Source organism: Halopseudomonas oceani (assembly GCF_963677335.1).
Taxonomy (GTDB): Bacteria; Pseudomonadota; Gammaproteobacteria; order Pseudomonadales; family Pseudomonadaceae; genus Halopseudomonas; species Halopseudomonas oceani.
This window is the reverse complement of sequence record NZ_OY781932.1, coordinates 567,084-680,710: the sequence shown is the minus strand read 5'-3', so window position 1 is coordinate 680,710 and position 113,627 is coordinate 567,084. Positions and strand designations below refer to the sequence as shown.

107 protein-coding genes (2 of these 107 cut by a window edge) are annotated in these 113,627 nt (G+C 61.4%); 47 read left to right on the top strand and 60 right to left on the bottom strand.

The features are described from left to right. A protein-coding gene (locus tag ACKPCU_RS03080; protein ID WP_407651847.1) for a c-type cytochrome crosses the window boundary here: on the top strand, positions 1-265 show its 3' portion. The gene continues 35 nt to the left of window position 1, outside the view; only the last 265 of its 300 coding nucleotides appear in the window; its start codon lies beyond the left edge, outside the window; the stop codon is at positions 263-265. A gap of 61 nt (positions 266-326) precedes the next feature. Here the strand turns inward: ACKPCU_RS03080 and phoU are convergent, their stop codons facing one another. The 5 genes from phoU to ACKPCU_RS03055 all read right to left on the bottom strand — a co-directional run bounded on the left by phoU (position 327) and on the right by ACKPCU_RS03055 (position 6,991). After that, positions 327-1,061, bottom strand: coding sequence for a phosphate signaling complex protein PhoU (gene phoU, locus ACKPCU_RS03075; protein ID WP_104736621.1), 735 nt, complete (start codon positions 1,059-1,061; stop codon positions 327-329). A gap of 18 nt (positions 1,062-1,079) precedes the next feature. Continuing rightward, positions 1,080-1,913, bottom strand: a complete 834-nt coding sequence (gene pstB, locus ACKPCU_RS03070) for a phosphate ABC transporter ATP-binding protein PstB (protein ID WP_104736622.1) — start codon at positions 1,911-1,913, stop codon at positions 1,080-1,082. Positions 1,914-1,940: 27 nt separating this feature from the next. Continuing rightward, positions 1,941-3,557: a phosphate ABC transporter permease PstA gene (gene pstA, locus ACKPCU_RS03065; RefSeq protein WP_104736829.1), complete on the bottom strand. Its 1,617-nt coding sequence runs from the start codon at positions 3,555-3,557 to the stop codon at positions 1,941-1,943. A 71-nt stretch (positions 3,558-3,628) separates the two neighbouring features. Then, positions 3,629-5,905, bottom strand: coding sequence for an ABC transporter permease subunit (locus tag ACKPCU_RS03060; protein ID WP_321349814.1), 2,277 nt, complete (start codon positions 5,903-5,905; stop codon positions 3,629-3,631). A gap of 117 nt (positions 5,906-6,022) precedes the next feature. Beyond that, positions 6,023-6,991, bottom strand: a complete 969-nt coding sequence (locus tag ACKPCU_RS03055; protein ID WP_104736624.1) for a PstS family phosphate ABC transporter substrate-binding protein — start codon at positions 6,989-6,991, stop codon at positions 6,023-6,025. Between the two features lie 247 nt (positions 6,992-7,238). Between ACKPCU_RS03055 and ACKPCU_RS03050 the strand changes: the two genes are divergently transcribed. The 3 genes from ACKPCU_RS03050 to ACKPCU_RS03040 are packed head-to-tail and all read left to right on the top strand — an operon-like array spanning position 7,239 to position 9,608. After that, positions 7,239-7,631: an acyl-CoA thioesterase gene (locus tag ACKPCU_RS03050; protein ID WP_088275800.1), complete on the top strand. Its 393-nt coding sequence runs from the start codon at positions 7,239-7,241 to the stop codon at positions 7,629-7,631. A 40-nt stretch (positions 7,632-7,671) separates the two neighbouring features. Then, positions 7,672-8,232, top strand: coding sequence for a TRAP transporter small permease subunit (locus ACKPCU_RS03045; protein WP_104736625.1), 561 nt, complete (start codon positions 7,672-7,674; stop codon positions 8,230-8,232). Further along, entirely contained in the window at positions 8,232-9,608 is a 1,377-nt protein-coding gene (locus tag ACKPCU_RS03040; RefSeq protein ID WP_321349808.1) for a TRAP transporter large permease, read from the top strand. The genes ACKPCU_RS03045 and ACKPCU_RS03040 overlap by 1 nt, the downstream gene beginning before the upstream one ends. A 45-nt stretch (positions 9,609-9,653) precedes the next feature. On the opposite strand, the gene ACKPCU_RS03035 is transcribed toward ACKPCU_RS03040, so the two are convergent. The 6 genes from ACKPCU_RS03035 to ACKPCU_RS03010 all read right to left on the bottom strand — a co-directional run bounded on the left by ACKPCU_RS03035 (position 9,654) and on the right by ACKPCU_RS03010 (position 15,613). Next, the gene (locus ACKPCU_RS03035) at positions 9,654-11,717 is read right to left on the bottom strand and encodes an LTA synthase family protein (protein ID WP_321349806.1); all 2,064 of its coding nucleotides are present in this window, start codon (positions 11,715-11,717) and stop codon (positions 9,654-9,656) included. 26 nt (positions 11,718-11,743) lie between these two features. Beyond that, positions 11,744-12,148 (bottom strand): diacylglycerol kinase, encoded by a 405-nt coding sequence (locus ACKPCU_RS03030; RefSeq protein ID WP_104736628.1) that lies wholly within the window; start codon positions 12,146-12,148, stop codon positions 11,744-11,746. Then, entirely contained in the window at positions 12,138-12,848 is a 711-nt protein-coding gene (locus ACKPCU_RS03025) for a lipopolysaccharide kinase InaA family protein (RefSeq protein WP_321349803.1), read from the bottom strand. Before ACKPCU_RS03025 ends, ACKPCU_RS03030 begins: the two co-directional genes overlap by 11 nt. After that, positions 12,845-13,537 carry a class I SAM-dependent methyltransferase gene (locus ACKPCU_RS03020; protein ID WP_104736630.1) on the bottom strand — a complete coding sequence of 231 codons (693 nt, stop codon included), beginning with the start codon at positions 13,535-13,537 and terminating at the stop codon, positions 12,845-12,847. Before ACKPCU_RS03020 ends, ACKPCU_RS03025 begins: the two co-directional genes overlap by 4 nt. A 139-nt stretch (positions 13,538-13,676) precedes the next feature. Then, complete coding sequence (locus ACKPCU_RS03015; protein WP_321349800.1) at positions 13,677-14,939, bottom strand: sensor histidine kinase; 1,263 nt, start codon at positions 14,937-14,939, stop codon at positions 13,677-13,679. Then, positions 14,936-15,613: a response regulator transcription factor gene (locus tag ACKPCU_RS03010; RefSeq protein WP_104736632.1), complete on the bottom strand. Its 678-nt coding sequence runs from the start codon at positions 15,611-15,613 to the stop codon at positions 14,936-14,938. The genes ACKPCU_RS03015 and ACKPCU_RS03010 overlap by 4 nt, the downstream gene beginning before the upstream one ends. 114 nt (positions 15,614-15,727) lie before the next feature. Between ACKPCU_RS03010 and ACKPCU_RS03005 the strand changes: the two genes are divergently transcribed. The 3 genes from ACKPCU_RS03005 to ACKPCU_RS02995 are packed head-to-tail and all read left to right on the top strand — an operon-like array spanning position 15,728 to position 19,129. Next, positions 15,728-17,689, top strand: coding sequence for an LTA synthase family protein (locus ACKPCU_RS03005; protein ID WP_321349798.1), 1,962 nt, complete (start codon positions 15,728-15,730; stop codon positions 17,687-17,689). Further along, positions 17,686-18,429 carry a phosphatase PAP2 family protein gene (locus ACKPCU_RS03000; protein ID WP_321349796.1) on the top strand — a complete coding sequence of 248 codons (744 nt, stop codon included), beginning with the start codon at positions 17,686-17,688 and terminating at the stop codon, positions 18,427-18,429. The genes ACKPCU_RS03005 and ACKPCU_RS03000 overlap by 4 nt, the downstream gene beginning before the upstream one ends. After that, entirely contained in the window at positions 18,416-19,129 is a 714-nt protein-coding gene (locus tag ACKPCU_RS02995) for a dual specificity protein phosphatase family protein (RefSeq protein ID WP_321349795.1), read from the top strand. The genes ACKPCU_RS03000 and ACKPCU_RS02995 overlap by 14 nt, the downstream gene beginning before the upstream one ends. Before the next feature lie 4 nt (positions 19,130-19,133). Here ACKPCU_RS02995 and lepB read toward each other — a convergent pair whose 3' ends face one another. Then, positions 19,134-19,994 carry a signal peptidase I gene (gene lepB, locus ACKPCU_RS02990; protein ID WP_321349793.1) on the bottom strand — a complete coding sequence of 287 codons (861 nt, stop codon included), beginning with the start codon at positions 19,992-19,994 and terminating at the stop codon, positions 19,134-19,136. Here lepB and ACKPCU_RS02985 point away from each other — a divergent pair. Next, a complete protein-coding gene (locus ACKPCU_RS02985; protein ID WP_407651794.1) occupies positions 19,988-20,197 on the top strand; it encodes an SDR family oxidoreductase in 210 nt (69 codons plus the stop codon). The two genes, lepB and ACKPCU_RS02985, sit on opposite strands and share 7 nt — an antisense overlap. Positions 20,198-20,200: 3 nt before the next feature. Here the strand turns inward: ACKPCU_RS02985 and ACKPCU_RS02980 are convergent, their stop codons facing one another. The 4 genes from ACKPCU_RS02980 to ACKPCU_RS02965 form a co-directional block, all read right to left on the bottom strand. Beyond that, positions 20,201-20,545: a DoxX-like family protein gene (locus ACKPCU_RS02980; protein ID WP_321349790.1), complete on the bottom strand. Its 345-nt coding sequence runs from the start codon at positions 20,543-20,545 to the stop codon at positions 20,201-20,203. 37 nt (positions 20,546-20,582) lie between these two features. Continuing rightward, positions 20,583-20,990 (bottom strand): thiol-disulfide oxidoreductase DCC family protein, encoded by a 408-nt coding sequence (locus tag ACKPCU_RS02975; RefSeq protein WP_321349788.1) that lies wholly within the window; start codon positions 20,988-20,990, stop codon positions 20,583-20,585. Positions 20,991-21,003: 13 nt separating this feature from the next. Then, positions 21,004-21,456 carry an RDD family protein gene (locus ACKPCU_RS02970; RefSeq protein ID WP_104736638.1) on the bottom strand — a complete coding sequence of 151 codons (453 nt, stop codon included), beginning with the start codon at positions 21,454-21,456 and terminating at the stop codon, positions 21,004-21,006. Positions 21,457-21,551: 95 nt separating this feature from the next. Further along, positions 21,552-22,358: an AraC family transcriptional regulator gene (locus ACKPCU_RS02965; protein WP_321349784.1), complete on the bottom strand. Its 807-nt coding sequence runs from the start codon at positions 22,356-22,358 to the stop codon at positions 21,552-21,554. A 260-nt stretch (positions 22,359-22,618) separates the two neighbouring features. Between ACKPCU_RS02965 and ACKPCU_RS02960 the strand changes: the two genes are divergently transcribed. Continuing rightward, entirely contained in the window at positions 22,619-24,292 is a 1,674-nt protein-coding gene (locus ACKPCU_RS02960) for a 2-isopropylmalate synthase (RefSeq protein WP_321349782.1), read from the top strand. 15 nt (positions 24,293-24,307) lie between these two features. Here the strand turns inward: ACKPCU_RS02960 and ACKPCU_RS02955 are convergent, their stop codons facing one another. From ACKPCU_RS02955 to uvrD, 5 genes are all read right to left on the bottom strand, one after another. Continuing rightward, positions 24,308-24,790: a GNAT family N-acetyltransferase gene (locus tag ACKPCU_RS02955; protein WP_321349780.1), complete on the bottom strand. Its 483-nt coding sequence runs from the start codon at positions 24,788-24,790 to the stop codon at positions 24,308-24,310. A 36-nt stretch (positions 24,791-24,826) separates the two neighbouring features. After that, complete coding sequence (locus ACKPCU_RS02950; RefSeq protein WP_104736642.1) at positions 24,827-25,228, bottom strand: MAPEG family protein; 402 nt, start codon at positions 25,226-25,228, stop codon at positions 24,827-24,829. A gap of 26 nt (positions 25,229-25,254) precedes the next feature. Further along, positions 25,255-25,932, bottom strand: a complete 678-nt coding sequence (locus ACKPCU_RS02945) for a lipopolysaccharide kinase InaA family protein (RefSeq protein ID WP_104736831.1) — start codon at positions 25,930-25,932, stop codon at positions 25,255-25,257. Positions 25,933-26,177: 245 nt separating this feature from the next. Next, positions 26,178-27,278 carry a TRAP transporter substrate-binding protein gene (locus tag ACKPCU_RS02940; RefSeq protein WP_104736643.1) on the bottom strand — a complete coding sequence of 367 codons (1,101 nt, stop codon included), beginning with the start codon at positions 27,276-27,278 and terminating at the stop codon, positions 26,178-26,180. Positions 27,279-27,443: 165 nt separating this feature from the next. After that, the gene (gene uvrD / locus ACKPCU_RS02935; protein WP_321349775.1) at positions 27,444-29,618 is read right to left on the bottom strand and encodes a DNA helicase II; all 2,175 of its coding nucleotides are present in this window, start codon (positions 29,616-29,618) and stop codon (positions 27,444-27,446) included. A 207-nt stretch (positions 29,619-29,825) separates the two neighbouring features. Here uvrD and ACKPCU_RS02930 point away from each other — a divergent pair, with 207 nt between their 5' ends. Next, positions 29,826-32,693 (top strand): putative bifunctional diguanylate cyclase/phosphodiesterase, encoded by a 2,868-nt coding sequence (locus ACKPCU_RS02930; RefSeq protein ID WP_321349773.1) that lies wholly within the window; start codon positions 29,826-29,828, stop codon positions 32,691-32,693. Between the two features lie 6 nt (positions 32,694-32,699). Here ACKPCU_RS02930 and zwf read toward each other — a convergent pair whose 3' ends face one another. After that, the gene (gene zwf / locus ACKPCU_RS02925; RefSeq protein WP_321351721.1) at positions 32,700-34,139 is read right to left on the bottom strand and encodes a glucose-6-phosphate dehydrogenase; all 1,440 of its coding nucleotides are present in this window, start codon (positions 34,137-34,139) and stop codon (positions 32,700-32,702) included. A 162-nt stretch (positions 34,140-34,301) separates the two neighbouring features. On the opposite strand from zwf, the gene hexR reads away from it, so the two are divergent. Further along, the gene (gene hexR, locus ACKPCU_RS02920) at positions 34,302-35,171 is read left to right on the top strand and encodes a transcriptional regulator HexR (RefSeq protein ID WP_104736647.1); all 870 of its coding nucleotides are present in this window, start codon (positions 34,302-34,304) and stop codon (positions 35,169-35,171) included. On the opposite strand, the gene arsJ is transcribed toward hexR, so the two are convergent. From arsJ to ACKPCU_RS02905, 3 genes are all read right to left on the bottom strand, one after another. After that, complete coding sequence (gene arsJ / locus ACKPCU_RS02915) at positions 35,146-36,378, bottom strand: organoarsenical effux MFS transporter ArsJ (RefSeq protein ID WP_407651846.1); 1,233 nt, start codon at positions 36,376-36,378, stop codon at positions 35,146-35,148. The genes hexR and arsJ overlap by 26 nt on opposite strands. Then, the gene (locus ACKPCU_RS02910) at positions 36,378-37,385 is read right to left on the bottom strand and encodes an ArsJ-associated glyceraldehyde-3-phosphate dehydrogenase (protein ID WP_321349770.1); all 1,008 of its coding nucleotides are present in this window, start codon (positions 37,383-37,385) and stop codon (positions 36,378-36,380) included. The genes arsJ and ACKPCU_RS02910 overlap by 1 nt, the downstream gene beginning before the upstream one ends. 70 nt (positions 37,386-37,455) lie before the next feature. Beyond that, the gene (locus ACKPCU_RS02905) at positions 37,456-37,812 is read right to left on the bottom strand and encodes a metalloregulator ArsR/SmtB family transcription factor (protein WP_321351719.1); all 357 of its coding nucleotides are present in this window, start codon (positions 37,810-37,812) and stop codon (positions 37,456-37,458) included. A gap of 98 nt (positions 37,813-37,910) precedes the next feature. On the opposite strand from ACKPCU_RS02905, the gene arsB reads away from it, so the two are divergent. After that, positions 37,911-38,969, top strand: coding sequence for an ACR3 family arsenite efflux transporter (arsB, locus tag ACKPCU_RS02900; protein WP_321349767.1), 1,059 nt, complete (start codon positions 37,911-37,913; stop codon positions 38,967-38,969). Between the two features lie 18 nt (positions 38,970-38,987). Beyond that, the gene (locus ACKPCU_RS02895; protein ID WP_104736651.1) at positions 38,988-39,266 is read left to right on the top strand and encodes a peptidylprolyl isomerase; all 279 of its coding nucleotides are present in this window, start codon (positions 38,988-38,990) and stop codon (positions 39,264-39,266) included. On the opposite strand, the gene ACKPCU_RS02890 is transcribed toward ACKPCU_RS02895, so the two are convergent. Beyond that, positions 39,254-39,835 (bottom strand): helix-turn-helix domain-containing protein, encoded by a 582-nt coding sequence (locus ACKPCU_RS02890; RefSeq protein ID WP_321349764.1) that lies wholly within the window; start codon positions 39,833-39,835, stop codon positions 39,254-39,256. The genes ACKPCU_RS02895 and ACKPCU_RS02890 overlap by 13 nt on opposite strands. Before the next feature lie 123 nt (positions 39,836-39,958). On the opposite strand from ACKPCU_RS02890, the gene ACKPCU_RS02885 reads away from it, so the two are divergent. Next, a complete protein-coding gene (locus ACKPCU_RS02885) occupies positions 39,959-41,119 on the top strand; it encodes a benzoate/H(+) symporter BenE family transporter (RefSeq protein ID WP_321349762.1) in 1,161 nt (386 codons plus the stop codon). A 9-nt stretch (positions 41,120-41,128) separates the two neighbouring features. On the opposite strand, the gene ACKPCU_RS02880 is transcribed toward ACKPCU_RS02885, so the two are convergent. Both ACKPCU_RS02880 and ACKPCU_RS02875 read right to left on the bottom strand, forming a co-directional pair. Then, positions 41,129-41,674: a DUF1003 domain-containing protein gene (locus ACKPCU_RS02880; RefSeq protein WP_104736653.1), complete on the bottom strand. Its 546-nt coding sequence runs from the start codon at positions 41,672-41,674 to the stop codon at positions 41,129-41,131. Positions 41,675-41,706: 32 nt separating this feature from the next. After that, the gene (locus ACKPCU_RS02875) at positions 41,707-42,468 is read right to left on the bottom strand and encodes a TOBE domain-containing protein (protein WP_321349760.1); all 762 of its coding nucleotides are present in this window, start codon (positions 42,466-42,468) and stop codon (positions 41,707-41,709) included. A 71-nt stretch (positions 42,469-42,539) separates the two neighbouring features. Here ACKPCU_RS02875 and modA point away from each other — a divergent pair, with 71 nt between their 5' ends. Genes modA through modC form a run of 3 tightly spaced genes read left to right on the top strand, consistent with a single transcriptional unit; the run spans position 42,540 to position 45,060 of the window. Continuing rightward, entirely contained in the window at positions 42,540-43,289 is a 750-nt protein-coding gene (modA, locus tag ACKPCU_RS02870; RefSeq protein ID WP_321349758.1) for a molybdate ABC transporter substrate-binding protein, read from the top strand. Positions 43,290-43,291: 2 nt separating this feature from the next. Continuing rightward, entirely contained in the window at positions 43,292-43,987 is a 696-nt protein-coding gene (modB, locus tag ACKPCU_RS02865) for a molybdate ABC transporter permease subunit (RefSeq protein ID WP_321349756.1), read from the top strand. Continuing rightward, entirely contained in the window at positions 43,984-45,060 is a 1,077-nt protein-coding gene (gene modC / locus ACKPCU_RS02860) for a molybdenum ABC transporter ATP-binding protein (RefSeq protein ID WP_321349754.1), read from the top strand. Before modB ends, modC begins: the two co-directional genes overlap by 4 nt. Here modC and ACKPCU_RS02855 read toward each other — a convergent pair. Both ACKPCU_RS02855 and ACKPCU_RS02850 read right to left on the bottom strand, forming a co-directional pair. After that, the gene (locus ACKPCU_RS02855) at positions 45,053-45,718 is read right to left on the bottom strand and encodes a restriction endonuclease (RefSeq protein ID WP_321349752.1); all 666 of its coding nucleotides are present in this window, start codon (positions 45,716-45,718) and stop codon (positions 45,053-45,055) included. The two genes, modC and ACKPCU_RS02855, sit on opposite strands and share 8 nt — an antisense overlap. A gap of 73 nt (positions 45,719-45,791) precedes the next feature. Further along, on the bottom strand, positions 45,792-46,103 hold the full coding sequence (locus tag ACKPCU_RS02850; RefSeq protein ID WP_104736659.1) for an ArsR/SmtB family transcription factor: 312 nt from the start codon (positions 46,101-46,103) through the stop codon (positions 45,792-45,794). Between the two features lie 98 nt (positions 46,104-46,201). On the opposite strand from ACKPCU_RS02850, the gene ACKPCU_RS02845 reads away from it, so the two are divergent. The 4 genes from ACKPCU_RS02845 (at position 46,202) to ACKPCU_RS02830 (ending at position 52,217) form a co-directional block, all read left to right on the top strand. Then, positions 46,202-47,290, top strand: coding sequence for an NADH:flavin oxidoreductase/NADH oxidase (locus ACKPCU_RS02845; RefSeq protein WP_321349749.1), 1,089 nt, complete (start codon positions 46,202-46,204; stop codon positions 47,288-47,290). A gap of 135 nt (positions 47,291-47,425) precedes the next feature. Further along, the gene (locus ACKPCU_RS02840) at positions 47,426-48,046 is read left to right on the top strand and encodes a flavin reductase family protein (protein ID WP_321349747.1); all 621 of its coding nucleotides are present in this window, start codon (positions 47,426-47,428) and stop codon (positions 48,044-48,046) included. 122 nt (positions 48,047-48,168) lie between these two features. Continuing rightward, a complete protein-coding gene (locus ACKPCU_RS02835; RefSeq protein ID WP_321349745.1) occupies positions 48,169-49,758 on the top strand; it encodes an ABC-F family ATPase in 1,590 nt (529 codons plus the stop codon). Between the two features lie 248 nt (positions 49,759-50,006). Then, entirely contained in the window at positions 50,007-52,217 is a 2,211-nt protein-coding gene (locus ACKPCU_RS02830; RefSeq protein WP_321349743.1) for a TonB-dependent receptor domain-containing protein, read from the top strand. A 27-nt stretch (positions 52,218-52,244) separates the two neighbouring features. Here ACKPCU_RS02830 and ACKPCU_RS02825 read toward each other — a convergent pair whose 3' ends face one another. Beyond that, positions 52,245-52,943, bottom strand: a complete 699-nt coding sequence (locus ACKPCU_RS02825) for a DUF1294 domain-containing protein (protein ID WP_321349740.1) — start codon at positions 52,941-52,943, stop codon at positions 52,245-52,247. Positions 52,944-53,155: 212 nt separating this feature from the next. Here ACKPCU_RS02825 and ACKPCU_RS02820 point away from each other — a divergent pair, with 212 nt between their 5' ends. From ACKPCU_RS02820 to ACKPCU_RS02805, 4 genes are read left to right on the top strand one after another with little or no spacing between them, the layout of a single operon-like run. Further along, complete coding sequence (locus ACKPCU_RS02820) at positions 53,156-55,108, top strand: TonB-dependent receptor domain-containing protein (RefSeq protein ID WP_321349738.1); 1,953 nt, start codon at positions 53,156-53,158, stop codon at positions 55,106-55,108. Next, positions 55,108-59,001, top strand: a complete 3,894-nt coding sequence (cobN, locus tag ACKPCU_RS02815) for a cobaltochelatase subunit CobN (protein ID WP_321349736.1) — start codon at positions 55,108-55,110, stop codon at positions 58,999-59,001. The genes ACKPCU_RS02820 and cobN overlap by 1 nt, the downstream gene beginning before the upstream one ends. A gap of 14 nt (positions 59,002-59,015) precedes the next feature. After that, positions 59,016-59,519: a MotA/TolQ/ExbB proton channel family protein gene (locus tag ACKPCU_RS02810; protein ID WP_321349735.1), complete on the top strand. Its 504-nt coding sequence runs from the start codon at positions 59,016-59,018 to the stop codon at positions 59,517-59,519. Continuing rightward, on the top strand, positions 59,519-59,824 hold the full coding sequence (locus ACKPCU_RS02805) for a DUF2149 domain-containing protein (protein ID WP_104736667.1): 306 nt from the start codon (positions 59,519-59,521) through the stop codon (positions 59,822-59,824). The genes ACKPCU_RS02810 and ACKPCU_RS02805 overlap by 1 nt, the downstream gene beginning before the upstream one ends. Before the next feature lie 3 nt (positions 59,825-59,827). On the opposite strand, the gene ACKPCU_RS02800 is transcribed toward ACKPCU_RS02805, so the two are convergent. From ACKPCU_RS02800 to ACKPCU_RS02790, 3 genes are all read right to left on the bottom strand, one after another. Beyond that, positions 59,828-60,973: a glycerate kinase gene (locus ACKPCU_RS02800; RefSeq protein ID WP_321349732.1), complete on the bottom strand. Its 1,146-nt coding sequence runs from the start codon at positions 60,971-60,973 to the stop codon at positions 59,828-59,830. After that, entirely contained in the window at positions 60,973-62,331 is a 1,359-nt protein-coding gene (locus ACKPCU_RS02795) for a GntP family permease (RefSeq protein ID WP_321349730.1), read from the bottom strand. Before ACKPCU_RS02795 ends, ACKPCU_RS02800 begins: the two co-directional genes overlap by 1 nt. Positions 62,332-62,951: 620 nt before the next feature. Then, positions 62,952-64,058 (bottom strand): sugar diacid recognition domain-containing protein, encoded by a 1,107-nt coding sequence (locus ACKPCU_RS02790; RefSeq protein ID WP_321349728.1) that lies wholly within the window; start codon positions 64,056-64,058, stop codon positions 62,952-62,954. 95 nt (positions 64,059-64,153) lie between these two features. On the opposite strand from ACKPCU_RS02790, the gene ACKPCU_RS02785 reads away from it, so the two are divergent. Next, positions 64,154-64,360 (top strand): PA3496 family putative envelope integrity protein, encoded by a 207-nt coding sequence (locus tag ACKPCU_RS02785; protein WP_321349726.1) that lies wholly within the window; start codon positions 64,154-64,156, stop codon positions 64,358-64,360. On the opposite strand, the gene ACKPCU_RS02780 is transcribed toward ACKPCU_RS02785, so the two are convergent. Next, a complete protein-coding gene (locus ACKPCU_RS02780; protein ID WP_321349724.1) occupies positions 64,354-65,304 on the bottom strand; it encodes a LysR family transcriptional regulator in 951 nt (316 codons plus the stop codon). The genes ACKPCU_RS02785 and ACKPCU_RS02780 overlap by 7 nt on opposite strands. Positions 65,305-65,521: 217 nt before the next feature. Here ACKPCU_RS02780 and ACKPCU_RS02775 point away from each other — a divergent pair, with 217 nt between their 5' ends. The 5 genes from ACKPCU_RS02775 to ACKPCU_RS02755 all read left to right on the top strand — a co-directional run bounded on the left by ACKPCU_RS02775 (position 65,522) and on the right by ACKPCU_RS02755 (position 71,380). Continuing rightward, positions 65,522-66,937 (top strand): acetyl-CoA carboxylase biotin carboxylase subunit, encoded by a 1,416-nt coding sequence (locus ACKPCU_RS02775; RefSeq protein WP_104736672.1) that lies wholly within the window; start codon positions 65,522-65,524, stop codon positions 66,935-66,937. 44 nt (positions 66,938-66,981) lie between these two features. After that, on the top strand, positions 66,982-68,793 hold the full coding sequence (gene oadA / locus ACKPCU_RS02770; RefSeq protein WP_321349721.1) for a sodium-extruding oxaloacetate decarboxylase subunit alpha: 1,812 nt from the start codon (positions 66,982-66,984) through the stop codon (positions 68,791-68,793). Between the two features lie 128 nt (positions 68,794-68,921). Continuing rightward, positions 68,922-69,629 carry a carbonic anhydrase gene (locus tag ACKPCU_RS02765; protein ID WP_104736674.1) on the top strand — a complete coding sequence of 236 codons (708 nt, stop codon included), beginning with the start codon at positions 68,922-68,924 and terminating at the stop codon, positions 69,627-69,629. A 166-nt stretch (positions 69,630-69,795) separates the two neighbouring features. Then, positions 69,796-70,287, top strand: a complete 492-nt coding sequence (purE, locus tag ACKPCU_RS02760) for a 5-(carboxyamino)imidazole ribonucleotide mutase (RefSeq protein ID WP_096005017.1) — start codon at positions 69,796-69,798, stop codon at positions 70,285-70,287. A gap of 10 nt (positions 70,288-70,297) precedes the next feature. Next, positions 70,298-71,380, top strand: coding sequence for a 5-(carboxyamino)imidazole ribonucleotide synthase (locus ACKPCU_RS02755; RefSeq protein WP_321349717.1), 1,083 nt, complete (start codon positions 70,298-70,300; stop codon positions 71,378-71,380). 76 nt (positions 71,381-71,456) lie between these two features. Here ACKPCU_RS02755 and ACKPCU_RS02750 read toward each other — a convergent pair whose 3' ends face one another. The 3 genes from ACKPCU_RS02750 to ACKPCU_RS02740 all read right to left on the bottom strand — a co-directional run bounded on the left by ACKPCU_RS02750 (position 71,457) and on the right by ACKPCU_RS02740 (position 74,236). After that, a complete protein-coding gene (locus ACKPCU_RS02750) occupies positions 71,457-71,858 on the bottom strand; it encodes a hypothetical protein (protein WP_321349714.1) in 402 nt (133 codons plus the stop codon). A gap of 88 nt (positions 71,859-71,946) precedes the next feature. Beyond that, positions 71,947-72,915 carry an alpha/beta hydrolase gene (locus tag ACKPCU_RS02745; RefSeq protein ID WP_321349713.1) on the bottom strand — a complete coding sequence of 323 codons (969 nt, stop codon included), beginning with the start codon at positions 72,913-72,915 and terminating at the stop codon, positions 71,947-71,949. Positions 72,916-73,015: 100 nt separating this feature from the next. Further along, positions 73,016-74,236, bottom strand: a complete 1,221-nt coding sequence (locus ACKPCU_RS02740; RefSeq protein WP_104736678.1) for an acyl-CoA dehydrogenase family protein — start codon at positions 74,234-74,236, stop codon at positions 73,016-73,018. 160 nt (positions 74,237-74,396) lie between these two features. On the opposite strand from ACKPCU_RS02740, the gene ACKPCU_RS02735 reads away from it, so the two are divergent. The 10 genes from ACKPCU_RS02735 (at position 74,397) to ACKPCU_RS02690 (ending at position 85,355) form a co-directional block, all read left to right on the top strand. Beyond that, positions 74,397-75,050, top strand: a complete 654-nt coding sequence (locus ACKPCU_RS02735; RefSeq protein WP_321349709.1) for a TetR/AcrR family transcriptional regulator — start codon at positions 74,397-74,399, stop codon at positions 75,048-75,050. A 125-nt stretch (positions 75,051-75,175) separates the two neighbouring features. Beyond that, positions 75,176-78,832: a PAS domain S-box protein gene (locus ACKPCU_RS02730; protein ID WP_321349707.1), complete on the top strand. Its 3,657-nt coding sequence runs from the start codon at positions 75,176-75,178 to the stop codon at positions 78,830-78,832. 4 nt (positions 78,833-78,836) lie between these two features. Beyond that, complete coding sequence (locus ACKPCU_RS02725) at positions 78,837-79,826, top strand: HD domain-containing phosphohydrolase (RefSeq protein WP_321349705.1); 990 nt, start codon at positions 78,837-78,839, stop codon at positions 79,824-79,826. Between the two features lie 78 nt (positions 79,827-79,904). Then, positions 79,905-80,435: a DUF3299 domain-containing protein gene (locus tag ACKPCU_RS02720; RefSeq protein WP_321349703.1), complete on the top strand. Its 531-nt coding sequence runs from the start codon at positions 79,905-79,907 to the stop codon at positions 80,433-80,435. A gap of 91 nt (positions 80,436-80,526) precedes the next feature. Beyond that, positions 80,527-81,465, top strand: a complete 939-nt coding sequence (locus tag ACKPCU_RS02715) for an alpha/beta hydrolase (protein ID WP_104736683.1) — start codon at positions 80,527-80,529, stop codon at positions 81,463-81,465. Next, positions 81,462-82,163 carry a tRNA (N6-threonylcarbamoyladenosine(37)-N6)-methyltransferase TrmO gene (gene tsaA / locus ACKPCU_RS02710; protein WP_321349700.1) on the top strand — a complete coding sequence of 234 codons (702 nt, stop codon included), beginning with the start codon at positions 81,462-81,464 and terminating at the stop codon, positions 82,161-82,163. Before ACKPCU_RS02715 ends, tsaA begins: the two co-directional genes overlap by 4 nt. Positions 82,164-82,323: 160 nt before the next feature. Continuing rightward, positions 82,324-83,529 carry a GGDEF domain-containing protein gene (locus ACKPCU_RS02705; RefSeq protein WP_104736685.1) on the top strand — a complete coding sequence of 402 codons (1,206 nt, stop codon included), beginning with the start codon at positions 82,324-82,326 and terminating at the stop codon, positions 83,527-83,529. A gap of 31 nt (positions 83,530-83,560) precedes the next feature. Continuing rightward, positions 83,561-83,944: a DUF3301 domain-containing protein gene (locus tag ACKPCU_RS02700; protein ID WP_321349698.1), complete on the top strand. Its 384-nt coding sequence runs from the start codon at positions 83,561-83,563 to the stop codon at positions 83,942-83,944. Between the two features lie 57 nt (positions 83,945-84,001). Then, a complete protein-coding gene (locus ACKPCU_RS02695) occupies positions 84,002-84,973 on the top strand; it encodes a CobW family GTP-binding protein (RefSeq protein WP_321349697.1) in 972 nt (323 codons plus the stop codon). Between the two features lie 25 nt (positions 84,974-84,998). Next, positions 84,999-85,355: an NADH:ubiquinone oxidoreductase gene (locus ACKPCU_RS02690; protein ID WP_321349696.1), complete on the top strand. Its 357-nt coding sequence runs from the start codon at positions 84,999-85,001 to the stop codon at positions 85,353-85,355. Position 85,356: 1 nt separating this feature from the next. Here the strand turns inward: ACKPCU_RS02690 and ACKPCU_RS02685 are convergent, their stop codons facing one another. From ACKPCU_RS02685 to mnmG, 17 genes are all read right to left on the bottom strand, one after another. Then, positions 85,357-85,812, bottom strand: a complete 456-nt coding sequence (locus ACKPCU_RS02685; protein WP_321349695.1) for a DUF192 domain-containing protein — start codon at positions 85,810-85,812, stop codon at positions 85,357-85,359. Then, positions 85,809-86,666, bottom strand: coding sequence for a flagellar brake protein (locus ACKPCU_RS02680; protein ID WP_321349694.1), 858 nt, complete (start codon positions 86,664-86,666; stop codon positions 85,809-85,811). The genes ACKPCU_RS02685 and ACKPCU_RS02680 overlap by 4 nt, the downstream gene beginning before the upstream one ends. 93 nt (positions 86,667-86,759) lie before the next feature. Then, on the bottom strand, positions 86,760-87,944 hold the full coding sequence (gene cfaB, locus ACKPCU_RS02675; protein WP_321349692.1) for a C17 cyclopropane fatty acid synthase CfaB: 1,185 nt from the start codon (positions 87,942-87,944) through the stop codon (positions 86,760-86,762). A gap of 110 nt (positions 87,945-88,054) precedes the next feature. Then, positions 88,055-89,416, bottom strand: coding sequence for a bifunctional UDP-N-acetylglucosamine diphosphorylase/glucosamine-1-phosphate N-acetyltransferase GlmU (glmU, locus tag ACKPCU_RS02670; protein ID WP_321349690.1), 1,362 nt, complete (start codon positions 89,414-89,416; stop codon positions 88,055-88,057). Between the two features lie 208 nt (positions 89,417-89,624). Beyond that, the gene (locus tag ACKPCU_RS02665) at positions 89,625-90,068 is read right to left on the bottom strand and encodes a F0F1 ATP synthase subunit epsilon (protein WP_104736693.1); all 444 of its coding nucleotides are present in this window, start codon (positions 90,066-90,068) and stop codon (positions 89,625-89,627) included. Between the two features lie 42 nt (positions 90,069-90,110). Continuing rightward, entirely contained in the window at positions 90,111-91,487 is a 1,377-nt protein-coding gene (atpD, locus tag ACKPCU_RS02660; protein ID WP_104736694.1) for a F0F1 ATP synthase subunit beta, read from the bottom strand. A gap of 35 nt (positions 91,488-91,522) precedes the next feature. Next, complete coding sequence (gene atpG / locus ACKPCU_RS02655; RefSeq protein WP_321349687.1) at positions 91,523-92,386, bottom strand: F0F1 ATP synthase subunit gamma; 864 nt, start codon at positions 92,384-92,386, stop codon at positions 91,523-91,525. A 76-nt stretch (positions 92,387-92,462) separates the two neighbouring features. After that, a complete protein-coding gene (gene atpA, locus ACKPCU_RS02650; protein ID WP_104736696.1) occupies positions 92,463-94,007 on the bottom strand; it encodes a F0F1 ATP synthase subunit alpha in 1,545 nt (514 codons plus the stop codon). A gap of 29 nt (positions 94,008-94,036) precedes the next feature. After that, positions 94,037-94,573 carry a F0F1 ATP synthase subunit delta gene (locus ACKPCU_RS02645; protein WP_104736697.1) on the bottom strand — a complete coding sequence of 179 codons (537 nt, stop codon included), beginning with the start codon at positions 94,571-94,573 and terminating at the stop codon, positions 94,037-94,039. An 11-nt stretch (positions 94,574-94,584) separates the two neighbouring features. After that, a complete protein-coding gene (locus ACKPCU_RS02640; RefSeq protein WP_088275883.1) occupies positions 94,585-95,055 on the bottom strand; it encodes a F0F1 ATP synthase subunit B in 471 nt (156 codons plus the stop codon). Between the two features lie 65 nt (positions 95,056-95,120). Further along, complete coding sequence (gene atpE / locus ACKPCU_RS02635; RefSeq protein ID WP_088275884.1) at positions 95,121-95,375, bottom strand: F0F1 ATP synthase subunit C; 255 nt, start codon at positions 95,373-95,375, stop codon at positions 95,121-95,123. A gap of 71 nt (positions 95,376-95,446) precedes the next feature. Then, complete coding sequence (gene atpB, locus ACKPCU_RS02630) at positions 95,447-96,322, bottom strand: F0F1 ATP synthase subunit A (protein WP_104736698.1); 876 nt, start codon at positions 96,320-96,322, stop codon at positions 95,447-95,449. Between the two features lie 18 nt (positions 96,323-96,340). Continuing rightward, on the bottom strand, positions 96,341-96,739 hold the full coding sequence (locus tag ACKPCU_RS02625) for a F0F1 ATP synthase subunit I (RefSeq protein WP_104736699.1): 399 nt from the start codon (positions 96,737-96,739) through the stop codon (positions 96,341-96,343). A gap of 302 nt (positions 96,740-97,041) precedes the next feature. Beyond that, a complete protein-coding gene (locus tag ACKPCU_RS02620) occupies positions 97,042-97,902 on the bottom strand; it encodes a ParB/RepB/Spo0J family partition protein (RefSeq protein ID WP_321349678.1) in 861 nt (286 codons plus the stop codon). A 17-nt stretch (positions 97,903-97,919) separates the two neighbouring features. Further along, positions 97,920-98,723, bottom strand: coding sequence for a ParA family protein (locus ACKPCU_RS02615; RefSeq protein WP_104736701.1), 804 nt, complete (start codon positions 98,721-98,723; stop codon positions 97,920-97,922). Positions 98,724-98,740: 17 nt separating this feature from the next. After that, positions 98,741-99,376, bottom strand: coding sequence for a 16S rRNA (guanine(527)-N(7))-methyltransferase RsmG (gene rsmG / locus ACKPCU_RS02610; protein WP_321349675.1), 636 nt, complete (start codon positions 99,374-99,376; stop codon positions 98,741-98,743). 5 nt (positions 99,377-99,381) lie between these two features. Beyond that, complete coding sequence (mnmG, locus tag ACKPCU_RS02605; protein WP_321349673.1) at positions 99,382-101,280, bottom strand: tRNA uridine-5-carboxymethylaminomethyl(34) synthesis enzyme MnmG; 1,899 nt, start codon at positions 101,278-101,280, stop codon at positions 99,382-99,384. 591 nt (positions 101,281-101,871) lie between these two features. On the opposite strand from mnmG, the gene codB reads away from it, so the two are divergent. The 4 genes from codB to ACKPCU_RS02585 all read left to right on the top strand — a co-directional run bounded on the left by codB (position 101,872) and on the right by ACKPCU_RS02585 (position 106,584). Beyond that, positions 101,872-103,155 carry a cytosine permease gene (gene codB, locus ACKPCU_RS02600; RefSeq protein WP_104736704.1) on the top strand — a complete coding sequence of 428 codons (1,284 nt, stop codon included), beginning with the start codon at positions 101,872-101,874 and terminating at the stop codon, positions 103,153-103,155. Continuing rightward, positions 103,152-103,907 carry a PucR family transcriptional regulator gene (locus ACKPCU_RS02595; RefSeq protein ID WP_321349671.1) on the top strand — a complete coding sequence of 252 codons (756 nt, stop codon included), beginning with the start codon at positions 103,152-103,154 and terminating at the stop codon, positions 103,905-103,907. The genes codB and ACKPCU_RS02595 overlap by 4 nt, the downstream gene beginning before the upstream one ends. Continuing rightward, positions 103,904-105,160 carry a cytosine deaminase gene (gene codA, locus ACKPCU_RS02590; protein WP_321349669.1) on the top strand — a complete coding sequence of 419 codons (1,257 nt, stop codon included), beginning with the start codon at positions 103,904-103,906 and terminating at the stop codon, positions 105,158-105,160. Before ACKPCU_RS02595 ends, codA begins: the two co-directional genes overlap by 4 nt. An 86-nt stretch (positions 105,161-105,246) precedes the next feature. Then, on the top strand, positions 105,247-106,584 hold the full coding sequence (locus ACKPCU_RS02585) for an MFS transporter (RefSeq protein ID WP_321349667.1): 1,338 nt from the start codon (positions 105,247-105,249) through the stop codon (positions 106,582-106,584). Positions 106,585-106,587: 3 nt separating this feature from the next. Here ACKPCU_RS02585 and mnmE read toward each other — a convergent pair whose 3' ends face one another. The 5 genes from mnmE to rpmH form a co-directional block, all read right to left on the bottom strand. Then, complete coding sequence (gene mnmE / locus ACKPCU_RS02580) at positions 106,588-107,958, bottom strand: tRNA uridine-5-carboxymethylaminomethyl(34) synthesis GTPase MnmE (RefSeq protein ID WP_321349665.1); 1,371 nt, start codon at positions 107,956-107,958, stop codon at positions 106,588-106,590. A gap of 73 nt (positions 107,959-108,031) precedes the next feature. Continuing rightward, positions 108,032-109,744 (bottom strand): membrane protein insertase YidC, encoded by a 1,713-nt coding sequence (gene yidC, locus ACKPCU_RS02575; RefSeq protein ID WP_104736708.1) that lies wholly within the window; start codon positions 109,742-109,744, stop codon positions 108,032-108,034. Further along, positions 109,741-109,992: a membrane protein insertion efficiency factor YidD gene (yidD, locus tag ACKPCU_RS02570; RefSeq protein ID WP_104736709.1), complete on the bottom strand. Its 252-nt coding sequence runs from the start codon at positions 109,990-109,992 to the stop codon at positions 109,741-109,743. Before yidD ends, yidC begins: the two co-directional genes overlap by 4 nt. Beyond that, a complete protein-coding gene (gene rnpA, locus ACKPCU_RS02565; RefSeq protein ID WP_321349662.1) occupies positions 109,985-110,380 on the bottom strand; it encodes a ribonuclease P protein component in 396 nt (131 codons plus the stop codon). The genes yidD and rnpA overlap by 8 nt, the downstream gene beginning before the upstream one ends. Before the next feature lie 14 nt (positions 110,381-110,394). Further along, the gene (gene rpmH, locus ACKPCU_RS02560; protein WP_074496262.1) at positions 110,395-110,529 is read right to left on the bottom strand and encodes a 50S ribosomal protein L34; all 135 of its coding nucleotides are present in this window, start codon (positions 110,527-110,529) and stop codon (positions 110,395-110,397) included. A 598-nt stretch (positions 110,530-111,127) separates the two neighbouring features. Here rpmH and dnaA point away from each other — a divergent pair. Both dnaA and dnaN read left to right on the top strand, forming a co-directional pair. Then, entirely contained in the window at positions 111,128-112,615 is a 1,488-nt protein-coding gene (gene dnaA / locus ACKPCU_RS02555; protein WP_104736711.1) for a chromosomal replication initiator protein DnaA, read from the top strand. A gap of 49 nt (positions 112,616-112,664) precedes the next feature. Continuing rightward, positions 112,665-113,627, top strand: the 5' portion of a protein-coding gene (dnaN, locus tag ACKPCU_RS02550) for a DNA polymerase III subunit beta (RefSeq protein WP_104736712.1). 141 nt of this gene lie beyond the right edge of the window; 963 of the gene's 1,104 nt are visible here — the first part of the coding sequence; it begins with the start codon at positions 112,665-112,667; its stop codon lies off the right edge, out of view.

Sequence of the window (113,627 nt, the reverse complement as noted above, 5' to 3'; positions counted from 1 at the left end):
CTCCGGCTCCCTGTTCGCCACCGATGGCGAAACCTTGTACAAGACCAAGGCCTGCGTCGCCTGCCACCAGATCGATACCAAGGTGGTCGGACCTGCCTACAAGGATGTCGCCGCCAAGTATGCCGGGCAGGAGGGCGCAGTGGAAACTGTCGCCGGCCATATCAAGAACGGTATCTCTGGCCTCTGGGGGCCGATTCCGATGCCTGCCAACCAGGTGACCGACGAGGAAGCCCGTATTCTGGCCGAATGGGTGCTCAGCCAGTAATAACAAAATTCCAACAAAAAACCCGCCATCAGGCGGGTTTTTTGTTGCCTCAGGCGCCAGCTCACTCGTCAGCCACGTCCTTTTTCACCTCGGCTTCCATCCGCTTCAGGCCGATATGACGGACATCGGTGCCCTTGACCAGATAGATGACGTGCTCGGCGATGTTGCGCGCGTGGTCGCCGACCCGCTCCAGCGAGCGCAGGACCCAGAGGATGTTCAGGACCCGGCCGATGGAACGCGGATCTTCCATCATAAAGGTCACCATCTCACGCATCGCGGTCTTGTATTCCTGGTCAACCGCCTTGTCCTCGCGGGCAACGGCAAACGCCTGCTCGGTGTCCATTCGGGCAAAGGCATCCAGCGACTCCTGCACCATGCGACGTACGTGGTGGCCGATATGGCGACACTCAACATAGCCACGCGGTGCCTGGCCTTCATCCACCAGATCCAGCGCACGACGGGCAATCTTCGACGATTCGTCACCGATGCGCTCAAGATCGACGATGATTTTGCTGATGCTGACCACCAGGCGCAGGTCGCTGGCTGCCGGCTGGCGCCGGGCCAGAATGCGCAGGCAGTCCTGGTCGATATCCAGCTCCATCTGGTTGATGGTGTCGTCCTTCTCGCGGACCTGCTGGGCCAGCTTGGCATCACCCTCTACCAGCGCAACGATGGCGTCGTTGATCTGTTTCTCGACCAGGCCACCCATTTCCAGCAAATGGGTACGGATCTCCTCGAGTTCATCGTTGAACTGCTGGGAAATATGCTGATTAAACGCTTCTTTATCTGACGGCATGGTGCATGTCTCCCTGGGTTAGCCGTACCGACCGGTAATGTAGTCTTCCGTCTGTTTCTTCGACGGATTGGTGAACAGCGTGTTGGTGTCACCGAACTCGATCAATTCGCCCATGTACATGAAGGCAGTGTAGTCAGAAACCCGCGCTGCCTGCTGCATGTTGTGGGTAACGATAACGATGGTGAACTTGGACTTCAGCTCGTTGATCAGCTCTTCGATCTTCAGGGTGGAGATCGGGTCGAGTGCCGAAGCCGGCTCGTCGAGCAGCAGCACTTCAGGCTCGACGGCGATCGTGCGGGCAATGCACAAGCGCTGCTGCTGACCACCGGACATGCCCAGAGCCGACTCGTTCAGACGGTCCTTGACCTCATCCCACAGGGCCGCCCCCTTGAGTGCCCACTCAACCACTTCGTCCAACGTGCGCTTGTTGTTTACACCCTGAATGCGCAGGCCGTAGGCGACGTTTTCGTAGATCGATTTGGGGAACGGGTTCGGCTTCTGGAACACCATGCCAACGCGACGACGCAGCTCGGTCACGTTGACGTCCTTGCCGTAGATATCCTTGCCATCAAGCAGGATCTCACCGTCAACCCGGCAGCTGTCGACCAGATCATTCATCCGGTTGAAGCAACGCAGCAGAGTCGACTTGCCGCAGCCGCTCGGACCAATGAACGCGGTTACCCGGTTACGCGGAATCCGCATGCTGACGTTATGCAGGGCCTGCTTGGTGTCATAGAACAGGGAGAGGCCCGGCACTTCCAGGGCAATGGACTCATTGTCCATGTTCAGCTCCTGCTGAGAGCGGCCCAGCGCGCTCATATCCATAGCATGGGTCTTGGTAGTGTTAGACATAATCTTGCGTCCGCCTAGAAAGAGTGATCAGTTTTCCAGCGCCTTGTACTTTTCGCGCAGGTGGTTGCGAATGGATACCGCAGCAAAGTTGAGCGCGGCAATGACGCCCACCAGCAACAGCGCAGTGGCATATACCAGCGGTCGCGCTGCTTCGACGTTGGGGCTCTGGAAGCCGACGTCATAGATATGGAAGCCCAAGTGCATGAACTTCTGGTCCAGGTGCAGATACGGGTAGTTGGCATTCAGCGGCAAGGTCGGTGCCAGCTTGACCACACCCACCAGCATCAGCGGTGCGACCTCACCCGCGGCGCGGGCCACGGCGAGAATCAGACCGGTCATCATGGCCGGGCTGGACATCGGCAGAATCACCTTCCACAGGGTTTCCGACTTGGTCGCACCCAGCGCCAGCGAGCCTTCACGCAGCGAACGCGGAATGCGGGTCAGACCTTCCTCGGTGGCAACGATCACCACCGGCACGGTCAGCAGCGCCAGGGTCAACGAGGCCCACAACAGACCGCCGGTACCCAGAGTTGGCGCCGGCAGCGCTTCGGGGAAGAACAGCTGGTCGATATTGCCGCCGAGCAGATAGATGAAGAAACCGAGGCCGAACACACCATAAACGATGGACGGGACACCGGCGAGGTTGTTCACCGCGATGCGGATAATCCGGGTCACCGCGCCCTGCTTGGCGTATTCGCGCAGATAGACCGCAGCCAGCACGCCAAACGGAGTGACGATGATCGACATCAGCAGCACCATCATCACGGTACCGAAGATCGCCGGGAACACACCACCCTCGGTGTTGGCCTCACGGGGCTCGTCGCTGACAAACTCCCACAGCTTGCTGAAGTAGTGACCCACCTTCTGCATCGGGCCCATGGCATTGGGCTGGAACACGCGCACAACCTTGCCGAGGCTGATATCGAGCTCACGACCGTCCATCGCCTTGACGTGAATGCTGTCGCGGTTGAATTCCTTGTAGAGCCCGACCAGCTGCCCCTCCAGCTCGGCGTACAGGTCATGCTGCACCTTGCGCTCGGCTTCCAGCTCGGCCTTGCGCTGTTCGGTCAACGCGTTGTCGAGTTCGAAGCCACGCTCGCGCAGACGAATGCGCTCCAACTCGTTGTTGATCTTGCCGATGGCACCGGTTTCCAGTGCGTGGATTTCATCGTAGATCCCCAGTGCGCGGTCTACCGCCTGCTGCAGCGCGGTCCAGGCCTGGTCGCCTTCGGCGATCACCTTACCGTCCTGCTTGACCTGTTGCAGATAGCCGTAGAAGTTGCCCCATTCGCGGCGCTCGATAACGACGATATCCTCAGGATGGCGTTCGTTTTCCAGCCAATCGGCGACAATCCAGCGGAAGTCCGCACCATACAGATCACGGTTACCCACTTTAAGCAGTTCGCGATCCATAAACTCGGTTTTTTCCGGATCCACCGGCAGGCCTGCACCGTGCAAACGCTCGGTCGGCACCTGCTCGCGGGTAGTGACTTCGCCGATCAGGGTAATGGTCGGCTGGCCCGGAATGGTGTACTCCGCCTCGATGACATCAGCCGGCCAGAAGTGGCTCAGGCCGCGCACCGCGATCAGCATCAGCAGACCCAGGGTCATGATCACCGCGATGGCGACCGCGCCTGCATTCATCCAGACCCAGGGGCTGCCCGATTTGAACCAGGTTGTGAAGTTGCCTTGTTTCACTGTCTAGAGTCCTGTGGTCAGAGAGAGGCGTATTTCTTGCGCAGGCGCTGACGAATCAGCTCCGCCGCCGTGTTCATCAGGAAGGTAAAGCTGAGCAGCACCAGCGCGGCCAGGAACAGCACCCGATAGTGCGTACTGCCCACTTCCGATTCGGGCATCTCGACCGCAATGTTGGCCGACAGCGTGCGCATGCCTTCGAAGATGTTCCAGTCCATGATCGGTGTGTTGCCGGTTGCCATCAGCACGATCATGGTTTCGCCAACAGCGCGACCCAGACCGATCATCACCGCCGAGAAGATGCCCGGACTGGCGGTCAGAATGACCACCCGGCTCAAGGTCTGCCAGGGTGTGGCGCCAAGCGCCAGCGAACCCTGGGTCAGGTGACGCGGCACGCTGAACACGGCGTCCTCGGCAATCGAGAAGATGGTCGGTATCACCGCAAAGCCCATGGCCAACCCAACCACCAGCGAGTTGCGCTGGTCGAAGTTGATGCCCATGTCGCGGGTCAGGAACACGCGCATGTCACCACCGAAGAACCAGGCCTCGACATACACGCTCATGGCGAAGCAGACCCAGCCCAGCAAAATAATGACCGGGATCAGCAGCACCGCTTCCCAGCCCTCGGGCACCAGCAGACGGATGCGCGCCGGCAGGCGGCTCCAGCCATAGGCGAAGGCGATAAATACAATCGGCGTCAGAATCAGCAGCGAGACGATACCCGGAAGATTGTCTTCCAGCATCGGCGCCAGCCAGAGACCGGCGAGAAAACCGAGAATAACGGTCGGCAGTGCCTCCATCAGTTCGATGATCGGCTTAACCTTGCGGCGCAACGCCGGCGCCATGAAGTAGGCGGTGTAGACCGCAGCGGCAATCGCCAGCGGAGTGGCCAGCAGCATCGCGTAGAAGGCCGCCTTCAAGGTACCAAAGGTCAACGGCGCAAGGCTCAGCTTGGGTTCGAACTCGGAAGTCGCCGAGGTCGACTGCCAGACATAGTCCGGTTCCGGGTAGCTTTCGTACCAGACCTTGCCCCACAGCGAACTCCAGGAAATCTCCGGATGTTCGTTGTGCACGTCCCAGAAGCTCATTTCGCCACTGTCATGTTCAACCAGCAGGTGGTCGGCGCGCGGGCCAATGGCGAAGGCCTGCACCTTGTCGTCGCCAAGCGGTTCGATCAGCAGATTGTTGTGTGCCGTTGAGTTATAGACACCCAGCTGGCCGGCAGCATCAATAGTAAGAAAGACCTTGCGGCGCTCTTCAGGCTGGATCAGCGCAATGGCTTCGCCCTGCTGCTGATCAAAGTCACGGATCTCGGTCAGCTGAGGATTGCCATTGCCGCGGACCATGAACCACTGCTTCAGATCACCGCTGCTGTCACCGACGATCAACGAGATGCCACCGAGCATCAGGTTAACCGAGGTGACCGACTTGCCAGTACCTTCGACCACCTTGTAGCGGCCGTTCAGCTCACCCTTGTGACGCAGCGCCAGGACATCAATGTGTTGCTCGCCATTAACCACGTACATCCACTGGCGCAGCGGATCAATCAGCAACTGCTTGACCACGCCTTCGGCCGGATTCAACGCCAGCCGCGCTTCGCTACGGGTCTCTTCGCCGGTGATCATGTTGCGTTTGACGCTAACGCTGATCGCCGTCAACTCACGGCCGATGCTGCCAGCCAGCGTCAGGCCATTGCTGTCGGCACTCATGGCCACCTGATCCAGGGCGCGCCCCTGCGGATCCAGGGTGATCGGCTCCTGACCGTAGGGGAACATCAGGCTCGGCGTGATCAGGCGCACATCGTTCGGGTAAGTCACCTTGTAGTTGTGCTGGGCAATCAGCACCTGGCCATTGCTCAGGCCCACGACAAAACGACGGGAATTGGGGGTTTCGACGCTGAAGCTGGTGATCTTCGCATCGACCGGAATCGGTAGCTGCTGCTCCAGTACCGGCTTGCCGTCATGGGTGTTGAAGAAGCTCACCTGACCGCTCCGGGCCACGCGAATCGCCACTTCGCCCTGTTCTTCCATCGCCAGCATCAGCGGCGGATCATCGGGCTGCACCCAGCTTGCGCTGTAACGCTCGCGCTCCTCGATCTCGGCACCGCCAAACAGCGGCAATACCTCGAACAGCAGATAGAGGAAAATCAGCAGGACAGCGACAATGACGCCAAGTCCACCGACCGCAACGTACCAGCGGGTAAAGTGGTCCTTGAAGTGACGCATGGCTCGGTGGCGCTGCATCGCTGGGGTATCAAAATCGACGCGGGACGTCTTGGATGGGGATTGCGTAGTCATGGCGCACACCCTACAGGGTCAATATGACGAATTCATTACAGCCTGGTGACGGCAAAAAGGGGCGTGTCATCGACACACCCCTCCAAGCTCAGGCATCCGTGCCCGACAGCTGCGAACTTAGAAGCCCAGTTCCTGATGGACGTTGTCCACTGCACGCTTGGGCAGCGGCACATAACCGTCTTTGAAGACCACTTCCTGACCCTGCTTGGACAGCATCATCTTGACGAACTCACGCTCCAGCGGAGCCAGCTCGCCATTCGGCGCCTTGTTCACGTAAACGTAGAGGAAACGCGACAGCGGGTAAGTACCGGCGATGGCGTTTTCTTCGTTAGCTTCGATGAACGGCTGGCCTTCTTCTGCTGCCAGCGGGATAGCGCGAACGCTGGAAGTCTTGTAGCCCAGACCGGAGTAACCAACCGCATTCAGCGACTGACTGACCGACTGAACAACGGAAGCAGAGCCCGGCTGTTCGTTAACGCCGCTGCGGAAGTCGCCTTTGCACAGCGCGTGCTCTTTGAAGTAACCGTAGGTACCGGATACCGAGTTACGGCCGTACAGCTGAATGTCGCGATCAGCCCAGGCGCCAGTCAGACCCAGCTTGCCCCAGGTGTCCAGATCCTCACCACCACACAGACGGGTAGCAGAGAAAATACCGTCAACCTGAGCCATGGTCAGGCCTTCGATCGGGTTGTCCTTGTGCGCGAAGACAGCCAGGGCGTCGATAGCAACCGGCACAGCGGTCGGCTTGTAGCCATAGCGCTCTTCGAATGCCTGGATTTCACTGTCTTTCATCATGCGGCTCATCGGAGCCAGGTTGGAGGTACCCTCGGTCAGAGCCGGCGGCGCAGTGGAAGAACCTGCAGCCTGGATCTGGATGTTGACGTTGGGGTACATGCGCTTAAACTCTTCAGCCCACAGCGTCATCATGTTGGCCAGAGTGTCGGAGCCGACGCTGGACAGGTTGCCGGATACACCGCCAACACGCTGGTAGTCTTCCAGAGTCTGGTCAACGGCGGCAAAGCTGGAGCTGGCGGCGACGCCGGCGGCAGCGAAGGTCACAGCAGCGAACAAGCGCTTGAGTTTCATGTCATTCTCCTGTTGAGGTAGTGTTTGCAACACGCGACTCAGTATCAGAGCGGCTTGTGACAACTCTATTCACGAATTATGACAATTGCGTGAACCCCCACAGAACGAACGAGACCGGCGGCGCAAAGCCGTCATACAAAGATTGAGAGGCTGCCGCCAATCCCTTAACATAGGCGGCTTTCCGCTAGGTCCGCGTTCGGCCACGGCCCGGCACAACAAATACAATAGACCACTACCGAGTCTACCAATGCACGAATTAGATACCGATCCCGTGCCACAGGGCGAGCTTGCGCTCAAGATCACCGCCCTGCCGCGAGACTGCAACAGCTTTGGCGACATCTACGGTGGCTGGCTGGTTGCCCAGATGGACACCGCCGGCACCAGCATCGCCGCCCGCATCGCCCGCGGTCGTGTTGCCACTGTCGCCATCGACCGCATGGGCTTCATGGTCCCGGTGCCAGTTGGCGCCCAGCTGGCGTTTCACGGCGAAGTACTGGACATCGGCCGCAGCTCGATCAAGATTCTGGTCGAGGTCTGGAGCGAAGACCTGGCCCATGACGAGAGCCGCAAGGTGACCGAAGCCACCTTCGTCTTTGTCGCGATCGACGACCGCGGCCGTACCCGGGTAATCCCGTCCTGATCAAGGCGGTCACCCGGCGGCCCTGACGGACTGCTGCCACATGTTCCAACGCCTTACCTCCGCGGGCCTGACGCTGGCCTGCGCCATCGACCGTGCAACCAGCCTGCTCGGCCGCGCCGTTTCCTGGCTGACGTTACTAATGGTGCTGCTGACCTGCGCCGTGGTGCTGCTGCGCTACGGTTTCAACATTGGCGCAACGGCAACCCAGGAAGTCGTCCTCTACGCCCACTCGCTGGTGTTTCTCGGCGCTGCAGCCTGGGCATTGCAGCGGGATGCCCATGTTCGCGTCGACATTTTCTTCCGCCGACTGCAAAACCGTGGCAAAGCGTTGGTTGACCTGACCGGCAGCCTGCTGTTTCTGCTGCCAATGTGCCTGTTTCTGGCGTGGAACTGCTGGGACTATGTAAGCATGTCGTGGCAGCGGCAGGAGCGCTCCGCCGATGCCGGCGGGTTGCCGTGGGTCTATCTGCACAAGAGTTTTATCCTGCTACTGGTCGTCAGCCTGCTGCTGCAGGCCGTGGCGCAGCTCCTCAAGACCCTGGCGGTCCTGAGCGGTGTACAGCCCGGGCATCTGCCGGCCAGCCATGAGGAGCACCTGTAATGGGCGGAGAATTCATGGCGATTGCGCTGTTCGTCTGCCTCTGCCTGGCACTGATGGCCGGCTACCCGGTGGCCTTCACCCTGGGCGGCATCTCGCTGCTGTTCGCCGGTATCGGCATCGTCTTTGACCTGTTTGAGCCGAGCTTCCTGGGCGCCTTGCCGAGCCGCCTGTACGGCACCATGACCAATCAGACACTGATGGCGGTGCCGCTGTTTGTATGTATGGGCGTCATGCTGGAAAAATCCCGCATCGCCGAGGATCTGCTCGACGCCATGGCCCGACTGTTCGGCGGGCTGCGCGGCGGCCTGGCCTTCTCGGTCTGCATCGTCGGCGCGCTGCTCGCAGCCAGCACCGGCATTGTTGGCGCCACCGTCGTCACCCTCGGCCTGCTGGCGCTGCCGACCATGCTGCGGCGCGGCTATGACCCGGCACTGGCCACCGGCACGTTGGCGGCGACCGGCACCCTGGGGCAGATCATTCCGCCGTCGATCATTCTGGTGCTGTTGGGCGACGTATTGTCCAATGCCTATCAACAGGCGCAGCAAAAGCTTGGCATCTTTTCGCCGAAGACCGTGACCGTCAGCGACCTGTTCGTCGGCGCACTGCTGCCGGGGCTCCTGCTGGTGCTGCTGTATCTGCTGTATCTGGCGTTTGTCGCCTGGCGCCAGCCAGAAAAACTGCCGGCACCGACGCCGGAGGAGCGTAGCTCCGTATCGATCGCCCAACTGCTGCGCAGCTTGCTGCCACCGTTGCTGCTGATCATGGCCGTGCTGGGGTCGATTCTGGGTGGCGTTGCCACGCCGACCGAGGCCGCCGCCGTCGGGGCGCTGGGTGCCGGCCTGCTGGCTCTGTTCAAGCGCCAGTTGAACATTGGCAAGCTGCGCGAGGTGGCTCAGGCTACCGCCGAGATCAGCGCCATGGTGTTCATGATCCTGCTTGGCGCATCAATCTTTTCGTTGGTATTTCGCGGGTTCGGCGGTGACGAGCTGATCCACGAGCTGTTCCACTCGCTGCCGGGCGGAGCCTTCACCGCCACGCTGGTGGTAATGCTGGTGATCTTCCTGCTCGGCTTTATCCTCGACTTTATCGAGATTACCTTCGTGGTCGTACCGATTGTTGGCCCGGTGCTGCTGAGCATGGGTATCGACCCGGTCTGGCTCGGGGTGATGATCGCGCTGAACCTGCAGACCTCATTCCTCACCCCACCCTTCGGCCTGTCGCTATTCTATCTGCGCGGGGTTACCCCGCCCAGCGTGCCGACCTCGGCCATCTACCGAGGCGTGCTGCCGTTTATCGTCATTCAGTTGCTGATGCTGGCAATTGCGGCCTGCTGGCCCGGTCTGGTGACCTGGCTGCCCACACTGCTTGCGCGCTAACACCGGCACAACCGGGCAGCCGCCCGGTTGGTTGCCTGCCCTCTCTCAATCGCCCTTGCCGGTGGCAACCTCGACCCCGACCCGGTTCTCCAGCAGCGCCGTAGTCGCGGTCTGCACATAGGCCTTGAGCTGCTCATCCAGCTCCGTCGGCACCTGCGGCAACGGCGTCACAGCGGCCTCCGGGCCGAGCTGATAGCGATAGGCACGGGGCTGCTCGCCGCGCGGCTGGAGCACCAGTTGGTCACCCTGCAGCAAACCCACCGTCTGCCCGCCGCCCGAGGGCTTGATCACACCAAACCCCTTGTCCTCCGTCGGCAACGCGAGCAGATCGCGGCCCCAGCACTGCTGCTGCACCTCGCCGCCGAGGCGCCCCATGATGGTCGGCACGACATCCACCTGAGTGCCGACAATGTCATTGCGCTGGCCAAAGCGCTCAGTGATACCGGGCGCGATCAGCAGCATGGGCACGTTAAACCGCAGCAGATCGAGATCGGTCAGCTGGCGCGGCGTACCAAAGCCATGGTCGCCAATCACCACGAACAGAGTGTCCTTGTACCAGGGCTCGTTGCGTACCTGATCGAAGAACCGGCCCAGCGCCCAGTCGGAATAGCGCATGGCGGTCAGGTGCTCGTCGTTAACACCCTGCCCGCTCACGGCATCCACCGGCAGCGGGTCTGGCAGCGCGTAAGGCGTGTGATTGGACAGGGTCTGCAGCAGTGCGTAGAACGGGCGCGTATGATCCAGCGCATTCAGTTCAGTGACAGCTCGGTCAAACATGTCCTGATCGGACACGCCCCAGGTCGGATCGGAAAAGACCGGATTGACGTACTCGTTACGACCAATGAAATGGCGCATGCCCTGCTTGCCGAAAAAGCCCTTCTGGTTGTCCCAGGCAAAATCGCCGTTATAGACATACAGGTCGTCGAAACCGCGCTTGCTCAGCAACTGCGGCAGACCTGAAAACGCATGACCACCCTCCGGCTCCTGCATCAGGTATTCAAAACCGGGCAGATTGGGGAAACAGGCCATGGTGGCGAACATGCCCTGATGAGTGTGAGTGCCGTTGGAGAAGTAACGGGTAAACAGCAGACCCTCTTTACTCAGCCGGTCGAACTCCGGGGTAATCCCCAGCGGCGAACCCAGCGCACCGGTGTAGTAGCCGGCAAAACTCTCCATCAGCACCACCACCACATTGCGCACCGGCAGCACGGTCTCAGCCGGGGACTCGGACTTCCGGCGGACCGGCGCCTGCTCGGCATCGATCAGCTGATCGTTCGCGGTCAGCAGCAGATGACGGGTTACTTCGGTTGCCTTGCTGTCATCCATCAAACCAAGCCAGGCATTGTTGCGGTGATCGGAAAACTGCGCCTTGGCCGCTGAATACAACGTCAGCGCCGGGGTCAGGCCAAGCTGATTGGTAAATGTCGATTCGGTGGTGAAAGCATCGCCCCAGCGCAGCGGTGGCCCCTGCCGCAAAGTGCCGCGCGCCAGCACGGTCGAACTGAGTAGCAACAGCAACAGCACCGAAACCCGCGCCGTCAGCGCCCCCAGCTGACTATGCTGCCGATTGGCGGCACTGTCCGGCAGGCGGGTGTGACGATCCAGCCAGCGGTAGCTGCGGTACATCAGCCAGCTGACCAGAGCCATGCCAAGCAGCAGTCGTACCACCGGGAAGCCATACCAGAGCATGCTCAGTACGGTCGCCGGATCTTCCTGCAGATACTGAAATACCAGTGTGTTCAAACGCTGGTGAAACTCCCGGTAGAAACTCAGCTCGATGGTGCCGAGCAGACACAACAGCAGGGTCGCCAGCGTCAGCCACAAACACTGCAACGTGCGCATGGCCATCAGCCGCGCGCTGAGAACGGTGAGCATCAACGGCGCGCCGACGATGACGACGACCCGCAGGTCAAAGCGCAGGCCGTTGAAAAAGGCCTCCAACAGGTCGCCACGGGTTACTTCCGCAGCCAGCTCCCAGTTCCATACCAGCAAGGCGCCACGCAACAGGGTCAACATCAGAGTCAGCGCTGCCAGCGCACCGACGATGAACAACAGCTGGCCGCGCAGGCCAACCACCGGCCGGCTGGCCGAGGCAGTAGACAGGGTCATCAAACAGTTTCCACAGGCAAGCCCGCTCAGGCGGGCGAGAAAAGAATCAGGCTCCAGACGCTGGTGATCAGCAACAGCGCGAGCATCTGCGCCGCACTGCCCAGATCCTTGGCGCGCTTGGATAGCGGGTGCAGCTCCAGCGAAATACGATCCACCACGGCCTCGATGGCCGAATTGATCAGCTCAACGATCAGCGCCAGCAGCACCACCCCGACCATCAGGGCACGCTCCACACCACTGACCGGCAGCCAGAACGCCAGCGGAATCAACACCACCGCCAGAAACAGCAACTGACGGAACGCGGCCTCAAAGGTAAAGGCCGCACGCAGACCGGCGAGCGAGTATCCCGTCGCCTTGAACACCCGGATGAACCCGCCGCGACTCTTCAGCTTCAACGCATCCGCTGCTTCGGATATCGACTCAGGCTGCATGGCGGCTGTCTCCAGTGCGCCCTTGCAGGCTGTGATAGCAGCCCAGGAAATATTGCCAGTCACTCTCCGGCATGCCCTCACGACGGCGGCGCAACTGGTCGAGATCATGCCGCACCGCACGACTGCGCAGCAGGCGACGACGGCTCTTCTCCAGGTCCAGCAAGGCGACCTCGGCATGGTCGCCGTTTACCCGAACATAGATGTGCTTGGCGTACAGGCAGCCGTGCTGGCGTCGGCCGCCATGCAAGCGCCGCAGTACCACAGCCAGCTGCTGCAACACCGCGCGCCGCTGGGTTGCTGTCGCCGTGCCGGCGTACCACTGCCCCAGACTGACATAACCGCTCAGTTCCTCGGTTACCAGCAGCCCCTGCCAACGCCCCTGTTCACGCCTGGCGGCACAGAACACCAGTTTGGGCACGGGTACCAGGAGCTGCTCGCAGGCGCGCAAGGCCTCCTCTTCCCGCAGCACGGTCGGCCGGCCAAACGGATGCAGCCAGCTACGGTAAATATGACCCGCCTGACGTTTGCTGTAGAGCCTCGGCTGGCCGCGGCCCTGAGCGGGGAGCAGTTTCACGCCACTCTGACCTCCGCGCCGCTGATTGGGCTCCTCTACCCACTCGCCGTCCATATCCCACCAGCGCTCAAAACGCGCCTGAATAAACGACGGTAGACGGCCCTGGGCCGAGATGACCGCGCTCATGCGTCCACCTTGCGCAGGACATAGACCCGCCACATGGCGTAACCCGGCAGAAAATCGTGATGGCTAAGCTCATTGAATCCCGCCTCACGGAATTCGGCTTCGATCACGTCACGCGCGACCACAAAGCGGTTCTGATTCTGACCTGCCCGCCCCTGGCTGGCGCGACGCGCCTCCAGACGGCTGCGTTTCCACGATTTGTAGTTGCCGTCGACCCACAACGAGATGATCAGGGTGTCGCGGGTCACCCGGGCACATTCGCGCAGCAAGGCAAGGCGGTGCTCATGATCGGCCACATGGTGAATCAGCCGCATACAGAAGATGCTGTCGACCGCGTTATCGCCCAGATCGATGTCAAAGGCAGAGGTCTGGAACGCCTTGACCCGTCCCACCACGTCCGCTGGCTGGCCAGCCAGCGCGGTCTGGATCATGTCCGCCGAGTTATCGGCAGCGAGAATCACCCGATTCGGCGCCTCGGCCAGCAGCGGCCAGAAACGGCCGGCGCCACAGGGCAGATCCAGCACCAGGTTGGGCTCACCGGCGTCTTTCAGGGCACGGCGGGCCAGCTGCATGTCACGCCAGTTGGACAGACGGCGCGACAGGCCGCTCTGATGCTTACTGAAATACTGCTGGGAGTGATCCCGGTCGTACTTGTCGGAGAACGCGAGTTCAATTGGCTTGGCTTCAGACATGACGGTGATCCTGATGAGGAAGTTGCCGCCAGACTAGGCGCCAAGGCATCAAGGTCGCGTCAAAGCAATGTCAAAATTTCGTGAAAGAGCCGGACAACAGGACGTCAGCCGGCGTTTGCCGACCGAGCGCAGCCGGGACTCACCCCAGCCGCACCTCAAAACAGCTGCCCCCCGCTGCCGGAGAGTACATGGTTACCGACCAGCCCTGATGGGCACAGATCCGCTTGACCAGCGACAAACCCAGCCCCAGCCCTTCACCTCGGGCCTGGCTACCACGAACAAAGGGTTCGAAAATGTCGCTCTGCTGGTCCGTCGGCACCCCGGGCCCGGTGTCCTCCACCCGGAAGCAGCCGGCACCCAGCAGCAACCGGACCTGCCCCTGCTCGGTGTAGTGCAGCGCATTGCGCAACAGATTCGACATCACCGTCCCCAGCAGCCCCGGATGATACTGGCCAGCGTCCTCTGCCTCGACGATCAGCTCAAAGCTCAGACCCTTTTCAGCGAAAGCGCTATGCCAGCGCTCGGTCTGTTCCTGTGCAACCGACAGCAGGGAGGCATTGCCGGTCATCTTCACCGGCTGGCCCTTGGCCCGCGCCAACAGCAGGAAGGTGCCGACCAGCTCGCGCATTTCCTCCGCTGCACGGGCGATGCGGTCAACCTGCCGCTGCTCACGCTCACCCAGCTGCGCTGCCTCCAGCAGTTCCGTGGAGGTAGCAATAATCATCAACGGCGTACGCAGCTCATGGCTCACGTCTCCGGTAAACAGCCGTTCACGCTCCAGCGAGCGGCGCAGCTGACTGAGGGTCGAATCGAAAGCCTCGGCCAAATGCCCCACCTCATCATCCGGGTAGTCCGGTGCCAACGGCGGCGCCAGCAGCAGCAATTGATCCCGATGGCGCACCTGGCCCGCCAGCCGGATGATCGGGGCGAGAATCTTTTGTGCCATTAGCCAGCCCAGCAGGCAACCGAGCAGGACACTGAGCATGAAGCCGGCAAACACCACCGCGAACAGTACCTTCTCGCGCGCCTCAAACTCGGCCTGTTCTTGCACTAGCACAAACCGCTGAGTACCAATCTGGCGAATGTAGACGTAGGCAGCAAATTCGTCGTCCACCAGCTCGCTGAAGCCCTCATCGAGGTCACGCAGCGGCTGCGGTATTTCGTAGCCAGGCATGTGCGAGGCATACAGCCGGGTCTTGGCATCAAGGCGGGGCGGCAGGCCTTGCGCCAGATCCTGCTCCAGCACGCTGTCCAGCTCTTCGCTCATCTCTTGTGACACCAGGTGCTCTTCAACGAAATGTACAATGGCGACGATCCCCAGCGAAAACACGCCGCTGACTGCCAACGTCATCAAGGTGAAGGCAATTACGATCCGCCGCCGCAGCGGCTGCTTACGGATCATTGCGCTGGCTCCGCCAGGCTGTAGCCAACCCCGTGCACGGTGTGAATCAGCGGCGTTTCAAAGGGTTTGTCGACGATCTGACGCAACTGGTGGATATGGCTGCGCAGGCTGTCGCTGTCGGGCAGCTCGTCACCCCAGAGCGCCTCTTCCAGCACGTTGCGGCGAATCACCGCCGGGCTTTTGCGCATCAGCACTTCCAGTAGCTTGAGCCCAACCGGGTTGAGTTTGAGCGCCTTGCCGGCACGGTTGACCTGCAGGGTATCGAGGTCATAGCTCAAATCACCCACCTGCAGGCGGTGACGGCCACCGCCGCTGCTGCGGCGCAGAATGGCTTCGATGCGCGCCACCAGTTCGGACAGTGCAAAGGGTTTGAGCAGATAATCATCAGCGCCGACTTTCAACCCCTTGAGCCGGTCGTCCAGCGCGTCGCGCGCGGTCAGCATGATAATCGGCGTGTCGCGACCGGCGTCATCACGCAGCCGCTGACAGAGCTGATAGCCGTCCATGCCGGGCAACATGATATCCAGCACGATCAGGTCATAGTGATCACTGACCGCCAGATGCAGACCGGATACACCGTCCTGCGCACAATCCACCGTGTAGCCCTTGAGCTGCAGGTAGTCCATCACGTTGGCGAGGATATCGCGGTTATCCTCAATGACCAGAATACGCATGCAGGCGCTCTCCAAAAAACCACACGGCTTGACGAAATTTTCACAGCGCGTTGACGCAGCGCCGACAGCAAGATCACCACACTGCGACGGTCGATTTCAACCATGGACCGTCACATGCCCCTGCTCAAATCCGCCCAGGCCCGTTTCCTAGGCTTGCTCGCCACCCTCTGGCTCGGTGTTTTCGTTGTCACCCGTTCGATCCTGCTGCTGACCCACCTGGGCGAAGCGCAACTCAGCGCCGGCGGTGTGCTGCGCCTGTACGGCGAAGGAATGATCTACGACCTGACCTTCCTGCTCTACGCCCTCGCGCCACTGGCACTGTACCTGCTGCTGTGTCCGGCCTGGCTCTGGCGCAAGCGCTGGCACCTGCGCCTGCTGCAGGTAGCCATGACCTTCGGCGTTTTCCTGATGCTGTTCACCGCGGTCGCCGAATGGCTGTTCTGGGACGAGTTCGGGGTGCGCTTCAACTTCATCGCGGTCGACTATCTGGTCTACTCCGACGAGGTGATCAACAACATCCTCGAGTCCTACCCGGTCTATCCGCTGCTGGCAGCGCTGACAGTCATCGCCGTGATCACCACCGCGCTGCTGCAACCACGGGTTCGCCGCATCGCTGCAGCGCCCTTGCTGAGCTGGCCGGAACGCGGCATCAGCCTGGCAGGCGCAGTTACGGCCGTCGCCCTGAGCATTCTGGTGGTCGGTCAGGACTTCCCGCGCAGCAGCGGCGGCAACGCCTATCAGCACGAACTGGCCAGCAACGGCCCGTACCAGTTCTTCGCCGCCTTCCGTAACAACGAACTGGACTACACCCAGTTCTACCCGCAACTGCCCGAAACGACCGCCGCCACCACCCTGCGTGATGAGGTCAGTGAAGCCAATGCCCGCTTTGTCGACACCGACCCGATGGGCGTTCGCCGGCAGATCGACAACCCCGGCCAGCCGCGCAAGCTGAACCTGATTTTGGTCACCGTCGAGAGCCTCAGCGCCAAGTACATGGGCAGCGAAGGCGATGCGCGCAATCTGACCCCTAACCTCGACGCCCTGCGCCAGCAGAGCCTCTACTTCAACCAGTTCTACGCCACCGGCACCCGCACCACCCGCGGCCTGGAAGCCATCACCCTGTCGATCCCGCCGACCCCCGGACGCTCGATCGTCAAGCGCATCGGCCGCGAAACCGGGTTTGCCAGTCTTGGCCAGCAACTCGGCGCGCAGGGCTACGACAGCGTGTTTGTCTACGGTGGCCGCGGCTACTTCGACAACATGAACGCCTTCTTCGCCGGCAACGGCTACCGGGTAGTCGATCAGGCCAGCGTGCCTGACGAGGAAGTCACCTTCACCAACGCCTGGGGTATGAGCGACGAAGACCTCTACAACCAGACCCTGAAGCTGGCCGACGCCGATGCCGCCGCGGGCAAGCCGTTCCTGCTGCAGCTGATGACCACCTCCAACCACCGCCCCTACAGCTATCCGGAAGGCCGCATCGACATCCCGTCCGGCACCGGCCGCGAAGGCGCGGTGAAATACACCGACTACGCCATCGGCCAGTTCCTCGCGCAGGCGCGTGAGAAACCCTGGTTCAAGGACACCGTCTTCGTGTTCGTTGCCGACCACACCGCCGGCAGCGCCGGCAAGGAAGACCTGCCGGTGCACAACTACCACATCCCACTGTTCGTCTACGCCCCAGGCCTGATCGACGCCCGCGAGGACAGCCGCGTGGCCAGCCAGATCGATCTGGCACCGACGCTGATGGGCCTGCTGAACATGGATTACACCTCGACTTTCTTCGGCCATAACCTGCTGCGCCCGGATACCGGCCCGGGACGGGCGCTGATCGGTAACTACCAGCATCTGGGTCTGTTTGACGGTCAGGATCTGGCGATCCTCAGCCCGCGCGGCCTGATCCGCCGGCACGACGACGCCATGGGACTGAGCGTGGAAAAGGCGGCGCAGGCAACTGATCCGCTGGTCCGCCGCGCCATTGCCTACTACGAAGGCGCCAGTTACGACTACGGCCACCGACTGCTGGCCTGGCAGCCCTCCAGCAGCCACCCGGTCCGTCAGGTCAGCCAGCGATGAGCAGCCCTGCGCGGGTGTCGCGCCCCTTTCCTGTTGGTCGCTGGCTGCTGATTCCGGCTGCAGTCATGGCGCTGATGCTGATGTTTGACACCAGCGCGCTGGATTTCTGGTTCTCCGACCTGTTCTACGTACCGGGCGACGGCTTCGTCGGTCGCCACAGCTTCTTCCTCGAAGACATCCTGCACGACCGGGTCAAGCAGGCGGTGATTGTCATCGGCGTACTGGCGATCATCGGGTTTGTGCTCAGCCTGCTGCCGACCCGGCTGAGGCGCTGGCGGCCGGAACTGGGCTATCTGGTGCTGTCGCTGGCCCTGGCTACCAGCCTGGTCACCCCGCTCAAGCAGCTGACCAACGTGCCCTGCCCCTGGAGTCTGGTGCAATACGGCGGCACGGAGATTCACACGCCGCTGCTATCAGTCCGCCCCGACAGCAACAAACCCGGACGCTGCTGGCCCGGCGGTCATGCCTCTTCCGGCTTCTCGCTGCTGGCCTTGTTCTTTGCCCTGCGTGACCGCTTTCCGCGGGCCGCCCGCGGCGCCCTGATCGGCGCACTGGCGCTCGGCACCGTGCTGTCACTCGGGCGCACCATGCAGGGCGCACATTTCCTCTCGCACAACGTCTGGACCCTGTTGTTCGACTGGTGCATCTGCCTGCTCTGTTACCGGCTACTGCTGTATCGGCCAGCCGTCGCAGCGCGTAACGTCAGCCAGGCTGGGGAGTTCCGTCATGAAGCCGCGTAATCTGTTGCTCGTGACCGGCCTGCCGCTGGCACTGCTGGGTGTCATCGCGCTGGCCCGACCCGACGTCCTGCGCAGCGACCACGTCGACATGCCGGCACCCACCCTCAGCGCCGGACAGGCGCGTCCGGCCAACTGGGCTGCCCCGATTGATCCGCAGCTGCGTCTGTATCGCATGGCACCCAACCTGTATCGCAGCGCCCTGCCGGACAGCGGGAACCTGTCGACGCTGCAGGCGCAAGGTATCCATACCGTGATCAATTTCTACCAGCGCAACGACGACTGGCTCGACGGCAGCGAGCTGACCGCCATCCACGAACCACTGCACGCCGACCGGGTAACCGACACCGACGTGATCCGCGTGCTGCGCGCGATCCGCGCCGGCCAGCAACAGGGTGGTGTGCTGATCCACTGCAAGCACGGCCAGAACCGCACCGGGCTGATGGCCGCCATGTACCGCATGGTGTTCGACGGCTGGAGCCGCGAACAGGCGCTGGCCGAGATGCTCGAAGGCGGCTTCGGCGACGGAGAGCTGATGACCGATGCGGTCGGCTACCTGAATCGGGTCGACGTGGAGGCCGTGCGCACGGCGATGGATGAGGGCCGCTGCAGCACCCAGGCGCTGGCACTGTGTCAGGTCAGCGACTGGTGGCGCCGCCAGACAGGTGAGATTGACCAGCGGGTAGCGCAACTGGAAGACTGAGCCGTCAGGGCGTGGATGCTGCCGGGTCTGTCTTGTTCACCAGCCAGACCATCTCGCCCACCACCCGCTCGGCCAACACCGATCCCCAGTAACGGCTATCGTTGGAATTGTCGCGATTGTCACCCAGAAAGAAGTAGTGCCCTTGCGGCACCTTGAATGTCTGGATCGGCTGCGGCGCAGCGGCGTCCAGTTGCTGAATCCGGTAGGACTGGCCGCCATTTCGCTCACGGTAAATCCGTATCCCCTCGCTGTCCGACAGCAGCTCCCGGGGCAGACGCTCGCCGTTGATGACGACGCCGTCCGGGGTCAGCGCGATCACATCACCGGGCAGTGCCATCAACCGCTTCACATACAGCACATCGTGTCCGGGAGGATAGAACACGTAAATCTGACCGCGCTGCAGGCGCGCCGTATCAAGCTGATCGCTACCGGGCAAGGTGAAACCGAACAGGCTGCGATGGGCAAAGCCCCGCTTCTGCGCAACAAACAGATTCCCCTCCATCAGCGTCGGGCGCATCGAGGCAGACGGCACCTGATAGGGCTCATAGAGGAAGGTCCGCGCACCCAAAATACTCACCATCACCGCGAGATAGAGGCCAACCGCCACACTGGCATGATTGAACCAGCGGCGCGGCGTCTGCGGGTCGTAACGCCTCGCAATCATCAGCGCGTGCAGCGGGCAGATCAGGCTGAACAGCAAGGTCAACGCCAGCTCGTAATACCAGTCGATTCCCGCGGTCACCAGCGAGACCAGCAGGTAACCCCAGAACAGGCGGGGCCGGTTGACATAGAGAAACACAAACGGCTGCAGCACGATGCCAAGCAGCACCGTCAGCCAGAGACGGGGTTTCCACGGTGATGACACAACCTCTCCTTGCGCTAGAGACCCGAGCAGGCCATGCCTTGATTGACCATCGCTTTGTTTCAAGGTTGCAGCCGGCGGCGATAAGCCCACTGGAACGTTTGGGTGAATCGGCCGATATCGCTGGCACCGTCGCATTCCTGTGCAGCAAGGACGGTGGCTGGGTCAACGGTCAGGAGCTACGCGCCAACGGCGGTTTTACCTGAACGTCAGCTGTCTGCAGTGCGCTCCAGATGGCATATCAGCAGGCAAAGCAGCAAGACCGGCAGATTGGTCGACACCGGATTGAACGCCTCGATCAACAGCATCGGGGCGAACAAGGCAACGTAGCCAAGCAAGCCGACCAGCCCGAACCCGGCGGCGACTACCGGCCAGCGGCCGAACCAGCCAGACAGAATAAGCAAACCGAGCAACACCTCAGCCGCTCCGGCCAGCGGCGAAATCACCTGTGCGTTCAGGCCCAGACCTGCCGCCTCGACCATCTGCACTTCGACCGGGCTGAGAAACAGCAGCTTGGGCACCAGGCCGTGGTAGATGAAAACAAACGCCAGCATCCAGCGACACCAGCGTGCCACCCTCAACGAGTCCTGCCTACTCATCGACAAAGCGCCCTGCGTGGTCGGCCGCCGGCAAGCGACACAGTTCATAACGACCAAACAGCCGGTAACGATTCAGCGCAATACGGTCATAGAGCCAATCGCGCAGCGGGCGCGGGATCAGCCGAAACAGGCACAGTCCGCGCCACGGCCAGCCGAGCCGAGCCATGACAACAAAGAACGCCGCACTTTTTCCGAAGCAGCGTTCGCCATCAACCACCAGCATGGTTTCAAAGGTATCGGTGGGATAGCCGTGTCGTGCCAACAGTCGCTGTCCGGCCGGTGACTGCACGCTGCAGAGCCGAAACCGGTGATCAATATCGTGCTCGATAATGAAGTTGGCCCAAGCGCTGCACAGTTTGCACACACCGTCGAACAGGATCACGGGTGTTGGCTCGTCCATCTGTGCGCCTGCCCTATTCCCGGCCTGCGAAGCGCACTGGCTCACGAGGCTCGACAATCACCACGCTGCCGGCAATCTTGTCGTGCCAGCCCTGCTTGCGAGCATCGAAGGCCACCCAGAGAAAACCCAGGCAGAGCGGCAGCGCCGACACAAAGTAACCGACATAGCGCAGGATACATTGGCCCAGCGGCAACGGCTCACCGGTACGCGCATCGACCACCCGCAAACGCAGCAGCATCTTGCCCGGTGTACCGAGAAAGCGGCGCCAGAACCAGAGGGTGGCGATAAAGGGCACAACGTAGCTGAGCAACACATCCCAAAAGCCGTGCACCAGGGTTTCATCGACCCAGTAGCTTTCACCGTAGATCAGCGCCAGCGGCACCATCAGCACCACGCCGAAAACCACAGAATCAATCAGGGTAGCGCCGAAACGCAGCCAGAAACCGGCGTATTGGGGTTCACTCATGGTCAGTCCTTTGGGCAAATGAAAATTCCCGAAAGCATATCAGGCCCGACTCGCAAAATGTGCGCTGCGCTGGCGGGACTGAACACGCCGTTGGGTTACAACACCGATCTGCTCGCGGTAAATGCCGAGGGTGGCTGCCCGAACTGCTTGCGAAACGCCGTAGTGTAAGCACTATGGCTATCGTAGCCGCTGGCAAGTGCAACTTGGGTGATTGGCACGCCCTGCAGCAACGGCGTCAGCGACGACATCAGACGCAACTGCTGACGCCACCTGCCAAAGGTCATGCCGGTAGACTGCTGGAAGCGCCGGTGGAATGTCTTGATGCCGACTGCCAGTCTGTCGGCCCACACGGCAGCAGTGCCGGTATCGCCCGGATTGTCCACTAGCGCCTGACACACCTGCTGAATCGGGTTGGCGGCTCCGCCCGTCGGCCACGGCAGGTGCAGCGGCAGAACGGGCTGCGCATGCAACTCCTCAACCAGCAGCTCACCCAGCAGCGCCATCCGCCTGTCGCCGACAGCCGCGTTATCGGCTCGGGTCAGCGCCATGATCAGCTCACGCAGCAAACCCGAGACATGCACCACGCAGTCGGCCGCTGGCAAACGCGCGCACACATCCTCCCGCACGAACAACCCGTGAGCCTGCAACGCGACCGGAACCACCAGCCGGTGCTGCACACCCGCCCGCAACCAGACCGCCGCCGTGGGCGGCACCAGCCACTGCCCGCTTTCGGCTTCCACCCGCAGCAGTCCGCGGTCGGCATAGATCAGGTGCCCCTGCGGGTGCTGGTGTGCAGGTACGACATGGCCCGCAGGGTAGCGAACAGCCACGCCAGATACCGGCCAGGTATCGGCACTCGGATCAAGTGCATGACCACCGTATTCAGGAGAGTGAAAGCCCATGCCCAGCCGATATGTCCATATGGATAAAAAATCTGTCTATTTTTATGTAGATAGACAAATGCCGCAAGCCTAGCATCAGTGACACATCCATTGGGGCTATTCACCCGGTTAGTGCGCGCGTTTGCCCAACGGCAGCTACCGCTGATGGTCGCATGATCGTGCGTGTCGTGACCCGCCCTCAATTCACCTGACCCGGCCATTATCTGCGTGAGCCAGACAACGGGAATCAGGCAGATAACAATTTCGCTGGAGTGCTGTTCATGTTGACCGACCCTTCCCGGAAATACCACGCGGCCTCTCAGGTCGATCTCAGCGACCGCCAATGGCCGTCACGGACCATGACGCAAGCGCCGATCTGGCTGTCCACCGACTTGCGCGACGGCAACCAGGCGCTGTTTGAACCGATGAACCGTGAACGCAAGTTACGTCTGTTCGATACCCTGGTGCGCATCGGGTTCAAGGAAATAGAGCTGGGCTTTCCCGCCGCATCAAGCACGGATTTCGCGATCGTTCGCACCCTCATCGACACGAATCAGATCCCTGATGACGTCACTCCGATGGTCATGACTCAATTGCGCGAAGACCTGATCACCGACACTGTGCGCAGCGTCGCAGGTGCCCGCCGGGTCATCGTTCATCTCTACAACGCAGTGGCCCCCGTCTGGCGCGAGGTCGTGTTCGGCATGAGCGTGCCACAGATCATCGCCATGGTTGAGCACCATATCGCCCTGTTCAAACGGCTGACGGCGGCCCACCCCGAAACCGAGTGGGTATTGCAATATTCGCCGGAGACCTTCTGCATGGCTGAGCTTGAGGTGTCACTCGCCGTCTGCAACGCCGCCATCCGCGCCTGGGACGCCGGGCCACAACGCCGGATGATCATCAATCTGCCGACTACCGTGGAAGTCGCCACCCCCAATGTGTTCGCCGATCAGGTCGAGTGGATGGACCGGCGGCTGGAGCGACGCGAGCACATAACCCTGTCGGTGCACCCTCACAACGACCGGGGCACCGGCGTCGCCTGCGCCGAACAGGCGATACTGGCGGGCGCGCAGCGGGTCGAAGGGTGTCTGTTTGGCAACGGTGAGCGCAGCGGCAATGTCGATCTGGTAACGCTGGCACTGAATCTGTACACCCAGGGCATCGCGCCAGACCTGGATTTTTCCGACATTGCGGCGATTGCCCGGGTGGCCGAAGAGTGCACCGCACTGCCGATTCATCCGCGCCACCCCTACGTTGGCGACCTGGTGTTCACCGCATTCTCCGGTTCGCATCAGGATGCCATCGCCAAGGGCTTTGCTGCGCAGAAGCCCGACGCGCCCTGGCGCGTGCCTTACCTGCCGATTGACCCAAAAGACCTGGGCCGCACCTACGACAGCATCGTGCGCGTCAACAGCCAGTCGGGAAAAGGCGGTATTGCCTTTCTGCTGCAGCGCGACAACGGCATCAGCATGCCACGCCGCATGCAGGTCGAGTTCAGTTCGATCGTTCAGGCACAGGCCGACGCCAGCGAAACGGAGCTGGCCAGCGAGCAGATCTGGGAGCTCTTCGAGCGAACCTACCTTGCCCCGACCCGGGAGCAGTCGCCCTTCATCTATCGCAGCCATCGCCTGTTCGAGCACGCGGACGGCCAAGGCATTGCCCTGGAGCTGGCTGACGCGGATGGTGCCCTCAAGGCTTTGTCGGGGTCAGGCAACGGGCCCATTGCTGCAACGGTCGCGGCACTGGGGCTGCCGCTGCGCATCGACAGCTACGAGGAGCGCAGCCTGGGAGCAGGGTCGGATGCTGCGGCAGTAGCGATCGTAGAGGCCGCCATGCCGAATGTCCCCGGCTCGCGTTTTGGCGTCGGCCGGCACGCGAATATCACCACTGCCTCGGTTCTGGCGGTACTGAGTGCGGCGGCCCGGTTCTCCGACACCCCGGCAGCCAGTTGATCAGGACGCTGCACCTCAGCCGTGCGGCAGCGCCTCTGTGGAACCCGCAATGGCCTTGGCGTAGTGGAAAAACGCATCATCGCGAACCCAGCCAGTCGACTCATAGAGCTGCTGCGCCGATGTATTAGTAACCGCCGTCGCCAATTCCATCCGCACCGCGCCATGCGCCTGTGCCTGCTGGCCGGCCGCCGCCAGCAACAACTCGGCCACGCCCTGACGACGGTAATCGGCAGCCACGAACAGATCGTAGAGAATGCAGATCGGCGCCATATCCACCGAGCAGAAAGTCGGGTACAGCTGGCAGAAGCCGGCCAGCTCCCCCCCAGTGGTCTGCGCCATCAGTACGATGGATTCACCACGCTGCAAACGGGCACGCAGATAGGCGGTTGCGCCGGCGGGGTCTGTCGGTTGTTCATAGAACTGGCGATACAGGTCGAACAGCACGCCAACCTGCTCGGCGTCAGCGGCGGTTGCCAGAGAAATACGGAAAGAAGTCATAGGCCAAAGCCTCGTTGATCGTTTGGAGGTGGGCCCTCAGAGTGTTGCACCAAGCAACCAGCCCCACATCAGCAACACAGCCAGAAAGTTGATGGTAAACACCAAACCACGCAGCCGAATATTACCCGTCAGTATTTGGACAAAACTGTGAACGACGCGCCCCGCCACAAAGATCCAGGCTAGCAGCACTAGGCCAGGATCTACCTTGCCCGTCTGCAGCAGTAACACACAACAGACGTAAAACAGCAGCGGCCATTCAAACTGATTGGACAGGTTGGCGCTGACCCGTGGCTCCCAGGCGGCCCGGCGAGCCAGCCTGCCGGAGCGGGTATCCAGCCCCCAGATCGTCGGCGCCCGCAGCACAGTCAGGGCAACATACAGCAGTGCTGTCCAGCCGACGTGGAACACCATGGGATATAACAACGCACTCGAGTCCATCACTTGCCTTCCCTGCCAGTCCTGACTCAGACCTGCTTTGGCTTCACCGGCGTTTTGCGACCGAGCAGTTGCTCGCTGGGGGCAATTGTGGCGACCCGACGGTAATCATCCAGCATCTGAAACCAGTCCGCCTGAGGCATGCCGTCACGGTGGCGATACAGCTGCGTCAGATCATGACGTACCGCCGCACTGCGGCGCCAGCGCCGGCGACTTTTCTCCAGGTCCAGCAGGGCCACTTCGACCCCATGGCTATGCACCCGAATGAACACATGCTTGGCATACAGGCAGCCATGCTGGAGCCCATGAGCATGGGCTCGGCTCAGCGTAGCGGCCAGTTCACGCAGCATGTGCCGATGTACCGCAGCGCCATGACGCACTGGCGCGTCGCTGGCGTACCACTGATCAAGGCTGACGTAACCACTCAGTGCTTGTGTCACCAGCAACCCCTGCCACTGCCCCTGCACCTTGCGCACCGCAGAGAATACCGTTTCCGGCACCCGAACCCCGGCAGCGCGATAGGCTGCCAGTGCTCGCGCTTCGCGCGCCACCGTAGGGCGCCCGAGTGGATAGCGCACGGAACGACTGAGATGACCGACCTGTCGTTTCAGATAAAGAAGAGAGTCGTTGCCGATAGTCAGGCGCTGTACGCCACTATTGCCATCGCGACGCTGATTGGGGGCTTCAACCCAGTCGCCCTGTTGCATCCACCAGTAGGCGAAATCACCCTGTGGGTAGTGCCGTTCTGCCTGCTTCAAATGGAAACCTCGCTGCCAATACGCTCTGCTGTCCCGTGCGGTGCAAGGACTGCGCCAGAGGTTTGGCTGATCTTGTTATTATCGGGCAGAGTGCCAGTAGCGAAGACATTAGACGGCATCCAGCGAGGTGGTCAACCCGCGAGGGCAGTCGAAGGACAAGCAAAGTGCCCCGCAGGAGTGCGGGGCGGGGCCGTTCAGGTGCGCAGATCGTACATCGCCTTTTCACTGATCGCGTGCCAGGCCTGGATCTTCTCGCGGAACGCCTGCATGGAATCCCACACTTCGCGGTTCAGCGGATCCATCGCGGCGGTCTCTTCCAGCACATCAGCACTGATGTCGCGCAATCGGTCCAGCACCGAGTCCGGCAGCCGACGTAGCTGAACATCATATTCGTCGATCAGGGTGTGCAGCGCGTCGGCATTACGGCGGCCATACTCATCCAGCATGGCCTGATTGGTTGAACGGGCAGCCTCGATGACGATACTGCGCAGGTCATCCGGCAACTCTGCCAGCTTCTGCTTGTTGATGGTCAGCTCCAGCACCGCACAGGGTTCCTGCCAACCCGGGTAGTAATAGAACTTGGCCGCTTTGTGCAAACCAAAGGCCAGATCGTTGTAGGGACTGACCCAGTCGGTGGCGTCGATCACGCCGGTCTGCAGCGAGGTAAAGATTTCGCTGCCAGGCAGGTTGACCGTAGTCGCGCCAGCACGCGACAGCACCTCGCCGCCGAAGCCCGGCATACGGATTTTCAGGCCCTGCAGGTCGTCCAGGCTATTGATTTCCTTATTGAACCAGCCGGCCATCTGCACGCCGGTATTGCCGCACGGCAGCGGCACCACGCCGAGCGGGTCATAGGCCTTCTGCCACAGCTCCAGCCCGCCGCCTTCATATAGCCAGGCGTTCATTTCCTGGGCGTTCATGCCGAACGGCACAGCGGTAAAGAACGGCGCCGCGGCACTCTTGCCCTTCCAATAATAGGCTGCGCTGTGACCCAGTTCAGCGGTGCCGCCAGAAACGGCGTCAAACACTTCAAGCGCCGGAACCAGGGTGCCAGCGGCGAACACCTGAATGGTCAGACGGTCGTTGGACAGCCGCGCCACAGTGTCAGCAAAGTGCTGGGCGGTGGTACCCAGACCAGGAAAGTTCTCCGGCCAGGAGGTCACCATCTTCCAGCGAAAGCGCTGCTCTGCCGGCGCTGCCGCAGTGCCGGCAGCTGCACTGTCATCCTTGCAGCCAGCCAGCGCCGCAGCCCCCAGGCCCAGACCTGCGGCCGTCAACAATTCACGTCTATCCATTCTTTTAGCTCCAAGCTGTAAGCGGCAAGCTACAAGCTGTCCGCGTCTGATTTTGTACTGAATCCCCAAGCGCCGACAGCCGCTCTAACACTCTCACTTCGCACAATGCCTCACGCACGCCCAGACCGCTTGCCGCTTATAGCTTGAAGCTTGCAGCTCCAAGCGCTAAAGCGCCTGTAGCTTGGCATACGCCACCATCAGCCACTTGCTGCCTTCATCATCAAAATTGACCTGAATCCGTGCCTGCGCGCCATGGCCTTCGTAGTTGAGCACTACCCCTTCACCGAACAGGGCGTGTTCGACGCGCTGGCCGAGGGCAAAACCGGTGCTTTCGGTCGCTTCACTGGAGAACAGGTTGCCCTTGGCCGGACCAAAGGGTCGACTGACCTGACTGCCAAGACGTACTTCACGAATCAGTTCCGGCGGAATTTCACGGACAAAGCGCGACACCTTGTTGAAGGTTTCACTGCCGTACAGTCGGCGGGTCTCCGCCCAGGTGATCACCAGTTGCTGCATCGCCCGGGTAATACCCACATAGGCCAGTCGGCGCTCCTCCTCCAGCCGGCCCGGATCTTCCAGGCTCATCTTGTGCGGGAACAACCCCTCTTCTACCCCGGCCAGAAATACCAGCGGGAATTCCAGACCCTTGGCGCTGTGCAGGGTCATCAGCTGGACGCTGTCTTCAAAGCGGTCAGCCTGGGTTTCACCCGCTTCCAGCGAGGCGTGGGCAAGGAAGGCCAGCAGCACGTCGCCTTCCTCTTCCTCGTCGGCCATGTCGTTCTCGAAACCGCGCGCGGCCGACACCAGCTCTTCCAGGTTCTCGACCCGCGCCTGCGCCTTGTCGCCCTTTTCCTGCTCATGGAAGCGCAGCAGACCACTGTGCTCGATGGCGACCTGCGCCTGACTATAGAGCGGCAGCCCCTCGGCGCGCTCGGCCATTTCCTCGATCAGTACCAAAAAGCCCTGCACCGCGTTGGCCGCCCGGCCCGGCAACCCCTTGTTGTCGATCAGATCGCAGGCGGCCTGCCACATGGAGACATCTCGCTCGCGCGCTTGCTGGCGCAGCAGCTCGACCGTCTTGTCGCCGATACCGCGGGTCGGCAGATTGATAATGCGCTCCAGCGCACCGTCGTCGCCGCGGTTGGCCATCAGCCGCAGGTAGGCCATAGCGTTCTTGATCTCGGCACGTTCGAAGAAGCGCTGGCCGCCGTAGATACGGTAGGGAATACCGCTGCGCAGCAGCGCCTCCTCCAGCACCCGCGACTGGGCGTTGGAGCGATAGAGAATGGCCATCTCGCTGCGCGCCAACCCGTCGCGAATGCCCTGCTCGATTCGTTCGACGATAAAGCGCGCTTCATCCTGCTCGTTGAAGCCAGCGTAGAGGGCAATCGGCTCACCTTCGTTGCCGTCGGTCCACAGCTCCTTACCGAGTCGGCCCGAGTTATTGCCGATCAGCGCGTTGGCGGCCTGGAGGATGGTCGCGGTGGAGCGGTAGTTCTGCTCCAGGCGAATCATTTCGGCATTCGGGTAATCGGTCTGGAACTGCTGGATGTTTTCAATCCGCGCACCGCGCCAGCCGTAGATTGACTGGTCATCGTCACCAACCACCATCAAGCTTGGCGTCTTGCCGGCCAGATGCCGCAACCAGGCGTACTGCACCGCGTTGGTATCCTGGAACTCGTCGACCAGAATGTGCTTGAAGCGGGCCCGATACTGCTCGCGCAAGGTCTGGTTATCACGCCACAATTCCAGCGAGCGCAGCAGCAGCTCGGCAAAATCAACCACGCCAGCCCGGCTGCAGGCCTGCTCGTAGGCTTCGTAGATGCGCACCATGGTGCTCATGTACAGATCACCGGCTGGCTGGATGTGCTGCGGGCGCAGACCTTCGTCCTTCTGCGCGTTGATCCACCACTGGGCCTGCTTGGGCGCCCACTGGTTCTCGTCCAGCCCCAACTCACGGATGACCCGCTTGACCAGCCGCTGCTGATCGTCGCTGTCGAGAATCTGGAACTGTTCGGCCAGCCCGGCCTCACGCCAGTGCGCTCGCAACAATCGATGTGCCAGGCCGTGGAAGGTGCCGACCCACATGCCCTGCGGCGCAATGCCGAGCAGTTGCTCGATCCGCGCGCGCATCTCATAGGCGGCCTTGTTGGTAAAGGTGACGGAAAGAATGCTCCAGGGTGAGGCCTGTTCGACCTGGACCAGCCAGGCGATACGGTGAACCAGCACCCGGGTCTTACCGGAGCCGGCACCGGCCAGCACCAGCTGCTGGCCGACTGAGGCGGTCACAGCCTGACGTTGAGCATCATTGAGAGAATTAAGCAGGTGGGAGATATCCATCGCGGCATTCTAACAGCCCGTTGTCCTGCGCCGGAAGCCACGCAGCCATGCCCCGGACCAGACGCCTCGGATGTGATATTTTGCGGCTGAGGGACTGTGCCGCAGGACAGGGCTGGTGTAAGGTGAAGAGCCTGATTCGACTGTAACACCCGACGTAAAACGCATGATAACAATAACAATCACGGGCCAACGGAGCGCAAAACAGCCATGACTGGCAGCCGAGCCGCGTTCAGCCCTATCTCGCAAAGCGATCTGCGCCTGCCGCAGATGGACCAGCTGTATGCCCGATCGCGGTTACCGCAATGGCTACTGCTGTTCACCGCGCTGCTGGTCACGCCCCTCGTCTGGAACCAGGCGTCCGCATTCCACCTGTTCAGCTGGCTGGGTGCCCTCGCCCTGCTGGCGGTGCTGCGCCAGATGCTGGTTCGTCGCTACTGGCAAACCCCCTCCCAGGACCGCCTGCGCCGGCGCTGGAGCTTCTTCTTCCACCTTGGCAACCTGGCATCGGGCCTATGCCTGAGCTGGGTCTACATTGCGCTGACACCGCTCGACAGCTTTGCCCAGCAAGCGCTGACGTACAGCATTGCCGGAGGCGTCAGCCTGTGCGTAGGCGTGCTCTACGCTACCCGTTTCAGTGCTTTTATCTCGTTCCTGCTGCCTGCCTGGTTACCCCCGCTGGCCTGGCTGTTGCACGACGGCAGCGCCAGCAGCAAAGGCTGGGCAACGATGGGGATGCTGCTGTTTTTCTTCATCGTACTGACCGCCGTACTGATCCACCGCATCATGCGGCAAGCGATGATCAGTAACCTGCGCAATGAAAGCCTGCTGGCCAATCTGGGCAGTGCCCACCAGCGTACCGAAGAACTCAACCAGCAACTGACCCGCGAGATCATGCAGCGCCGACAGGCAGAACAGTCGCTGCGTGACAGCCATATCGCACTGGAAGAGCGGGTCCGGCAACGAACCGCCGAGTTGGAAGCAGCCACCCACAACCTGCGCGCCAGCGAAGCTCAGTTGAGTCTGGCCATGGAGGCGAGTCAGTTGGGCCTGTGGGACTGGGACCTGACGACCGACAAGGTCTACCACTCGCGCCTCAAACCGCTGTTCGGCATGCCTGAAGATGCGGTGCCGAGCATGCTGGAAGACCTGCGGCCACTGGTTCATCCAGCCGACCTGACGATGGTCCGCAAGACCCTCGTCCAGCATATGAAGAACAAGACCCACGCCTACCGCATGGAGTACCGGGTACGCCATGCCGATGGTCACTGGCTCTGGGTCGAAGACAGCGGCCGGGCAGTCGAGCGCGACGCCAGCGGTCGGGTTCTGCGGATGATCGGTACCCGCCGCGACATCAGCGCCCGCAAGCTGCAGGATGAACAGGCCCAGCTGTCGGCGACCGTGTTTGAGGCTTCCAGCGAGGGCATCTTCATCCTCAGCCCGGCGCTGGATATTCTCGCGGTAAACCAGGCCTACAGCGTCATCACCGGCTTGCAGCAACAGGACGCCGTGGGCCGCAACATGCTGGAGCTGAGTGGTTCGGACGAGCTGCGTCAGCAATTCCTGCACCTGCAGAGCATGCTCAACAACAAGGATCGCTGGCAGGGTGAAATGACCGCCCGCCGCCGCAGTGGTGAGTCTTTCCCGATTTGGCTGCAAGTCACCGTGGTACGTAACCCGGCGGCGCAGATCACCCACTACGTCGGGTTCTTCGCCGACCTGACCACCCATCGGCAAACCGAGGAGCAGCTGCAGTATCTGACCAATTACGACCCGCTCACCCAACTGGCCAACCGCCGCCGCTTCAGTGAGAACCTGCAGGAGGCGACCGCCCGCGCACGCCAGAGCGACAGCCAGCTGGCGCTGCTGCATATTGATCTGGACCGCTTCAAGCACATCAACGTGACCCTGGGCCATGCCGTCGCCGATGCCCTGCTCCAAGAGGTCGCCCACCGTCTCAGCGCCCTGCTCGGCGACGAACACGGCCTGGCGCGGCTGTCCGCCGACGAGTTCGTCGTCATCGTCGAGCACGCCAACTGCAGCGAAACGCTGGGCACGCTGGCCGACCATATCCTTGAGCGCCTGCGCGAACCCATGCTGATCGCCGATCACGAACTGGTGGTCACCGCCTCCATCGGTATCAGCCTGTTCCCGGCAACCGCACGCGACAGCCTGCAGCTGATTACCCAGGCCAACCAGGCCATGCAGCACGCCAAGCACCTTGGCGGCAACCGGCTGCAGTTCTATACACCGCAGCTGCGCGCCTACAGCCTCGACCGTCTGCAACTGGAAAACCAGCTGCGCAAGGCAATCGAGGAACAGCAGCTAATTGTCTATTTCCAGCCGAAGCTACACCTGGCCAGCGACTGCATCCGCAGCGCCGAGGCCCTAGTACGCTGGCAGCACCCGACACGTGGGCTGATAATGCCCGGTGAATTCATCAGTATTGCCGAGGAAACCGGGCTGATCGTCGCCCTTGGTGAACAGGTGCTGAACGCGGCCTGTGCCCAGGCCAGCCACTGGTGCCATCATGGGCCAGCCTCGGTCATCGTATCGGTCAACCTGTCGGTTCAGCAGCTGCGACAGGAGGGCTTTGCCAGCCGCGTCCGGCAAACCCTGCAACGCCACAATCTGCCGGCCCGCCTGCTGGAGCTGGAGCTGACCGAGAGCATGCTGGCCGAGCACAGCGAGGCGATTGTCGACAACATCAACGAGCTGCAGGCACTGGGTGTCAGCCTCTCGGTCGATGACTTCGGTACCGGTTACTCGTCGCTGGCCTACCTCAAGCGCTTCCCGATCAGCACCCTGAAGATCGACCGGGCCTTCATCGCGGCGCTTAACGACGCGCCCGGCGATGACGCCATTGTCCGTGCGGTGATCGCGATGGCCCACAGCCTGTCGCTGCAGGTCGTGGCGGAAGGCGTAGAGACCGAAGCCCAGCTGCAGTTCCTCAAGGAAAACGGTTGCGACGACGTTCAGGGCTATCTGATCAGCCGACCGATCAACGCCGAGGCTTTTTCCGCCCTGCTCGAGCAGAACCAGCCTCCCCGCGACCTGCTCGATACACTCGGCCGCTAACGCAGCCTAGCGCTGATCCAGCCAGCGGTGACCACGCCGCTCGAGCAGGCTGTCGGCGGCTTCCGGCCCCCAGCTACCTGCGGGATAACGCTTGGGGGAGCGGTAGCAGTCACGCCAGCCGTCAATGATCGGATCGACCCAGCGCCAGGCTGCGCCGATCTCGTCACGCCGCATGAACAGGGTCGCGTCCCCTTCGATGACATCCAGCAGCAGCCGCTCGTAGGCGTCCCAGCGCCGGCGGGTAAAGGCCTCGTCGAAATTCAGGTCCAATTCCACTTGCTGCAGGCCCATACCGCGACCGGGCGACTTGGCCATCAGCGACAGGCGGATTCCCTCGTCCGGTTGCAGACTGATGATCAACCGGTTGTTTTCCGGGCTGTCGCCGTGGTGCGGGAACAGCTTGTGCGGCACCGGCTTGAACTGGATGACGATCTCGGACTTGCGTTGCGCCATACACTTGCCGGTGCGCAGGTAAAAAGGCACACCGGCCCAGCGCCAGTTGTCGATCTCGGCCTGCAGGGCGACAAAGGTCTCGGTGTTGCTGTCGTGGTCGACACTCTTTTCAAAGTAGTAGGCCGGCAGCCGCTCACCAGCGTGCTCACCGGCAGCGTACTGACCGCGCACGGTGCGATCCTGCACGTCCATGCCGGTGATCGGCCGCAGCGCCTCCAGAATCTTCAGCTTCTCGTTGCGCACCGCCTCAGGCTCGAAATGCACCGGCGCTTCCATGGCCACCAGACAGAGCAGCTGCAGCAGATGGTTCTGCACCATGTCGCGCATCGCCCCGGCGCGGTCGTAGTAGTCGCCGCGGTTTTCCACGCCGACGCTCTCCAGCACGCTGATCTGCACATGATCAATGTGCGCGTTGCGCCACAACGGCTCGAACAGCGCGTTGCCGAAACGCAGCGCCAGCAGGTTCTGCACCGCTTCCTTGCCGAGGTAGTGATCAATACGGAATACCCGCGACTCATCAAACACCTGACCGATCTGCTCATTAATCCGGGTCGCGGTCTGCAAGCTTTCACCCAGCGGTTTTTCCAGCACCACACGGGCGTGCTCGTCGGTCAGGCCGACGGCGGCCAGATGCTGCACGGTAGGCGCAAACAGGCTGGGCAGGGTCGCCAGATAGAACACCCGGACCCGCCCGGTGCCCGGCTTAAGGACCTTGGTCAGACGGGGAAAGGCAACCCGCTGGCTGACATCCAGCGAGAGGTAGTCAAGGCGTTCGGCAAATAGCTCCCAGACGCTATGATCAAAGTCACGGCGCGGGACATGCTGGCCAACGTGGCGCTTGACCAGCTTGCGATAGCTCTCAAGGCTGTGCTGGGCACGGGCCAGCGCCAGGATGCGGGTGTCCGGGTGCAGATGACCATCGCGATGCAGGTAATAGAGCGCTGGCAACAGCTTGCGCATGGCCAGGTCACCGGTGCCGCCAAACACCACCATGTCACAACTGATTCCCGCCCGAGCCACGTCAAATCCTCCTGCGCGCCACACCCCGGCCGTTTTTGTAGTATAACTACAAGCGCTACTACACCACGGGTGTTCGAACCATCCCAGATACGGCAGCTTCGCTGCCACTCATTCGCTGCCAGACATGATGCCATCATGAACATGCTCCAGCACATCGCTGCCAACCGCGACCAGCTCAGAAAGTCGGAGCTGAAGGTCGCCGATTTTGTTATGGCGCAGGCCGCGCAGGTGATGCACTCATCGATGGCCGACCTGTCGCAGCAGGTCGGTGTCAGCGAGCCCACCATCGTACGCTTCTGCCGCGCGATTGGCTGCAGCGGATTTCAGGATCTCAAGCTGAAACTGGCCCAGAGTCTGGCTGCCGGTGCCAGCTTCGGTCAGTTCTCGATCAGCGAGGACGACAGCGTGGATGCGCTGTCGCACAAGATCTTCGACACCACCTTGGCGACCCTGATGGACGTGCGCGAACGCCTCGACCCGAACGCCATCGAACAGGCCATCAGCGCACTGACCCACGCCCGCCGCGTCGAGTTCTACGGGTTTGGTGCATCCGGCGCCGTCGCCAGCGATGCTCAGCACAAGTTCTTCCGCCTGCTGGTATCCACCGCCGCCTATTCCGACCCGCACATGCAGGCCATGTCTGCCGTGACGCTGGGGCCGGAGGATGTGGCGGTGGCGATCTCGCAAACCGGCCGCACCAAGGACCTGCTGCACTCGGCCAGCCTGGTGGTGGAAACCGGCGCGACCCTGATCAGCCTGTGCCCGAGCCGCACGCCGCTGGCCGAACTGGGGCAGGTGCACATTCCGATCGACGTGCCGGAAGACACCGACATCTACACCCCGCTGTCCTCGCGCATCGCCCATCTGGTGGTCATTGATGTGCTGGCGATGGGCATGGCCATGCGCCGCGGCCCCGAGCTGGTCAACCACCTCAAGAGCGTCAAGCGCAGCCTGCGCGGCCTGCGCCTGTCGAACAAGGCTAGTCGCAGCGAGCTGGGCGAGTAGCCGCCTCAGGCAGCGCCAGCGAGACCAGCCCAGCGGTCAGCACCAGCACCGCCGACAGCCAGAGGCAGGTCACTAGCCCGTACTGCAGATAGATCCAGCCGGACAACAAGGTGCCAAGTAACCGCCCCGCTGCGTTGGACATGTAGTAAAACCCCACATCCAGCGACACCGCATCGCGCGCAGCCCAGGATACGATCAGGTAACTGTGCAGCGCCGAATTCAGCGCAAACACCACGCCGAACACCAGCAAGCCGCCGAGCAGCACCCAACGCGACTGATCATCCAGCATCAGGCCCAGCGCAATCAGCGCCGGCACCACCGCCAGCGCCAGCGCCCAACCTGCCGCTGCGCGCCCGCCCGGCTGGCGACCACGGCGTCGCCCGGTCAAGGCCGGTGCGCGGGCCTGCACCACGCCGTAACCGATCACCCAGAGCGCCATAAAGGCGCCCACCGACCAGACATCCCAGCCGAATACCGCCGACAGATAGACCGGCAGGGCGACCACAAACCAGATATCGCGCGAGGCAAACAGGCACAGCCGAGCGGCGGACAGCAGGTTGATCGAGCGGCTCTTGGACAGCAGATCACGAAACTTGGGCTTGGCTCGGGCGCGGCCCAGATCCCGGCGCAGCAGCCGCAGGCTGAGCAGCCAGACCAACGCCAGCGCGATAGCCATCGCCAGCACCGCACCCCGGAACCCGAGCAGCGCCAGCAGCCCCGCGCCGAGGAAGAAGCCAACGCCCTTGAGCGCGTTCTTCGAGCCGGTCAGCAGTGCCACCCAACGGTACAGCGCGCCCTGCTGCTCGTCCGGCAGTAGCAGCTTGACCGCGCTCTTGGCGCTCATCTTGTTCAGATCCTTGGCGATGCCCGACAACGCCTGCGCCGCCATCACCCAGCCCACCGTCAGCCAGCCGGTCGGCACCGCCAGCATGCCGAGCGCCAGCACCTGCAATGCCAGGCCGATGTTCATGGTGCGGTTCAAGCCAATGCGCGCGCCAAGCCAGCCGCCGAGCAGGTTGGTCACCACACCGAAGACCTCGTAGAACAGGAACAGCCCGGCGATCTGCAGCGGGCTGTAGCCCAACTGGTGGAAGTGCAACACTACCAGCATGCGCAACGCGCCGTCGGTCAGGGTAAAGCTCCAGTAGTTGCCGGTGACCACCAGATACTGCCGAACCTCCGCCGGCAGCCGCATCAATCGCTCAATCAAGCTTCAGCCTGCCCCACCTTGCGCGCGAGTTCCACCAAGCGGTTGCTGTAACCCCACTCGTTGTCGTACCAGCTGTAGAGCTTCACCTGGGTGCCGTTGATCACCATGGTGCTGAGCGCGTCGATGATCGAGGAACGCGGATCGGTACGGTAGTCGATCGACACCAGCGGCCGCTCCTCGTAACCGAGAATCCCCGCCAGCGGGCCCTCGGCGGCGGCCTTGAACAGCGCGTTGACCTCCTCGACCGTGGTCGCACGTTCGACCTCGAACACACAATCAGTCAGCGAGGCGTTGGCCAGCGGCACCCGCACGGCATGGCCATTCAGTTTGCCGCGCAGCTCCGGGAAGATTTCAGCAATCGCGGTCGCCGAGCCGGTGCTGGTCGGGATCAGGCTCATGCCGCAGGCACGGGCGCGGCGCAGATCCTTGTGCGGCTGATCAAGAATGCTCTGGGTGTTGGTCAGGTCGTGAATGGTGGTGATCGAGCCGTGACGAATGCCCAGCGCCTCGTGGATCACCTTGACCACCGGGGCCAGGCAGTTGGTGGTGCAGGAGGCGGCGGTCACGATCGGATGTGTTGCCGGATCGAACAGCTGATCGTTGACGCCCAGCACAATATTCAGCACGCCCGGCTCCTTGACCGGCGCGCTCACCACCACCCGCCGTACACCCTGGTCCAGATAGGGCTGCAGCGCGGTGCTGGTCTTGTTGGCGCCGCTGGCCTCGATCACCAGATCGCAACCAGACCAGTCGGTATCGGCAATCGCCCGGTTGCGGGTCAGCGGTACTCGACGGCCGGCAATGACAATCGCATCACCATCGGCCTGTGCCTCGTGCTGCCAGCGGCCATGCACCGAGTCGAAGTTGAGCAGATGGGCGTGGGTTGCCGGGTCCCCGCCCGGGTCGTTGATCTGCACGAACTCCAGTTCCGGCCAGTCCCAGGCAGCGCGCAGCGCCAGTTTGCCGATGCGGCCAAAGCCATTGATGCCTACCTTTATGCTCATAATGCGTACCTCCGATTGGCCCGCTCGGGTTGCGGCGGATCCTTGTTCTCAGAATAGCCCCTGCCGCGCCTCAATTGCGCGCCGACGGCTGGCAACAGGCGGCACCGCTGCCAGCCAAACGCGCGCGCTCGGCCTCCAGCCAGCACGGCTGGCTGTGCGCCGCCTGCCTGAGCACCTCGCTCGCCCAGACGGGCAAATCCGGGTGCAGCCGGTAATAGACCCACTGCCCGCGCCGCTCGCCCGCCAGCAGATGTAGTTTGCGCAGCAGCGCCAGATGCCTGGATATCTTCGGTTGTGACAGGGCCAACGCGTCGGTCAGCTCGCAGACGCACAGTTCCGGGCTGTCGACCAGCAGCGCGCAGATGCGGGCGCGGGTGTCATCGGCCAGCGCCTTGAACAGCGCCGGCGGCGTCAGAGGGTCACTCAACATAAAATTCACTTGTGCAATCAGCCTGGGGGCAATATATATGAAATACCGTATATACGGAAAAGTGAATATTTTGTGACGCCAGACAAGGTCCGCCCATGCACAGCAGCGCTGAATCCACCCGCCAACCCTCGCCCATGGGCCGTTTTGAACGCTACCTGACGCTCTGGGTGGCCCTCTGCATTGCCCTCGGCACGCTGCTCGGTGTGCTGCTGCCAGCTCCTATGCAGGCACTGGGCTCACTCAGTGTGGCCAACGTCAACCTGCCGGTCGGCCTGCTGATCTGGGTGATGATCATCCCGATGCTGATGAAGGTCGATTTCGCCGCGCTCGGCGAAGTGCGGCAGCAGACCCGCGGTATTGCCATCACCTTGCTGGTCAACTGGGCGATCAAGCCGTTCTCGATGGCGCTGTTTGCCTGGCTGTTCATCCGCCAGTTGTTTGCTGGCTGGCTGCCCGCCGAGCAACTGGATCATTATGTCGCCGGTCTGATCCTGCTGGGTGCTGCGCCCTGCACGGCGATGGTGTTTGTCTGGAGCAACCTGTGCCGCGGCAACCCGCAGTTCACCCTGAGCCAGGTGGCTTTGAACGACGCGGTGATGGTGATTGCCTTTGCCCCGATTGTCGCGCTGCTGCTCGGTGTCAGCGATATCGTCGTGCCCTGGGATACCCTGCTGCTGTCGGTTGGCCTGTATATCGTACTGCCGTTGGTGATTGCCCAGGCCGCCCGCTACCTGCTGCTGCGCCGCGGCAAGGCGGCCCTGGAACAGGCCCTGACCACCATCGCGCCACTGTCGATGGGCGCGCTGCTGGCGACCCTGGTGCTGCTGTTCTCGTTTCAGGGCGAGGCGCTGGTGCAGCAACCGCTGGTGATTGCCCTGCTGGCCATCCCGATTCTGCTGCAAACGCTGTTTATCGCCGCGCTCGGCTACGGTCTGAACCGCCGCTTCGGAGTAAGCCACGAGGTGGCCGCACCCTCTACCCTGATTGGCGCCTCCAACTTCTTCGAACTGGCGGTTGCGGTGGCCATCGCGCTGTATGGATTCAACTCCGGTGCGGCACTGGCGACGGTCGTTGGCGTGCTGATTGAAGTACCATTGATGCTCTGGTTGGTCAGTATGATCAACCGCAGCCGTCCCTGGTACGAATCCCGCTGAACCCGAGAGGAACCCGTCATGCCCGTCGCCATGGCCCGCCATATTTTGGTCAAGACCGAAGCCGAAGCCGCCGCGCTGAAGAAACGCATCGCCGCCGGCGAAGCTTTCGATGTGCTGGCAAAGAAGTACTCGACCTGCCCGTCGAAAAAGCGCGGCGGTGATCTGGGTGAGGTACGGCCGGGTCAGATGGTCCGCGCCATCGACCAGATCATCTTCAAGAAAGCGCTGAAAGTAGTGCACGGCCCGGTAAAGAGCCAGTTCGGCTACCACCTGGTGCAGGTGTTCTATCGCGACTGAGCATTGCTGCCCGGCGGGTAGTAAATCAGGTTGTGAAACACCGCCGGCACGCTACCCCGATTGCGATAACCATGCGGCTGGTCCGCCGCAAAGCGCACCGCCTCACCCTCGTTCAGCGGCTGCCAGGTACCCTGCACCAGCAGCTCCATAGCGCCGCGCACCACCATCACATGCTCGACCACGCCCGGCCTGTGCGGCTCTGACAGCCGCTCGTAACCCGGCAACAGGGTCAACTCGAACAGCTCAAAGCCGTAGCGCGCATCAAACGGAAACAGCGGCGCGATCAACATGGCATCGGCGGCCGGCCGCTGGCGCAGAGCGTCGGCGCTGCGCAGGGTCACACCGCTCTGTTCGGCCGCCGGCGGCTCCAGAAAGCTGGACAGTGAAGCACCAAAGCCCGAGGCAATCTTCCACAGGGTGGCCACTGTCGGGCTCGACTCACCGCGCTCGATCTGCCCCAGCATTGCCTTGCTGACACCACACTCGCTGGCAGCGCGGTCCAGGCTCCAGCCGCGGTCATTGCGCAACTGCCTGAGGGTAACGGCAAGGTACTGGTTGATTTCCTGCATCAAGGGTCCGGTCGGTTGGGGGCGGCACAGCATAGCAATTTCCTTTTGTGCGTTATAGCGCACAGTGCTAGGATCGGCCAACCGTGCGCTATAACGCACATACCGCCGATTGAGGATCGCCACATGCTGAAGGCCTGGTTCAACCCATCCCACATTGCCGCCGGCTTTATCGCCGTGCTGGTGGGCTATACCAGCTCGGCCGTGATCATCTTCCAGGCCGCCGAGGCCGCTGGCGCCTCGCCGGAGCAGATCAGCTCCTGGCTGTGGGCATTGGGCATCGGCATGGCGGTCACCAGTATCGGTCTGTCGCTGCGCTTTCGCGCGCCGGTACTGATCGCCTGGAGTACGCCAGGCGGCGCGCTGCTGGCTACTGGGCTGCCCGGTTTCAGCCTGAACGAGGCCATCGGCGTGTTCCTGTTCAACGCTGCGCTGATCACCCTCTGCGGCCTGCTTGGCTGGTTCGACCGCATCATGCGCCTGGTGCCCGCATCACTGGCCGGCGCCATGCTGGCCGGTGTACTGTTGCCCTTCGGGCTCAACCTGTTTGGCGCACTGCAGGAGCAAACCCTGCTGGTCGGTGTGATGCTGGCCTGCTACCTGGCCGGAAAGCTGCTGCTCCCGCGCTACGTGATTCCGCTGACCCTACTGGTCGGCGTGCTGGTTGCCGCCTTGGCCGGGCAACTGCATCTGGAGCAGCTCGAGTGGTCACTGGCTCAGCCGGTCTGGACGACCCCCGCACTGTCGATTCCGGCACTGCTCGGGGTCGGCATCCCGCTGTTTATCGTCACCATGGCCTCGCAGAACGTGCCGGGTATGGCCGTGCTGCGCGCCAACGGCTATCAGTTGCCCGCCTCGCCGCTGATGACCACCACCGGGATCACCGGTCTGCTGCTGGCACCCTTTGGCGGCTACACCTTCAACCTCGCGGCAATCAGCGCCGCCATCTGCGCCGGCAAAGATGCGGACGCCGACCCGAGCCAGCGTTTTCGGGCCAGTACCTGGGGCGGGTTCTTTTATCTGCTGACCGGTCTGTTCGGCGCGACCGTCGCCAGTCTGTTCGCCGCCTTCCCGCAGGCGCTGGTGATGGCGATTGCCGGACTGGCGTTGCTGGGCACCATCGGCAACGCGCTGGCTACCGCACTGCACGACGACCAGCAGCGCGAAGCGGCGTTTCTGACCTTTCTGGTGACCGCATCAGGACTGGCGCTATGGGGCATCGGCAGCGCCTTCTGGGGGCTCTTGCTCGGCCTGCTGGTACTGCGATTGTACCGTCGCCACGGCTGAATACGGCGCTCAACGGCGGTCGCAGATGCCACTGTGGATTTCGCTGGTCAGGGTCTCGATCCGCTGGCTGAGTTGGTGCACTGTTTCGGTCAACCGGGTGTTCTGCTCCATCAACTGCAACAGGTGCTCGGTCTGCTCGGCAGCGTGAGCGGCGCGTTGCTCACTGGCCTCGGCCAGCGCTTCGCGGTGCAGCGCATCGGCCTGCGCTGAGGCCTTGTCCCGGTCAGCCTGGCGGGTCTGCGCCAGCAGAATCAGCGGCGCGGCATAGGCCGCCTGCAGACTGAACGCCAGGTTCAGCAGAATGAACGGGTAGCGGTCGAAGCTGACCAGGTCAGTCACGTTGATGGTAATCCACAGGCCGACAATCAAGGTCTGCGCAATCAGGAACACCGGGGTGCCGAAGAAGCGAGCAAAGGCTTCGGCGCGCAGGGCAAACCAGCCATCGCCGAACACCGAGTCAAGATGCATATTCGGGCGGTGGAAACGGAAATGGTGCGTGGCGGGCTTGCCTGTCGCCGCTACGGATTCGGTCTTGCCTTGCTCAGACTTAGTCATCAACTCACTCCTTGGCCAACGGGATACAGGCACTATAGTGCGCAGAGGATAATCTGTTCAGGGTCAATCCACAGGCTTATCGATTCGCCAAGCCCCGGCACAGCCGGATCACCCACCAGCGACGCCACCAGCAGCACGCCACCGGCCAGCTCTGCCTCCAGCGCCAGTTGGTCACCAACCTGCTCACGGCCCACCACCGTGCCGGTCAGTCGGTTACCGGGCATCACGTCGCCCGCCAGCTTCACCCACGGCGCCTTGATCAGGGCAAACACCTCTGCGCCAGGACGCAACCCTAGCCGCTCACTGCTACTGCGGGTAATCACCGCGGCCAGACACTGGCCACCATCCAGCTCCAACTCGGCCCGGTCATTAAGTCCCTCAGGGTGCAGCGCGGCGACCCGGGCAAACAGCTGATTACGCGCGCTGGTGCGCAGGCGCAGCCGGTTCATGACCTGCAGGTAGGGATCAAGACTGTCGTCTTCGCTGAGCCGCGCCAGAAAAGCCGCGTGTTCCTGCTGATAGCGGCGAAAAGCGGCCACCAGTTGCTCACCAGCCGCCGTCAGCCGGGTGCCGCCACCGCCGCGCCCACCCACCGAACGCGCCACCAACGGACTGCCCGACGCCTTGTTCATCGCATCGACCGCATCCCAGGCGGTCTTGTAGCTCATGCCGGCGGCGCTCGCCGCCTTGCTGATCGAACCGGTCTCAGCAATGCAGACCAGCAATTCGATGCGATCCTGCCCCGCCAGCGGTCGACCCTGATGGGAGAACCAGACCTGTCCTTCGAGTTTCATTGCACACTACCCCATACGCTATATAACGAATAATATAACGGTTGTTACCGCCCCCGTTAGCAAGGACTCCCATGCGTCTATCACTGCTCGTCACCACCATTGCCTGCCTGATTGTTGGCAGCCCGCTGCAGGCGGCCGAGGTACAGGTCGCGGTTGCGGCCAACTTTACCGCACCAATGCAGGACATCGCCGCCGCTTTCGAGCAAGACACCGGCCACCGCGTGGTTGCCGCCTTTGGCTCGACTGGCCAGCTGTATGCCCAGATCAGCCACGGCGCGCCCTTCGAGGTCTTTCTTGCAGCCGACGCCAGCACCCCGGCGCGCATCGAACAGGAAGGGCTCGGCGTTGCCGGCTCGCGGTTCACCTACGCCACCGGCGCGCTGGCGCTGTGGTCGACTGACGCCAACCTGATCCACGACGGCGAATCGCTGCTGCGCAGCGGTGCCTTCCGCCATCTCGCCATCGCCAACCCAAAAACCGCACCCTATGGCCTGGCTGCCACGCAGGTAATGCAGCGCCTCGGATTGAGCGACACACTGAAGCCCAAGCTGGTCGAAGGCCAGAGCATCGGCCAGACCTATCAGTTTGTCGCCAGCGGCAACGCCGAGCTGGGCTTCGTTGCACTGTCGCAGATTTCCCGCTACGGCCAGATCACCAGCGGATCAGCCTGGCCGGTACCGGCAGCGCTGTACGAGCCCATTCGTCAGGACGCGGTGCTGCTGACTAAGGGGGCCGACAACCCCGCCGCCACGGCCCTGCTCGCCTATCTGAAAAGCGAGCGTGCTACCGCAGTAATCAGCAGTTACGGCTACGGTCACTGAGCGTGAGCCTGCCGTTCGACGCCGCCGACCTCGCCGCTGTCTGGCTTACGCTCAAACTGGCAGCCCTGACCACTGCACTATTGCTGCTGGTTGGCACCCCGCTGGCCTGGTGGCTGGCGCATACCCGCTCTCGGTTGAAGGGGCCAATCAGCGCGCTGGTGGCCCTGCCGCTGGTACTGCCGCCGACGGTGATCGGCTTCTACCTGCTGGTCGCGATGGGGCCGAGCGGTCCGATTGGCGCACTAACCGAGCGACTAGGGCTGGGCACTCTGGCATTCAGCTTCAGTGGCCTGGTCATCGGCTCGGTATGCTATTCCATGCCCTTTGTCGTGCAGCCCATTCAAAACGCCTTCGAAGCCATCGGCAAAAGGCCGCTCGAAGTGGCAGCAACCCTCGGCGCCAGCCCCCTGGACCGCTTTTTCACTGTCGCCCTGCCGCTGGCCCGCCCCGGCATCATCACCGCCAGCGTACTCGGCTTTGCCCACACCCTCGGCGAGTTTGGCGTGGTACTGATGATTGGCGGCAACATTCCCGAACGCACCCGGGTGGTCTCGGTGCAGATCTTCAACCACGTAGAGGCAATGGACTACGCCAGCGCCCACTGGCTGGCCGGCGGCGTACTGGTTTGCTCGTTTCTGATTCTGCTGCTGCTCAACCGCCGTGGTCAGCTGCGGGTGATGCCGGGGGGACAACCATGATCCGGCTGCAACTCAAACAGCGGCTGGCGGATTTCACGCTCGATCTGGACCTGACACTGCCCGCACGCGGGGTCAGTGCCATCGTCGGCCCCTCTGGCTCCGGCAAGACCACCCTGCTGCGCTGCATCGCCGGGCTGGAACACGCAGCCGAGGCACTGGTGGAGATCAATGGCAGCTGCTGGCAGGACAGCCAGCGCAATATCTGGCTGCCGCCGCACAAACGTGCAGTCGGCTACGTGTTTCAGGAAGCCAGCCTGTTTGACCACCTCAATGTGCAGGACAACGTGCACTACGGTCGGCGACGCAGCCGCGCCCCGGCCAGCGATAGTCAGACAGCGCAGATCATTGAACTGCTGGGCATTGGCCATCTGCTCAAACGCGACACCGTCAGCCTGTCCGGCGGCGAGCGCCAGCGCGTCGGCATCGCCCGAGCCTTGCTCGGCAACCCGCGTCTGCTATTGATGGATGAACCGCTGACTGCCCTTGATCCGCAGCGCAAGGCCGAGATCCTGCCGTATCTGGAGCGGCTGCACGCCGAACTGGCACTTCCGCTGCTGTACGTCAGCCACTCGCCGGATGAAGTCGCCCGGCTGGCCGACCACCTGGTCTTGCTGGACAACGGGCGGCTACAAGCCAACGGCCCGTTGCATGCGCTACTGCCAAGGCTCGACCTGCCCCTGGCCCACAGCGATGACGCCCGCGTTGTGCTGGACGGCGTGGTCAATGGCTATCAGCCACACTACCAGTTGCTTAGCCTGCAACTGGCCGGCGCCCAACAACTGCAGATCATCCACAGCGCGTTGCCGCAGGGCCGCACGGTGCGGGTAGCAATACAGGCAAGGGATGTGAGTCTGGCACTGGACAAGCCGCAGCACAGCAGCATGCTGAACCTGCTGCCGGCAACCATCTGTGCTGTCGAACCCGCCAGTAGCGCTGCACAGGTGCTGATTCGGCTGGATGTGGGAGGGCAACCGCTGCTGGCCAGGGTGACCCGCTACTCGGCAGATCAGCTTGGTTTGGCAATCGGTCAGCAGCTGTGGGCGCAGATCAAAGCGGTCGCTGTACTCAGCTGAGTGCGCCGCCCTGCTTTGCCGCGCGCTGCAGCCACTGCTGCATGTGTCCGCGGTCAATCAGGCGAATCGCGTTGCGACGGGCGAAGGCCCGCGTGTCGTTATTGATGCGGCCATTGCAGACCACAATGGTGGCTTCGGCATCCAGCGCCTGCGCTCGCTCCAGCGCATGCTGCAGCATCGCCGTTTTCAGCGTCGGGCGACGCCAGTACTCGGTCACCAGCAGCGCCCGCAGTTCACCGCGCTGCAACATCAGTTCTGTGTCCTTCGCCGCTCCGCTAACCGATCGATAGCTTTCCCCGTGCAGAGCCAGCTCGACCAGATCACACATCTCCTGCCAGCTGAGCTGCTCCAGCAAGCATTCCGATGTTCCCTCGTGCTGCAGTCGATCCAGTCGCCGCCGACGTGACAAGCGGTTGAACAGCTCCGCCACGCCCGTGCACAGTAATGCCAGTGGCACCAACACTTGGCCGACAAGGGCAAAGCTGTGCAGCAGGGTAACCATCTCGCTGCCGCGCTGGCTTAAGGGCCGAACCGACTGCGCTATATAGTGAAGGGCCAACCAAGTAATGATGGCCAGCAAAAAATAAAGCCACCACGGCACCACGTGCCGGGTCAGCAACACCTGCTCAAGCGGAGAAACAGTCTGACGACGAGGCATCCTTGACTCCTGAAAGATGGCTCCATGCCACCTCAACAAAACGATAGCTGCTGCAACCGATCAGGTAAAGGCGTTACCGACCCAGGCTGCGCTGAGCCAGAATAGCGTCCAGCAGACCGGGGAAACGCGCATCGAGATCAGCCCGGCGCAACGAATTCATATGAGTTGTGCCGACACTTTTGGTCATTACCAGACCAGCGTCACGCAGTACCCGAAAATGATGCGACATGCTCGACTTCGGGCGGCCCCCATCCAGTTCGCCGCAACTGGCTTCAGCAACGTTGGCCAGGCGCTGAACGATTTCCAGCCGCACCGGATCGCTCAAGGCGTACAGCACGCGTTCAAGAATCAGCTCACTGGCAGGCGGGTGTTTGAAGGGTCTCATGCCACCCGATGATACACAGTGGTTTACTTCCGATCTATAGTTCCAATATTATCGAACAATTGAATAAACACATTCTCCCACGCTGCCGGAGGTCATCCATGTCAGCCCTGTTTCAACCTTTTGCCCTCAAGAACATTTCCCTGCGCAACCGCATCGCGGTACCGCCAATGTGTCAGTACTCGGCCACCGACGGCCTGGTCAACGAATGGCATGTCGCCAACTACACCGGCATGGCCCGGGGCGGCGCCGGACTGGTCATCGTCGAAGCCACCGCCGTTTCGCCGGAAGGCCGCATCACCCCCGGCTGCGCCGGTATCTGGAACGATCAACTGGCCGAGGCCTTCGTTCCGGTCGTGCGCGGCATCAAGGCCAATGGCGCGGTGCCGGGCATCCAGATTGCCCACGCCGGTCGCAAGGCCAGCGCCAACCGCCCCTGGGAAGGCGACGACCACATCCCCAATGAGGCCGCCAACGGTTGGCAGACTATCGCACCGTCGGCCATTCCCTTCGGTGCACATTTGCCGAAAGTACCTGAGGCCATGAGCCTGCAGGACATCGAGCGGGTCAAGGCGGACTTCGTTGCCGCCGCCCGCCGCGCCCTGGCGGTCGGCTTCGAGTGGCTGGAGCTGCACTTCGCCCACGGCTATCTGGCCCAGAGCTTCTTTTCATCGCACGCCAATCAGCGCACCGACGCCTACGGCGGCAGCGCCGACAACCGCGGTCGCTTCCTGCTGGAAACCCTGGCGGCCGTGCGTGAGGTCTGGCCAGAGCATCTGCCACTGACCATTCGCTTTGGCGTCATCGAGTTCGACGGCAACGACGAACAGACCATGGCCGAATCGATCGATCTGACCCGCCGCTTCAAGGCGTCAGGTATGGACATGATGAGCGTCAGCATGGGCTTCAACACCCCGACCGCGCAGATTCCCTGGGCACCGGCATTTATGGGCCCGATTGCCAAACGGGTGCGTGATGAAGCCAGCGTACCGGTCTCCTCGGCATGGGGCTTTGGCGAGCCGCATATCGCCGAGAAGGCGGTAGAGGACGGCCAACTGGATCTGGTCATGGTCGGCAAGGCCCATCTGGCCAACCCGCACTGGGCCTACCACGCCGCCCGCGAGCTGAAGGTCGAGCGCCCCTCCTGGGTTCTGCCGGCGCCCTACGCCCACTGGCTTGAGCGCTATTAAGGAAAGCGTTGGCCAAATCCGCATGCTCTCTGCGAGGGCGTGTAGCATTGAGCCGTGTCTCCCTCGCCCCTTGCGCGCGCCGCTTCGGCGCGCTGCAATGGAGAGCAGCCAATCACGCAACCGGATGGGAACAGCATGCAGGACGACAGCTACTACTATGAACCCGCGCAGGGCCACGGGCTGGCCCACGATCCGTTCAATGCCATCGTCGGCCCCCGGCCGATCGGCTGGATCAGCAGCCGCAGCGCCGACGGCATTCTCAATCTGGCGCCATACAGTTTCTTCAACGCATTCAACTACATACCGCCGATCATCGGCTTTGCCAGCATTGGCCACAAGGACAGTCTGAGCAATATCGAGCAGACCGGCGAGTTTGTCTGGAATCTGGCCACCTTGCCGCTGGCCGAGGCGATGAACCAAAGCTGCGCCGCGGTCGCACCGGAGGTTGACGAGTTTGCCCTGGCCGGCCTCACGCCAGCGCCGTCAAACCTGATCGAGGTACCCCGGGTAGCCGAAAGTCCGGTCTCCTTTGAGTGCCGCAAGACCCAGATCATCCAGCTGCAGAGCGCCGCAGGGGATGCGGTAAATACCTGGTTGGTACTCGGTGAAGTCATTGGTGTACATATCGACCGACGCCTGCTGGTCGACGGCGTCTACCAGACCGCCGCTGCCGAACCGATCCTGCGCGGCGGCGGCCCGGCTGACTATTTCCGCATCGAGCCGGGCGCCCTGTTCCGCATGCAGCGGCCGGGCTGAGCCGGACCTTCGGTCGGCGCGGCCCTGTCGCCGCGTCGACGCAACCGCTACAATGCGCGGCTTTGCGCCGCCCCTCGCGGCTGTCCTTTTCGTCCGCTCATTTGCTCAGCCAGGATTTTTCCGTGATCTCCACCGCCAACATCACCATGCAGTTTGGCCCCAAGCCGCTGTTCGAAAACGTCTCCGTCAAATTTGGCAACGGCAACCGCTACGGCCTGATCGGCGCCAACGGCTGCGGCAAGTCGACCTTCATGAAGATCCTCGGCGGCGAGCTGGAGCCGTCCGGCGGCCAGGTCATGCTGGAGCAGAACGTGCGCCTGGGTAAGTTGCGCCAGAACCAGTTTGCTTACGAAGAGTTCAGCGTGATCGATACCGTGATCATGGGTCACGAGGAACTGTGGAAGGTCAAGGCCGAGCGCGACCGCATCTACTCGCTGCCGGAAATGAGCGAAGAAGACGGGATGAAAGTCGGCGAACTGGAAGGTGAGTTCGCAGAAATGGACGGCTACACCGCCGAATCTCGCGCGGGTGAACTGCTGCTCGGCCTGGGTATTCCGCTGGAGCAGCACTTTGGCCCGATGAGCGAAGTCGCCCCCGGCTGGAAGCTCCGCGTACTGTTGGCGCAGGCGCTGTTCTCCGATCCGGACGTGCTGCTACTCGACGAGCCAACCAACCACTTGGATATCAACACCATCCGCTGGCTGGAAAGCATTCTCACGGCGCGCAGCAGCACCATGATCATCATTTCCCACGACCGTCACTTCCTGAACTCGGTCTGCACCCACATGGCTGACCTGGATTACGGCGAGCTGCGCCTGTTCCCCGGCAACTACGACGAGTACATGACCGCCGCCACCCAGGCGCGCGAGCGTCTGCTGTCGGACAACGCCAAGAAGAAAGCCCAGATCGCCGAGCTGCAGACCTTCGTCAGCCGCTTTTCGGCCAACGCCTCCAAGGCCAAGCAGGCAACCAGTCGCGCCAAGCAGATCGACAAAATCCAGCTGGAGGAAGTCAAACCGTCCAGCCGCGTCAGCCCGTTTATCCGCTTCGAGCAGTTCAAGAAACTGCACCGTCAGGCGGTAACCCTGCAGAACGTCAGCCAGGGCTACGACGGCGAAGTGCTGTTCAAGGGTCTGAACCTGCAGATCGAAGCGGGCGAGCGCGTGGCCATTATCGGCCCCAACGGGATCGGCAAGACCACCTTACTGCGTACCCTGGTCGGTGAAATGCCGCCAATGGCCGGTGAAGTGAAGTGGGCCGAAAGCGCCGACATCGGCTACTTCGCACAGGACCACGCCGACGACTTCAAGGACGACTGCACCCTGTTCGAGTGGATGGCGCAGTGGACCCAGGGCGGTGAGCAGCTGGTGCGCGGCACCCTCGGCCGCATGCTGTTCTCCAACGACGAAATCGGCAAATCGGTGAAGGTGATTTCCGGGGGTGAACAGGGCCGCATGCTGTTCGGCAAGCTGATCCTCGGCAAGGCCAACGTCATGTTGATGGACGAACCGACCAACCACCTCGACATGGAATCGATCGAAGCACTCAACCTGGCCCTAGAGAACTACCCGGGCACGCTGGTCTTCGTCAGCCACGACCGTGAGTTCGTCAGCTCGCTGGCCACTCGCATCATCGAGCTGTCGGAAAATGGCGTGACCGACTTCTCCGGCAGCTACGACGATTACCTGCGCAGTCAGGGCGTGCTGGTCTGATCCGACCGGCCGCCAACCACTGCCGGTGATTGGCGGGCGCGCCGCCTGATTACTTCCCACTGATGTATTCGCAGTGCAGACCTGCCATGAAGGCACGTTTGCCCGTCGCCTTTACAGAATTTACACACCCGTCCAGGTCCTTAACTACGGGGCCGGCAGGATACGTACACACTTGGACACACTCTGCACGACACAATCTCATTTGCAAATGATTATCATCCATGGATATTTTCCGATGGAGATCGTGTATGTTTCCCTTCCGCCGCCGCACACTGCTGGCCAGCGCTGTTGCCCTGGTCGCCTCGGCACCCTCTCTGCAAGCCGACGAAGTGGTTACTCTCGACAACCTGGTCGTGACCGCCTCGGGCTTTGAGCAAAAGCTCACCAATGCCCCCGCCAGCATCAGCGTCATCAGCCAGCAAGACCTACAGCAGAAGCGCTACAACAGCCTGGCCCATGCGCTGGGTGACGTCGAAGGCATCGACATCGGCCAGGGCACCGGCAAAACCGGCGGCCTCAACATCAGCATTCGCGGCATGCCCAGCGAGTACACCCTGGTTCTGATCGACGGCCGCCGTCAGAATGCCGCCGGCAATGTCACACCAAACGGCTTCAACGAAACCTCGACCAGCTTCATGCCGCCGCTGTCGGCCATCGAGCGCATCGAAGTCATTCGCGGCCCGATGTCGACCCTGTACGGCTCGGATGCCATGGGCGGCGTGATCAACATCATTACCCGCAAGGTCGCTGACGAGTGGACCGGCTCCCTGACTCTGGACCACACCTTCCAGGAAAACAGCGATTACGGCGCCACCAGCAATGCCAGCCTGTACACCAGCGGCCCGCTGGTGGAAGACCTGCTTGGCCTGCAGCTGCGCGCCAGTGTGTTTGACCGCCAAGAGTCGGATCTCAGCTTCGGCGACGGCAGCGATGTGAGCAAGCGCGGCCCGTCCCCGGTCGATGGCCGCAACCATACCCTGGGCGCACGCCTGACCCTGACGCCTCACGAGAACCACGACTTCAGCCTGGACTTCGAGCGTGGCCGCCAGCGCTACAACAACGACGAATGCCAGTTGGGCACACTGGATGGCCTCAACCGCGCCTGCACCGTGCCGACTACTGCGGCCAACGGCTATGCCGACGAACTGCGCTTTGAGCGCGAGCAGATTGCGCTGACGCACACCGCCCGTCTGGGCGTTGGCACGCTGGATTCCAGCCTGATGCGCAACCAGACCGAAACCATTGGCCGCACCCTGCCCGGCGACCCTATCGGCAGCCCCTCCGGTATTCCCGGCAGCCTGGCCGGTGACGATCGCGAGCTGGAAACCACCAACCTAATATTTGATACCAAGCTGGTCGCGCCGGTCGGCGATAACCACATGACCACCGTGGGTGCGCAATGGTGGAAAGCCGAGATGACCGATGGCATTGCGACCGAGGACTTCGAGCAGAAAACCTGGGCGCTGTTTGCCGAAGACGAATGGATGCTACGCGACGACCTGGCACTGACCCTGGGTGCCCGCTATGACGATCACGATGCCTTTGGCGGCCATATCAGCCCGCGCGCCTACCTAGTCTGGAACGCCGCTGACAGCTGGACTATCAAGGGTGGTGTCAGCCGCGGCTACCGTACCCCGGACCTGAACGAACTGCACGACGGCATCAACGGTATCAGTGGTCAGGGCACCGTGGTCACCATCGGCAACCCGGACCTGGACCCGGAAACCACCACCAGCACCGAGTTTGGCGTGTACTACGACAGCTACGACGGCCTCAGTGCCAATGCCACGGTGTTCCACAACGAGTTTGAGGACAAGATCGCCAGCGGTAACCCGGTTGCCGATCCGCTGTGCGCCGGTAACGCGGGTGGCACCTGCTCACAGCTGGTGAATATCGACGAGGCGGTCACTCGCGGTCTGGAGCTGGCAGCCCGCTGGGAATTCATTCCCGCCTGGACGCTGAGCGGCAATTACACGTATACCGACAGCGAGCAAAAAAGTGGCGCGGACAAGGGTCAGCCGCTGACCAACACACCGGAGCATCTGGCCAACGCCAAGCTCGACTGGCAGACCAACAGCCGCCTGAACCTGTGGCTACGCGGCGAGTATCGCGGCGAGCGTGCGCGTTTCTCGTCCAGCTATGCCAACCTGGCCAACGGCAACGGCAGCTATTCCAGCAACCAGTCGCTGTACGACGCATTGGGTGCGAAGACCAAGGCCTACACCCTGTTCCATCTGGGTGGCTCGTTCCAGGCAACCGACAACCTGACCCTGAACGCAAGCATCTACAACCTGTTCGACAAGGACTTCCTCAAGGGCCAGACCTACACCACCTACACCAACGCTGGCGCCGTGGACGGCACCGCCTTTGGCAGCGACTACATTGTCAGCGGTCGATCGACTACCGGTGTGCTGGAGGAAGGACGCCGGCTCTGGCTGTCAGCCAACCTGACGTTCTAACCGCCAGGCCGGTCGTGCGGGTGCTGCTCAGGTTGGCAGCAGCCCGCCCAGCAGGCTGCTGTCCAGCACCAGTCGGTCGAGCCAGACCAGCTGGTGCACGGCAACAATCAGCCAGAACAGCACCTGAAAGGACACCTTGCGGGTCTTGTGGCGAAACAACTGCTGGGCCACCAGCGCGCCCGGCCAGCCGCCCAACAGTGCGGTTATCTGCAGGGTATTCTCCGGCGTGCGCCAACGCCCTGTCTCGGCGCTGCGTTTATCGAGCCAGTACTGAACAAAGCTGATAACGCTGATCACCCCGTACGCCAGCAGCCACCAGGGCTGCCCCTGGTCCAGCCAGAGTTGCAGACTGCCGACCAGCGGCAGCACGCAGAGCAGCGCCAGCACCACCAACTTGGCACCCCGATTGTGTACCCGATGACGGTGCCGTCCGGTACGGCGCGCGGACCCGCGCGTCGGCGTCGGCGTCGGCGCGCTACGCTCGCGCGGCTTGCGACGAATGGCCGGACGGTCCAGCGCCAGCCCCTCACCGCGCATGTGCTCGGCCCGTCGGCGCCCCTGTTCGTCGGCGATAGCAACAAAGCGCACCACCATGCCGGTGGCTGGACGGGCATCACCACGCATGACCGAAATATGGGCAAACACCCGTTCACTGCCGTCATCCGGCTGGATAAAGCCAAAGCCTTTGACATCGTTCCAGTTAACCAGCTTGCCGCCCTGCTCCATTGCCGCGCTCCTGTTCCCCAGCATTCGTAACAATACTGCCCGGCGCAGCTGCCACAAACCAGACTGATTGCGCGTGACGTCATCATAGCCGGTTTATTTAAGCCACTGACTTTGATTTATTTGTTATGTTATAACGACAAAAAATATTCTGCAGACACCTCTCCAGCCACACGCATCTGCGTTGGCCAGAAATCAAACAGCAAGGAACAAACATGGAAAACCGTTCAGGGGCCGCCAGTTGCGGTCTGTTCGCGCTTGCGCTGCTGGGGAGCAGCGCCTCGGCAAACAACCTCGCAAACACCAACTCAACGGCTTTGCCCACCCTGGTGGTCACCGCCACCACCACCGAGCGCAGCACCGCCGATGCGCCGGCCAGTGTCAGTGTGGTTGCCGGCGATGACCTGCGCAGCAGGCCGGTCAATGACCTGGCCGACGCGGTGCGCAATACCGTCGGTGTCGATCTGGAAGACCTCGGGCTCGGGCGCCGCGGCGTATCCATCCGCGGTATGAATTCCGAGCAAACCCTGATGCTGGTCGACGGCCAGCGCATCAGCGCCTCAGCCTCGGGTATCGCCCACTCGGATTTCGAGCTGGGCTGGGTGCCCACCGAAGCCATCGAACGAGTCGAGATCGTGCGTGGGCCCATGTCCTCGCTGTACGGCTCCGAAGCCCTTGGCGGCGTGGTCAACGTGATCACCCGCGCCGCCACCGATGAGTGGCAGGGCTCGCTCAGCAGCAACGCCACCTTCAGCGACAGTAGCCTGGACGGCGACCAGCGCAAGACCGGTTTCTATCTGGGCGGGCCGCTGGTCGATGGCAAGCTGGGGCTGAACCTGTGGGGCGAATTCCGCCAGCGCGACGCCCTGCATGACGCCGCCAACCCGACGCTCAGCCAGCTCGACGAGCAGGACGCGCGCAGCGGTCACCTCGGCCTGAGCTGGACGCCGCTGGACAACCAGCGCATCGACCTTTCGGTCGACGCCGGCAACGAAGAGCAGGACGGCGACCGCAGCTCCAGCGCCAGCCCGCTATACAAAACCCACTACGACGTCGACCGCCGCCGCTACTCGCTGGCGCACAAGGCTGACTGGAGCTGGGGTGACAGCCAGCTGCGGCTGTACCGGGCGGAACTGGAACGCAAGGCCTATCGCAGCGATGGCGCCGACGCCAGCGGCCCGAACACCTTCACCGACACCGTGCTGGATGGGCGCATCGGTCTTCCGCTGGGCGAGCACCAGTTGCTGACCTTCGGGGCAGAAACCCGCCGCGAAGAACTGGAAGACCCGACCGTCAACCGGGGTGGCAAGGCCGAGCAGGACCACTACGCCGCCTTCGCGCAGAATGAAATCTGGTTCAACGAACAATGGGAGCTGGTGCTGGGCGCACGCGTCGACCGCCACGAGGACTTCGGCTGGGAAACCAGCCCGCGCGGCTATCTGATGTTCCACCCCAGCGATGCCCTGACCCTGCGCGCCGGCGTGGGTCACGGCTTCAAGGCCCCGACCCTGAAGCAGCTTTCACCCGAGTACGAGTCGCGCGCGGCCATGGGTGGGCGCGGCATCATCCGCGGCAACCCCGAGCTGGAGCCGGAAACCAACCAGTCCTTTGAGCTGGGCGCCGAGCTGGACCAGGGCCGCTGGATGCTTGCCGCCACCCTGTTCCGCAACGACGTCGACAACCTGATCGAAACCATCCGTCTGCCCACCTGCGACGTACCGGGCCGCGTCTGCCTGGAGTACGACAACATCGCCGAAGCGCGCCTGCAGGGTCTGGAGTTGAGCGGCCGCGTCAGCTTGCTCGACCCACTTAGCCTGAGCGCCAACTACACCTATCTGGACGCCGAAAACCGGGTCACCGGTGAGCGTCTGGCTGACCGTTCCCGCCACCGCGCCAACGCCAGCCTGGATTGGGACCTGACGCCGACAATCGGCACCCGACTACAGGCCCAATACCACAGCTCGCAATTCCGCTCGGCCAGTGAGCCGGACAGCCCCGGCTATACCTTGGTGAACTGGTATCTGGACTACGCCGTCACCCGCAACCTGAGCCTGCACACCGGTATCGAAAACATCGGCGATGAGCGGCTGGCCAACGACGACCCGGACGACTATGACCGCGTCGACAGCGGCCGCCGTTACTTCGCCGGCCTGACGGTCAGCTTCTGATGCGCGGCGACTACCCAATCCGCCGCAGCCTCTGCGCGCTGCTGTGGTTGCTGGTGGCGGGCATGGCGCAAGCACAAACACAGGGCGCCAGCGTGCTGGTGTTGCACAACAGCTTTGTCTCCAGCGAGAAATTCCAACTGCTGCAACCTCTGGCGGCGCAGCGCGATGTCGCGCTGCAGCACCTGAACGTCGAGAGTGCAGACAGCGAGGCGCTGCAACAGGCGCTGGAGAACAGTGCGCTGGTGGTGTTGGACGTGCCTCGCCCCAGTGACCGTGCACAAGTCAGTCGGGCACTTGAAGCACGGCAAGACCTGCCGCCACAGCTGACCATCGGCGGTGGCCGCCCACTCTGGGAGCAGCTACCACCCAGAGTGGCTGGCCCGCTGGTGGCGCTCTATGCCGCCGGCGGCGAGTCCAACTACACCCGCTTCTTTGCCCTGGCTGCCGCCATTCAACGCGGCGCGCCGGTCACGCCTGAGTTACTTGCCCCGCCCGAGCAGCTGCCGTCTACCGGGTTTTATCACCCGCAGGCACCCGAGCTGTTCAGCGCCCTGGCCGACTATCTTGACTGGGCTGATCAGCGGCTTCCCAATGCCAAGGGACGCATCGCTTACCTGATCCACTCGGGCATGGTCGGAGATATGCTGACCCGCGAGCTGGACCAACTGATCGCCCGCAGCGAGGCCGCCGGCCTGCAGCCGGTCATGTTCTGGTTCGACGGCAACGCCGAGGGCGGTCTCACCTCGTTGTTCGCCGGCCAGTCGATAGACGCACTGGTCAACCTGACCCACATGCAGAACGGCTCGGCGCGCAGCGCCGACTTTCTCGCCCTCGACGTGCCAGTCATCCAGACCCTGCGTTTTCGCGAGGGCGAAGCAGCCGACTGGCCTGATGCGGTCAGCGGTGTCGCCGCACGCACCACCGCGGTCTTTCTGGCTGGCCCCGAGGGCTGGGGCGTCAGCGACCCGCTGGTGCTGTCGGCGACCACCGACGGTGTCGACGACCTGTTGCCCGCGCAGGCCGACGCACTGATCGCCAAACTGCAGCGGCTGGTTGCCCTGCGCCACACCCCAGCAGCGGACAAACGGCTGGCACTGCTGTTCTGGAACTACCCGTCCGGGGAGAAGAACCTCGGCGCCTCCAACCTCAACGTGCCACGCAGCATCGTCTCGATCCAGCAGGCGCTGCAGGCCGAGGGGTATCAGGTAGGCGAGCCAGTCAGCGAGCAACAGGTGATCGAGCATGCCCAGCGCCTGCTCGGCGCCCTGTACGGCAGTGTCACCCCCGAGCAGCTGCTGGCCGACGGGCTGGCCGTCAGCTACCCGGTCTCTGACTACCAAACGTGGCTGGACAGCCTGCCCGCCCGGCGCCAGCAGGCCCTGCCCGCCCAAGGCCCGCCCGAGCAACACCCGGCCGTGCGTGAAGTGAACGGCGAACCGGCATTTATCCTGCCGGCCTGGCAGCTGGGCCACCTGCTGCTGATGCCGCAAATGCCGCGTGGCGGAGAACCCGGCAACTATCACAGCCAGGACAGCACCCCGGATCACCGCTATCTGGCCGCCTACCGCTATCTGCAAACCCGGGCCGGCACGGATGCGCTGATCCATCTGGGCACCCACGGCACCCAGGAGTGGCTGCCGGGCAAGGACCGCGGCCTGGCAGCGGATGACTATCCCTGGCTGGCGGCGGGTGATCTGCCGATCTTCTATCCCTACATTCAGGACAACGTTGGTGAAGCCATCCAGGCCAAGCGCCGCGGCCGCGCTGTGACCATCAGCCACCAGACCCCGCCCTTTGCCCCGGCCGGCCTGTATGACCAAATGCGCGACCTGCACCACCTGATCCACGAGTACCAGCAACTGGACGAAGGTCAGGTGCTGGACACCGTGCGCGAGCAGATCCGCGCCAGCGCCATCGAAGCCAACATGCACGCGGACCTGGGCTGGAGCGAGGAGCAAACCACCGCCGATTTCGACGGCTTTCTGCAGGCCCTGCACGATCATCTGCACGAGCTGGCGCGCACCGCCATGCCACTCGGGCTGCATACCTTCGGTCAACCGGCGAGCACCGAACACCGCATGATTACCCTGATGCAGCAGTTGGGCGCGCCCTTCTATGCGACACTGGGCACCGATCAGCTGGAGCTGTTTGCAGTCGAGCACGAGGCGCTCACCGCCACCCCGGCCTACCGCGCTGTCGAACAGCTGCTGGATGAACAGGCGAGCGCTGAACTGGCTCCCGAGGTCGCCGCCTTTGCCGAACGCGCGCGCCAGCTGGACCGGCAATTGCGCAATACCGGCGAGAATGAGGCGCTGCTGGCCGGGCTGGCCGGGCGCTTTGTCGCGCCGGGCTCAGGCGGCGACCCGATCCGCAACCCGGATGTGCCCAGCGGCCGCAATCTCTATGCCTTCGAGGCAGACAAGATTCCCGCCCGCGCCGCCTGGGACAGCGGCGCTATCGCCTACCAGCAGCTGGTCGACGCCTTCCGCGCTGAACACGAGGGCGCCTGGCCCGAAAAGCTGGCCTTCAGCCTCTGGTCATCAGAGGCCATCCGCCACCTCGGCGTGACCGAAGCCCAGGTGCTGCACACGCTGGGGCTGCGGCCGATCTGGGATAACGGCGGCCGGGTCACCGCGCTGGAGATCATCCCGGCCAGCGAGCTGGGCCACCCGCGCAGCGATGTGGTGGTACAGGTCACCGGTGTCTACCGCGACCAGTTTGACCACTTTATGCGCCTGCTCGACGACGCCATCGCCCGGCTGGCCGAGCTGGATGAACCCGGCAACCCGATTGCCGCCAACAACCGCCGCATCGCCGCCGAGCTGCAGGCCCAGGGCATGAGCGCCGAACAGGCCGCTGAAGCCGCCGGCTACCGCATTTTTGGCAACGCCCCCGGCGAATACGGTACCGGCGTGCCTGATCTGGCGATGGCCTCGACCGAGTGGGATGACGATGCCGTGCTGGCCGAGCAGTTCCTCGCCAGCAACGGCTACGCCTTTGGTAATCGGCAATGGGGCGAGGCCAATGGCAACACCAATTTGCTGGCATCGCAGCTGCGCGGCACCCAGGCGGCCATCATGTCACGCTCCTCCAACCTGCATGGCGTGCTGTCCACCGACCACCCGTTCGAGTTTCTCGGCGGGTTATCGGCTGCCGTGCGTCACCTCGATGGCGCCGCGCCGCAACTGCTGATCTCTGACCTGCGCAGCAGCGAGACCCGCACCACCGGTCTGGACCGTTTCCTCGCCGATGAGCTGCGCGTGCGTTATCTCAACCCGCAGTGGATCGAAGGCATGCAAGCCGAGGGCTATGCCGGCACGCTGGAAGTGCTGAAGGTCACCAACAATCTGTTTGGCTGGCAGGCAGTGGACCCGTCGACCGTGCGCGACGATCAATGGCAGGCGCTCTTTGACACCTACGTCAACGACAGTCAGGCGCTGGGCACCCAAGAATGGTTCGAGCAGCACAACCCCACCGCCCAGGCACAGATGCTGGAACGCATGGCCGAGGCCATTCGCAAGGACTACTGGGACGCCTCCGAGCAGACCCGCGCGCAGTTGGCCGAGCGCTGGCAGCAGCTGCAGGACGAGTTTGACGTAGCACCCGGTAACCCGGTAACCAGCGCCTTTATCGCCGAGCTGGCGCGCGGCGCCGGCTTCGAGGCGCCAGCCAGCAGCGAGCCGTCGGCAGCGCGTCCCGAGCTGCCCGAGCAGCCCGCTGCCGCCAGCGAACCCGCAGCGACCCAGCCAGTGCAGGGCCAGGTGCTAGAAGCCGTCGGCGAAGAATCCGAACCGGACTACACCGCCTACTGGGCGCTGGCGCTCATGCTGCTGTTGATCGGTGGCGGCGCCCTGCAGCAAGCGCGCCGCCAACGCACTTCCTACAACCTCTGACAAGACTGACTGACATGAGCTTTTTCAACGACATTGAACACCTGTTATACGCCGTTTCCCGCCTGTTTCTGGCCCCGGTCATGTTGCTCATCGCCCTGGCCCTGGCCTACGCTCTGGTGACCCTCGGCGCCTTTGCCGTGGAGGCCTGGCAACGCCAGCGACGTAGCCATCACGCCGCACTCTTCCGACAGGCCAACCACCCGGACGGCACACCGGTAGCCAGCGATGATCTGGAGCTGTGGATCATGCGCCGGCTGGAATGGCTGCACGTGGTCTCCCGTACCGCGCCCATGCTCGGGCTGATCGCCACCATGATTCCCATGGGCCCGGCGCTGCTGGCCTTGGGAAACAACGATGCGCAAGCGGTCGGTCGCAATATGGTAGCGGCCTTCTCGGCAGTGATCCTCGCCCTGCTGGCGGCCAGCCTCTGCTACTTCATGCTTACTGTACGCCGGCGCTGGCTGCTGGAAGACCTGCGCCAGCTGGAGCAGCAGCGTAGCCGCCAAGGGGCAAACTGATGCGCTTTCTGGACGAAGATGACGACGATCCGATGCTCTCGGTGGTCAACCTGATCGACCTGTTTCTGGTGATCATCGGTATGCTGATGGTGGTGATCGCGCAGAATCCGCTCAACCCCTTCTCCGAGGAGCGGGTAGTGGTGGTCGAAAATCCGGGGGAGGACAATATGCGCATTACCGTCAAGGACGGACAGGAGCTGACCCGGTACGAGTCCAGCGGGGAAATGGGCGAAGGTCAGGGCGCACGCGCCGGTGTTACCTACCGGCTGGATGACGGACGTATGATCTACGTGCCGGAAGGCTAAGACTCATCCATTCGGTGCCCGCCCGGCAATCTGCCACAACCGCGCCAGGTCGGCGGCGCGGGCGCTGAGCTGCAGGCCGGCTTCGGCCATGGCCTGCTCCAGACTCAACGGGCCGGGAGCCAGACTGAAGGCGGCACCGATGCCCTCGGCGTAGAGCCGCTGGTAACCCTCGCCAAGACTGCCGGCCAGAGCAATCACCGGCACACCGGCGGCCCTGGCCAGACGCGCCACACCAACCGGGGTCTTGCCATGCAGGCTCTGGCCATCCAGTCGGCCTTCGCCGGTGATCACCAGGTCGGCACCCTCCAACGCCTCAACCAGACCGGCCAGCTCGGCAACCAGCTGCACCCCCGGCTGGAACGCTGCCTTGAGCACCGCGCGGGCGGCAAAGCCGAGACCACCGGCAGCGCCGACACCGGGCTGATCGCGCAGATCCTCACCCAGGGTTGCCGCCATCACGTCGGCGTAATGCGCCAGCGCAGCATCCAGCTGTTCAACCTGCGCCGGGCTCGCGCCCTTCTGCGGGCCAAATACCGCCGAAGCGCCACGCGGCCCACATAACGGGTTATCCACGTCGGCGGCAACCAGCACTTCGACCTGGGCCAGCCGGGTGTCGAGTCCGGTCAGATCAATCTGGCTCAGGCTGGCCAGCGCCGCGCCACCGGGTGTGAGTTCCTGTCCTGCGCGATCCAGAAAACGCACCCCAAGAGCGGCGAGCAGGCCGGCGCCGCCATCGTTGGTAGCGCTGCCTCCAAGGCCCAGCACGATGCGCCGTACCCCCGCATCCAGCGCGGCGCGGATCAGCTCGCCGGTGCCAAAGCTGCTCGCGCTCAGCACATCGCGTCGCGCTGGCTCGACCCGATGCAGGCCGCTGGCCTCAGCCATCTCAATCACTGCCCGCTGGCCAGGCAACAACCCCCAGGTGGCGACGACCCGATCACCCAGCGGACCGGCAACCTCGGTCTGTTGACGCTCCCCCCCGGTGGCAGCCAAGACCGCGTCCACCGTTCCTTCACCGCCGTCGGCCATCGGACAGAGCCGCAGCTCGGCATCGGGATAGACCCGCGCCCAACCCGCCGCAATGGCTTCGGCGACGGCACGGGCGCTCAAGCTTTCCTTGAAGGAATCAGGGGCAATCAACACTTTCATCAGAGCAGTACCAGGCTCAGCAGCCAAACAGTAATGATCCCGGCAATTCCCTGCATCAGGGTGCCGAGCGTTTGTGCACGGTAAGCGGTGCCCACGCTCATGCGACTGAACTGGGTCACGACCCAGAAGAAGCTGTCGTTGGCGTGGGACACGGTCATCGCGCCGGCACCAATGGCCATCACGCAGAGCACCCGGCCCATTTCGCTATCCAAACCCAGCTCCGGCAGCAGCGGTGCAACCAGCGCCGAGGTAGTCACCAGCGCCACCGTGGTCGAGCCCTGTGCCGACTTCAGCGCGGCAGAGACCACAAACGGCATAAACAGACCGATCCCGAGCGCCGACAGGGTCGCTCCCAGATAGTCACCCAGCGGCGTCACCTTGAGCATCGCGCCAAAGGCACCGCCGGCACCGGTGATCAACAGGATCGGTGCGGCCGCATGAATGCCCTCAACGACGCGATCATGAAACTCCTGACGTTTGTTGTCCGAGCGCAATAGTGTGCAGGCCAGAGCCAGGCCAACCGCGAGTGCCACCACCGGCTGGCCGAGGAACGCCAGCAGAGTGTAGACGAAGCCCTCGCCCACCGGTTTGGCCGGCAGATTGGCCAGGGTGCCCAGACAGATCAGGCCGATCGGCAGAAAGATCGGCGCAAAGGCCTTGGTCGCGCTCGGCAACACACCGTATTTTGCACGGATCTGGGCGTAGTCTTCAGCGTCCATCACGTGGGCGCCATTGTCTTCCAGCGGAATGTCCTTGCCGATGAACCGGTTGGCCCACCACATGCCGGCAAAAGCTGTCACCAGCGACACCACCAGACCGACCAGAATCACCAGGCCGAGATTGTTTTCCAGGCCCAGATTACCCGCCGCGGCAATCGGGCCGGGGGTCGGCGGCACAAAGGTATGGGAAGCATAGAGCCCGGTCGCCAGCGCCACACTCATGGCGATCACCGAGACCTTCATGCGGGCCGCCAGGGCATTCTTTAGCGAGTTGAGGATGACGTAGCCCGAATCACAAAACACCGGGATCGAAACCAGATAGCCGATGATCGACATGGTCAGCGTCGGGAAGCGCTCCCCCAGCAGCTTGATCACCGTCTCCGCCATGGTGATTGCGGCACCGCTACGCTCGAGAATTACGCCGATGATGGTACCCAGCACAATGACAATGCCGATATAACCAAGGATGCCGCCAAAACCACCGGTGATCGTTTTGACGATCTCCATGGCCGGCACCTGATAGGCGAAACCCGCCAGCAGCGCAGCGGCCAGCAAGGCAAGAAAGGGGTGTAACTTGAGGCGCGATGTCGCCAGAACGATAAAGGCAATCAGGGCGACCAGAATCAGTACCAGACCCATGCTGAACTCCTTTTTATTGTGTTTGCCGCGATGGGCGGCGATGACAACGGCCATTGTCACCCAGCCTGCGGGACAAAAGCCTTATGCGCACGCACAACAATAGACGGGAATTAGCAATGCATTCTTGTTCGCTCGCCCAATGGTGGTGAGCCTAAAAATGGGCAGATCCGCTCTGGCTTGCGGCCCCAGGGCGCAAGGCGAGCAAACCGGACGCAGAGCGTCCCGATAGGCGCTCCCACGCAGGAGCGTGGGAGCGATCAGTACTCGGATAGTGGAGTGTGCACCCGGGGTTCGTCCCGTTTACGCGGGCGAGTAGCGCAGATTTATCGGGAAAAAGAGTCATAGGCTGTCTGAGGAGCGCAGCGACGAGTTTTATGACTCCCCGATAAATCGAGCAACGCAGCGAACCCGAAGGGCCGCGTAGTCGGGTGCCCGGGGGGATCGCTAAGGGGGGCCGGGCAAGCGGCCCCCCCTTGGCTCGCCGTAAAAGGCGAAAAGCGAGTTATCAGGCAAAAACCCAGCAAGAAAGACAACACCAAACCGGACGCAGAGCGTCCATGCAGGCGTTCCTACGCAGGAGCGAGGGAACGATCATCAACGGAGCAGCAGCCGCCGCCCAGCTACTCCGGAAACAACGCCAACCCAATACTCAACAGCATCCGATCGTTCATGCGATCCAGCTCCAGGCCAGTAATCTCGGCGATGCGATCAAGTCGATAGCGAAGGGTATTGCGGTGCACCTGCAGCTGCGCGGCACAGGCTTGCGCATGACCGTTGTGCTGCAACCAGCTGCGCAAGGTGGCTATCAACTGGCCGTTTGCATCAGCCCGACGCAGCGGCTGAATCGGTGCCAACAGCTGCTGCACCGTCCAGCTGCCCTGCTGCTGATGTAGCAGCACCGCCAGCCGGAACTCCGCCAGACTGACCATCCTTTCGGACACCCGCATCTCCTGCACATAGTCACGCAGGTTGATTAGCGCTTCGGTCGCCTCGCGCAGATCCGCCAGCGATTCAACTGCCTCGGCCAGCAGTATCCGACCCACCGGCCAGTCGCGCTGATCGGCCTGCTCCAGCCAGCTGGGGCGGGGCGCTTGCGGCTTGCCGCTGCGCAGCCAGAGCACCTCGTGCAGCCCCAACGGCAAGATGATGTCGTGCGGGTGGCGGGAGCGCATCTGGGTCACCAGCTGTCCCTGGGAATGCTGATGATCGCTTTCCGCTGCCAGACACAACAGACAGCCCTGTAGTGGCCACTTCCAGCGCATACGCAACCGCTCGGCGTCATCCGCCAGACTGGCCACCGGGTAGCCGCGCTCCAGCAGGTTGACCAGCCAGGCCTCCTGCTGCTGTCCGCGCCAATGCTGTTCGGCCTGCAGCACACTCTGCTCGACCAGCATCTCGGCGGTCATGCGCAGCAACTCGGCAAACGGCCGCACCTGCTCAGGTTCACCGGTAATGCCCAGCACACCGACCAGTCGACCGGCGTGCAGCAGGGGCAGATTGATGCCTGGTTTGACACCCTGGAGACAGGCGGCGGCCTGCGTGTCGAGCGCCACCACCCGCTGATTGGCGAGTACCAGTTGCGCGCCCTCGTGCCGGCTGTCGATGCGCTCGGCGTCACCGCTGCCGATGATCACCCCCTGGCGGTCCATCACATTGACGTTGTAGGGCAGGATGGCCATCGCCCGGTCGACGATCTGCTGAGCCAGATGACGGTCCAGTTCAAACATGGTTGTACTCCTCAGCGGCTGTCATCACCGCGTCATGCTGTGGTCGCATGCTTAGCTCGTGAAGCCAGAACACCACTGACTCGGGAGCTGCCAACATGGCCTTTGATCCGGAATGTGCAGGTGATTTCAACTCCGCCGCGGACCAACGTCGCGAACGCCGTCGCAACGAAGACAAAAAGCGCATGGCCTATCGCCGTGCGATCGAAGACTACCGCGAAAGTCAGGCGCTGCAGGCCTCCTTCAGCGACTTTCCCGAGCTGCTCGGGCAGACCGACTTCCATCGCTCACAGCGCCACTACTGAGCCGCAAGCGGCGGTTCGAAGGGTTCTGCCAGTTGCCGAATCAGGGCCTTCTCCTCGCGCAAGAAGGAGAGGAAGGCTTCGGCCACCGGGCTCAGGCGCTTGCCCCGGGCGTGCACCGCACACCAGCTGCGCTTGAGCGGCAGTTCGCTGATATTGAGGCAGACCAGTTCCCCCTGTCGTATCCAGGCCGCCGCTGCATGCCCCGGCACCAGCGCTACCCCCAGCCCGGCAATTGCACCCTGCACCAGCGCTTCGGTCGACCCAAGCTGCATGGTCTGTCCGAGATGCACCCGCTTGAGCTGAAGAAACTCGTCACAGGCCTTGCGGATGCCCGAGCCGCTCTCGCGCTGCAGGACCATTTCCTCTTCCAGTCTAGCCAGCGGAATCTGACTCTGCCGCGCGAGCGGATGATCCGCTCGCGCCACGGCCACGATCGGGTTGTTGAGGAACGGGAAGAACTCCAGCGCACGGTCCGCCGGCACCAGCCCCATGATCACCAGATCATCGCGGTTGTCGGCCAGGCGCTGAATGATCTGTGCGCGGCTGGCCACGTCCAGGCGGAAGGTAACCTGCGGATAGCGCTGACGAAACGCCGCCAGCAGATGAGGCAGCACGTACTGCACACTGCTCGCCGCCGCCAGACGCAACTCGCCACGCAGGCTGCCCTCCAGCGTCGACAGGTTCATGTCGAGGCTATCGAGACGGTCAAAGATATCGGCTGTGGTCTCCAGCAGCGATTCAGCGGCTTCGGTCAGGTACAGCTTGCGGCCGACATACTCGAACAGCGGCAGGCCAACCTGCTCTTCAAGCTGGCGTATCTGCAGGCTGACCGCCGGCTGAGTCAGCGCCATGGTTTCGGCCGCACGGCTATAGGAGCGGTGCTCACAGACCGCCCGAAACACCTGCAGTTGACGGAGGGTCATTCGTAGCAAGGATTTGCGCATGGTCTACCTTGAATGGGAAGCCGCTTTGCATGGCTTCAGTATATATAAGCAATTACTTATACATAAGCCAAGTATTATTCATTTCACAGAATAGAGGCGTCCGCTTAGGGTATGCGGGAAACATTTTGCAATGTGTCGCGCCGGGACCACGCATTCCGGTCGCGGTACGCAAAATGTTCAACGCATCCACTCGATCACCCACACGAGGAACGCGTACGTGATCAAGAAAATTCTGATTGCCAACCGGGGCGAGATTGCCGTTCGCATCGTCCGCGCTTGCGCGGAGATGGGCATCACCTCGGTCGCGGTCTACACCGATCCCGATCGCTATGCCCTGCACGTCAAGCGTGCGGACGAATCCTACAACGTCGGCAGCGACCCGCTGGCGGGTTATCTCAACCCGCGCCAGCTGGTTAACCTGGCGGTAGAAACCGGCTGCGACGCCCTGCACCCGGGCTACGGTTTTCTCTCCGAGAATGCCGAGCTGGCGAAGATCTGCGCCGAGCGCGGCATCAAGTTCATCGGCCCGGCCGCCGAGGTCATTACCCGCATGGGCGACAAGACCGAGGCCCGCCGCAGCATGATTGCCGCCGGCGTACCGGTCACCCCCGGTACCGAAGGCAACCTGGCGGATCTCGACGAGGCGCTGCGCGAAGCCGAGCGCGTCGGCTACCCCGTCATGCTCAAGGCAACGTCCGGTGGTGGTGGTCGCGGTATCCGTCGTTGCAACAACCGCGAAGAGCTGCAATCGGCCTACCCGCGGGTCATCTCCGAAGCCACCAAGGCCTTCGGCAGCGCGGAAGTCTTCCTCGAGAAGTGCATCGTCAACCCGAAACACATCGAAGCGCAGATTCTCGCCGACAGCTTCGGCAACACCGTGCACCTGTTCGAGCGTGACTGCTCGATCCAGCGCCGCAACCAGAAGCTGATCGAGATCGCGCCCAGCCCGCAGCTGACCCCGGAACAGCGCGCCTACATTGGCGACCTGGCGGTCAAGGCCGCGCAGGCGGTCGGTTACGAGAACGCGGGCACCGTCGAGTTCCTGCTGGCCGACGACGAAGTGTATTTCATGGAAATGAATACCCGGGTTCAGGTCGAGCACACCATTACCGAGCAGATCACCGGCGTCGACATCGTTCGCGAACAGATCCGCATCGCCTCCGGCCTGCCGCTGTCGATCAAGCAGGAAGACGTTCAGCATCAGGGCTTTGCCATCCAGTTCCGGATCAACGCCGAGGACCCGAAGAACAACTTCTTCCCCTCCTTCGGCAAGGTCACCCGCTACTACGCACCGGGCGGTCCGGGCGTGCGGGTCGATACCGCGATCTACACCGGTTACACCATTCCGCCGAACTTCGACTCCATGTGTCTGAAGCTGATTGTCTGGGCCATGACCTGGGAAGAGGCGCTGGACCGTGGCCTGCGCGCGCTGGACGACATGCGCCTGCAGGGGGTCAAGACCACGACCCCGTACTACCAGGAGATCCTGCGTAATGCCGAGTTCCGCTCCGGCGTGTTCAACACCAGCTTCGTGGAAGCCCACCCCGAGCTGCTGAACTACTCGATCAAACGCAAACCCGAGGAGCTGGCGCTCGCCATCGCTGCCGCGATTGCCGCCCACGCCGGACTATGACACTGGCGGCCAGCTGATGGCTTGCCGCTGACGAGGAACAGAGAATGAGCACTACACGCAAAATTACCGTTACCGATACCATCCTGCGCGACGCCCACCAGTCCCTGCTGGCTACCCGTCTGCGTACCGAAGACATGCTGCCGATCTGCGACAAGCTGGATCAGGTCGGCTACTGGTCGCTGGAAGTCTGGGGCGGCGCGACCTTCGACGCCTGCGTCCGCTTTCTGAAAGAAGATCCGTGGGAGCGCCTGCGCACCCTGCGCAAGGCGCTGCCAAACACCCGTCTGCAAATGCTGCTGCGCGGCCAGAACCTGCTTGGCTACCGTCACTACAGCGACGACGTGGTTCGCGCCTTCGTCGCCAAGGCAGCCGAGAACGGTATCGACGTGTTCCGCATCTTTGATGCCATGAACGACGTACGCAACCTCAAGGTCGCCATCGAAGCGGTCAAGGCGGCCGGCAAGCACGCCCAGGGCACCATCGCGTACACCACCAGCCCGGTGCATACCGTCGACACCTTCGTCAAACAGGCGAAAGACATGGCCGCAATGGGCATCGACTCCATCGCCATCAAGGACATGGCTGGTCTGCTGACCCCGTTCGCCACCGGCGAGCTGGTCAAGGCGCTGAAAGCCGAGCTCGACTTGCCAGTGTTCATCCACTCGCACGACACCGCCGGCCTGGCCTCCATGTGTCAGCTTAAAGCGATCGAGAACGGTGCCGACCACATCGACACCGCCATCTCCTCGATGGCCTGGGGCACCAGCCACCCGGGTACCGAGTCGATGGTTGCCGCGCTGAAAGGCACCCCGTACGACACCGGCCTGGATCTGGAACTGCTGCAGGAAATCGGCATGTACTTCCACGCCGTGCGCAAGAAGTATCACCAGTTCGAAAGCGACTTCACCGGCGTAGACACCCGCGTACAGATCAACCAGGTGCCGGGCGGCATGATGTCCAACCTGGCCAACCAGTTGAAGGAGCAAGGCGCACTGGATCGCATCCAGGACGTGTTTGCGGAGATCCCGCGCGTACGTGAAGACCTCGGCTTCCCGCCGCTGGTCACTCCGACTTCGCAGATCGTCGGCACCCAGGCGGTGTTCAACGTGCTGGCTGGCGAACGCTACAAGACCATCACCAACGAAGTGAAGCTCTACCTGCAGGGCCGTTACGGTCAGGCACCGGGTACCGTCAACGAGAAGCTGCGCCGTCAGGCCATCGGCGGTGAGGAGGTCATTGACGTCCGCCCGGCCGACCTGATCAAGCCGGAGATGGACCGCCTGCGCGGTGAAGTCGGCGCCCTAGCCAAATCGGAAGAAGACGTACTGACCTTCGCCATGTTCCCGGACATTGGCCGCAAGTTCCTTGAAGAACGCGAAGCCGGCACCCTGAAACCCGAGCAACTGCTGCCGGCGCCGGGCGAAGGCTCACCGGCCGCAACCAGCGAAGGCGTACCGACCGAGTTCATCATCGACGTGCACGGCGAGTCCTACCGGGTTGATATCACCGGTGTCGGCGTCAAGGGCGACGGCAAGCGCCACTTCTACCTCAGCCTCGACGGCATGCCGGAAGAAGTGGTGTTCGAGCCGCTCAACGCCTTCGTCGGTGAGGGTGGCAGCAAGCGCAAGCAGGCCAGCGAGCCGGGCCACGTCACCACCAGCATGCCGGGCAATGTGGTCGACGTCCTGGTCAAGGTCGGCGACACCGTCAAGGCCGGTCAGGCCGTGCTGGTCAGTGAAGCCATGAAGATGGAAAGCGAAATCCAGGCGGCCATCGCCGGGACCGTCAAGGCCGTTAACGTCGCCAAAGGCGACCGCGTCAACCCGGGCGAGATTCTGGTCGAAATCGAAGCCTGACGTGCAGCTCTGATGCGGGTGGAAACACCCGCTGACATTTAACTGCACCGGTGCCTCCCGGCACCGGTGTCGTCACCAAGAAACTGATCGTCTATCCGTACAGCCCAACTGATGATTGAGACTGCGACATGAATAACGACTCCAGACGCAATGAAAGTGCCGAAGAAGCGCTCAAGCAAATCGTCGACGGCTTCAACCGTTTCCGCAACGAGGTTTATCCCGCCCAGCAGGAACTGTTCAAGCAACTGGCCCACGAACAGATCCCACGGGCCATGTTCATTACCTGCGCCGATTCCCGCGTCGCGCCGGAGCTGATCACCCAAAGCGCACCTGGCGACCTGTTCGTCTCCCGCAACGTGGGTAACGTGGTACCACCCTATGGCCAGATGATGGGCGGCGTCTCCACCGCCATCGAGTTCGCAGTACTGGCGCTGAACGTACAACACATCATTATCTGTGGTCACTCAGACTGCGGCGCGATGAAGGCGGTACTGAATCCGGAAACCCTCGACTCGCTGCCAACCGTCAAGGCCTGGCTGCGCCACGCGGAGGTCGCCAAGATCGTGGTGGAAGACAACTGCGACTGCTGCGACGACAAGCTGACCATGATGACCGAGGAAAACGTCATCGCCCAGTTGCAGCACTTGGCAACCCATCCCTCGGTAGCCTCACGGCTGGCCCGCGGCGAACTGTTTATCCACGGCTGGGTATACGAAATCGAGACCGCGCATATTCGCGCCTACGACGCGGAAACCAATGAGTTCCGCCAGATCGGCGAAGGCCCCGTGCCCATGGCTACACCCCGCGCGCGCTACCCCGGACGCAACACACGCTAACCGACAGGCGCATTACTGCATTTGCCCAATTACGGGTATACTGCGCCGTCTGTTTTAGCGGCAGACCCCACGGGGTCTGCACTCTCCAAGCAAGCCACGCCAGTCCGCTGCCGTGGCTTGTTGGTTTCTGCCGCCACGGCGGCCCTGATGAGCGAGGCACCTACAGATGACCGCACTGGTTGGCGTGATCATGGGCTCCAAGTCCGACTGGTCCACCCTGAGCCATACGGCCGATATGCTTGAGCAGCTGGGCATTCCCTACGAAGTGAAGGTGGTTTCTGCCCACCGCACGCCTGATCTGCTGTTCCAATACGCTGAAGAAGCGGCCGACCGCGGGATCGAGGTGATTATTGCCGGCGCCGGTGGCGCAGCCCACCTGCCGGGTATGTGCGCGGCCAAGACCCATCTGCCGGTGCTCGGCGTGCCGGTCCAGTCCTCCATGCTCTCCGGTGTCGACTCGCTGCTGTCGATCGTCCAGATGCCGGCTGGCGTCCCGGTCGCCACCCTGGCCATCGGCAAGGCCGGTGCGGTCAACGCCGCACTGCTGTCGGCCAGTATCCTGGGTGGCAAGCACCCGCAGTTCGGCAAGGCGCTGCAGGATTTCCGCAGTCAGCAGACCGACAACGTGCTGAACAACCCAGACCCGCGTCAGGCTTGAGGAATCGAATATGAAGATCGGTGTCATCGGTGGTGGGCAACTAGGTCGCATGCTGGCACTGGCCGGCACCCCGCTCGGCCAGCAGTTCGCGTTTCTCGACCCAGCCCCGGATGCCTGTGCCCAGGCCCTCGGTGAGCACATCCGCGCCGACTACAGCGACACCGATCACCTCCGCCAGCTGGCAGATGAAGTGGACGTGGTGACCTTCGAGTTCGAAAGCGTCCCGGCCGAAACCGTCGCCTTCCTGGCGCAGTTCGTCCCGGTCTACCCGAACGCCGAGTCGCTGCGCATCGCCCGCGACCGCTGGTTCGAGAAGTCGATGTTTCAGGATCTCGACATCCCGACCCCGGAGTTTGCCGACATCCAGTCGCAGGAAAATCTCGATGCCGCGGTCAAGCGCATTGGCCTGCCGGCGGTGATGAAAACCCGGACCCTGGGGTATGACGGCAAGGGCCAGAAAGTACTGCGCCACCCCGACGATGTGGTCGGTGCCTACGCCGAACTGGGCAGCGTTCCCTGCATTCTGGAAGGTTTTGTGCCCTTCACTGGTGAAGTCTCACTAGTCGCCGTGCGTGCCCGCGACGGTGAAACCCGCTTCTACCCGCTGGTGCACAACACCCACGAGAACGGCATCCTCAAGCTGTCCGTCGCCAGCACCGCCCATCCGCTGCAGGCACTGGCCGAAGACTACGTTGGCCGCGTGCTCGACAAACTGGATTACGTCGGCGTGCTGGCCTTCGAATTCTTCGAGGTCGACGGTGGCCTGAAAGCCAACGAGATCGCCCCGCGCGTGCACAACTCTGGCCATTGGACCATCGAAGGCGCCGAATGTAGCCAGTTCGAAAACCACCTGCGCGCCATCGCCGGCCTGCCGCTGGGCTCGACCGCCAAGGTCGGTGAAAGCGCGATGCTCAACTTTATCGGCGAAGTACCGGCCGTCGAGGCTGTCAGCGCCATCGAGCACTGTCACCTGCACCACTACGGCAAGGCCTTCAAAGCCGGTCGCAAGGTCGGCCACGCCACCCTGCGCTGCCCGGATATGGCGACGCTGCAAGCGCGCATTGCCGAGGTTGAGGCGCTGATTGCCAACTGAGTCAGGCATCGAGCAGTCAACGAAAAAAGGCGTAGCACCCGGTGCTACGCCTTTTTTATTTACCGCCAGCGCTCGTCTAGCCATCTCCCCGTTGCACGGCACCCTGGCAAGCGAAATGGTTCGCGGTAGTGACCTTGTCCGGCCGCGCCAGCAAGGCGTCTGCACGCAGCGATGCCTTGTTCTGACTGTAGGGGCTTCCCATCCGGTTTGGGGAGCCTTCATGCACCCAGATATCACCCCGCTCGCTCTGTTTGAAGTAAAGCGTATTCGATGAACAGGCGCTGCCAGCCGGCATGTACAACGTTGGCACACCATTGCTGACAGCGATAAACCGGTATTGCTCAGGTGTGCGATTGGAATAACCGTAATAGCCATCGGACAGGCCGGTCATCAGTACATAAGTCGGCTGATCGGCCATCGCCTCAGCGGACAGCGTAACAGCGCACACCAGCAGTGCAGTGCCAAATCGCAGGGTCATCGGAATACGTCCTCTTTCGTCTGGAATCCAGCCAGCAGCCTGCCAGATGAGCTGACGGGGGACATCCCCAATAGTTGGTATCCGGGGGTCAATCCGCCATCAACTGCTCGCGCAGGAATCCCACGACCCGCTGCTCGACCGACAGCCTGCTGAAGTCGTCCCCCAGACTGACAGCGCTCATCGGGTAAAAGTGACCAAAGCCCGGCACCCAAGCCTGCCGACGCACTGCACCGGCGCTGTCGAGGGCCCGTGCGACGGCGCCGCTGCCACGGATGACCCCGGGCAAGTCGTCCTGACCGACCAACTGCAGCAGTGCTGGCGGCTGCGCGGGCAGATGGCCCGGCAGCAGGTATCCCCAGGTACTTCCCGATAGCGACACCACCGCCTTCACCGGGACGTGCCGGCCGTAGGCGGCATTGATCGCCGTAATGGCGCCGGCCGAGAAGCCGCCCAGCGCTATTCGCTCAGGGTCTACGCCATAGCGCGCGGCCTGACTGCGGACATGACTGACGGCGGTTTCCATATCCTCGCTGGCGCTCAGCAGGGCCTGCCAGAACTCGGCACGCAGCCGGTCATCCATCGGCGGCAGACCGATGGCCTGACGCGCGATGTCGATACGGGCAGTGGTCTGCGGGGTGACGGCCAGCGCCTCCGGCATCAGCCGCTCAGCGTCAATCGGCTCGGCCAGCAGCGGCCGCTCGCCCGCCAGTCGGTATTCGATGGAGAAACAATTGAAGCCCTGCCGGGCGAAGACCTGACAGTATTCGGCCATGGAGGAGTCCTGCGCCCCATTTTCAGTGAAGCGCTCATCACCCTTGCTGCCCCGCACGAAAGAGCCGCCAAAAGCCATGATCACCGCCGGCCGCGGCGTGTCTTCCGCGGTTGCCGGGCGGTACCAGTCCATGCGCAGATCCCGTTCGGCGGGCGTATCACCACCGATCAGCCCCCGGCCGTAGACCAGGTCGTAGTCCACGCTGACCTGCTCAGCCGCACTGATCGGCGCGGCCAGCAGCAGGCCGAGGCTCAGCCCCGCCAATACCTGATTAACTCGGGTCATCATGACCTCCTGCGTTCTTGTTGTTGTGCGCTGCCGACCAATACTGAAACGAAAACACCCGGCGTGCACCTTTCGATGCACGCCGGGTGTGTGGCCAGGCTCAGAGGAAGCGCTTGAGCTCGGCCTTGGCGATAGCGTTGCGATGGACTTCGTCCGGGCCGTCAGCGGTGCGCAGGTGGCGCGCATAAACGTACAGCTGCGCCAGCGGGAAGTCGGAGGAGAAGCCACCGGCACCGTGGGCCTGAATCGCCCAGTCGATCACCTGACAAGCCATGTTCGGCGCTGCCACCTTGATCATCGCAATCTGCTTGGCGGCGACCTTGTTGCCGACGGTATCCATCAGATGCGCCGCGTTCATCACCAGGAAGCGCGCCTGATCGATCATGATCCGCGACTCGGCGATGCGTTCACGCCACACGCCCTGCTCGGCCAGCGTCTTGCCGAACGCCACACGCTTGCTCAAACGTTCACACATCAGCGCCAGCGCCCGTTCGGCCTGACCGATCACACGCATGCAATGGTGGATACGACCCGGGCCAAGGCGGCCCTGGGCGATCTCGAAGCCACGGCCTTCGCCCAGCAGCATGTTGCTGGCCGGCACGCGCACGTTATCAAAAACGATTTCCGGGTGGCCGTACGGCGGGTCCATATAGCCGTAGCAGCCCATATCACGCAGCACGGTGACGCCAGGGGTGTTCATCGGCACCAGAATCATCGACTGCTGCTGGTGGCGGTTGGGGTTGTCCGGGTCGCTCTTGCCCATCACCACCATGATCTCGCAGCGCTCATTGGCGGCGCCAGAGATATACCACTTGCGGCCGTTGATCACGTACTCGTCACCGTCACGCTCGATGCGGGTTTCCACATTGGTCGCATCGGAGGACGCCACCAGTGGCTCAGTCATGGCAAAAGCGGAGCGGATTTCGCCGTTCAGCAGCGGGGTCAGCCAGCGCTCTTGTTGTTCCTTGGTGCCGTAGCGAGCCAACACTTCCATGTTGCCGGTGTCCGGCGCGCCGCAGTTGAACACCTCGGACGCCCACATGCCCGGCACGCGCCCCATCAGCTCGGCCAGCGGGGCGTATTCCATGTTGCTCAGACCCGGACCGTGCTCGGCTTCCGGCAGAAACAGGTTCCACAGCCCCTCGGCGCGTGCCTTGGCCTTCAGCTCTTCCATCAGTTGCACGGTAGTGTAGGCGTTTCCGGCCTTCTCGTTGGCGCGGATTTCCTCTTCGTAGCGCTGCTCATTGGGGAAAACGTGCGCGTCCATAAAATCGGAAACGCGCTTTTGCAAATCCAGCGAGCGTTCGGTCTGGTGGTACATGGCGAACTCCTGAGGTGTCAATCATGCGGTTGCGATGGCAGCCGTCCTGAACACAAAATCTCAATACACATGTGTATTGTCAATTGTGTATGGAAATAGATATGACGCAGGCTTCGTCCGACTTATAATGCTCAGCCGAGACATTCACCGGAACCATAAGATGACCACCGCCAGCAAACCCGGTCGCCGCGGTCGCCCTACCGGCCGCGCCGTGCTGACCCCACAGGACTGGTTCAACGCCGCTACCGACGCGATTCTCGAAGGTGGCTTCGACCAATTGCGGGTGCTGCCGCTGGCCAAGCGCCTGAAAGTGACCCGCGGCAGCTTTTACTGGCATTTCGAGGATCTACCCCAGTTCATTCGCCAATTCCTCGATCAGTGGCAAGCCCAGCGTATGAAGGGCTTGCGCTACTGGCAGCCTAGGCTGGACCCGCAGCTGAGCCCCGAGCAGGAAGTGGAACGCGTGCTGCTGCTGATGTTCGAGGGGCCAGCGGTCGAGTTCAAACGCATGAAGGTGGAGTTCGCAATCCGCGACTTTGCCCAGCGCGACCTCTACGCTCGCGACATCGTCGCTGCGGTGGATGAAGCCAGGGTCGAGCAGACCGCGCGGTTGCTGGAACCACTGGTAGCGGATGGCAGCGCCCGCGGCATGGCGATGATCCAATATGCGACCGTGCTTGGCAGCGTGCTGCTGTTCCGCGGTCAACTCGGTGGCGAACGGGCACTGCAGACCATTCGCCAGCAGTGGCAGGCCTTGTTGCAAAAGCCTAAAGTTGTCACTGAGCACGCCGATACTGGGGCGAAGGCGCGCTAAGTTTTCCTGGCTGGACAGCCGGAATACACGCCGACATGATAAAAACGTGCTGTCACGCGCCGGATGCGGGATGACTGCGCACCTGCTGACGCCGATCAGGTGTCGGGCACTCTCAGGAGCGAAGCATGCCGATCCATTCCTGGTTCTATCGCGCTGATTTGCATCAGGGCACCCTGCTGCAAGGTCATCATGACCATGCCCTGATGCTGGTCTCTATCTTGGTAGCGATTGCAGCCTCCTGGCTTGGGCTGCAGGTTGCGGGGCTCGCCCACAAGGCGGCTACCCCGCTGACCCGTCATGGCGCATTGATCAGCGGTGCGGTTGCGCTCGGTGGCGGTATCTGGGCCATGCACTTCATCGGGATGCTGGCATTCAGCCTGCCGCTGGACGTTGAGTACGATTCTCAGATCACGCTGCTGTCGATGGTGCCGGCGGTGGCCGCATCGCTGGTTGCCCTCCATCTGCTCTCCCGTCCGCAGCTGGGCGTTCGGGGTTTGCTGGTTGGCGGCGTGCTGATTGGCACCGGCATTGGCGTTATGCACTATGTGGGCATGACAGCGATGCGCATGAACGCGCAACTGCTGTTTGACCCGCTGTGGTTTGCCGGCTCGATTGGTATCGCTATCGTGCTGGCGATAGTGTCGCTGTTGATTCGCTTTGGTCTGCTTGAAGAGAGCCATACAAGCCTGTTGGTGGCAGCCGTTGTGATGGGGCTCGCCATCTCTGCCATGCACTACACCGGCATGGCAGCCGCCCGCTTTGTCGGCACGCCTGAAGTGGGCTACACACCACAATACAGCCACCAGCAGGATCACGGCCTGTTGATCGCCATCGCGGTTCTGGTATTTGGCACCCTGGTCGGCGCAATCAACGGCATGATTCGCTTCAGTCAGCTCTACCAGCGCGTACAGGCCAGCCAGGAGCAAATCCGCGGTATCGTCGATACCGCTGTCGACGCCATCGTCAGTTGGGACACCAGCGGTATCATTCGCGACGTTAACAATGCCGCAGAGAAGATGTTTGGCTGGCAACGCAGTGACCTCATCGGCCAGCACCTGAACAGAGTACTGTCGGAACAGTCAGCCGAGTTGATGCGCGGATTCCTTGAGGATTTCAATGCCGGGCGCTACCCGGATCGGATTGCTGTCAACATCGAGCGCTGGTGCCGCCGCCGCAATGGCGACATCTTCCCCGTCAGAGTGGCGATGGGGCAGTCCAAAATCGCGGGCGAAGACCAGTTTGTCGGCTTTGTCAGCGATATCACCGAGCGCCGGGAGCTGGAAAACTCGCTGCAGGAGCGTGAGGAGCAGTACCGCAGCCTGATCAGCAATATCCCCGGCGTGACATTCCGCTGCCTGCCTCGCGAAGACTGGCGCATGCTGTTCATCAGCGATGCCGTCGAACAACTGACCGGCTGGCCGACCGAGCGCTTTCTCGACAACGACCTGAGTTTCGCCGACATCATTCATCCCGCCGATAGCGACTTCACCGTCGAGCACGTCATGGCCGCGATTGGCCGCCGCGAAAAGTACAACCTCGAATACCGCATCTTCCACCGCGACGGCCGCATACGCTGGGTTACCGAGTACGCCAGCGCAATCTTTGACGACAACGGCGACCCGGAGTGGATCGATGGGGTCATCATCGACATCACGGAAACCAAGCTGCGCAACGCTGAGTTCGAAGGCATTGTGCATGCCATCAGTCAGGCCCAGGGCATGGCTGAGCTGGATCTGAACGGCTGCATCCGCTTTAGCAATCCGCGCCTGCTTGAGCTATGCGGCTACCCGGCAGAACAACTCAACGACCACCACTACCAATCACTGCTGGGGACCGATCAGTTTACCGAGGCGCAGTGGCAACAGGTACGCCAGGGCAAGTATCTGGCTGGCGAGTACAGCCTGCAACACACCAGTGGCAGCAGCGTCCACGTCCAGATTTACTTCAATCCGATCATGGATGCCTATGGCAATCCCAGCAAGGTGATCATGCTGGTCACCGACCTCAGCGAACGCCACCGCATGGAGCTCGACCTGCTCGAAGCAAAAGACCGCGCAGAGCTGGCCGCCGAATCCAAAGGCGCCTTCCTCGCCAACATGAGCCATGAAATCCGGACCCCGATGAACGCCATCATCGGCTTCAGCGAAGTGCTCCTGAACGAGTCACTCAGCAGCACTCAGCGCAAGTATCTGAAAACCGTCAACCAGTCCGCCCGCTCGTTGCTGGGCCTGCTCAACGATATTCTGGATACCGCCAAGCTGGAGAAAGGGGCGGTGCAACTCGACCTGCAGGATTTCTCCCTGTACGAACTGTGCCAGCAACTGATCAACGCCTTTTCGCTGGAGGCCGGCTACAAGGGACTACAGCTCAATTTCGAGTACCTCCTGCAACAGCAGCACTATCGCGGCGACGCCTTGCGGGTGCGTCAGGTAATGACCAACCTGCTGGGTAACGCGATCAAGTTCACCCAGCAGGGCAGCGTCGGACTGCGGGTAGACAGCGACCAGCAGCAGGTCCGAATCCGCATCAGTGATACCGGCATCGGCATCGCACCAGGCCGCCTGCAACAGATTTTTGAGCCCTTCGCCCAGGCTGATGCCTCGATGAGCCGTCGCTTCGGCGGTACCGGTCTAGGAACCACCATCGCCCACCAGTTGGTCGAGCTGATGGGCGGCAGTATTCGTGTCGAAAGCACACCCAATCAGGGCTCAACCTTCGAAGTTACGCTGCCGCTGCAGCCGCTCGACGATCAGGTAGTACGACTGCACAAGGACAACGCCGGTCGCATCGAGCTGCCACCGCTACGTATCCTGGTGGCGGACGATGTACCAGACAATATTCAGCTGATGGAAATAATGCTGCGCGCAGAAGGCCATCGTGTACGCAGCGCCAGCAATGGCCTGAATGCATTTGAGCGAATCGTCGAAGAAGACTTCGACCTGATTCTGATGGACATGCAGATGCCTGAAGTGGACGGCCTTGAGGCGGCGCGCATTATCCGCCGTTACGAAGCCAATATGGGCAAGCCGCCAACTCCGATCATCGCGCTCACCGCCAGCGTACTGGACAAGGACCGTCAGGCCGCCCGTGAAGCGGGTATGGAAGGCTTCGCGTCCAAACCGGTCGAACGTGCCGCACTCAAGCACGAAATCGCCCGGGTGCTGGGCCTGCTGGTCAGCAGTGGCGAACCAAAGGGCTCTGCCGACCGGACTGGCCCACAACTGATCGACTGGGCCGACGGCGAACGACGCTGGGGCAACCGCAGCGCATTGACACAAGCCATTGAGCGCTTCTTTGCCGAATTACCCGACCGCCTCGAAGACCTTGGCCACGCGCTCACCCAGCAGGATCGTGATCAGGCACGGACGCAGGTTCACCGAATCAACGGCAGTGCCGGCAACCTGTCTCTGCAGATATTGCAGCAAGCCGCTGCCGGACTGGAGAAGCAGCTGCAACACGGCAACTCACGCCAGCTGTCCGCCTGCCATCAAGCGCTGCTGACCGCAGCCGAGCAGACCCGGGCGGCGTTGCCGAACCCGGCACCGCGCAGCACCGCGGCGGCCAATGGTTCGCTCTCGGCCGAAGAACGGCATGAACTGATCGACAAGCTGATCACCGTGCTCAATCGCAGCGAAGTAAATGAACAGGCGCTGCAACAGCTGGCTGGAGTAATGCAGCCCGAGCAACGCCAGGCCCTGGAAAAGGCGCTGGACGACTTTGACTTTGCAACGGCAATCTCGCTGCTGGAAGCCGAGCGCAGCGTTGCCACTACAGAAGATTGATTGTATGCCTTTCAAGGACACCCGCCAGGTTCTGCTGCTGGTCGACGATGAACCCGCCAACCTGCACGTGCTCAAGCACATCCTGCAGGAGCACTACCGCCTGCTATTTGCCCGCGATGGTCAACGGGCGCTGGAGCTGGCAGCGGCCGAGCGACCACAGCTGATTCTACTCGACGTGATGATGCCAGGCATGACCGGCCACGAGGTCTGCGCGCAGCTCAAGAGCGACCCGCACACCAGCGATATTCCGGTGATCTTCGTTACCGCGCTTTCCAACGTCGACGACGAGATCCGAGGCTTCGAGCTGGGTGCAGTCGATTACATCACCAAGCCGGTCAGTGCCCCCATCGTCAAGGCGCGAGTGCGTACTCATCTGTCGCTGGTCCGTGCTGAAGTGCTGCGCGAAACCCGCCTCAACATTGTTCAGGCACTCGGTATGGCCGCCGAGTACAAGGACAATGAAACCGGCCTGCATGTCATTCGGATGAGCCATTTCTCACGGATCATCGCGCTGGAAGCAGGTTTCAACGCGGAGGAAGCCGACGAGCTGTTGCACGCCGCGCCAATGCACGACGTCGGCAAGATCGGCATCCCCGATGCAATACTGCAAAAGCCGGGGAAGCTGGATGACGCCGAATGGGAAATCATGCAGAAACACCCGGAAATCGGTGCGCAGATCATCGGTGAACACGACGCCAGTATGCTGAAGATGGCCCACCGCATTGCCCTCGGTCACCATGAAAAGTGGGACGGCAGCGGCTATCCGGCCGGTCTGGCCGGCAACGCGATACCGATCGAGGCCCGAATCGTTGCGATCGCCGACGTGTTTGATGCGCTGACCAGCGTGCGCCCGTACAAGAAGGCCTGGAGCGTGGAAGACGCTGTGGCATTGATCCGCGAGCAGAGCGGCCGGCACTTCGATCCGGATCTGGTCGACTGCTTCCTGCGTCGCCTCGACGATATCAATCATATCCGCGAGCGCTGGGCCGAGTAGTCAGCGCGCGCGCACTATGGAACACTGCGCGCCAACGCCGGTCCGATAACGGCATTCGATACCAGAGTGGATACTCCCATGCTGCTGCGCTCCGCCATACTGTTACTCGCCTTAGCCCTGCCGGTCCATGCCAGCGAGCCTCTGACCGTCGACTGGCTCGACCTGCTGCCGGCCGAGGACTATCAGGCCATGCTCGATATGCCGGAAATCGATCACGGTACAGGGCTGGATGCAGAGGGCAACTTCAGCAACAGCCTGCGCCAGCGGGACAACAGCCTGCCAGAAGTCATGTATTCGACCAGAGTCGTCGCCAAGTACGATGGCAAGAACCTGCGTATCGGTGGCTACCCGGTGCCGCTGGAAACCGACGATAATGGCCGCTACACCAGCTTCTTTCTGGTTCCCTATGCCGGCGCCTGTATTCACGTGCCACCACCGCCGCCCAATCAGATCATTCTGGTCGAGTACCCGGCAGGCGTTGCCATCGACGATATTTACCAACCCTACTGGGTTCAGGGCACACTGCGGGTCGAGCAGACCAGCAATGAGCTGGCAGACGCCAGCTACCAACTGCAAGCGGCACGCGTTTGGCTCTACGACGGGGAATAAGCCAAGCTACAATCCCCCACCCGGGTGGCCCCTGGCCAGCAGCGAGTAAGCTAAGCTGGACCTCCCGCCCCAGCATTCAGGATAAGACAGTATGCAACTTCTGATTGGGCTGATTGGCCTGTTTTTCATCGTCGCCTTCAGCCTCCGCCGTTGGCTGCTGCGCCGCGAGTCACCCCAGGTACAGGCTGTCGAGTTTGCCGGGGAGCTCTACCGGGTTGGCCTGGCCACAGTGGCCCGGCGCGGGCCGGAAGACGCCGAACAGACTGTCATCGTGATGCCCGGCTTTGTGGAGAACTTCCTCTACTTTACCGAGCACTATCAGGATCCGTCGCTGCAACTCATTCTGCTCACCAGCGCCGACTACCACGTGCCGGTCAACCGGCCCCAGTTCAGCAAGGCCAGCTGGGTCAGCGAACCACAAGCCAGACCCTGCACCATCGCCTACGACGCCGAGGTGCTCAACCAGGCGCTGGAAAACCTTGCCAACGGCAAACAGGTGCGGGTTCACGGGCATTCCCGCGGCGGTGCCGTGGTACTTGAAGCGGCGCGCCAACGCCCGGACCTGTTCGCTCAGGTTGAGGTTGTGCTGGAAGCCCCTGTCCTGCCCCAGGGCAAGCCCTACCGTGACGTCCCGCGCTTTTTCCGCTGGTTCCTGCCGTTCTACCTGTTTGCCTGGCAGCAGCAGCCGATTTCAGCCAGCAATCGTCAGCTGTTTGGCCCGCTCGATGATCCACGCAAGCGCGAGCTGATCATGGCTCTGCCGTTCAATCCGAAGCACGGCAGTACCTTCGTCTGCAACATTCTTGATCTGGCAGACTGGATGCAAAACAACACCCCGGATATCTATCAGCATGTGCGCCGCGGCGCCATTATGGTGCCCTCACGTGACCGTATTCTTGACCCTCGCGCAATGCTCCGCAGCGCACAGCAGGCAGAAAGCCTGCAGATCATCGAAATCGATGGCTGCAGCCACCTGATTACCGCAGACCGTCCCGACTGCATACCGCCACTGGCGACACCGACACCATGAGCTGGCAGTTCGAACCGGTGGGTATCATCCACTCCTGCTTTGCAGAAAAGTTCGCTATTCCACGCCAGCCACTGCTGGCACCGGCAGCAACCGCCAGGCTCGAACTGCTGCCACCCTACAATCAGCCAGAAGCGCTGGAAGGCCTGCAGGGCGTTAGCCATCTCTGGCTGATTTTTGTCTTCCACGCCGCCGCCAGCGGACCACAGCACCTGCGGGTGCGTCCGCCAAGACTGGGCGGCAACCAGCGGATCGGCGTGTTTGCCAGCCGTGCAACCCACCGACCCAACCCGATTGGTCAGTCGGTGGTGCGACTTGAAGGTATTGAGAATGGCCAGTTGCTGCTGTCCGGCGTCGATTTGCTCGACGGCACTCCGGTGCTGGATATCAAACCGTATGTCCCCTATGCCGATGCTATCGATAACGCGATCAACCCGCTTGCCCCGCAGCCGCCCGAGGCCATTGCGGTAACCTGGACCGATGCCGCACGAGAAGAGGCTCAACAGCATCAGGACCGTCTCCGGCAACCCCTCGTTGCCCTGATCGAACAGTGCCTCAGTCAGGACCCGAAACCGGCCTACCAGCAACCGGCACCCGACCGCGAATACGGCGTGCAACTGTGGGACGTGAACGTTCGCTGGCACTATCCTCACAGCGACCAGATCCGCATACTGAGCGTCCGTCAGGCAACACTCACCTGAGATATCCGCGGTAACCGAGTCGGAGCGCGCGCACATCACGCGTCGCCTACCTAGCGGTCACCCTCCCCGGTATCGGCGCAATTGCACCAACATGTTTAGTATCTGACCAGCCCGGGGATATACTTTAGCCAGCGTTCGCCAAAGGAAGGCTTTTCTCACCATGGCCCAGCTTTACTTTTCCCCTATCCTGCTGGGTATCTGCCTGCTGGTCGCCATCGCGCTCTGCGCTACCGCGCTGTATCTGATGGCGCCTGGTGAATCTGGCCCCGGCTTCTGGATGGCGAGCGGTTGGACCCTGATTGGCGGTGTAGTCATGTTTATGGGCTTCGTGGTTACCCGCAGTCCGCTACTCAATGTCCTCGGCAACGCCGCCCAGCTCGCCGGAGAAGCCTTTTTTCTGCTCGGCATTTTCAAGTTCATGCGCCGACCGCTGCCCTGGTGGACACTTCCCGCCAGCGTCGGCGCGATGGTTATTGCCAACACCCATTATTGGCTGGCCCACGGCAACTCCGACCTGTTGATGGGTATTTACTCCAGTATCGCAGGGCTGCTTCCGATGCAGGCAATCTGGTTGCTGCTGCGCGAGCGCAGCGATCCGGAGACCCGACCTGCCCGCTTGCTGGTAGGAGCCAGTCTGCTGCTGTATTCGGCCACCACCCTGCTGCGGGGCACGCTCGCCTACCTCGATTGGTGGCATGACGCTCCCTATGTGCAGCCCTATGCATCCTTTAGCTACCTGTTGTCCTACAACTTTGCCATACCCGCGCTGGTGCTCGGCTTTGTTGGCTGCAGCCTGATGACCACCCAACGGGTGCTGGCACGCAGCAACCGGATGGCGGCTCAGCTCAAGGAGCAGGCCACCCGGGACCCGCTTACCGGCGTTCTCAACCGCCGCGCCTTCCATCAGCAGTTGCTTGCCGACGTCATTCGCAGCCAGCGTTACAACCGCCCGCTTTGCCTGGCCATGTTTGACCTAGATCGTTTCAAGCAGCTCAATGACCAGCTCGGCCACCTCGGGGGCGACGAAGCACTGCAGCACTTTTGCCAGCTTTGCCAGCAGCAGGCCCGACGTACCGATACCTTTGCCCGGTTCGGCGGTGAGGAATTTGTGTTGCTGATGCCAGAAACCGACGCGGCCCAGGCTCGACAGCTGTTGGATCGGATCCGCCAGATGCTGGCCGATCAGCAGTTTTACCACCGGGATCAGAGCTACCGCCTGCAGGTCAGCATCGGCTTCGCCGATCTGGCCACCAGCGGCAGCCCAGACCAGTTGTTGCGCCAGGCCGACCTTGCCCTGTATCAAGCCAAGGAGGCCGGGCGCAACCAGGTGCAACTGTGGTCAGCGCCCGCTTCCGTGGCATACTGACTGGCACCGTAGCAACCTGAGTCTCACCCACGTGTTCAATCTAGGCCACGCCACACTGCTGATTATTGGCACCTTTTTCGTCTGGTGGCTATGGCGTGTCCTTGGCCAACGTGACCGCGCGCTGGCACTGGTACGCCGGCACTGCGAGCGCAATGACTTGCAACTGTTGGACGACAGCGTTGCACTCAGCGGCATACGGCTTGCTCGCCTGAACCGCGGCCGCTACGGTATCGTTCGGCGCTACGCTTTTGAGTTCACTGTAACCGGCGAGCATCGTTACGCCGGACACCTGGATCTGCATGGGACCCGCCAGTTGCATATCGAGCTGGCGCCACACCCCTTCCCAGGCAGAGCAGACGGTGACTCCCCGGTCTACACAGAGCCCGCCAGTGCTAAAATATACAGAATCTATTAGAGCACGATTGTCGATTTACAAAAGGCGAAAAGTGTTCCACGTGGAACCCGGTCAGCCATGCTAAGCCAGATCCCTACTCACCTTATCGCTGGCCCGTTGGGCGCAGGCAAAACCAGCCTGCTCCAGGCAGTTCTCGCGCAACGACCCGCCGGAGAGCGTTGGGCGATCCTGATCAATGAATTTGGCCAGATTGGGCTAGACCAAGCCCTGCTGGGCGCTAGCGCCGACGACGGCGTCAGCTTGAGCGAAATCCCCGGTGGCTGCCTGTGCTGCGTCAACGGCGTCCCGTTTCTGGTCGGGTTGACTCGCTTGCTGCGCAAGGCACGACCTGACCGTCTGTGGATAGAGTGCTCAGGGCTAGGTCATCCTGTCAGCCTGCTGCAACAGCTGGCTGACCCGCCCTGGCAAGGGGTTCTTGATCTGCAGCCACTGATCATGGTGTGCGAAGCCTCTCAGTTGCTCACTGATGAAAGTCTGCCGGCAGTACAGCTACAGGCGCTCCCGCTGGCAGGCCTGCTGATTGCCAACAAGGCGGATCAGCTTGATCACCTACAGCAACAGGCGCTGCAGGCTCGCTGGCCGGACGCAGTGCTGTGCCAGCACGCAGCACTCCCTTTGCATCAACTCCCTGGCGCCTCGGCCAACTCAAGCGCAGCTGCCACGCACGAGCTGCCCACACCGTCGTTACCGACCATTGGCGGACAAATCTGGCGGGACAACGCACCATGGGTGTGGCAAAGCCAGCTAACCCAGGCCCCCTACAGCATCGGATGGCGGGTGACGTCGCAATCGCAGTTTCGCAGAGATGCAGTACAGCACTGGCTGAAGCAGTATCCCTTTCTTCGCGCCAAAGGGGTACTCAACACGGACGCCGGATGGCGCTCATTCAACCTGCTCGGGAATCCGACGCCCGACTCCTGGCAGCAAACGCCGTGGCGCCGTGACAACCGACTGGAACTGATTCTTGCCACCAAGCCGGACTGCGACGCCTTGGACCAAGGCTTGCGGGCTTGCCTGCTGAGCCAGTAAGGTATCCGCTTTGCCCGGAATGACCATGCCACGCGTCGTTGCTCTGCTACTTTTTTGCCTAATCAGCCCCCAGCTCTTGGCCAGTGCCTGCCTGATAGAGTCGACCGATCAGGATCTGCCCGTGCGAATGTGCCAGCAGAACGGCAGCATTCCTCCCGCCCTGTTCGAGCAGCAGTTCTGCCAGCCACAGATTCCTGGCCGGGAATTCAGCATTCAGATGCAGGAAAGTTGCCCTGACGGCGCCTATGGCATCTGTCATGGTGCGCAGACCGAAGGCGTAGGTTATCAACAGGATATCCACTACTACAGCGCTGCCGAAGATGCGCCGATCCTCAAGGCCTACTGCGAGCAGATCAGCCAGGGCCGCTGGGAGCAGCCCTGACTCAGTTCGGCGGTGGGGTTGCCGGAAGTACAGACAGGTCCAGGTTATCCCCAACCCTCAAACCAAGCTTATCCACACTACCGGCCGGCAACTCGAACACCCAGCGCAGTGGTTCCGCTGCCTGATAGACAGCACAAGGCAGATCCGCACAAGGCGGCACCTCAGGGAACACGTGGGCGATACGTCCATCGGCGGCAACAAACACCAGATCCAGACTGATCACCATGTTGTGCATCCAGATGGCTGGCCGCGTGTTTATTGGAAAGTCGAACAGCATCCCGCTGCCAAAGGGCAGACTCTCGTGCCCCATCAAGCCCTGGCGGCGACTGTCCGGATCAGCAACGACCTCCATGGCAAACTCGGTATCGCCCAGCAGGATCGTCTGGGTGGCGCCAGTGACCGGCACGGAGGTTGCCAGCAGCGCGCCCACCGCAAGAGCATAAGCAATTGATTTCATAAGGTATCTTTCAGAAGGTTCTGATAAACCATGTTGGTCAGGTAGAGCCGATCCTGTTCGCTGATATCGATGAACTCGATCCCGGTAGCAATCTGACTGTCCTGCGACTCATCGGCGCTGACTGCTCTCACCCGCGCACTCACGGTCATGTATACATCCAGCCCAGCCGGGTTGATCCGAAACGAGACCTTAATCACCTCGTCCTTGTTGGCAACCGGTCGCGGAGACAGCAGGCGCGCACCGCCAACGCTTATATCGGTCATGCGGGCCGAGCCTTGCGCTCCCCCATTATCGCGATTGATTGCGGTGACCAGATCGACCGACACCCGCGCGGAGCTGCGGATACGCATCGACTGCACACTATCAGGGTAAGCCAGATGCAGATAAGGAAAGGGAGACAGGTTCGACTTGAGCACCCGGGTCTTGTAAGCAACTGCGTCCTTGCCAACAAAGCCGCGCACCAGAAGCTGCTGGCCTTCCTTGACGAACACCAGCTTGCCCTGACTGGTCGGCGCGGTTACCAGCAGGCTAACCGGCGCGTGAAATCCAATCATCCGTACCTGATAGCGCTCCGCATTGGTGGCGCTCATCGTCTGCAGCTGAATCAGGTCACCCGGAGCCAGCTGAATCTGCTCCAGCTTGGACACCGGCCGCTCCGCGATCTGGGCAGCCGTATTCTCGCTGTTCTGCTGGGCGTTGCGGAACAAGCCAAGCTTGAGCAACTGCAGCAGCAATGGCTTGTTATCGACAACTTTGGAGTGCGGAAAAAGCACCTTGCCATCGGAATCAACAATATTCCACGGCAAGGGCTTGCCGAGGGGAATTTCCTCTTCCGTCAATGGAATAAGCGACACTCAATCACTCCGCTAGATCAACCCGGTCGTGGTCAACAATGTAGCAGTCTAGCCGGGCCTCGGCTATCTCTCGCTGCGGATGACGCCTGTGCCCTAAAGGTAGATGTCTTCGCGGGTAAGAGGTAGCGAATGGCTGCCGTTTGGCAGTGGCTTAACCGCCAGAATCTGGTGAATATCCATCCAGTTGCGCGAGAATCCGTAGGCGCACCCAGCGAGATAGATACGCCATATTCTCAACGCACGCTCATCGACCAGCGCTGCAGCCTGATCCAGCTTTTGCTCCAAATTGTTACTCCAGAGTTCCAGCGTGCGAGCGTAATGCATACGCAGACTTTCCACATCAACGACCTCCAGGCCCTGATCGCTCAACCCGGCGACCGCCATCGATAGATGCGGCAACTCTCCATGGGGAAAGACGTAACGACCGATAAACGCGCCAGCGCCGTGTCCCACTGGTCGGCCATCAACATGGTGAGCGGTTATGCCATGATTCATGACCAGCCCGCCCGGCTTCAGCTGATTTTGAAGAATACGGAAATACTCCGGCAGGTTTGCATGCCCGACGTGTTCGAACATGCCGACGCTGATGATCTTGTCGTAGTTTTCCTTGCCAGCAAGGTCACGGTAGTCGCGCAGTTCCAAATGAACGCGATCACCGAGCCCCTGCGCCGCCACCCGTTCACTGGCCAGTTTGAGCTGCTGCTTGCTCAGGGTAATCCCGTGGACGTGAACGCCATACTCCCTGGCGGCATGTCGAGCCAGCCCGCCCCAGCCGCATCCAACATCCAGCAGCCGCTCCCCACTGTGCAGTCTCAGCTTGCGACAGAGGTGATCCAGCTTCTGGACCTGCGCCTTGGCCAGCGAATCGTCAGGGTGACGGAAGTAGGCACATGAATAAACCATCTCCGGATCGAGCCAGAGCGCATAGAACGCATTGGAGAGGTCGTAGTGATAAGCGATGGCATCAGCGTCGGTCCGACGATCATGCGGCTGGTGCAGGACGTCGCCATTGTCCTGCTCCGGCACCAGCAGACTGCTTAGCCGATCAGCAACCGCGACAGCTTCCAGCACGCTGCCGCGGATATCCAGGCGCTGCTGGACAAAGGCCTCACCGAGCCGGTCGAGACGCGGCGCCTGCAGTTCCTGCAGCAGCGCGGGGTCATGAATCGTCAGTTCAACCCGAGGCGATGGACCAAGATCAACACTGCCACCGTCGGGCAAGCTGAGCCGTAACGGTAGTTTCAATGCACTCAAAGAAGCGGTCAGTTGCGCGAGCATACGGACATCCCCCCAAGCAGAGCAAAACTCCCTTCACTATAGAACAGTCGAGTGAACGCGCTTTGCGCTACTGCTCAAAACCGGGTGCTGACCGCCGCATTTCAGACACTTTACTGCTTCGTCGGGCGTTTCCAGCCTTCGATATTACGCTGACGTGCCCGACTGACGCCCAGGCTGTCGGCAGGTACGTCCAGAGTAATTGTCGAACCGGCGGCAGTCGTTGCGCGGGCACCAACGGTTACCGGTGCGACCAACGCGGTGTTGGTGCCGATGAACGCACCCTCCCCTATGGTAGTCAGGTGCTTGTTGACCCCGTCGTAGTTGCAGGTAATGGTGCCGGCCCCGATGTTTACCCCCGGGCCGACCTCGGCATCACCGATATAGGACAGGTGATTTACCTTGGAACCTTCACCGATATTGGCTTTCTTGGTTTCCACGAAGTTACCGATTTTGGCACCACGCTGCAGATTGGTGCCCGGACGCAGGCGTGCGTAGGGGCCCACATCGCAGTCTGCCGCCAGCACGGCGTCTTCGATATGGCTGAACGCCTTGATATGACTACCTGCGCCAATTCGGCAGTTACGCAGCACGCAGTTGGCTTCGATGATGACGTCATCCTCGATCACCACACTGCCCTCCAGCACCACGTTGATGTCGATACTGATATCGCGGCCAACGGTAACCTCGCCACGCACATCGATACGAGACGGGTCGGCAAGGGTGACACCCTCGGTCATCAACCGCTCAGCCTGCCGACGACGATATTCGGCTTCCAGAACGGCCAATTGAACCCGATTATTGGCGCCTAGCACTTCCGGCTCATCTTCCGGCTGCGCGACTTCGACCGGAATCTGCTCTGCCACCGCCATGGCAACCACATCGGTCAGGTAATACTCGCCCTGTGCGTTCTGGTTGGACAGGCTGTTCAGCCAGCGCGCCGCCTGGCTGCCGGGCAGCGCCATGATGCCGGTGTTCCCCTCGCAGATCAGCAATTGCTCAGCCGTGGCGTCCTTCTGCTCGACAATGGCCTGAACCTGCCCTTGCCCATTGCGCAGAATACGGCCGTACCCCGTCGGATCCGCCATGTTGACCGTCAGCATGCCCAGCGCTTGGGAGCCTGCCTGCTTACTGAGCTGCTGCAAGGTCTCGGCGCGCAGCAGTGGCACGTCACCATACAGCACCAGAATCTGGTCTGCTCCGTCGATTGCAGGCAACGCCTGAGCAACCGCGTGGCCGGTGCCCAGCTGCTCAGTCTGCAGCACCCAGTTCAGGTCAGTCGCATCCAGGCGCTCACGTACCAGCTCGGCGCCATGGCCAATCACCACGTGAATCTTCGTCGGTGACAGTGTTCTCGCACAGTCGATCACATGGCCGAGCATGGGTTTGCCGGCGACCGGATGCAACACCTTGGGCAGTTTGGAGCGCATGCGGGTGCCCTGTCCGGCGGCAAGAACAACGACGTGAAGATTCATCGGGAAATATCCTGTGAAAATGGCAGTGCGCGCATTCTAGCAAAGCTGGAAGCCTCAGGCTTTAAGCCACAAGCCACACAGGTTTATCGGGACAGCCATGCAGGAAAACGCCTGATAGCCGTTGCAGCTATCGGGAAGTAAAAAAAACCGCCCGGCATGGCGCCGTGCGGTTTTTTTACAGTTTGCGGCTTAGAGCTTGCCGCCGGCCTTACCGGTTGTTGAGGGCCGGTCCGCCGTACTTCTTGCGAAGTTCCTGCACTGTCCGCAATTGGGCCGCGGCCTCAGCAAGACGGGCAGAAGCCGAACCGTAGTCGAATTCTGCGCCTTTCTCGCTGAGGGCGAGTTCTGCGGCTTTCTTTGCTTCCAGAGCGGCTGCCTCGTCGATGTCGCCAGCACGGATTGCCGTGTCAGCGAGCACCTTGACCACCTTCGGCTGAACTTCCAGGAAGCCGCCAGAGATGTAAAACACCTCTTCGCCACCGTCCTGCTTGATCACCCGAACCGGGCCCGGCTTGAGGTCTGTCAGCAGCGGTGCGTGGCCGGGCATGATGCCCAGGTCACCCAGGTTACCGTGTGCAATGACCCGTTCAACCAGACCTGAGAACAGCTCTTCTTCCGCGCTTACGATATCGCAGTGCACTGTCATAGCCATTATATCGCCTCGGTCTTGCGCCCCCTTACGGGGGCACACCCATTACAGTTTCTTCGCTTTCTCGATCGCTTCGTCGATGGTACCAACCATGTAGAAGGCCTGCTCTGGCAGGTGATCGAATTCGCCTTTGAGGATGCCACCGAATGCACGGATGGTCTCTTTCAGCGGAACGTACTTGCCAGGTGCACCGGTAAATACTTCAGCAACGAAGAACGGCTGGGACAGGAAGCGCTGGATCTTACGAGCGCGCGCTACCAGTTGCTTGTCTTCTTCAGACAGCTCGTCCATACCGAGAATCGCAATGATGTCCTTCAGCTCCTTGTAACGCTGCAGAACATACTGAACGCCACGAGCAACGTCGTAGTGCTCCTGACCGATTACCAGCGGATCCAGCTGACGGGAGGTGGAATCCAGCGGGTCAACGGCCGGGTAGATACCCAGGGACGCGATGTCACGGGACAGTACGACGGTCGCATCAAGGTGAGCGAAGGTCGTTGCCGGAGACGGGTCAGTCAGGTCATCCGCGGGAACGTATACGGCCTGAATGGAAGTGATGGAACCGGTCTTGGTGGAGGTAATACGCTCCTGCAGAACGCCCATCTCTTCAGCCAGAGTCGGCTGGTAACCTACCGCAGACGGCATACGACCCAGCAGAGCGGATACTTCGGTACCGGCCAGGGTGTAACGGTAGATGTTGTCGATGAACAGCAGAACGTCACGACCTTCGTCACGGAACTTCTCGGCCATGGTCAGGCCGGTCAGTGCAACGCGCAGACGGTTACCCGGCGGCTCGTTCATCTGGCCGTATACCAGGGCTACCTTGTCCAGTACGTTGGAGTCCTTCATCTCGTGATAGAAGTCGTTACCTTCACGAGTACGCTCACCCACACCGGCGAATACAGAGTAACCGCTGTGCTCGATCGCGATGTTACGGATCAGCTCCATCATGTTTACGGTCTTGCCGACACCGGCACCACCGAACAGACCAACCTTACCGCCCTTGGCAAACGGGCAAACCAGGTCGATAACCTTGATGCCGGTTTCCAGCAGCTCGTTGGAGCCAGCTTGCTCGTCGTAGCTGGGAGCAGCGCGGTGGATACCCCAACGCTCTTCTTCACCGATCGGACCTGCTTCATCGATCGGGTTGCCCAGTACGTCCATGATACGGCCCAGGGTCTTGACCCCAACCGGCACGGAGATGTTGGCACCGGTGTTGGCAACGGTCAGACCGCGCTTCACACCTTCAGTGGTACCCATGGCGATGGTACGTACAACGCCATCACCCAGTTGCTGCTGAACTTCAAGGGTCAGACCCTTGTCGGTCACCTGCAGCGCGTCATACACCTTCGGCACGTCTTCGCGCGGGAATTCCACGTCGATGACGGCGCCGATGATTTGAACGATACGTCCGCTACTCATTTGTTGGTTCCTCTAAATGGTTGAAACCGTTACCGTTAAACCGCGGCGGCGCCGCCGACGATTTCCGAAATTTCCTGAGTGATCGCTGCCTGGCGAGCCTTGTTGTAGATAAGCTGCAGGTTGCCAATAAGTTCACCGGCGTTGTCAGTCGCGCTCTTCATCGCGATCATACGTGCAGCCTGCTCACAGGCATTGTTCTCAACCACGGCCTGATAGACTTGGGACTCGATGTACCGCACCAGCAGTCCATCCAGCAGCTGTCGTGCATCGGGCTCGTACAGGTAGTCCCAGTTGCCTGTCTGTGCGTCGCCCTCTTCGGAGGCGACCAGCGGGATCATCTGATCCACTTTCGGCTGCTGGACCATCGTGTTGACGAAGCCGTTGCTGACCAGGTACAGACGGTCGATGCGACCTTCGTTGTAGCCATCCAGCATCACCTTGACGCTACCAATCAGATCGTTCAACGCAGGCTGCTCGCCCAGGTTGCTGATCGCTGCGACAACGTTTCCGCCGTAGCTGCGAAAGAAGGAAGCGCCCTTGCTACCGATCACACAAAGCTCGGTTTCAACGTTGCGGTCACGCCACTCTTTCATGCTGTTGACCAGGGCCTTGAACAGGTTAGTGTTCAGACCACCGCAGAGACCACGATCCGTGCTCACCACGATGTAACCCACCCGCTTGACTTCACGCTCTTGCATGAACGGGTGGCGATACTCCGGGTTGGCGTTGGCCAGATGACCAATCACCTGCTGGATACGCTCAGCGTAAGGACGGCTGGCAGCCATGCGCTGTTGTGCTCTGCGCATCTTGCTGACCGCCACCTTTTCCATGGCGCTGGTGATCTTCTGCGTACTTTTAATACTCGCGATCTTACCGCGAATCTCTTTTGCGCCTGCCATGTCACACCCTTTCAGGTTAGCCCTTGGCCGGGTCGCACGATGCGGGGATCAGCTCACGCTGCTCCCCGCTGTCGGCTTACCAGCTCTGGGTTGCCTTGAACTTCTCGATGCCGGCCTTGATGGCAGCTTCGATGTCGTCGTTGTAATCGCCTTTCTCGTTGATCTTGGCAAGCAGGTCTGCGTGCTCAGACTTGAAGTAGGCGATCATGGCTTTCTCGAAAGCACCGACCTTGGCTTGCTCGACGTCAGTCAGGAAGCCTTTCTCGGCAGCAAACAGGCTGATACCCATCTCGGCGATGGACATCGGAGCGTACTGGTCCTGTTTCATCAGCTCGGTAACGCGCTGACCGTGCTCCAACTGCTTGCGGGTAGCTTCGTCCAGATCGGATGCGAACTGGGCAAATGCTGCCAGTTCACGATACTGAGCCAGTGCGGTACGGATACCACCGGACAGCTTCTTGATGATCTTGGTCTGAGCCGCACCACCTACACGAGATACCGAGACACCGGCGTTGACGGCCGGACGGACACCCGAGTTGAACAGGTTAGACTCCAGGAAGATCTGACCGTCAGTAATGGAGATCACGTTGGTCGGTACGAACGCAGATACGTCACCTGCCTGGGTTTCGATGATCGGCAGAGCGGTCAGCGAGCCAGTTTTGCCGGTTACCGCACCATCGGTGAACTTCTCAACGTACTCTTCAGAAACGCGGGAAGCACGCTCCAGCAGACGGCTGTGGAGATAGAACACGTCACCCGGATAGGCTTCACGTCCCGGAGGACGGCGCAGCAGCAGGGAGATCTGACGGTAGGCAACAGCTTGCTTGGACAGGTCATCATAGATGATCAGAGCGTCTTCGCCGCGGTCGCGGAAGTATTCACCCATGGTGCAGCCGGCATACGGAGCCAGGAACTGCAGGGCAGCCGGGTCGGAGGCGGAAGCGGCAACGATGACGGTGTGAGCCATTGCATCGTGCTCTTCCAGCTTGCGTACCACGTTGGCGATGGTCGATTGCTTCTGACCTACGGCAACGTAAACACACTTAACGCCGGAACCTTTCTGGTTGATGATCGCGTCAACCGCCATGGCAGTCTTACCGGTCTGGCGGTCACCGATGATCAGCTCGCGCTGACCACGACCTACCGGAACCATCGCGTCGACAGCCTTGTAACCAGTCTGGATGGGCTGATCAACCGACTTACGCCAGATCACGCCTGGAGCAACCTTTTCAACCGCATCGGTGTGCTTGGCGTTGATATCGCCCTTGCCATCGATCGGGTGGCCCAGTGTGTTGACAACGCGACCCAGCAGTTCCGGACCAACCGGTACTTCCAGGATGCGGCCGGTACACTTGACGGTCATGCCTTCGGCCAGACCCAGGTAGTCGCCCAGAATTACAGCACCAACGGAGTCCTGCTCCAGGTTGAGTGCCATACCAAAAACGCCTTCGGGAAACTCGAGCATTTCCCCGTACATTACATCGGCGAGACCGTGAATCCGCACGATACCGTCAGATACGGAAAGAATCGTACCTTCGTTACGTGCCTGAGAAGCGATATCGAGCTGCTCGATCCGCTTCTTGATGATGTCACTGATCTCTGATGGATTCAGTTGTTGCATGCCTTTATCCTCAAAACCTTATGCTGAAATCAGGAGCCCAACGACTCGGCCAGTTTGGTCAGTTTTGCGCGCACAGAGGCGTCGATGACCAAGTCGCCGGTGCGAACAACCAGTCCACCAATCAGTGACTTGTCCACAGCCGCTTCGATCTGCACGTTGCGATCCAGCTTGCGGGACAATGCCTCGGACAGCTTCTGCTGCTGCTCAGCGGTCAGCTCGAAAGCCGAGCTCACATTGATGTCGATGGTACGCTCAAGATCAGCTCGGAAGCTGTTAAATAGCGTCGCGATCTCGGGAAGCAGGGCAAGCCTGCGATTATCGGCGAGGATCGTCAGAAAGTTGCGTTGCTCTTCGCTCACCGATTTACCGGTGCAGTCGAGGATGACGTCGGCTTTCTTCTGTTCCGCCAGACCCGGATCGGTCAGCAGCTGGCGAGTTGCCACGTCTGCGGCCACCTGGCCAGCAGCGTTCAGCACCTCGGCCCATTCGGCCAGGGCCTGTTGGGCTTTTGCCCGCTCAAATGCCGCTTTGGCGTAGGGGCGGGCCAGCGTAATCAGTTCTGCCATGATGACCTCGCTTAGAGTTCGGCTACCAGCTTGTTCAGCATGTCACCGTGCTTGTCAGCGTCGACAGAAGTTTCCAGAATCTTCTCGGCGCCGGCGACTGCGATGGCAGCAATCTCGGCACGCAGAGCGTCTCTGGCCTTGATGCGCTGCTGTTCGATTTCGGCCTGTGCCTGAGCCAGGATCTTCTCACCTTCCTTGCGAGCGTCCTCTTTGGAGGCTTCAACAATCTGGTTGGCGCGCTTGTTAGCTTGCTCAATCAGAGCTGCTGCCTGCTCTTTGGCCTGACGCAGTTCCTGGGCCGACTTTTCTTGGGTCAGTTCCAGGTCCTTGGCGGCGCGATCAGAGGCTGCAAGGCCATCTGCGATCTTCTTCTGGCGCTCCTGCAGAGCAGCAATGACCGGAGGCCATACATACTTCATGCAGAACACCACGAAGATGAAGAACGCGATCGCTTGACCGGCTATCGTCAAATTGATGTTCACGTCTTCACCTCTTGCCTGTCGTATTCATTACCTTCAAGTTGAAGTCGCCGTTGCCGGCGACTGCATTACGCAACTTGGGCAAGGAAGGGGTTGGCAAAGGTGAAGAACAGAGCGATACCAACACCGATCATGGTTACGGCGTCGAGCAGACCGGCGACGATGAACATTTTCACCTGCAGAGCGGGGATCATTTCCGGCTGACGCGCAGCGCCTTCCAGGAATTTGCCACCCAGGATACCAAAGCCGATAGCAGTACCCAGTGCGCCCAGGCCAATCAGCAGTGCTACGGCAATCGCGGTCATTCCAACTACAGTTTCCATTTAAAGCTCCCAGTTTTCAGTTAATTGCAAGTTATGGGTTTTCGGGTAGAACTAAATCGTTATCGCCTGAATCAGTGACTGTCTTCGTGCGCCATGCTGAGGTACACGATGGTCAGCATCATGAAGATAAATGCCTGCAGCGTGATGATCAGAATGTGGAAGATAGCCCACGGCACGGACAGAGCCCACTGAGCCCAGAAGGGCAGCAGAGCGATCAGGATGAAGATCAGCTCGCCGGCGTACAGGTTACCGAACAGACGCAGGGCGAGAGAGACCGGCTTGGCCAGCAGGCTGACGCCTTCAAGCAGCAGGTTGACCGGAATCAGCAGGACCTTCAGGAAGATGTTGCTGGAGGAGAAGGGATGCAGGGTCAGCTCACCGAGGAAGCCGCCAACACCCTTGACCTTGACGCTATAGAAGATGATCAGCGCGAATACCGACAGCGACATGCCCAGGGTGGCGTTGACGTCGGTGGTCGGAACGACCTTCATGTATTCGACGCCAGCCATGTGGAACAGCTGCGGCAGGAAGTCGACGGGGATCAAGTCCATGAAGTTCATCAGGAAGACCCAGCAGAAGATGGTCAACGCCAGCGGGGCAATCACCTTGTTGCGACCGTGGAAGGTTTCCTTGACGCTCTGATCGACGAACTCGACCATCATTTCAACGAAGTTCTGCAGACCACCGGGGACACCGGAGGTGGCTTTCTTAGCGGCCATGCGGAAGAAGAACAGGAACAGTGCACCAAGGAACAGGGACCAGCCCATGGTGTCTACGTGGATAGCCATGAAACCCATGTCGGACGCTTCCTGAGCGCCGTGGGCCATGGTCCAAGTGTCCTGGCTCAGAACGGTACCATCGGTACGTTCATAACCGGCCGGGAGTTTCCCATAGGTCAGGTTCTGAAGGTGGTGCTTGATATAGTCTGATGCGGTAGCGCCTGCCATAACGTTCTCTCAGGTCCTTTAGCTATGCTGCGTTTTTCCACCCATTACTGCAGGTGTTAGCCAGTTCGTGACCAGCATGATCGCAAATGTAAGAAACAGTGCCGATTCGTCTATCGGCTTAATACTTTTGAACGCTATCGCAAAGAGGACAGCGCAAAGGATGAGCTTGCCGGCCTCACCCTTGTAAAAAGAACCCATGATCTGCTTCGCAGCCCGCGCACCGGTATACCGAAAAGCCTTGAGCGCGAAATACACATTGGGCAGGAGGAAGATGAAGCCTCCTGCCAGGGCGGAATACGCCGCCACGGGGCTTTTAATCCAGAAAAGCGCCCCCATCAAAAACACAACGACAGCCTGAAACGCGAACCACTTGATCAGCGGGGGACGACGAATGGCATTGGTCTTCACAGTCGTCATCGGTACTCAAAACCCCTGCGGGTGGTGCATGCGTGAAACAAATTACCGGGCTGCCTCTAAAGCGCCGGTGATTATATGTGTTCGACCCCGCAGAGGCAACCAAGCCCGTGCTGAGCGAAACGCCGCGAAGGCGCATGCTGCCTGATCTGCACGGCATTCCCCGCGCGTTTGGTTGTGCGCCGGAGTCAGGCACTACATCTTGTGGTTTGAATCAGAATTGCGACGTCTTGAGGTCATCTTTTGTAATAATTGGAGACCTCGCTCCAAGCCAGCAATGGCGCTGGCTGAGCACTCAAACGAGCTTAGCGGATGTGCTCAAGAATGCCATCGAGCTCATCAAGCGAGCTGTAACTGATAACCAGGCGCCCTTTACCGCGGGCCCCATGTTGCAACTTCACCTCCGCCCCCAAACGTTCCCCCAGGTCCTGTTGCAGACGCTCGATATCGGGATTGGTGCGCTGTTGTGTCGCATCTCTTTTCGGGCTTAGCCACTGGCGGACCAGCGCTTCGGTCTGACGAACGGTCAATCCTTTGGCTACCACCTGACGGGCCGCGACGGTCTGTTGCTCTGGCGGCAGGCCAAGCAAAGCGCGGGCATGGCCCATTTCCAGATCGCCGCGTTCGAGCATCAGTTTCACGTCTTCGGGCAGGCTCATCAGCCGCAGCAGGTTGGTAATACTGACCCGTGATTTGCCAACGGCGTCTGCAACCTGTTGCTGGGTGAGTTCGAACTCCTGCTGCAGACGCTGCAGAGCAATTGCTTCCTCGATCGGGTTGAGGTCTTCACGCTGGATGTTCTCGATCAGCGCCATGGCGATGGCAGCTTCATCCGGTACTTCGCGGATGACCGCCGGAATGCTGTCGAGTCCGGCCAGCTGGCTGGCACGCCAGCGGCGCTCACCGGCGATGATCTCGTAGCGACCCTCGCCGATCGGACGAACGACGATGGGCTGCATCACGCCCTGAGCGCGAATCGATTCAGCCAGCTCTTCCAGCGCCTGCGGGTCCATGTCACGGCGCGGCTGGTACTTGCCACGCTGCACCAGGTCGACCGGCAGCTCCTTGAGAATCTGATCCTGGCTTGCGCCGTCCGCTGTCGGCGCAACACTGGCACCCAGCAATGCGTCCAGTCCCCGTCCCAAGCCGCGTTTCTTGCCCGCCATGCCTGATGTCCTTGTAGTCAATCGTTCAAATCAGTAACGGCAGCCGCCTTGGCTGCCTGTTTGCTGCGGCGTACGACTTCGCCGGCTAGCGCCAGATAGGCGACTGCACCGCGCGACTGCTTGTCATAGGCCAGTGCCGGCATGCCAAAACTGGGTGCCTCGGCCAGTCGTACGTTGCGCGGAATCACAGTCTGATAGAGCTTGTCGCCAAAGTGGGCACTGAGCTGCGCCGACACATCCAGCGTCAAACTGTTACGCGGGTCGTACATGGTCCGCAGCAGGCCTTCAATCTGCAGGCTCGGGTTCAGCACCGAGCTGATCCGGCTGATGGTGTTGACCAGCGCCGACAACCCTTCCAGCGCGTAATACTCACACTGCATCGGGATCACCACCCCATCGGCGGCGACCAGCCCGTTGACCGTCAGCATATTCAGCGAAGGCGGGCAGTCGATCAGGATGAAGTCGTAATGATCACGGGCATTAACCAGCGCGTAACGCAGCCGGCTTTCCTTCATTTTGATGTTGATCAGCTCGACTTCAGCGGCCGTCAGGTCGCCGTTGGCAGGCAGCAGGTCATAGCCACCGTGCTCCGAACGGCAAACCGCATCGGCAAATTCGCATTGACCGGTCAGCAACTCGTAGACCGAGTTATCCAGGTTGGCCTTGTCGATCCCGCTGCCCATGGTCGCGTTGCCCTGGGGGTCCAGATCGATCAACAGCACCTTGCGCTTGGTTGCGGCCAGCGAGGCGGCAAGATTGATCGTGGTGGTGGTCTTGCCCACACCGCCCTTCTGGTTGGCTACTGCCAGCACCTTGCCCACGTTCAGCCCCCTTGATATCAGCCCTGATTCATCCGTCGCAGTATCAACAGATGACGGCTGCCAACGCAACCGGGAACCTGCAATTGTGCACTGCTCTCGAGCTCGAAGTCGACCGGCATGGCAGCCAGTTCTTCGTCGGGGTACACGCCTTTCATCGCCAACCAGCGGGTTTGCGTCGTACCAAGGTGACGCGTCAGGTGAGTGAAGTCGGCCAACGAGGCAAAGGCGCGCGAGGTAATACCGTCAAACGGCTGGCCTGGCTCGAACGCCTCGACCCGGCTGTTGACCACCTGCAGGTTGCCTAGACCCAGCTCGTTTTTCACCTGAGTGAGAAACCGGGTCTTCTTGCCATTGCTGTCGAGCAGAGTGAACTCACGCTCGGGAAACATAATCGCCAGCATCACGCCGGGCATACCGCCACCGCTGCCGACATCCAGCCAGCGCTGGCCATCGATGAACGAGACAATGCTCAGACTGTCGAGCAAGTGACGGCTGACCATTTCGTTCGGGTCGCGCACCGCGGTCAGGTTGTACGCCTTGTTCCACTTGTTCAGCAGGGCCATGTAGCCCAGCAGTTTTCCCTGTTGCTGCTCCGTCAGAGCGACACCCAGCTGCTTGGCGCCCTGCGCCAGCTCTACAGCATGTTGACTCATTGCGCTTACGCCTCCCGGGCCAGCGAGCTATCGCCGAGGGCGTTGCGTTTTTTCAGATGGATCAGCAGCAGGCTGACGGCGGCCGGCGTCACACCAGGGATACGTGACGCCTGCCCGAGAGTCTGCGGACGCACATCGGCCAGCTTGGCGCGAATTTCGTTCGACAGCCCGTTCAGACTGGCGTAATCCAAATCCTCGGGCAGGCGGGTCTGCTCGTGCTGACGCAGACGCTCGATTTCTTCCTGCTGACGCTCGATATAACCGGCGTATTTGGCCTGAATCTCGACCTGTTCGGCGGCATCGGCCGGAATGTCACTGGCACCGGTCAGTTCAACCAGCGCGGTGTAATCCACTTCCGGGCGGCGCAGCAGATCCAGCAGGCTGTATTCGTGGGTCAGCGGCGTACCGTACTGGGCGCTGTAAGCCTTGCCCTGCTCGCTGGCGGGCTGTACCCAGGTGCTGCGCAGACGCTGGGTTTCCTGCTCGATGGCTTCGCGCTTGGCATTGAACACCGCCCAGCGCTCATCATCGACCAGACCTAGCTCACGGCCCTTTTCGGTTAGTCGCAGATCGGCGTTGTCCTCACGCAGCACCAGGCGGTACTCGGCACGCGAGGTGAACATGCGGTAGGGCTCGCGGGTACCCATGGTGATCAGGTCGTCGACCAGCACGCCAATGTAGGCCTCGTCACGACGCGGACACCAGGCGTCGCGCTCCTGCGAGCGCAAGGCGGCGTTCAGACCGGCCAGCAGGCCCTGGGCACCGGCCTCTTCGTAACCCGTGGTGCCGTTGATCTGACCGGCGAAAAACAGACCGTCGATGACCTTGGTTTCCAGCGAGTACTTCAGGTCCTGCGGGTTGAAGTAATCGTATTCGATGGCGTAACCGGGGCGCAGGATATGCGCGTTCTCCATGCCCTTGATCGAGCGCACGATCTGCAGCTGCACATCAAACGGTAGCGAGGTGGAAATGCCGTTCGGGTACAGCTCGTGGGTAGTCAGGCCTTCCGGCTCGATGAATACCTGGTGCTGATCCTTGTCGGCGAAACGATGGATCTTGTCTTCGATCGACGGGCAGTAGCGCGGGCCGATGCCTTCGATGACCCCGGTGTACATCGGCGAACGATCCAGATTCTCGCGGATGATGTCGTGGGTGCGCTCGTTGGTGTGGGTGATCCAGCAGTTGACCTGCTCCGGATGCATTGCGGCATTGCCCATGAACGACATCACCGGAATCGGCGTATCGCCTGGCTGCGGGGTCATCTGGCTGAAATCAACACTGCGACCGTCGATGCGTGGCGGAGTGCCGGTTTTCAGCCGATCCACCCGCAGCGGCAGTTCACGCAGACGCTGGGCCAGCGCAATCGCAGGCGGGTCACCGGCGCGACCGCCAGAGTAATTATCCAGACCGATGTGAATCAGGCCGCCAAGGAAGGTGCCGGTGGTCAGCACCACGTTGCCAGCCAGAAAACGCAGGCCCATCTGGGTAACCACACCACGAACCTGCTGGTTTTCGACAATCAGGTCATCGCAGGCCTGCTGGAAGATCCACAGATTTTCCTGATTCTCCAGGGTATGACGGATGGCGGCCTTGTACAGCACGCGGTCAGCCTGGGCTCGGGTGGCACGTACGGCGGGGCCTTTGCGGCTGTTGAGCACACGGAACTGGATACCGGCTTTATCGGTAGCCAGCGCCATCGCACCACCCAGCGCATCGATCTCCTTGACCAGATGGCTCTTGCCGATCCCGCCAATCGCCGGGTTGCAGCTCATCTGACCGAGGGTTTCGACGTTATGACTGAGCAGCAGGGTTTTTACCCCCATACGGGCAGCAGCGAGTGCAGCTTCGGTACCGGCATGGCCACCGCCTACCACTATGACGTCAAAACGGCTGGGGAAATCCACCTGTCACCTCGATTGTCAGGCCTGTGCCTGACGCGGAAAAAAGGGGCTGATTATAGGCCCAAGGGGAAAAAATTGCAGCTTTGACTGAACACTTTTTGTACAGCGGGTCGAGTGGGGGAAAACGGACAGATAGATATAGATAAGAAAAGAAAGATTTATATAAACCTTGAATTAGTTAATGTATATGGTCAGCCACTTTTCTGTGGGTAAGTCATAAAAGTATTTATAGATCATAACCTTGCGTCAACCAAAAGGTTGTGTGAAAGCGGTCGTTGGATGGGGGTAAAAGCCGGGGGTAGCCTGTGGGTAAAGGTGTCGGTTATCCACAGGGTGGTTTCGCCCCAGACTATCCCCAGGGTTATCGACCGGGTTGGGGCCGGGTTTTCCACAGACTTTATTCGCCTGACTTTTTGATATTTCGCGCTGTTCAGGTGCACACCTCTCGCTATCATGTGCAGATTGCACACCTTTTTCAGCTTCGCTCCCGGCCTATTGCCGGGAAAGCTGTGTGCTGGCATAGCGGTTGCTATATCACCGGTGATGCACGTCTGCAGGGCTGCAGGCGCCCTTTTCACCATGCGGAGATACCCAATGAATCAGTCAGAGCACACCACGGACCCGGATTACCCGTTGAGCCCGGTGCCGGAAACAGCGCGCAAGAGCATGTGGTCAATGAGCTTCGTGCTGCTGGGCTTTACCTTCTTCAGTGCCACCATGTGGGCTGGCGGCAGCGTTGGCGCCGCCTTCGATTTCTCGACTACTCTGTGGATCCTGTTAATTGGCAACCTGCTGCTCGGCACTTATGCAGCCATCCTGGGCTACATCGCTGCGCGCTCGGGGCTGAATACCGCATTGATGAGTCGCTACGCCTTTGGTGAGATTGGCAGCAAGCTGTCCGATTTCATTCTCGGCTTTACCCAGATCGGCTGGTACGCCTGGGGTACAGCAACCATGGCGCTGCTGCTGGTAAAAATGACCGGTTTGCCGGAAGGGCTGACACTGCCGCTGATGGTGGTCTTTGGGTTCGGCTTCTGCATCAGTGCCTTTGTTGGCTACCGCGGTCTGGACTTATTGTCGCGTTTCGCGGTGCCGGCGATGCTGATTCTGATAGCGGTCAGTCTGGGTATCGCCACTCAAGACGCCGGCGGTCTCTCCGGCCTTGGCGCCATCGTCCCCAGTTCTGAGCTGAGCGTGGCCGCGGCGATTACACTGGTATTCGGTACCTTTGTCAGCGGTGGTACCCAGGCGACCAACTGGACGCGCTTCGCGAAATCCGGCAAGGCTGCTGTCATTGCGACCCTGGCAGCGTTCTTTATCGGCAACGGTCTGATGACGCTGGTGGGGGCTTTTGGCGCGCTGGTCTATCAACAAGCTGACATCGTCGACATTCTGGTAGCACAGGGGCTGGCCACACTGGGCGTGCTGATGCTGTTCCTCAATCTCTGGACCACCCAGGACAACACTGTCTACAACTTTGCAGTGGCCGGTTGTAACCTGCTGCGCACCGAACGTCGCCGCACCATCACCGTCATCGGCGCAGCGATTGGCACCCTGCTGGCGGTGCTGGGCATGTATGAGTGGCTGATTCCCTTCCTGATCCTACTGGGTACCTTCATCCCGCCGGTTGGTGGCGTGATCATGGCCAACTATTTCGTAACCTGGCGCGGCCGCTACGCAGATCTGGGTTCCACTACCCTGCCCGCGTTCAATGTGGTTGGTCTGATTGCCTACGCGCTGGGCTCGCTGGTGGCGTATACCTCCAACTGGATTGCGCCGGTGGTTGGTGTGCTGGTGGCTGCAGCGTCCTATGCGCTGATCGCACTGGTGGTCAGCGCGGTCAAGGAACGTCGAGCTACCGAGCTGAGCAATCTGTGAGTTCGCTGCTGCGAACCCTCGATGTACCAGCGTTGCCTGGGCTCGGAGCCATCCAGCTGCGTGCCGGCCACGCGGGTGCGCAGCGCATTGTCCGCTGGCCTTATGTGGCGGAGAACCGTTCGTTTACCCCGTGGATCAAGGGGGGCGAGCTTGTGTTCATCACTGGGATTGGTCGTCACCATAGCGTCGATAACCTGTTTGAACTGCTTTACGAGGGGGCCACGGCCAAGGTCGCGGGGCTGGTGATTCTGACTGGTGACGCCTACATCGGTCGCCTGCCCGCCGCCCTGCTGCGCTTGGCGGATCAGCATCAGCTGCCGCTGCTTGAGCAGCCATATTCGCTGCCGATGGTGACGGTGACTGAAGTGATTGGTCGCGCCATCGTGCAACGTGAGCAGTTGGCCTGGCGCGAAACCGAGGCCAGAGCGAGCAGCCTGCTGGAGAAGCTGCAGCTACGCATTGGCGACGTAGAAGCACGAGCTGAGTTTATCGCTCCCTGGTTTGCCGAGCATCAGACGCTGTTGCAGCAACTGGCACCGACCATTGATGCCTGGTTGCGGCATGGGGGCAATGTCAGCGCGGCGGCCGCTGCACTGGGCAGCCATCGCAACTCAGTGCGTAACCGCCTGGACCGCCTGTTTCGCGTTACCGGACTGAATCCGGCCAACCCCACAGACATCTACAACCTGATTCTGGCTCATGTGCTGCTGCACGAGCCCATTACCACACCCGATTTTGGAGATTTCCCATGACCCAGACGCTGTCTGCCATCATCAATGCGCGCCTGCCCGGCCAGAATGGCCTGCACCGGGTTGAGATCAGCGCTGGCCGGTTCAGCCGGCTCAGTGCGCAAGCAGACGTTAGCCCTGCGGCGGCCGATGAACTTGATGCCGCCGGCAATCTGCTGCTACCGCCTTTTGTCGAACCGCATATTCACCTCGATGCTGCGCTCACCGCCGGCCAGCCGCGCTGGAACCAGAGCGGTACCCTGTTCGAAGGTATCGAGTGCTGGGGCGAGCGCAAGGCGACGCTGAGCCGGGATGATGTCATCAGCCGTGCCGAGCAGACGCTGAAACTGTTTGCCGCCCACGGCATTCAGTACGTGCGTACCCACGTTGATGTCACCGACCCGCAGCTGACCGCGCTGCGGGCTATGGTTGAAGTACGTGACCGAGTGCGGGAATTTGTTGATCTGCAGATTGTTGCCTTCCCGCAGGAGGGCATTTTGTCCTTCCCGGGCGGTAAGGAGCTGATGCGTGAAGCGGTGACGGTGGGTGCCGATGTGATTGGCGGTATCCCGCATTTTGAGTTCACCCGCGACTACGGCGTGGAGTCGGTCAAGCTGCTGATGGATCTGGCCGAAGCCAATGATTGCCTGGTGGACGTGCATTGCGACGAGATTGACGATCCGCAGTCGCGCTTCCTCGAAGTGCTCGCCGCCGAGGCGCTAAGCCGTGACTACGGCAGCCGGGTCACCGCCAGCCACACCTGTGCCATGCATTCCTACGAAGACGCCTACTGCAGCCGACTGTTCCGTCTGCTCGGCAAGTCGGGCCTGCGCTTTGTCGCGCTGCCGACCGAGAACCTGCACCTGCAGGGTCGGTTTGATGGATACCCGAAACGCCGGGGCATCACCCGGGTGCCCGAATTGCTGGATGCCGGTCTCAAGGTCTGCTTTGGTCAGGATTCGATCCGTGATCCCTGGTATCCGATGGGCAACGGTAACCTGCTTCGCACGCTGGATGTCGGCCTGCATGCCTGTCACATGCTCGGTATGGAGCGAATTGAAACCGCGCTGGAAATCGTCACCGATAACGGCGCTGCGGCGCTCAATCTGAGCGAGTACGGCATCGCGGTCGGCAACCCGGCGCGCTGCATGGTGCTGAACGGCAGCACACCGTATGAAGTGTTGCTGAATCAGAGCCCGGTTCTTGCGTCGGTGCGCGATGGTCGCTGTCTGGTACAGCGTGCCGCGCCGGTGCACGAAGTGGCTGGCTGGAACTGATAACGCACGCCTCTATGCTAAGGTGACCGGTCGGTTCTGCGATCTTGAGGCGCGCTGTGTCACCTGCCAGCAACGACGGTTTACCCATGCCCAGACGACTCGGCGCGATCATCGCGATTGCGCTGGGCGTCACCATGGCCGTATTGGACGGCATGATTGCCAATGTCGCGTTGCCTACCATCGCCGATGATCTGGGGGCCAGCGCGGCCAATTCCATCTGGGTGGTCAACGCCTACCAGCTGGTAATTGCGGTCAGCTTGCTGCCCCTGGCTTCGCTTGGCGACCTGTGGAGCTACCGGCGTATCTATCTGATCGGGCTGGCGGTGTTTTCTGCCATGTCGATAGTCTGCGCCCTGAGTGATTCACTGTTGCAGCTGACCCTTGCGCGCATGCTGCAGGGGCTGGGTGCAGCAGCGGTGATGAGCGTCAACGGCGCCTTGACCCGGCTGATTTATCCCCGTGCGCGCTTGGCCCGCGGTGTGGCGCTCAATACCCTGATTGTCTCGGTGGCCGCCGCTGCCGGCCCCAGTGTGGCAGCTGTTATTTTGTCTCTCGCCAGCTGGCCCTGGCTGTTCGCTGTCAGCGCTCCCGTTGGCCTGCTGGCCCTGTTGATGGGCTGCAAGTTTCTGCCCGTCAACGAAGGTGCACCGAGCCAGCGCTTTGATTTGCCAAGCGCGGTGCTCAACGTACTTACCCTGGGTTGCTTCTTTATGGCTGTTACCGGTGTAGCCCAGGGCCACGCCGGCTGGTGGTTGCTCGGGCCATTGTTGATTGGCGGCCCGCTGGGTTGGCTGTTCGTGCGCCGACAGCTGAGCCGCAGCATGCCGTTGCTGCCGGTGGACCTGCTGCGCATTCCCATCTTTGCCCTGTCGATCGGCAGTTCGGTCACCGCGTTCGCCGGGCAGATGCTGGCGATGGTCTCCATCCCCTTCTATTTCCAGCAGCAGCTTGGACTCAATGCTATGCAAACCGGTTTGCTGATGACGCCATGGCCGCTGGCGACCATGGTTACCGCGCCCCTGGCCGGGCGCCTGCTGGAGCGTTTTCACGCGGGCTTGCTGGGTGGTATTGGCATGCTGCTGTTTGCCGGAGGTCTTTGGGGGTTGGCAGCATTACCGGACAAGCCGGGAACTGGCGCAATACTCGGCTGGATGGTGCTGTGCGGCGCCGGGTTCGGGCTGTTCCAGTCGCCCAACAATCACACCATCATTACCGCTGCCCCCTTGCACCGCAGTGGCGGCGCCAGTGGCATGCTGAGCACCGCCAGGCTGGTTGGCCAGACCAGCGGTGCGGCGCTGGTGGCGTTGATGTTCAACCTGTTCGTCGACAATGGCACCCATGCCGCGTTGATCGCCGCCGGTTGCTTTGCCTGCCTTGCGGCGGCTGTCAGTACATTGCGACTAAACCAGCCGCGCTCGGGGTAACGGTTACTTGCCGATGCAGAAGCTGGAGAAAATCCGTCCCAGCAGATCATCGGCGGAGAACTCGCCGGTGATCTTGCCGAGCGCCTGCTGCGCCATGCGGAGGTCTTCAGCCAGTAGCTCGCCGGCACCCATCAGAGTCAGCTGATCATGGCCGTGTTGCAGGAAGCTCGCCGCCTCCTCCAGCGCCTCCAGGTGACGGCGTCGGGCACTGAAGAGACTTTCGCCGGTTTGCTCAAACCCCATGCAGGCCTTCAGGTGGTCGCGCAGCAGGTCGATGCCGTCGCCCTGACGGGCCGACAGGTGCAACACCACTGAGCCGTCGGCGGCGGTATCGAGCGCAACGGGCTCGCCGGTGACGTCTACCTTGTTGTAGATCAAGGTGACCTTGGCCGGATCAGGGCGTTGTTCGAGGAATTCCGGCCACAGCAAATCCGGGTTCTTCGCTTCCGGCTGACTGGCGTCGACCATCAGCAGAATCCGGTCTGCCTCGCCGATGGCGGCCATGGCGCGCTGCACACCAATGCGCTCTACCTGATCCTCGGTATCGCGCAGGCCGGCGGTGTCGATGATGTGCAACGGCATGCCATCGATGTGGATATGTTCGCGCAGGATATCCCGCGTGGTGCCGGCAATATCGGTGACGATGGCGCTCTCGCGCCCGGCCAGCGCGTTGAGCAGACTGGACTTGCCAGCGTTCGGGCGGCCTGCGATCACCACCGTCATGCCATCACGCAGCAGCGCGCCCTGCCCGGCCTGGCGCTGGACCTGGCTGAGTTCAGCTTGCACCTGCTGCAGTTGATTGAGCACATGCCCGTCGGCGAGAAAATCGATTTCTTCCTCGGGAAAGTCGATGGCCGCTTCGACATAGATGCGCAGCGCAATCAGCGACTCGGTCAGGCTGTGGACCCGCTGTGAGAATGCGCCCTGCAGGGAGTTCAGTGCATTGCGCGCGGCCTGCTCGGAGCTGGCCTCGATCAGATCCGCAATGGCTTCAGCCTGGGCCAGATCCAGCTTGTCGTTGAGGAAGGCGCGCTCGCTGAACTCACCGGGTCTGGCCTGGCGTGCTCCGGCGGCCAGACAGGCCTTGAGCAGCAGATCCATCACCACCGGGCCACCGTGGCCCTGCAGCTCCAGCACGTCTTCACCGGTAAAGGAATGCGGGCCGGGGAAGAACAGCGCGATGCCTTCGTCCAGTGTCTGCTCAGTAGACCAGAACGGACCGTAGTGGGCGTAGCGCGGTTGCAGGTCGCGGCGGGCGATGCGCTGAGCAATCTCTCGGGCTGCGGGGCCTGATACCCGGATGATGCCGACTCCACCTTGGCCGGGGGCCGTCGCCAGCGCGGCAATAGTATCGGCGTGATAAGGCTTGCTCATGGCGACTCCGGTGTTTTCAGTGGATAGCAAAACGCCCCGTAAACGGGGCGTTTGACTGGCGGTGTGCCGAACCTTAGTCCTTGCTCGCAGCGCCCTTTTCGATCTGGCGGGTAATGTACCACTGTTGTGCGATCGACAGACAGTTGTTGACTACCCAGTACAGCACCAGACCAGCCGGGAACCACAGGAAGAAGAAGGTGAAGACAATCGGCAGCATCTTCATCACCTTGGCCTGCATCGGGTCCGGCGGCGTCGGGTTCAGCTGCTGTTGCAGGAACATGGTCGCGCCCATGATGATCGGCAGGATGAAGTACGGGTCCTTCAGCGACAGGTCGGTGATCCAGCCCAGCCATTCGGCTTGACGGATTTCGACGCTTTCCATCAGGGTCCAGTACAAGGCGATGAAGACCGGCATCTGCACCAGAATCGGCAGGCAGCCACCCAGCGGGTTGATCTTCTCTTTTTTGTACAGCTCCATCATGCCCTGGGACATTTTCTGACGGTCATCGCCGTACTGCTCACGCAGCGCCTGCAGCTTGGGAGCAACGCGGCGCATGTTGGCCATGGAGCGATAGCTGGTTGCAGACAGCGGGAAGAAAATCAGCTTGATCAGGCAGGTCAGCAGGATGATGCTCCAGCCCCAGTTGCCGACGAAGCCGTGGATCAGGCTGAGAACCCAGAACAGCGGCTGGGCAATCCACCAGAGGAAACCGTAATCGACGGTCAGGTCCAGGCCGGGGGAGATGGCTTTCAGATCGTCCTGAATCTTCGGACCAGCATAGAACTCGGCAGAAATGGTGCGTTGTTCGCCTGCAGGTACCTGAACGGCCGGGCTGGTGAAACCGATGATGTAGTTACCCGCGCGATCCTTCAACGTGCGATAGGTGTGGGTGCCATCAGCACTTGGAATCCAGGCACTAACGAAGTAGTGCTGCAGCCAGGCAGCCCAACCGCCTGTCACAGATTCCTTCAACTGGCTGTTCTTCTGCTGCATGTCGTCCAGTTCGGACAGCTTCAGCTTGGTGTAGGAGCCATCTGCACTCCAGTAAGCAGCACCGAGGAAGGTGGCCATACCGGTTGCGGTCGAGCTGGATGGATCACCACTGCCGTCACGCTTGAGCTGGCCGAACAGGCTGCCGCTCCAGACCTGTGCACTCTGGTTGTCAATCAGATAACTGACATCAACCAGATAGCTGCCGCGGGTAAAGGTGAAGCGCTTGGTGAAAGCAACGCCGTCACTGGAGGTTTTCAGGTCAACAACCAGCTGCTCCTGACCGTCAGCCAGTTTGTAGCTGTTCTGCTCGACGCTGTAGCGCGCGCGGCCCGTTGCCTTGTCCGGGCCCTGTTGGCCAGTCAGACCGCTCTGGGCAACGTAGGTACGGTTGCTTGATTGCTCCAGCAACTGGAACGGCAGGTCAGGACGGTCCTTGCGAGTCGGATACTCGGGCAGCGAAAGCGAGACGATGTCGCCCCCAATCGGGTTGATGCTCAGCTTTAGGGTATCGGTCTCGACCTGAACCAGCTGACCATCGGCGGACGGAGTCGCCACCGGAACCTGAGCCAGCGCCTCACCATCGGCATTGATCGCTTCAGGCACGTCGCTGTTGGTGTGATCAGCAACAGCAGCAGGGTCATCACCGGGCAGGTCACTACTGTCTTGCGGAGCTACCTGGGTTTGGGCTGCGGGAGCAAGATCCTGCTGAACAAAATCCTTGTTCCACTGCACCACCATCAGATAGGTGATAACCAGCAGAGCACCAATGAGGATATTTCGTTGGAGGTTCATGGTTTGTTGGCCATTCGGGTCGGTCGGTTGGCAGAAGCTGGGGGTACCGGATCATATCCACCGGGGTTCCATGGGTGACAACGTCCAAGGCGGCGAGCACTGAGCAAGCCTCCCTTGAGAAGACCATGTTGTTCGATGGCTTCCTGGGCGTAGCAGGAACAGGAGGGATAGAAACGGCAGTGACTGGCCATCATGGGACTGATAGCGTAGCGGTAAACCTTGATCAGCCCTAACGCGATGCTACGCATTGGATGATGGGAGTCCAGGGTCACGTGAGCGGTTTTTGGCAGCAGATTTGATCAGCCTGCGCCACATACTCTGATACAGGGCATGTAACGCAGTATTGTCCAAGTCGCCTACTCCCTTGCGGGCAAGTACGACAATGTCCAGATTGCCCAGCTCAGCGCGATGCTGTCTGAACGATTCGCGGGCAATGCGTTTGACCTTGTTACGGTCCACCGCGTGCCGGACATTTTTTTTGGCAATGACCAAACCCAGTCGCGCGTGGCTCAGAGAGTTTTCTCTGGCCAACAGCAGCAGACTGGGTCCTGAGGCTTTACAGGTGGCTCCATCGAATACGGTCTTGAACTGAGCAGGTTTGAGTAACCTGTATTCAGGGCCGAATCCGAGATCCACCTGGTTACCGGGTCTTAGGCTGACAGGCGTGCACGGCCTTTGGCACGACGGCGAGCCAGAACAGCACGGCCGTTCTTGGTGGCCATGCGTGCACGGAAACCGTGGTTGCGCTTGCGCTTCAGTACGCTGGGTTGGAACGTTCTTTTCATCGTCAGATACCTGAGTAAGTTACATCAGAGCAAAGTGCCCCTTCGAGGGACCGGCAATTCTAGAGAAAAAGGATCCCAAGGTCAATTTCCTTTCTGCTGTTCGTGAAGATAGAAATATTTATGAAAAGAGAATTTTAGAAAGATTAAAGATATAGCTATATATAAGGGCGACCTTTTCTGTGGGTAACCCCGTTTTTTCCTTTTGGATCATTAGGTTGGCGAAAGCACAAGGGTGTTGAGAAGCCGTTGCCAGATGGCATGCACTCCTGTGGCTTGCCTGTGGACAAGATGGCTTGTTATCCACAGGTGGAGTTATCACCAGCCTCCCCCCTCTGTTGCCAACAGACTTGAAGGCAGGTTTTCCACAGTGTCCACGGCGCGCTATTTTCGTGGGATTACGGGTTTTTCCTGATTCTTTCCCGCCGTCGACCCGTTTGCAGAGGCGGGACTTTTTGTCGCTAGTACGGGCACGCGTGTGGATAAGTAGGGGGGGAGCAGATAGAATAGAGCGCTCTGCCAGCGCCGCTTTCCACAGTTGGCAACGGTCCGTTTTGTATTCAATAAAAGCCGCTGATATCAGTGGTCCCGGGGGAATTCAGTGTCTGTTGCACTTTGGCAGCAATGCATCGATTTTTTGCGTGATGAGCTACCATCTCAACAGTTCAATACCTGGATTCGCCCATTGCAGGTTGACGGCGATCAAGCTGAAATTCGGTTGTATGCACCTAACCGCTTTGTGCTCGACTGGGTGAACGACAAGTACCTGAATCGTATTCAGGAGCTGATGGATGACCTGTCTCAGGGACAGGCGCCGATGGTGTCGTTGCTGATTGGCAGCCGTCGTGCTTCGCCCGCAGCGGCTTCTGCTGCCCCTGCCAGCGCTCCTGCGTCCAGACCGGCAGCAGCACCGGCACCTATCCCGGTTGCCGCACCAGTGACGCCGGTGGTGGTTGAGTCTCAGCCTCAACAAACGCTGGTTGATCACAGCGGTAGCGCCCAGGCGGCAGCAGAGCTCGCTGGAACCCCTTCGGAACCACCTCAAAGCCCACCTGCCCTGATCAAGCACACCAGCTTGCTCAATCGCAGCTTCACCTTTGAGAATTTCGTTGAGGGTAAATCGAACCAGTTGGCGCGCGCAGCAGCCTGGCAGGTCGCAGACAATCCCAAGCATGGTTACAACCCCCTGTTCCTTTATGGGGGGGTTGGTTTGGGTAAGACCCACCTTATGCATGCGGTCGGTAATCACCTGCTCAAGAAGAACCCAGCCGCCCGCATCGTCTATCTGCATTCCGAGCGTTTTGTTGCCGATATGGTCAAGGCTCTGCAGATGAACGCAATCAACGACTTCAAGCGTTACTATCGTTCGGTGGATGCGCTGTTGATTGATGACATCCAGTTCTTCGCCAAGAAGGAGCGCTCTCAGGAAGAATTCTTCCACACCTTCAATGCCCTGCTTGAAGGCGGACAGCAGGTTATTCTGACCAGCGACCGTTACCCGAAAGAGATCGATGGTCTGGAAGAACGTCTCAAGTCGCGTTTTGGCTGGGGGCTGACCGTTGCGGTTGAGCCGCCCGAGCTGGAGACCCGTGTCGCAATTCTGATGAAAAAGGCCGAGCAGTCGCGGGTGGACCTGCCACACGATGCTGCGTTCTTTATTGCCCAGCGTATCCGCTCCAACGTGCGTGAGCTGGAAGGTGCGCTCAAGCGGGTGATTGCCAGTGCGCATTTCATGGGACGCGACATCACCATTGAACTGATTCGCGAATCGTTGAAGGATTTGCTGGCCTTGCAGGATAAATTGGTCAGTATCGATAATATTCAACGTACCGTTGCCGAGTACTACAAGATCAAGGTGGCCGACGTGCTGTCCAAGCGTCGTTCACGTTCCGTTGCCCGGCCACGCCAGGTCGCGATGGCGTTAGCCAAAGAGCTGACCAATCACAGTTTGCCGGAGATTGGCGATGCCTTTGGCGGGCGTGATCACACGACGGTATTACACGCCACGCGCAAGATTGCCGAGTTGCGTGAAACGGATGCGGATATCCGTGAGGACTACAAGAATTTGTTGAGGACGCTGACGACCTGAGTTCGTCAGCCCACATCACTGCCAACCAGCACGAGGTCGAAGGAAGACAATGCAATTCACCATTCAGCGAGAAGCTCTGTTGAAGCCCCTGCAACTGGTTGCGGGTGTTGTGGAACGCCGCCAGACCCTTCCAGTTCTGTCCAACGTTCTGCTCGTGGTCGATGGCAATACTCTGTCATTGACCGGTACCGATCTGGAGGTCGAACTGGTTGGCCGTATCGCACTGGAAGAAGCCAGTGAAGACGGCGAGATTACCGTACCTGCTCGCAAGCTGATGGATATCTGTAAATCGCTGCCGGACGACGCCACACTCAACTTCAAGGTTGAAGACGGCAAGGCTCTGATCAAGGCGGGTCGCAGTCGCTTCACGCTCGCCACGTTGCCCGCCAACGATTTCCCCAATGTTGAAGATGGTCCAGGCGCAATGAGCTTTGCTGTCAGCCAAGGCAAACTGCGCCGGCTGATCGATCGCACCAGTTTTGCAATGGCCCAGCAGGATGTTCGCTATTACCTGAATGGTCTGCTGCTTGAAATCAACAACGGTCAGTTGCGTGCAGTTGCTACCGACGGTCACCGCATGGCGATGTGCACCGTAGACGCCAATATTGATTACCAGGAGCGCTACCAGTTGATCGTTCCTCGCAAGGGTGTGCTTGAGTTGGCGCGCCTGCTCGGCGAGGCTGACGATCTGGTTAACGTGGTGCTGGGTACACACCACATTCGCGCTACAACCGGCGACTTTACCTTTACCTCCAAGCTGGTCGACGGCAAGTTCCCTGACTACGAGCGCGTGTTGCCGCGTGGCGGCGACAAGATCGTTGTTGCTGATCGTCATACGTTGCGCGATGCGTTTAGCCGCACTGCGATTCTTTCCAACGAAAAGTACCGCGGTATTCGCCTGACGCTCGAATCAGGTCAGCTCAAGATTCAAGCTAACAACCCCGAGCAGGAAGAAGCGGAAGAAGAGGTCGTGGTTGACTACAGCGGCGCGCCGCTGGAGATCGGCTTTAAC

Coding starts and splice junctions, on each gene's coding strand:
- phoU (WP_104736621.1), bottom strand. CDS start 1,061: ATGCCGTCAGATAAAGAAGCGTTTAATCAGCATATTTCCCAGCAGTTC.
- pstB (WP_104736622.1), bottom strand. CDS start 1,913: ATGTCTAACACTACCAAGACCCATGCTATGGATATGAGCGCGCTGGGC.
- pstA (WP_104736829.1), bottom strand. CDS start 3,557: ATGAATGCAGGCGCGGTCGCCATCGCGGTGATCATGACCCTGGGTCTG.
- ACKPCU_RS03060 (WP_321349814.1), bottom strand. CDS start 5,905: ATGACTACGCAATCCCCATCCAAGACGTCCCGCGTCGATTTTGATACC.
- ACKPCU_RS03055 (WP_104736624.1), bottom strand. CDS start 6,991: ATGAAACTCAAGCGCTTGTTCGCTGCTGTGACCTTCGCTGCCGCCGGC.
- ACKPCU_RS03050 (WP_088275800.1), top strand. CDS start 7,239: ATGCACGAATTAGATACCGATCCCGTGCCACAGGGCGAGCTTGCGCTC.
- ACKPCU_RS03045 (WP_104736625.1), top strand. CDS start 7,672: ATGTTCCAACGCCTTACCTCCGCGGGCCTGACGCTGGCCTGCGCCATC.
- ACKPCU_RS03040 (WP_321349808.1), top strand. CDS start 8,232: ATGGGCGGAGAATTCATGGCGATTGCGCTGTTCGTCTGCCTCTGCCTG.
- ACKPCU_RS03035 (WP_321349806.1), bottom strand. CDS start 11,717: ATGACCCTGTCTACTGCCTCGGCCAGCCGGCCGGTGGTTGGCCTGCGC.
- ACKPCU_RS03030 (WP_104736628.1), bottom strand. CDS start 12,148: ATGCAGCCTGAGTCGATATCCGAAGCAGCGGATGCGTTGAAGCTGAAG.
- ACKPCU_RS03025 (WP_321349803.1), bottom strand. CDS start 12,848: ATGAGCGCGGTCATCTCGGCCCAGGGCCGTCTACCGTCGTTTATTCAG.
- ACKPCU_RS03020 (WP_104736630.1), bottom strand. CDS start 13,537: ATGTCTGAAGCCAAGCCAATTGAACTCGCGTTCTCCGACAAGTACGAC.
- ACKPCU_RS03015 (WP_321349800.1), bottom strand. CDS start 14,939: ATGATCCGTAAGCAGCCGCTGCGGCGGCGGATCGTAATTGCCTTCACC.
- ACKPCU_RS03010 (WP_104736632.1), bottom strand. CDS start 15,613: ATGCGTATTCTGGTCATTGAGGATAACCGCGATATCCTCGCCAACGTG.
- ACKPCU_RS03005 (WP_321349798.1), top strand. CDS start 15,728: ATGCCCCTGCTCAAATCCGCCCAGGCCCGTTTCCTAGGCTTGCTCGCC.
- ACKPCU_RS03000 (WP_321349796.1), top strand. CDS start 17,686: ATGAGCAGCCCTGCGCGGGTGTCGCGCCCCTTTCCTGTTGGTCGCTGG.
- ACKPCU_RS02995 (WP_321349795.1), top strand. CDS start 18,416: ATGAAGCCGCGTAATCTGTTGCTCGTGACCGGCCTGCCGCTGGCACTG.
- ACKPCU_RS02985 (WP_407651794.1), top strand. CDS start 19,988: ATGACACAACCTCTCCTTGCGCTAGAGACCCGAGCAGGCCATGCCTTG.
- ACKPCU_RS02980 (WP_321349790.1), bottom strand. CDS start 20,545: ATGCTGGCGTTTGTTTTCATCTACCACGGCCTGGTGCCCAAGCTGCTG.
- ACKPCU_RS02975 (WP_321349788.1), bottom strand. CDS start 20,990: ATGGACGAGCCAACACCCGTGATCCTGTTCGACGGTGTGTGCAAACTG.
- ACKPCU_RS02970 (WP_104736638.1), bottom strand. CDS start 21,456: ATGAGTGAACCCCAATACGCCGGTTTCTGGCTGCGTTTCGGCGCTACC.
- ACKPCU_RS02965 (WP_321349784.1), bottom strand. CDS start 22,358: ATGGGCTTTCACTCTCCTGAATACGGTGGTCATGCACTTGATCCGAGT.
- ACKPCU_RS02960 (WP_321349782.1), top strand. CDS start 22,619: ATGTTGACCGACCCTTCCCGGAAATACCACGCGGCCTCTCAGGTCGAT.
- ACKPCU_RS02955 (WP_321349780.1), bottom strand. CDS start 24,790: ATGACTTCTTTCCGTATTTCTCTGGCAACCGCCGCTGACGCCGAGCAG.
- ACKPCU_RS02950 (WP_104736642.1), bottom strand. CDS start 25,228: ATGGACTCGAGTGCGTTGTTATATCCCATGGTGTTCCACGTCGGCTGG.
- ACKPCU_RS02945 (WP_104736831.1), bottom strand. CDS start 25,932: ATGCAACAGGGCGACTGGGTTGAAGCCCCCAATCAGCGTCGCGATGGC.
- ACKPCU_RS02940 (WP_104736643.1), bottom strand. CDS start 27,278: ATGGATAGACGTGAATTGTTGACGGCCGCAGGTCTGGGCCTGGGGGCT.
- uvrD (WP_321349775.1), bottom strand. CDS start 29,618: ATGGATATCTCCCACCTGCTTAATTCTCTCAATGATGCTCAACGTCAG.
- ACKPCU_RS02930 (WP_321349773.1), top strand. CDS start 29,826: ATGACTGGCAGCCGAGCCGCGTTCAGCCCTATCTCGCAAAGCGATCTG.
- zwf (WP_321351721.1), bottom strand. CDS start 34,139: ATGGTGGTGTTTGGCGGCACCGGTGACCTGGCCATGCGCAAGCTGTTG.
- hexR (WP_104736647.1), top strand. CDS start 34,302: ATGAACATGCTCCAGCACATCGCTGCCAACCGCGACCAGCTCAGAAAG.
- ACKPCU_RS02910 (WP_321349770.1), bottom strand. CDS start 37,385: ATGAGCATAAAGGTAGGCATCAATGGCTTTGGCCGCATCGGCAAACTG.
- arsB (WP_321349767.1), top strand. CDS start 37,911: ATGCACAGCAGCGCTGAATCCACCCGCCAACCCTCGCCCATGGGCCGT.
- ACKPCU_RS02895 (WP_104736651.1), top strand. CDS start 38,988: ATGCCCGTCGCCATGGCCCGCCATATTTTGGTCAAGACCGAAGCCGAA.
- ACKPCU_RS02890 (WP_321349764.1), bottom strand. CDS start 39,835: ATGCAGGAAATCAACCAGTACCTTGCCGTTACCCTCAGGCAGTTGCGC.
- ACKPCU_RS02885 (WP_321349762.1), top strand. CDS start 39,959: ATGCTGAAGGCCTGGTTCAACCCATCCCACATTGCCGCCGGCTTTATC.
- ACKPCU_RS02880 (WP_104736653.1), bottom strand. CDS start 41,674: ATGACTAAGTCTGAGCAAGGCAAGACCGAATCCGTAGCGGCGACAGGC.
- ACKPCU_RS02875 (WP_321349760.1), bottom strand. CDS start 42,468: ATGAAACTCGAAGGACAGGTCTGGTTCTCCCATCAGGGTCGACCGCTG.
- modA (WP_321349758.1), top strand. CDS start 42,540: ATGCGTCTATCACTGCTCGTCACCACCATTGCCTGCCTGATTGTTGGC.
- modC (WP_321349754.1), top strand. CDS start 43,984: ATGATCCGGCTGCAACTCAAACAGCGGCTGGCGGATTTCACGCTCGAT.
- ACKPCU_RS02855 (WP_321349752.1), bottom strand. CDS start 45,718: ATGCCTCGTCGTCAGACTGTTTCTCCGCTTGAGCAGGTGTTGCTGACC.
- ACKPCU_RS02850 (WP_104736659.1), bottom strand. CDS start 46,103: ATGAGACCCTTCAAACACCCGCCTGCCAGTGAGCTGATTCTTGAACGC.
- ACKPCU_RS02845 (WP_321349749.1), top strand. CDS start 46,202: ATGTCAGCCCTGTTTCAACCTTTTGCCCTCAAGAACATTTCCCTGCGC.
- ACKPCU_RS02840 (WP_321349747.1), top strand. CDS start 47,426: ATGCAGGACGACAGCTACTACTATGAACCCGCGCAGGGCCACGGGCTG.
- ACKPCU_RS02830 (WP_321349743.1), top strand. CDS start 50,007: ATGTTTCCCTTCCGCCGCCGCACACTGCTGGCCAGCGCTGTTGCCCTG.
- ACKPCU_RS02825 (WP_321349740.1), bottom strand. CDS start 52,943: ATGGAGCAGGGCGGCAAGCTGGTTAACTGGAACGATGTCAAAGGCTTT.
- ACKPCU_RS02820 (WP_321349738.1), top strand. CDS start 53,156: ATGGAAAACCGTTCAGGGGCCGCCAGTTGCGGTCTGTTCGCGCTTGCG.
- cobN (WP_321349736.1), top strand. CDS start 55,108: ATGCGCGGCGACTACCCAATCCGCCGCAGCCTCTGCGCGCTGCTGTGG.
- ACKPCU_RS02810 (WP_321349735.1), top strand. CDS start 59,016: ATGAGCTTTTTCAACGACATTGAACACCTGTTATACGCCGTTTCCCGC.
- ACKPCU_RS02805 (WP_104736667.1), top strand. CDS start 59,519: ATGCGCTTTCTGGACGAAGATGACGACGATCCGATGCTCTCGGTGGTC.
- ACKPCU_RS02800 (WP_321349732.1), bottom strand. CDS start 60,973: ATGAAAGTGTTGATTGCCCCTGATTCCTTCAAGGAAAGCTTGAGCGCC.
- ACKPCU_RS02795 (WP_321349730.1), bottom strand. CDS start 62,331: ATGGGTCTGGTACTGATTCTGGTCGCCCTGATTGCCTTTATCGTTCTG.
- ACKPCU_RS02790 (WP_321349728.1), bottom strand. CDS start 64,058: ATGTTTGAACTGGACCGTCATCTGGCTCAGCAGATCGTCGACCGGGCG.
- ACKPCU_RS02785 (WP_321349726.1), top strand. CDS start 64,154: ATGGCCTTTGATCCGGAATGTGCAGGTGATTTCAACTCCGCCGCGGAC.
- ACKPCU_RS02780 (WP_321349724.1), bottom strand. CDS start 65,304: ATGCGCAAATCCTTGCTACGAATGACCCTCCGTCAACTGCAGGTGTTT.
- oadA (WP_321349721.1), top strand. CDS start 66,982: ATGAGCACTACACGCAAAATTACCGTTACCGATACCATCCTGCGCGAC.
- ACKPCU_RS02765 (WP_104736674.1), top strand. CDS start 68,922: ATGAATAACGACTCCAGACGCAATGAAAGTGCCGAAGAAGCGCTCAAG.
- purE (WP_096005017.1), top strand. CDS start 69,796: ATGACCGCACTGGTTGGCGTGATCATGGGCTCCAAGTCCGACTGGTCC.
- ACKPCU_RS02755 (WP_321349717.1), top strand. CDS start 70,298: ATGAAGATCGGTGTCATCGGTGGTGGGCAACTAGGTCGCATGCTGGCA.
- ACKPCU_RS02750 (WP_321349714.1), bottom strand. CDS start 71,858: ATGACCCTGCGATTTGGCACTGCACTGCTGGTGTGCGCTGTTACGCTG.
- ACKPCU_RS02745 (WP_321349713.1), bottom strand. CDS start 72,915: ATGACCCGAGTTAATCAGGTATTGGCGGGGCTGAGCCTCGGCCTGCTG.
- ACKPCU_RS02740 (WP_104736678.1), bottom strand. CDS start 74,236: ATGTACCACCAGACCGAACGCTCGCTGGATTTGCAAAAGCGCGTTTCC.
- ACKPCU_RS02735 (WP_321349709.1), top strand. CDS start 74,397: ATGACCACCGCCAGCAAACCCGGTCGCCGCGGTCGCCCTACCGGCCGC.
- ACKPCU_RS02730 (WP_321349707.1), top strand. CDS start 75,176: ATGCCGATCCATTCCTGGTTCTATCGCGCTGATTTGCATCAGGGCACC.
- ACKPCU_RS02725 (WP_321349705.1), top strand. CDS start 78,837: ATGCCTTTCAAGGACACCCGCCAGGTTCTGCTGCTGGTCGACGATGAA.
- ACKPCU_RS02720 (WP_321349703.1), top strand. CDS start 79,905: ATGCTGCTGCGCTCCGCCATACTGTTACTCGCCTTAGCCCTGCCGGTC.
- ACKPCU_RS02715 (WP_104736683.1), top strand. CDS start 80,527: ATGCAACTTCTGATTGGGCTGATTGGCCTGTTTTTCATCGTCGCCTTC.
- tsaA (WP_321349700.1), top strand. CDS start 81,462: ATGAGCTGGCAGTTCGAACCGGTGGGTATCATCCACTCCTGCTTTGCA.
- ACKPCU_RS02705 (WP_104736685.1), top strand. CDS start 82,324: ATGGCCCAGCTTTACTTTTCCCCTATCCTGCTGGGTATCTGCCTGCTG.
- ACKPCU_RS02695 (WP_321349697.1), top strand. CDS start 84,002: ATGCTAAGCCAGATCCCTACTCACCTTATCGCTGGCCCGTTGGGCGCA.
- ACKPCU_RS02690 (WP_321349696.1), top strand. CDS start 84,999: ATGCCACGCGTCGTTGCTCTGCTACTTTTTTGCCTAATCAGCCCCCAG.
- ACKPCU_RS02685 (WP_321349695.1), bottom strand. CDS start 85,812: ATGAAATCAATTGCTTATGCTCTTGCGGTGGGCGCGCTGCTGGCAACC.
- cfaB (WP_321349692.1), bottom strand. CDS start 87,944: ATGCTCGCGCAACTGACCGCTTCTTTGAGTGCATTGAAACTACCGTTA.
- glmU (WP_321349690.1), bottom strand. CDS start 89,416: ATGAATCTTCACGTCGTTGTTCTTGCCGCCGGACAGGGCACCCGCATG.
- ACKPCU_RS02665 (WP_104736693.1), bottom strand. CDS start 90,068: ATGGCTATGACAGTGCACTGCGATATCGTAAGCGCGGAAGAAGAGCTG.
- atpD (WP_104736694.1), bottom strand. CDS start 91,487: ATGAGTAGCGGACGTATCGTTCAAATCATCGGCGCCGTCATCGACGTG.
- atpG (WP_321349687.1), bottom strand. CDS start 92,386: ATGGCAGGCGCAAAAGAGATTCGCGGTAAGATCGCGAGTATTAAAAGT.
- atpA (WP_104736696.1), bottom strand. CDS start 94,007: ATGCAACAACTGAATCCATCAGAGATCAGTGACATCATCAAGAAGCGG.
- ACKPCU_RS02645 (WP_104736697.1), bottom strand. CDS start 94,573: ATGGCAGAACTGATTACGCTGGCCCGCCCCTACGCCAAAGCGGCATTT.
- atpE (WP_088275884.1), bottom strand. CDS start 95,375: ATGGAAACTGTAGTTGGAATGACCGCGATTGCCGTAGCACTGCTGATT.
- atpB (WP_104736698.1), bottom strand. CDS start 96,322: ATGGCAGGCGCTACCGCATCAGACTATATCAAGCACCACCTTCAGAAC.
- ACKPCU_RS02625 (WP_104736699.1), bottom strand. CDS start 96,739: ATGACGACTGTGAAGACCAATGCCATTCGTCGTCCCCCGCTGATCAAG.
- ACKPCU_RS02620 (WP_321349678.1), bottom strand. CDS start 97,902: ATGGCGGGCAAGAAACGCGGCTTGGGACGGGGACTGGACGCATTGCTG.
- rsmG (WP_321349675.1), bottom strand. CDS start 99,376: ATGAGTCAACATGCTGTAGAGCTGGCGCAGGGCGCCAAGCAGCTGGGT.
- codB (WP_104736704.1), top strand. CDS start 101,872: ATGAATCAGTCAGAGCACACCACGGACCCGGATTACCCGTTGAGCCCG.
- codA (WP_321349669.1), top strand. CDS start 103,904: ATGACCCAGACGCTGTCTGCCATCATCAATGCGCGCCTGCCCGGCCAG.
- ACKPCU_RS02585 (WP_321349667.1), top strand. CDS start 105,247: ATGCCCAGACGACTCGGCGCGATCATCGCGATTGCGCTGGGCGTCACC.
- mnmE (WP_321349665.1), bottom strand. CDS start 107,958: ATGAGCAAGCCTTATCACGCCGATACTATTGCCGCGCTGGCGACGGCC.
- yidC (WP_104736708.1), bottom strand. CDS start 109,744: ATGAACCTCCAACGAAATATCCTCATTGGTGCTCTGCTGGTTATCACC.
- yidD (WP_104736709.1), bottom strand. CDS start 109,992: ATGCGTAGCATCGCGTTAGGGCTGATCAAGGTTTACCGCTACGCTATC.
- rpmH (WP_074496262.1), bottom strand. CDS start 110,529: ATGAAAAGAACGTTCCAACCCAGCGTACTGAAGCGCAAGCGCAACCAC.